The organism is Ralstonia sp. TCR112, assembly GCF_007997035.1.
In the GTDB taxonomy this organism is placed as follows: Bacteria; Pseudomonadota; Gammaproteobacteria; order Burkholderiales; family Burkholderiaceae; genus Ralstonia; species Ralstonia edaphi.
Genome location: NZ_VOSS01000018.1, coordinates 1 through 89,620, shown reverse-complemented (window position 1 = coordinate 89,620; position 89,620 = coordinate 1). Strand labels below are relative to the sequence as shown.

At 64.7% G+C, this 89,620-nt stretch carries 86 protein-coding genes and 4 pseudogenes; 52 read left to right on the top strand and 38 right to left on the bottom strand.

Translation table 11 applies throughout. The features are described from left to right. A partial coding sequence (locus FUT88_RS26580) for an FAD-dependent oxidoreductase (protein ID WP_261797058.1) occupies positions 1-259 on the bottom strand: 259 nt, incomplete at its 3' end. A 223-nt stretch (positions 260-482) separates the two neighbouring features. Here FUT88_RS26580 and FUT88_RS06840 point away from each other — a divergent pair. Continuing rightward, positions 483-722: a hypothetical protein gene (locus FUT88_RS06840; protein WP_147214349.1), complete on the top strand. Its 240-nt coding sequence runs from the start codon at positions 483-485 to the stop codon at positions 720-722. A 75-nt stretch (positions 723-797) separates the two neighbouring features. Here FUT88_RS06840 and FUT88_RS26100 read toward each other — a convergent pair whose 3' ends face one another. The 6 genes from FUT88_RS26100 to FUT88_RS06815 form a co-directional block, all read right to left on the bottom strand. Beyond that, a complete protein-coding gene (locus FUT88_RS26100; protein WP_186829252.1) occupies positions 798-947 on the bottom strand; it encodes a hypothetical protein in 150 nt (49 codons plus the stop codon). A gap of 40 nt (positions 948-987) precedes the next feature. Next, complete coding sequence (locus tag FUT88_RS06835) at positions 988-2,163, bottom strand: DUF4382 domain-containing protein (protein ID WP_147214348.1); 1,176 nt, start codon at positions 2,161-2,163, stop codon at positions 988-990. 232 nt (positions 2,164-2,395) lie between these two features. Beyond that, entirely contained in the window at positions 2,396-2,857 is a 462-nt protein-coding gene (locus FUT88_RS06830; protein WP_147214347.1) for a chromate resistance protein ChrB domain-containing protein, read from the bottom strand. A gap of 30 nt (positions 2,858-2,887) precedes the next feature. Further along, the gene (locus FUT88_RS06825) at positions 2,888-4,060 is read right to left on the bottom strand and encodes a chromate transporter (RefSeq protein WP_147214346.1); all 1,173 of its coding nucleotides are present in this window, start codon (positions 4,058-4,060) and stop codon (positions 2,888-2,890) included. 38 nt (positions 4,061-4,098) lie between these two features. Further along, positions 4,099-5,061 carry a chromate resistance protein ChrB domain-containing protein gene (locus FUT88_RS06820; RefSeq protein ID WP_147214351.1) on the bottom strand — a complete coding sequence of 321 codons (963 nt, stop codon included), beginning with the start codon at positions 5,059-5,061 and terminating at the stop codon, positions 4,099-4,101. A gap of 83 nt (positions 5,062-5,144) precedes the next feature. After that, positions 5,145-6,116 carry a dienelactone hydrolase family protein gene (locus tag FUT88_RS06815; RefSeq protein WP_261797057.1) on the bottom strand — a complete coding sequence of 324 codons (972 nt, stop codon included), beginning with the start codon at positions 6,114-6,116 and terminating at the stop codon, positions 5,145-5,147. Between the two features lie 528 nt (positions 6,117-6,644). Between FUT88_RS06815 and FUT88_RS06810 the strand changes: the two genes are divergently transcribed. Further along, positions 6,645-10,124 (top strand): autotransporter outer membrane beta-barrel domain-containing protein, encoded by a 3,480-nt coding sequence (locus FUT88_RS06810; protein ID WP_147214345.1) that lies wholly within the window; start codon positions 6,645-6,647, stop codon positions 10,122-10,124. Positions 10,125-10,202: 78 nt separating this feature from the next. Here the strand turns inward: FUT88_RS06810 and FUT88_RS06805 are convergent, their stop codons facing one another. Both FUT88_RS06805 and FUT88_RS06800 read right to left on the bottom strand, forming a co-directional pair. Next, the gene (locus FUT88_RS06805; protein ID WP_147214344.1) at positions 10,203-11,576 is read right to left on the bottom strand and encodes a nitrate/sulfonate/bicarbonate ABC transporter ATP-binding protein; all 1,374 of its coding nucleotides are present in this window, start codon (positions 11,574-11,576) and stop codon (positions 10,203-10,205) included. Positions 11,577-11,651: 75 nt separating this feature from the next. Next, complete coding sequence (locus tag FUT88_RS06800) at positions 11,652-13,436, bottom strand: ABC transporter permease (protein WP_147214343.1); 1,785 nt, start codon at positions 13,434-13,436, stop codon at positions 11,652-11,654. 287 nt (positions 13,437-13,723) lie between these two features. Here FUT88_RS06800 and FUT88_RS06795 point away from each other — a divergent pair, with 287 nt between their 5' ends. Continuing rightward, positions 13,724-14,011 (top strand): acylphosphatase, encoded by a 288-nt coding sequence (locus FUT88_RS06795; protein ID WP_147214342.1) that lies wholly within the window; start codon positions 13,724-13,726, stop codon positions 14,009-14,011. A gap of 16 nt (positions 14,012-14,027) precedes the next feature. Here FUT88_RS06795 and ppk2 read toward each other — a convergent pair whose 3' ends face one another. Then, positions 14,028-14,930: a polyphosphate kinase 2 gene (gene ppk2, locus FUT88_RS06790; protein WP_147214341.1), complete on the bottom strand. Its 903-nt coding sequence runs from the start codon at positions 14,928-14,930 to the stop codon at positions 14,028-14,030. Positions 14,931-15,161: 231 nt separating this feature from the next. On the opposite strand from ppk2, the gene FUT88_RS06785 reads away from it, so the two are divergent. Together FUT88_RS06785 and FUT88_RS06780 are read left to right on the top strand one after the other, a co-directional pair. Then, on the top strand, positions 15,162-16,361 hold the full coding sequence (locus FUT88_RS06785) for an AVRPPHE avirulence protein (protein ID WP_147214340.1): 1,200 nt from the start codon (positions 15,162-15,164) through the stop codon (positions 16,359-16,361). Between the two features lie 21 nt (positions 16,362-16,382). Further along, complete coding sequence (locus tag FUT88_RS06780) at positions 16,383-17,621, top strand: AVRPPHE avirulence protein (RefSeq protein ID WP_147214339.1); 1,239 nt, start codon at positions 16,383-16,385, stop codon at positions 17,619-17,621. Positions 17,622-17,655: 34 nt separating this feature from the next. Here FUT88_RS06780 and FUT88_RS06775 read toward each other — a convergent pair whose 3' ends face one another. Together FUT88_RS06775 and FUT88_RS06770 are read right to left on the bottom strand one after the other, a co-directional pair. Further along, entirely contained in the window at positions 17,656-18,513 is an 858-nt protein-coding gene (locus FUT88_RS06775) for a 23S rRNA (adenine(2030)-N(6))-methyltransferase RlmJ (protein WP_147214338.1), read from the bottom strand. A gap of 60 nt (positions 18,514-18,573) precedes the next feature. Next, positions 18,574-20,007, bottom strand: a complete 1,434-nt coding sequence (locus FUT88_RS06770) for a CoA transferase (protein WP_147214337.1) — start codon at positions 20,005-20,007, stop codon at positions 18,574-18,576. Between the two features lie 107 nt (positions 20,008-20,114). On the opposite strand from FUT88_RS06770, the pseudogene FUT88_RS06765 reads away from it, so the two are divergent. Then, positions 20,115-21,346 (top strand): annotated as a pseudogene (locus FUT88_RS06765) (citrate synthase family protein). 15 nt (positions 21,347-21,361) lie between these two features. Here the strand turns inward: FUT88_RS06765 and minE are convergent. From minE to minC, 3 genes are read right to left on the bottom strand one after another with little or no spacing between them, the layout of a single operon-like run. Continuing rightward, positions 21,362-21,616: a cell division topological specificity factor MinE gene (gene minE / locus FUT88_RS06760; protein WP_147214336.1), complete on the bottom strand. Its 255-nt coding sequence runs from the start codon at positions 21,614-21,616 to the stop codon at positions 21,362-21,364. Positions 21,617-21,628: 12 nt separating this feature from the next. Continuing rightward, on the bottom strand, positions 21,629-22,447 hold the full coding sequence (minD, locus tag FUT88_RS06755) for a septum site-determining protein MinD (protein WP_009239512.1): 819 nt from the start codon (positions 22,445-22,447) through the stop codon (positions 21,629-21,631). A 44-nt stretch (positions 22,448-22,491) separates the two neighbouring features. After that, positions 22,492-23,262 carry a septum site-determining protein MinC gene (minC, locus tag FUT88_RS06750; protein ID WP_147214335.1) on the bottom strand — a complete coding sequence of 257 codons (771 nt, stop codon included), beginning with the start codon at positions 23,260-23,262 and terminating at the stop codon, positions 22,492-22,494. A 356-nt stretch (positions 23,263-23,618) separates the two neighbouring features. Between minC and FUT88_RS06745 the strand changes: the two genes are divergently transcribed. From FUT88_RS06745 to FUT88_RS06725, 4 genes are all read left to right on the top strand, one after another. Further along, complete coding sequence (locus tag FUT88_RS06745) at positions 23,619-25,685, top strand: bifunctional 2',3'-cyclic-nucleotide 2'-phosphodiesterase/3'-nucleotidase (RefSeq protein ID WP_147214334.1); 2,067 nt, start codon at positions 23,619-23,621, stop codon at positions 25,683-25,685. Positions 25,686-25,697: 12 nt separating this feature from the next. Then, positions 25,698-26,501, top strand: coding sequence for a tetratricopeptide repeat protein (locus FUT88_RS06740; RefSeq protein ID WP_147214333.1), 804 nt, complete (start codon positions 25,698-25,700; stop codon positions 26,499-26,501). A 265-nt stretch (positions 26,502-26,766) separates the two neighbouring features. Then, complete coding sequence (locus tag FUT88_RS06735) at positions 26,767-27,735, top strand: fimbrial protein (RefSeq protein WP_186829251.1); 969 nt, start codon at positions 26,767-26,769, stop codon at positions 27,733-27,735. A gap of 189 nt (positions 27,736-27,924) precedes the next feature. Beyond that, positions 27,925-28,941, top strand: a complete 1,017-nt coding sequence (locus tag FUT88_RS06725; protein WP_147214330.1) for a fimbrial protein — start codon at positions 27,925-27,927, stop codon at positions 28,939-28,941. 15 nt (positions 28,942-28,956) lie between these two features. Here the strand turns inward: FUT88_RS06725 and FUT88_RS06720 are convergent, their stop codons facing one another. From FUT88_RS06720 to FUT88_RS06705, 4 genes and pseudogenes are all read right to left on the bottom strand, one after another. Beyond that, complete coding sequence (locus FUT88_RS06720) at positions 28,957-29,934, bottom strand: 2-dehydropantoate 2-reductase (protein WP_147214329.1); 978 nt, start codon at positions 29,932-29,934, stop codon at positions 28,957-28,959. A 4-nt stretch (positions 29,935-29,938) separates the two neighbouring features. Beyond that, entirely contained in the window at positions 29,939-30,760 is an 822-nt protein-coding gene (locus tag FUT88_RS06715; protein WP_147214328.1) for a class II aldolase/adducin family protein, read from the bottom strand. Between the two features lie 112 nt (positions 30,761-30,872). Then, positions 30,873-31,819 (bottom strand): annotated as a pseudogene (locus FUT88_RS06710) (DUF2272 domain-containing protein). A 145-nt stretch (positions 31,820-31,964) separates the two neighbouring features. Next, positions 31,965-32,243 carry an HU family DNA-binding protein gene (locus tag FUT88_RS06705; RefSeq protein ID WP_004628548.1) on the bottom strand — a complete coding sequence of 93 codons (279 nt, stop codon included), beginning with the start codon at positions 32,241-32,243 and terminating at the stop codon, positions 31,965-31,967. 633 nt (positions 32,244-32,876) lie between these two features. On the opposite strand from FUT88_RS06705, the gene FUT88_RS06700 reads away from it, so the two are divergent. Further along, positions 32,877-33,416 carry an SET domain-containing protein gene (locus tag FUT88_RS06700; protein WP_147214327.1) on the top strand — a complete coding sequence of 180 codons (540 nt, stop codon included), beginning with the start codon at positions 32,877-32,879 and terminating at the stop codon, positions 33,414-33,416. A 16-nt stretch (positions 33,417-33,432) separates the two neighbouring features. Here the strand turns inward: FUT88_RS06700 and FUT88_RS06695 are convergent, their stop codons facing one another. Together FUT88_RS06695 and FUT88_RS06690 are read right to left on the bottom strand one after the other, a co-directional pair. Continuing rightward, complete coding sequence (locus tag FUT88_RS06695; protein ID WP_147214326.1) at positions 33,433-35,106, bottom strand: sensor histidine kinase; 1,674 nt, start codon at positions 35,104-35,106, stop codon at positions 33,433-33,435. 8 nt (positions 35,107-35,114) lie between these two features. After that, the gene (locus FUT88_RS06690) at positions 35,115-35,825 is read right to left on the bottom strand and encodes a response regulator transcription factor (RefSeq protein ID WP_147214325.1); all 711 of its coding nucleotides are present in this window, start codon (positions 35,823-35,825) and stop codon (positions 35,115-35,117) included. 76 nt (positions 35,826-35,901) lie between these two features. Here FUT88_RS06690 and FUT88_RS06685 point away from each other — a divergent pair, with 76 nt between their 5' ends. Further along, positions 35,902-36,129 carry a DUF3717 domain-containing protein gene (locus FUT88_RS06685; RefSeq protein WP_024973951.1) on the top strand — a complete coding sequence of 76 codons (228 nt, stop codon included), beginning with the start codon at positions 35,902-35,904 and terminating at the stop codon, positions 36,127-36,129. Between the two features lie 18 nt (positions 36,130-36,147). Here FUT88_RS06685 and FUT88_RS06680 read toward each other — a convergent pair whose 3' ends face one another. Beyond that, complete coding sequence (locus tag FUT88_RS06680) at positions 36,148-36,462, bottom strand: 4a-hydroxytetrahydrobiopterin dehydratase (RefSeq protein WP_027678815.1); 315 nt, start codon at positions 36,460-36,462, stop codon at positions 36,148-36,150. Positions 36,463-36,522: 60 nt separating this feature from the next. Further along, positions 36,523-37,467: a phenylalanine 4-monooxygenase gene (gene phhA, locus FUT88_RS06675; RefSeq protein ID WP_147214324.1), complete on the bottom strand. Its 945-nt coding sequence runs from the start codon at positions 37,465-37,467 to the stop codon at positions 36,523-36,525. A 138-nt stretch (positions 37,468-37,605) separates the two neighbouring features. Between phhA and FUT88_RS06670 the strand changes: the two genes are divergently transcribed. From FUT88_RS06670 to FUT88_RS06655, 4 genes are all read left to right on the top strand, one after another. Continuing rightward, positions 37,606-38,082 (top strand): Lrp/AsnC family transcriptional regulator, encoded by a 477-nt coding sequence (locus FUT88_RS06670; RefSeq protein ID WP_027678817.1) that lies wholly within the window; start codon positions 37,606-37,608, stop codon positions 38,080-38,082. A gap of 93 nt (positions 38,083-38,175) precedes the next feature. After that, the gene (locus tag FUT88_RS06665; RefSeq protein WP_147214323.1) at positions 38,176-38,940 is read left to right on the top strand and encodes a lysoplasmalogenase; all 765 of its coding nucleotides are present in this window, start codon (positions 38,176-38,178) and stop codon (positions 38,938-38,940) included. A 34-nt stretch (positions 38,941-38,974) separates the two neighbouring features. After that, complete coding sequence (locus tag FUT88_RS06660) at positions 38,975-39,976, top strand: delta(1)-pyrroline-2-carboxylate reductase family protein (RefSeq protein ID WP_147214322.1); 1,002 nt, start codon at positions 38,975-38,977, stop codon at positions 39,974-39,976. A 204-nt stretch (positions 39,977-40,180) separates the two neighbouring features. Next, complete coding sequence (locus FUT88_RS06655; RefSeq protein ID WP_147214321.1) at positions 40,181-40,909, top strand: OmpW/AlkL family protein; 729 nt, start codon at positions 40,181-40,183, stop codon at positions 40,907-40,909. Positions 40,910-40,973: 64 nt separating this feature from the next. Here FUT88_RS06655 and FUT88_RS06650 read toward each other — a convergent pair whose 3' ends face one another. Beyond that, positions 40,974-41,186 (bottom strand): heavy-metal-associated domain-containing protein, encoded by a 213-nt coding sequence (locus FUT88_RS06650; RefSeq protein ID WP_147214320.1) that lies wholly within the window; start codon positions 41,184-41,186, stop codon positions 40,974-40,976. Positions 41,187-41,332: 146 nt separating this feature from the next. Between FUT88_RS06650 and FUT88_RS06645 the strand changes: the two genes are divergently transcribed. The 9 genes from FUT88_RS06645 to FUT88_RS06605 all read left to right on the top strand — a co-directional run bounded on the left by FUT88_RS06645 (position 41,333) and on the right by FUT88_RS06605 (position 51,790). Next, complete coding sequence (locus FUT88_RS06645) at positions 41,333-43,555, top strand: heavy metal translocating P-type ATPase (protein ID WP_147214319.1); 2,223 nt, start codon at positions 41,333-41,335, stop codon at positions 43,553-43,555. Then, positions 43,552-44,019, top strand: coding sequence for a Cu(I)-responsive transcriptional regulator (gene cueR, locus FUT88_RS06640; protein ID WP_147214318.1), 468 nt, complete (start codon positions 43,552-43,554; stop codon positions 44,017-44,019). The genes FUT88_RS06645 and cueR overlap by 4 nt, the downstream gene beginning before the upstream one ends. 75 nt (positions 44,020-44,094) lie before the next feature. Next, the gene (locus FUT88_RS06635) at positions 44,095-44,964 is read left to right on the top strand and encodes an alpha/beta hydrolase (RefSeq protein WP_147214317.1); all 870 of its coding nucleotides are present in this window, start codon (positions 44,095-44,097) and stop codon (positions 44,962-44,964) included. A 66-nt stretch (positions 44,965-45,030) separates the two neighbouring features. After that, positions 45,031-46,665, top strand: coding sequence for a GMC family oxidoreductase (locus FUT88_RS06630; protein ID WP_147214316.1), 1,635 nt, complete (start codon positions 45,031-45,033; stop codon positions 46,663-46,665). A gap of 251 nt (positions 46,666-46,916) precedes the next feature. Further along, complete coding sequence (locus tag FUT88_RS06625; protein WP_147214315.1) at positions 46,917-47,687, top strand: ABC transporter ATP-binding protein; 771 nt, start codon at positions 46,917-46,919, stop codon at positions 47,685-47,687. Between the two features lie 112 nt (positions 47,688-47,799). Then, on the top strand, positions 47,800-48,540 hold the full coding sequence (locus FUT88_RS06620) for an ABC transporter ATP-binding protein (RefSeq protein WP_015855954.1): 741 nt from the start codon (positions 47,800-47,802) through the stop codon (positions 48,538-48,540). A 75-nt stretch (positions 48,541-48,615) separates the two neighbouring features. Further along, the gene (locus FUT88_RS06615) at positions 48,616-49,824 is read left to right on the top strand and encodes an ABC transporter substrate-binding protein (protein ID WP_027678828.1); all 1,209 of its coding nucleotides are present in this window, start codon (positions 48,616-48,618) and stop codon (positions 49,822-49,824) included. A gap of 80 nt (positions 49,825-49,904) precedes the next feature. Then, positions 49,905-50,789: a branched-chain amino acid ABC transporter permease gene (locus tag FUT88_RS06610; RefSeq protein ID WP_147214314.1), complete on the top strand. Its 885-nt coding sequence runs from the start codon at positions 49,905-49,907 to the stop codon at positions 50,787-50,789. Positions 50,790-50,803: 14 nt separating this feature from the next. Continuing rightward, entirely contained in the window at positions 50,804-51,790 is a 987-nt protein-coding gene (locus tag FUT88_RS06605) for a branched-chain amino acid ABC transporter permease (protein WP_147214313.1), read from the top strand. Positions 51,791-52,023: 233 nt separating this feature from the next. Here FUT88_RS06605 and FUT88_RS06600 read toward each other — a convergent pair whose 3' ends face one another. Next, positions 52,024-52,275 (bottom strand): hypothetical protein, encoded by a 252-nt coding sequence (locus FUT88_RS06600; RefSeq protein ID WP_045785300.1) that lies wholly within the window; start codon positions 52,273-52,275, stop codon positions 52,024-52,026. Between the two features lie 118 nt (positions 52,276-52,393). Here FUT88_RS06600 and FUT88_RS06595 point away from each other — a divergent pair, with 118 nt between their 5' ends. Both FUT88_RS06595 and FUT88_RS06590 read left to right on the top strand, forming a co-directional pair. After that, positions 52,394-52,831: a hypothetical protein gene (locus tag FUT88_RS06595; RefSeq protein ID WP_147214312.1), complete on the top strand. Its 438-nt coding sequence runs from the start codon at positions 52,394-52,396 to the stop codon at positions 52,829-52,831. Between the two features lie 23 nt (positions 52,832-52,854). After that, on the top strand, positions 52,855-53,613 hold the full coding sequence (locus FUT88_RS06590) for a sulfite exporter TauE/SafE family protein (protein ID WP_147214311.1): 759 nt from the start codon (positions 52,855-52,857) through the stop codon (positions 53,611-53,613). Here FUT88_RS06590 and FUT88_RS06585 read toward each other — a convergent pair. After that, positions 53,610-54,170, bottom strand: coding sequence for a TolC family protein (locus FUT88_RS06585; protein ID WP_261797056.1), 561 nt, complete (start codon positions 54,168-54,170; stop codon positions 53,610-53,612). The genes FUT88_RS06590 and FUT88_RS06585 overlap by 4 nt on opposite strands. Beyond that, positions 54,124-54,483 (bottom strand): hypothetical protein, encoded by a 360-nt coding sequence (locus FUT88_RS06580; protein ID WP_147214310.1) that lies wholly within the window; start codon positions 54,481-54,483, stop codon positions 54,124-54,126. The genes FUT88_RS06585 and FUT88_RS06580 overlap by 47 nt, the downstream gene beginning before the upstream one ends. A 639-nt stretch (positions 54,484-55,122) precedes the next feature. On the opposite strand from FUT88_RS06580, the pseudogene FUT88_RS06575 reads away from it, so the two are divergent. Continuing rightward, positions 55,123-55,266, top strand: a pseudogene (locus FUT88_RS06575) (sulfite exporter TauE/SafE family protein); the annotation flags it as partial. Here the strand turns inward: FUT88_RS06575 and FUT88_RS06570 are convergent. Continuing rightward, positions 55,256-55,633, bottom strand: a complete 378-nt coding sequence (locus FUT88_RS06570) for a cupin domain-containing protein (RefSeq protein WP_147214309.1) — start codon at positions 55,631-55,633, stop codon at positions 55,256-55,258. The pseudogene FUT88_RS06575 and the gene FUT88_RS06570 sit on opposite strands and share 11 nt — an antisense overlap. Before the next feature lie 169 nt (positions 55,634-55,802). Between FUT88_RS06570 and FUT88_RS06565 the strand changes: the two genes are divergently transcribed. Next, positions 55,803-56,354: a phosphonate degradation HD-domain oxygenase gene (locus FUT88_RS06565; protein WP_147214308.1), complete on the top strand. Its 552-nt coding sequence runs from the start codon at positions 55,803-55,805 to the stop codon at positions 56,352-56,354. Here the strand turns inward: FUT88_RS06565 and FUT88_RS06560 are convergent. After that, positions 56,340-57,308, bottom strand: a complete 969-nt coding sequence (locus FUT88_RS06560; protein WP_147214307.1) for an SDR family oxidoreductase — start codon at positions 57,306-57,308, stop codon at positions 56,340-56,342. The two genes, FUT88_RS06565 and FUT88_RS06560, sit on opposite strands and share 15 nt — an antisense overlap. A 105-nt stretch (positions 57,309-57,413) precedes the next feature. Between FUT88_RS06560 and FUT88_RS06555 the strand changes: the two genes are divergently transcribed. Continuing rightward, positions 57,414-58,310, top strand: coding sequence for a LysR family transcriptional regulator (locus tag FUT88_RS06555; protein WP_147214306.1), 897 nt, complete (start codon positions 57,414-57,416; stop codon positions 58,308-58,310). A gap of 12 nt (positions 58,311-58,322) precedes the next feature. Here FUT88_RS06555 and FUT88_RS06550 read toward each other — a convergent pair whose 3' ends face one another. Continuing rightward, positions 58,323-58,538: a DUF3820 family protein gene (locus FUT88_RS06550; RefSeq protein WP_063392311.1), complete on the bottom strand. Its 216-nt coding sequence runs from the start codon at positions 58,536-58,538 to the stop codon at positions 58,323-58,325. Positions 58,539-58,543: 5 nt separating this feature from the next. Continuing rightward, positions 58,544-59,452: a LysR family transcriptional regulator CrgA gene (gene crgA / locus FUT88_RS06545; protein ID WP_147214305.1), complete on the bottom strand. Its 909-nt coding sequence runs from the start codon at positions 59,450-59,452 to the stop codon at positions 58,544-58,546. Positions 59,453-59,559: 107 nt separating this feature from the next. Here crgA and FUT88_RS06540 point away from each other — a divergent pair, with 107 nt between their 5' ends. Both FUT88_RS06540 and FUT88_RS06535 read left to right on the top strand, forming a co-directional pair. Next, positions 59,560-60,165, top strand: a complete 606-nt coding sequence (locus FUT88_RS06540; RefSeq protein ID WP_147214304.1) for a short chain dehydrogenase — start codon at positions 59,560-59,562, stop codon at positions 60,163-60,165. A gap of 155 nt (positions 60,166-60,320) precedes the next feature. Continuing rightward, positions 60,321-61,469 (top strand): ABC transporter substrate-binding protein, encoded by a 1,149-nt coding sequence (locus FUT88_RS06535; protein WP_147214303.1) that lies wholly within the window; start codon positions 60,321-60,323, stop codon positions 61,467-61,469. Between the two features lie 78 nt (positions 61,470-61,547). Here the strand turns inward: FUT88_RS06535 and FUT88_RS06530 are convergent, their stop codons facing one another. Beyond that, a complete protein-coding gene (locus tag FUT88_RS06530) occupies positions 61,548-62,561 on the bottom strand; it encodes an aldo/keto reductase (RefSeq protein WP_147214302.1) in 1,014 nt (337 codons plus the stop codon). A gap of 86 nt (positions 62,562-62,647) precedes the next feature. On the opposite strand from FUT88_RS06530, the gene FUT88_RS06525 reads away from it, so the two are divergent. The 14 genes from FUT88_RS06525 (at position 62,648) to FUT88_RS06460 (ending at position 76,118) form a co-directional block, all read left to right on the top strand. Continuing rightward, positions 62,648-63,577 carry a LysR family transcriptional regulator gene (locus tag FUT88_RS06525; protein WP_147214301.1) on the top strand — a complete coding sequence of 310 codons (930 nt, stop codon included), beginning with the start codon at positions 62,648-62,650 and terminating at the stop codon, positions 63,575-63,577. Between the two features lie 183 nt (positions 63,578-63,760). Then, complete coding sequence (mnmG, locus tag FUT88_RS06520; protein ID WP_147214300.1) at positions 63,761-65,710, top strand: tRNA uridine-5-carboxymethylaminomethyl(34) synthesis enzyme MnmG; 1,950 nt, start codon at positions 63,761-63,763, stop codon at positions 65,708-65,710. Further along, positions 65,710-66,378, top strand: a complete 669-nt coding sequence (gene rsmG / locus FUT88_RS06515) for a 16S rRNA (guanine(527)-N(7))-methyltransferase RsmG (RefSeq protein ID WP_147214299.1) — start codon at positions 65,710-65,712, stop codon at positions 66,376-66,378. The genes mnmG and rsmG overlap by 1 nt, the downstream gene beginning before the upstream one ends. A gap of 37 nt (positions 66,379-66,415) precedes the next feature. Further along, the gene (locus FUT88_RS06510; protein WP_147214298.1) at positions 66,416-67,201 is read left to right on the top strand and encodes a ParA family protein; all 786 of its coding nucleotides are present in this window, start codon (positions 66,416-66,418) and stop codon (positions 67,199-67,201) included. Between the two features lie 17 nt (positions 67,202-67,218). Next, on the top strand, positions 67,219-68,130 hold the full coding sequence (locus tag FUT88_RS06505) for a ParB/RepB/Spo0J family partition protein (RefSeq protein ID WP_147214297.1): 912 nt from the start codon (positions 67,219-67,221) through the stop codon (positions 68,128-68,130). 392 nt (positions 68,131-68,522) lie between these two features. Further along, a complete protein-coding gene (locus FUT88_RS06500; RefSeq protein ID WP_410003870.1) occupies positions 68,523-69,029 on the top strand; it encodes an ATP synthase subunit I in 507 nt (168 codons plus the stop codon). 232 nt (positions 69,030-69,261) lie between these two features. Further along, a complete protein-coding gene (gene atpB, locus FUT88_RS06495; protein WP_147214295.1) occupies positions 69,262-70,143 on the top strand; it encodes a F0F1 ATP synthase subunit A in 882 nt (293 codons plus the stop codon). Between the two features lie 83 nt (positions 70,144-70,226). Then, positions 70,227-70,493, top strand: coding sequence for a F0F1 ATP synthase subunit C (gene atpE, locus FUT88_RS06490; protein WP_003262709.1), 267 nt, complete (start codon positions 70,227-70,229; stop codon positions 70,491-70,493). Between the two features lie 106 nt (positions 70,494-70,599). Next, positions 70,600-71,070, top strand: coding sequence for a F0F1 ATP synthase subunit B (locus FUT88_RS06485; RefSeq protein ID WP_009239554.1), 471 nt, complete (start codon positions 70,600-70,602; stop codon positions 71,068-71,070). Positions 71,071-71,072: 2 nt separating this feature from the next. Further along, positions 71,073-71,609: a F0F1 ATP synthase subunit delta gene (locus FUT88_RS06480; RefSeq protein ID WP_027678847.1), complete on the top strand. Its 537-nt coding sequence runs from the start codon at positions 71,073-71,075 to the stop codon at positions 71,607-71,609. 73 nt (positions 71,610-71,682) lie between these two features. Then, a complete protein-coding gene (atpA, locus tag FUT88_RS06475; RefSeq protein WP_045205304.1) occupies positions 71,683-73,224 on the top strand; it encodes a F0F1 ATP synthase subunit alpha in 1,542 nt (513 codons plus the stop codon). A 64-nt stretch (positions 73,225-73,288) separates the two neighbouring features. After that, positions 73,289-74,164 (top strand): F0F1 ATP synthase subunit gamma, encoded by an 876-nt coding sequence (gene atpG / locus FUT88_RS06470; RefSeq protein ID WP_027678848.1) that lies wholly within the window; start codon positions 73,289-73,291, stop codon positions 74,162-74,164. Between the two features lie 42 nt (positions 74,165-74,206). Beyond that, positions 74,207-75,610 carry a F0F1 ATP synthase subunit beta gene (gene atpD / locus FUT88_RS06465; RefSeq protein WP_037028786.1) on the top strand — a complete coding sequence of 468 codons (1,404 nt, stop codon included), beginning with the start codon at positions 74,207-74,209 and terminating at the stop codon, positions 75,608-75,610. A gap of 91 nt (positions 75,611-75,701) precedes the next feature. Beyond that, entirely contained in the window at positions 75,702-76,118 is a 417-nt protein-coding gene (locus FUT88_RS06460) for a F0F1 ATP synthase subunit epsilon (protein WP_027678849.1), read from the top strand. A 98-nt stretch (positions 76,119-76,216) separates the two neighbouring features. Here the strand turns inward: FUT88_RS06460 and FUT88_RS06455 are convergent, their stop codons facing one another. Next, entirely contained in the window at positions 76,217-78,592 is a 2,376-nt protein-coding gene (locus FUT88_RS06455; protein WP_147214294.1) for a DUF6600 domain-containing protein, read from the bottom strand. A 567-nt stretch (positions 78,593-79,159) separates the two neighbouring features. Here FUT88_RS06455 and FUT88_RS06450 point away from each other — a divergent pair. The 3 genes from FUT88_RS06450 (at position 79,160) to FUT88_RS06440 (ending at position 81,846) form a co-directional block, all read left to right on the top strand. Further along, complete coding sequence (locus FUT88_RS06450) at positions 79,160-80,302, top strand: RsiV family protein (RefSeq protein WP_147214293.1); 1,143 nt, start codon at positions 79,160-79,162, stop codon at positions 80,300-80,302. Between the two features lie 19 nt (positions 80,303-80,321). After that, positions 80,322-80,783: a CoA-binding protein gene (locus FUT88_RS06445; RefSeq protein ID WP_147214292.1), complete on the top strand. Its 462-nt coding sequence runs from the start codon at positions 80,322-80,324 to the stop codon at positions 80,781-80,783. A 115-nt stretch (positions 80,784-80,898) separates the two neighbouring features. Then, a complete protein-coding gene (locus tag FUT88_RS06440; RefSeq protein ID WP_147214291.1) occupies positions 80,899-81,846 on the top strand; it encodes an alpha/beta hydrolase in 948 nt (315 codons plus the stop codon). 11 nt (positions 81,847-81,857) lie between these two features. On the opposite strand, the gene FUT88_RS06435 is transcribed toward FUT88_RS06440, so the two are convergent. The 3 genes and pseudogenes from FUT88_RS06435 to gstA all read right to left on the bottom strand — a co-directional run bounded on the left by FUT88_RS06435 (position 81,858) and on the right by gstA (position 84,112). Next, complete coding sequence (locus tag FUT88_RS06435; RefSeq protein WP_147214290.1) at positions 81,858-82,061, bottom strand: DUF3562 domain-containing protein; 204 nt, start codon at positions 82,059-82,061, stop codon at positions 81,858-81,860. A gap of 171 nt (positions 82,062-82,232) precedes the next feature. Further along, positions 82,233-83,291, bottom strand: a pseudogene (gene pstS / locus FUT88_RS06430) (phosphate ABC transporter substrate-binding protein PstS). A 191-nt stretch (positions 83,292-83,482) separates the two neighbouring features. Continuing rightward, positions 83,483-84,112 carry a glutathione transferase GstA gene (gene gstA / locus FUT88_RS06425; protein WP_147214350.1) on the bottom strand — a complete coding sequence of 210 codons (630 nt, stop codon included), beginning with the start codon at positions 84,110-84,112 and terminating at the stop codon, positions 83,483-83,485. Between the two features lie 99 nt (positions 84,113-84,211). Here gstA and FUT88_RS06420 point away from each other — a divergent pair, with 99 nt between their 5' ends. After that, positions 84,212-85,093 (top strand): LysR family transcriptional regulator, encoded by an 882-nt coding sequence (locus FUT88_RS06420; RefSeq protein ID WP_147214289.1) that lies wholly within the window; start codon positions 84,212-84,214, stop codon positions 85,091-85,093. A 1-nt stretch (position 85,094) separates the two neighbouring features. Here the strand turns inward: FUT88_RS06420 and FUT88_RS06415 are convergent, their stop codons facing one another. Beyond that, positions 85,095-86,024: a sterol desaturase family protein gene (locus FUT88_RS06415; protein WP_147214288.1), complete on the bottom strand. Its 930-nt coding sequence runs from the start codon at positions 86,022-86,024 to the stop codon at positions 85,095-85,097. A 107-nt stretch (positions 86,025-86,131) separates the two neighbouring features. Continuing rightward, the gene (locus tag FUT88_RS06410; protein WP_147214287.1) at positions 86,132-86,569 is read right to left on the bottom strand and encodes a hypothetical protein; all 438 of its coding nucleotides are present in this window, start codon (positions 86,567-86,569) and stop codon (positions 86,132-86,134) included. 222 nt (positions 86,570-86,791) lie between these two features. Between FUT88_RS06410 and FUT88_RS06405 the strand changes: the two genes are divergently transcribed. Both FUT88_RS06405 and FUT88_RS26095 read left to right on the top strand, forming a co-directional pair. After that, the gene (locus FUT88_RS06405; RefSeq protein ID WP_147214286.1) at positions 86,792-88,594 is read left to right on the top strand and encodes a methyl-accepting chemotaxis protein; all 1,803 of its coding nucleotides are present in this window, start codon (positions 86,792-86,794) and stop codon (positions 88,592-88,594) included. A gap of 123 nt (positions 88,595-88,717) precedes the next feature. Continuing rightward, on the top strand, positions 88,718-89,620 hold a 903-nt coding region (locus FUT88_RS26095), incomplete at its 3' end, for an ATP-grasp domain-containing protein (RefSeq protein WP_186829250.1).

Sequence of the window (89,620 nt, the reverse complement as noted above, 5' to 3'; positions counted from 1 at the left end):
CGTTCGATGTTGTAGTACCGGTCATCGACGCCGTCATCAGGTGGGCGGTCGTTCGGCCGGTTTCGCCGCCGCCCGGGGTATCGGCGTCAATCACGATGACTGCCGCGCCGCCCGCTGCGAGTTCGTATGCGACGGACAGCCCTGCGATGCCCGCTCCGATCACGCAGACATCGCATGAAGCATCAGCCGTCAATGGCGGTCGGGCCAGTTCGATCTCTTCCGCCCAGTAGGACGTTGTGGTGCCGCCGTGGCTTGCCATTGCGTCTCTCCATGGTGTTTTGCTGCACCGCAATTCAGCGAGAAACGTGCCGGCTGGATCGCCGATCTCAGTGGAGCACGCTGGCCGGTTCGGAAGGTGTGCCGAGGGTCACGGGGGCACTGCGGCGGCGCGGGATGCCGTTACGTTTGGTTGCACTGAAACGCACATTCTCATCCGTGCCTACCTACAATCGGTTGAACCAAAAACCAGAAGGAGGAAGCAGATGACCCGAGCACAATGGATGGTGGCGGCTGCGATGGCTGCGCTGTGCACCGTTTCGCTGTCAGCCCAGGCCAAGGGCAATGCCGGCGGCGGTTCTGCTGCGCATATGAGCAGCCAGGGCATGTCCAATACCAACGGCCCCGACAGCCTGGACCGCGACAAGGGCAAGGCGCGTGCGGCAGACCGTGCGCATCAACATGGCAAATCCACGCAGCACAAGCACGCGGGCAAGGGCAAGTAAGCACCGCAACGCAGCAAAGAAAAAGCCGGTCACGCAGACCGGCTTTTTTGTTGCGCGGGCGCTGAGGTCAACGGCTCAGCAATTGCCCTTCTTGGCCTGTCCCGGCGGGCAGAAGCCGTTACCTGGGCCGCCTTGCGGGCGCGCAACCGGGCCGTCGACCGGCACGTAGACGCAACCGCCCAGCAGCGACGCACCCAAAGACAGGATGAGGATGATGTTCTTCATTGTGTTGTGAGGGGGCGGCGTTGGCCCCCGTTCTCCCTGGTTAGAAACTGAAGTTGACCCCGGTCTGGCTGCCGGCCGAAACGTTGACCGGATTGCTCAGCGTGGCGCCCGATGCGCTGGTGGCCTGCACCGAATACTGGCCCGCCGATGCCGACACGGCCGACAGCGCAATCGGCAGCGTCGCACTGTACGTACCCACCAGCGGCGCGGCTGCGGGCAACGCCAGCGAGTAGGCGCCGGTATCCAGGTTGGCATTGGCCGAGGTGATCTCGTACGACACCGAGCTCACCGTCTGCAGCGCGCGCAAGGTGGCCTGCGCCGATGCCGTGGCCGTGCCCGATGCGGTATTGGTGGTGGAGGCCGGCAGCGCGATCGGCGCGCCCGTGGTGGACACCGTGGTCGTGGTGCTGGCCGTGACGGGCACGGTGCGGATGATGCCCGTGGCATGGCCGGTCGGCAGCGTGTTGTCGACGATCACCACGTCATAGGCGCCGTTGGTGCTGCTCTGCACCAGCGGCGACAGCACGAACTTGCCCGTGGCATCCGCCACCGTGCCGCGGATGACCTGGCCATTCTGCTCGGCATACACCGTGGCGCCGGCCTGTGCGGCGGGCACGTAGCCTGTGATCGAGCCGCTCACCACCGTTGGCGTTGCGGTGACGACCGGCTTGAGGCTGTAGCCGCCATTGCCCTGCTGCACGATCGATTTGCAGGCATTGAAATCCAGCACCAGATCGACCAGCGTGTTGGCCTGCACGGTGAAGGGCTGGATGATCTTGTAGCCGCTCTGCGCGGCGCTGGGGGTGGCCAGCGGCTGCTCGGTCGACGAGCCGGTCACCACCACGGAGTTGGCCGGCGTGTTGCCCTGGTTGGGAGACAACACCAGGCGCAACTGCTGATATTGCCCTGCAGGCAGCGGCGCCGTTCCGAGGTCGGTCAGCACGCCGTTGGTGAGCGAAAGCAGGTCGACCTTCTTGGGCGTGGCCAACGCGATGTCGGTCCAGCCGGCGTCGGAGTCGGCCGCCGACGCGCTGGCGTGCACGCGCACCTTGTTGACCGTGACATAGACGTGATCAAAGCCGCAGGACGGCGCGTCCGTCATCGAGACATGGAGCGTGCCCGTGCCGGCATCCGTACCGCCATCGCCGCCGCCGCATGCAGCGACGAGGAACGGCAGGGGCAATGCAATGAGGGCGTTCCGATAGATTGTTTTCATGGTTATCTCCTCGGGTGGGGGGTGCCCGAAGGATAGTCCCGGCCATGACACGCATTTTGGTCGAATTGAAACCAATCGTAACGCGGCCTGGGCCGGTTGGCACCGGCCAATGCGAATAACGTTTGCGCTGGTTTTCCCTGACTGCATGGGCGCAACCGTTTGGCGTTGGCGGCCGCGGCCTGCGCATCGGGGGGCCTCTTCGGACAGCGTGGGCGAGTGTGCCTCGCCGCTGTTATGCAGGCATCTTGGGCGGCCAGTTGTGCGTTTCTGCCTGGCAGTGTTTGCACCACGCATAGAGCGCGTCGTACATCACCAGCCCGTGTTCGAGCATGGCAAGGTCATCGGCAAAGACATGCGACAGGCCCAGCGAAATTGCGTAGAGCCCGCTGGACTGCGGCGTCATGTCCAGCCTTGAGGTATCCGCGCCGCGCACGATCCGCGCAAGGTGCTGCAAGGCCGGATCATCGCCAAGCCGGTATTTGCTGAGAAACGCATCAAAGCTGCACAGCTCCCCCACATGCGAGAGCTCCACGCCCGGAACGTCATACGGAATGGCGCCGGTGTCATGGGCGACGCGCAGCACGTCGCCCGGTGGCACGTAGAGGAAATCGGGCGTCTTGTCGATGAAGCGGGCGATCAGCCACGGGCAGGCGATGCGGTCGATCTTGGGGCGCTCGCGCGTGATCCATTGCATGGCACAACCTCCCGCATGAGTGAACGCGAATCAGTGATGGAGCAGCGGATACAGCGCCAGGCCAAGCAAGGCGGCGCCTGCCACGATCACCGGCTCGGGCAGCTTCTTGAACTTCACGAGCAGCAACACCGTCGCCAAGGCCAGCAGCGCCGTTGGCACATCGACGATGGAGCGCTTGGCCAGCACGATCACCGCGCCGGTAATGGCGCCAACCGCGGCCGCTGTAACGCCATCGACAAAGGCCAGGATGGCGGGCAGCTTTCCGTATTTCTTGAAGTACGGCGCCGGCACGATCGTGAACAGGTAGCACGGCAGGAACGTGCCCAGTGCAGCTACGCACGCGCCGGGCAGGCCCGCCACCAGATAGCCGATAAAGCCGACGGTGATGACCACTGGCCCGGGCGTGATCATCGCCACGGCCACGGCGTCGACGAACTGCTTTTCGTTGAGCCAGTGGTGCTCTGTGACCACGCCGCCGTAGAGGAACGGCACGATGGCCAGCCCCGAGCCGAAGACGAATGCGCCGGCCTTGGCGAAGAACGCACCAAGCTGCGAGAGCAGCGGCCAATCGAGCGTGCCGAGCATGCCGCTGGCCGCTGCAGCGGGGGCGACGGCCACGGCGTTCACGCGGCCCTGGCGCAACCACTTTGGCGGCGCGCGCCAGAACCACACCAGCACACCGGCGGCTAGAAAGAGCCACGCCACTTCGGATTCCGTCACGACCGTCACCGCCGCCAGCAGCAGGTAAATGGCCCACAGCAGTTTGTCTTTGCCGACGCTCTTGGTGGTGAGCTTGTGCGCGCTGATGGCGATGATGCCGATCACCGCCGCGCCTACGCCGTAGAACACGGATTGCATCCACGTCAGCCCGCCAAAGCGCACATAGGCCCAGCCCAGCGCCACCACCATCAGAAACGACGGCAGCACGAACGCCATGCCGACCAGCGTGGCGCCGACGATGCGGAAGTGCACGTAGCCGAGGTAGATGGCGAGTTGCGCGGCCAGCGGCCCCGGCGCGAGTTGGGCAAGCGCGAGGCCTTCCTTGTAGTCCGCGTCGGTGATCCACTGGCGCGCCTCCACGAGGTCGCGGCGCATGTAGCCGGCCAGCGCCACTGGGCCGCCAAAGCCGAGTGCGCCAAGCCGCAGGAAATACAGCACCAGTTGCCGCAGCGTGTAGGTGGGGCGTTCGGGGGCGATGTTCATGAGTGAGCTGCCGGGGTGGCTGCGAGGGGTGACAGCGGTCAGGGTTTCCGGCTGCCGGAAAAATGCACATACAACGAATCGAGCACGGTGCCGATCTCTGCGAGTAGGGCATCGTCATCGGCCAGCCGCTTGCGGGCGCCCGCCAGGATGGCCTCGAACCCGCCGGCTTCCGGCGTGGCCGCGCCGCCCACATCCAGCGCATGCACCATGGCGCCAAGACGCGCGAGGCCGACATCGTCGTCAAGCCCGAAGCTGGCGACGAGCACCTCGAACGAAACGCGTTCGCCCACATGCGTGAAGGTGGCACCGTCAAAGTCGAAGCCGAGCGCATCGGCGGGGCAGTCGGCCGGGCTGGCGAGCCACGTGAACCGGGCGTGCGGATCGATGAAGCGCCGGATGAGCCAGGCACTGGCAACGCGGTCCACCCACAGGTGCCGGCGTGTTGCCCACAGGCGGCCTTGGTATTGGGCGCGGTCGCGGCGCGGGATGCTGCCCGCAGCGGCACTCGGTTCGCCAGGCGATTGCGTGGCTTCCACCGCTGCAGCAAAGTCGCGCCATTGCGCATCGGCACGCACGGTCGCTTCATTGGAGAAGAAGTCGATCTTGCGGATGGCCTCGTAGGCGCGGGCATGGCGGCGCAGAAGCCGGCTGCGCTCGGCGGCGGGCAGATCGGGGAGCGTCTTGCGCGCTTCAGACAGCTCCGCCAGCCACTCGGCGTAGTCGGGCGTGCGGTCGAACAGGGCGCGGTAGGCCGCGTCTTCCGCCGCGTCGCTGGCCTGCACGCGCAGCACCCAGGCCTGGCCGTCTTCCTGCAACGTCTCGTCTGCCAGTTCGTTGAGCTGCGCCGCGTGTTCGGCACGCGCAGGTAGCAGGTAGACGCCATCACGCAAGGCCGCACAGCCGATGGCCTTGATGGCGCGCCAGATACGCATGCGCGCTGTCGCTCGGGCAGTCGGCAGGCTGACGATCAGCAGCAGCCAGGAATCGGGGGAGGCGGTCATGACGGCAGCATAGGCGCGCGTCATAACCGCTGCAATGTTGTAGAGGTTCCTACATCAGCGCGGCGCCAGGCCCATGCTCTTCGTCAGGAACGCCTTGACGTCGGCCTCGGCGCGCTCGGCCTGCTCCAGGTTGGCGCCCGTGGAAACGCCTCGCACGGTGCAGCGCTTGTAGTCGGCCTCCATGGCCTGGAGGCGGCGTACTTCTCACCGGTCTGCAGGCGGTAGTACGCGTTGTGCTGCACGTCGATCATGGTCTGCGGGCAATCGCGTGCCGTGGTCGCACCGGGGAAGTACTTGAAGTACGCATGCGTGTTGTCGAAGTCGTGATACGCGCCGGGGTAGACGTGCACGTCGACGGTTTGGCCGTCACGCTGCATGACATCGGCCGCATTGCGGCAGAGCTGCGCGGGCGTGTAGTCGTCTTTCTCGCCCAGCGCGAGCATCAGCGGGGCGCCGGACAGCGGTGGCGGCGGGATCTCCCACCAGAGCGCCGAGCATCCGGGGTAGAAGCCGATGAGCGCCGCAAACCGCGTGTCGTCATCAATGACGCCTTTGCGGAACGCGTCGAGCGTCATGTCCAGTGCCACACCGCCGCCGCGCGAGAAACCGATCTGCCCGATGCGCTTCGGGTCGATGCGCGGGTCGGTGCTCAGCAGCTTGAGTGCGAACAGCGCATCGGCGTCGTTGGCGGCGGGATTGAGCTGCGATTGGTTGTCCATCGTGTTGGCAATGCCGCGCGGGCCATACGAATCCACCACGAACGCGGCCATGCCCATCTGGTTGAAGAGCCGCACCCACCGGTCGACGTCTTTCTGCTGCGGCCCGGCGGAGCCATGCGAAATCACCATCGCCGGCACCCGGCCCTGCAGGTTCTCGGGCAGATACAGCGTGCCCCAGATGGGCGTGGGCGTCTTGTCGAACTTGCGATGCACCAGCTCCCATTTGCTCTTGGGCGTGGCGCTGTTGAAGTGGATGCGACCGGCCGGTTGTGCGGAAAGATCGCTGACGACTTGCTGCGCCGATGCGGGTACGGAGATCCACGCCAACACAAGCATGCACAGCCTCAACACGCCGAGTGGATTCCAGCGCAACACGTTTTTTTCGTTGCGCAAATCATTGCGACTTCTTAAGTCTTCTTTTAACAGCAGGGAAATGGGCATCGCTGAAACCTCGGTTGGTCGTGGTTCTTCACTTCTCTTTTATTGAATGGAAACAAAAAACGCCGATTTAACGATGTCGGGAAGGAACACATCCTCAAATCGCGTTGATTTTTACATTCTTTGTACATCGCGATCGATTGGCATTCCTAGAATCACGCCGTCCGCAACACTTCAAAAAACAATGTAACGGGTCAAGTCGCGCGGACAGGGCTGATACTCGCCGTCATGAGTTGGTCTGGCAAGTCCACCATCAAAGACGTGGCAAGGTCGGAGACAACCTTGGCGAGATGATCGGCCCACCGGGGAAGTAGGACTTCATCAAACCATCAAAGATAAGAAGGGGAAGTCTGCGCAAATCGCGCTACGTCTGTCCGGGGGGACAGACGTAGCGGCTTCTTTTCGCGTGCGCGCGGACGCAAACGTATGTCTACGCCATTGTTCCAACGCCGCCGCGGGCGGCTTCAGTTCGTCTCCATCGCGCTTGTTGCTTCGCCATTCGCCTTGTTTGGGGCGCTTGCGCATGCAGACTGCACAACCACCGGGCAGACCACCGTCTGCGATACGGCGGCACCCAATCCAACCACATCCACCATCGGCACCGGCAACGTGGCGGCGGAAGACAACCGCGTGGTGACGGTACAGACGGGCAGCACGGTGGCAGTGGGCGACACCAGCGCCATTGCCGTGCGCGACAACGCCAACATCACGGTGCAATCCGGCGCCACGGTCAGCGCGAACGCGGTGTCCAGCTCCGGCTTTTACGGTACGGGCGGCAACGCGATCGACTTCCGCAACAACAGCACGCTGACGGTGGAGCAGGGCGGCCAGGTGCTGGCCAACGGCACGCAGCTCAGCGGAGAAGCCGTCAACCCGGAAGGCACGGGCAACACCATCATCAACAACGGCCTGATCAAATCGGCACACGGCGCGGCGATCTGGTTCCAGAACACCACCGGCGGCAACACGGTCGTCAACAACGCCACGGGTGTTATCCAGACGGACGTGGCCAACGGCAACGTGATGGGCGCGTCGGGCAATGGGTCGGTGGATTTCACCAACCGCGGCAAGGTGATCGGCAACCTGATCTTTGCGGGCGGCAACGATGCGCTGCACCTGTACACCGGCTCGTCGGTGAGCGGCAGCATCAGTGGCGGCGGCGGCGCGAACGTCATCACGCTCAACGGCACCGATAGCGCGACGCTGGGCACGATCACAAACTTCCAGACCCTGCAGAAGCAGGACAGCGGCACGTGGACGCTGTCCAAAACGCTCGTCAGCATGGGCGTGACCAATGCGCAGGTGCAGCAGGGCACGCTGATCGTGCAAGGCGACAACAGTGCCTACACCGGCACGATGCAGGTGGACGCGGGCGGCACGCTGCAAGGCGATGCGCAGGGCGTGACGAAGGCCGTGACGAACAACGGCCTGGTGCGCTTTCAGCAGGATGTGGATGGCAGCTATGCGGGCCAGATCGTCGGCACAGGTGCGCTGGAGAAGACCGGCACAGGCACGCTCACGCTGGGCGCCGGCAATACGTACAGCGGCGGCACGACCATCACGCAGGGTACGCTGGCCATCGGCGCGGACAGTGCCATGGGCGACGCAGCGGGCGCGCTCACATTCAATGGCGGCACGCTGCAACTGACGGGCAACGTGGATGTGGCTGCCACGCGCGCGGTCAGCATCACCAGTGCCAACGGCACGATCGATACGCAAGGCTTTACGTCGACCCTGAGCCAGGGCATGACGGGCGCCGGCGCACTGACCAAGGCCGGCAGCGGCACGCTGGTGCTGGCGGGCGACAACACGTATCAGGGCGGCACCACCATCGCCGCCGGCACGTTGCAGCTGGGCAATGGCGGTACGTCGGGCAGCGTCGTGGGCGATGTCGTGAATAACGGCACGCTCGCCTTCAACCGCTCCGACACGTACACGTATGGCGGTCAGATTTCCGGCACGGGTGCGGTCAACCAGAGCGGCACCGGCACGACGGTCCTGACGAACGATCACACCTATTCGGGCGGCACGACCATCTCGGCCGGCACGCTGCAGCTCGGTAACGGCGGCACGTCAGGTTCGATCACGGGCAATGTCGTGGACAACGGCACGCTGGTGTTCAACCGCTCGGATGTGTTCACGTTCGGCGGCACCGTCGCTGGCACGGGCGGCATCACGCAGGCCGGCACCGGCACGACCGTGCTGACCGCCAACAACGCGATCCAGGGCAATACGCTGGTCGCCAGCGGGGCGCTGGCCATCGGCGATGCGGCGCATGCCGGCGCATCGCTCGGCGTGTCGGGCTCCAACGCGCCGCAGAGCCTGCGCACGATGGCGGCCGGCGGCAGCACGGTACAGATTGCCGCCAACGCCACGCTGGGCGGCTACGGCACCGTGAACGGCGCTGTCACCAACAACGGCACGGTGGCCGTGGCCGATGCGCTGGCCGCGTTTGCCAATTCGGGCAGCGGCAGCCTGACGATCAACGGCTCCCTCAACAACGCCGGTACGGTGCAGGTTGGTGGTGCAGGCGTCGGCAACAAGCTGGTGGTCAACGGCAACTACGTCGGCAATGGCGGTGTGCTGGCCATCAACACCAAGCTGGGCGCTGACAATTCACCGACCGACAAGCTTGTCATCTCGGGCGGCACGGCCAGCGGCAATACGGCTGTGCGCGTGACCAACGCCGGCGGCGCGGGTGCGAAGACGACGGGCGACGGCATCGAAGTCGTCAGCGCGATCAACGGCGCGACCACGCAGGCCAACGCCTTTGCACTGGCCAACCGTGTCGTAGCCGGCCCGTATGAGTACACGCTGCAACGCGGTGGCTCGGCCAGCGCCGACAGCTGGTATCTGCGCACCCTGCAGACCGCAACCCAAGGCACCGGCAGCGGCACGGACGGCACGGGCACCACGCAGCCTGCGCTGCGTCCGGAGGTGTCGCTCTACACGGCCATTCCGCAACTGACGCTGCTCTACGGCCGCGCGCTGCTCGATACGCTGCACGAACGTGTGGGGGAGGAGAGTAACCAGGCCGCCGCACCGGCAGGCACGTCGCCCGTGCTGCGCACCGGCTGGGCACGCGTGATCGCCCAGAAGGGCAGCCGCATGTCCGATGGCAACGGTGTCTACGGCAACCAGGGCCCCGCGTTCAGCTATGACTTTGGCGGCGTGCAGTTCGGCGCCGATGTCTACCAGCGCCAGCGCGAAGACGGCAGCCACGACCACGCCGGCGGCTACTTCGCCACCGGCCGCATCGCGGCAGATGTCACGCACGCAGATGGCGCAGATGCCGGCCGCGACTCCGTCAACGCCAACACCGTCGGCCTGTACTGGACGCACTTCGGCCCGTCGGGCTGGTATCTGGATGGCGTGGTGCAGGGCACGCGCTACGACGCCGATGCCTCGCCGCATGGCGTGAACGGTCTGAAGACGCACGCGCTCGGTTACGCCGCATCGCTGGAGGCGGGCTACCCGATCGCGCTGTCGCCGCAATGGCGTGTCGAGCCGCAGGCGCAGCTTGTGTACCAGCGTGCCGCGTTTGCCGATGCCAACGATGGCGCCGCCGATGTGCGCTTCAACTCGGTCAATTCGATGCTCGGCCGTCTGGGCGTGCGCGTGAGCAAGCGCTGGGGCGAGTCGCCGGAGCGTCAGCACACCGCGTGGGTGCGCGCCAACGTGTGGCACGAGTTCCGCGGCCAGACGGGCACGCAGATGTCGTCGCCGGACGGCGGCTTCGTGCCGTTCACCGCGCAACTGCCGAGCACTACGCTGGAACTGACGGGTGGCCTCACGGCCCAGGTGGCGAAGAACGGCGTGTTCTATGCCAGCGTCGGCTATCAGGTCAGCGCCGACCGTCGCCTGCATGGTGTGAATGGCAAGGCAGGGGTGCGTTGGGGGTGGTGATGGAGCACCGCTGTTCCTGCATGTGAAAGAAAAAGAGCCGCTTCATGCGGCTCTTTTTTCATGGTCGATCTCGCGCACTTACGCCGCGTGATCCCCACCTTCCTGCGCCTCACGCTCTTCGCGTTCCTCGCGCTCTTCACGGGGCAGGGTCAGCATGCCGGTGTTGTAGACGTACTCATACACCTCGCCGTAGCGGCCCCATTCGATGCCGATCTTGAGCACGCGCTCGGCTTCTTCGGGCTTGAGGTATGCCTCCAACTCGCGCAGCACGTGCTCTTCGCGGATCTCGCCGTCTTCGTTGGCTTCCAGCTCGGCGCGGATGTGCGCGGCCAGGGCCACGCGCTCCAGCAGCTTCTGGCCGAACAGCACCTTGCGCTCGGGCGGTTCGGTTTCCATGTAGGTCTTGCCGAACGGCGTGACGATGATGTCGCCGCGCTCGATGGTGGCCAGTTGCAGCAGGGACAGCGCTTCGCACGCGGGCAGCAGGTCGTCGTCGGTGACGCCGGCTTCTTCTGCCAGGTGCGGGAGGTCGGCGCGGCCGTTGAACGGCGCTTCGACCAGCAGGTCGAGAATGGCCTCCATCTGGCCGATCTCGGCGTCTGGCAGGCGGTAGGCAAGCTGCTCGGCGGCGGGCTCCACGCCCAGATGCACGCCCACGCGCTGCGGCGAGGTCATCAACCCATAGACCTCGTCGATGAGGTTGCGCACGGCGGCGGAGTCACGGTTGCGCGGGCGCGGGAACGGCACGCGCACCTCGGCGCGGATGCGCCCCGGATCGCTCGACAGGATGACGATGCGGTCCGCCATCATCACCGCCTCTTCGATGTTGTGCGAAACGATGAGGATGCTCTTGATGTTGGTGCGGCGGTCTTCCCACAGGTCGAGCATTTCGTCGCGCAGGTTCTCGCCGGTCAGCACGTCGAGCGCGGAAAACGCTTCGTCCATCAGCAGCAGGTCGGGCTCGGTGACGAGCGCGCGCGCAATGCCCACGCGCTGGCGCATGCCGCCCGACAGTTCGCGCGGCAGGGCGCTGTTGAAGCCCGACAGGCCGATCAGGTCGATGGCCTGTTCGGCGCGCTCTTCGCGCTCGGCCTTGGGCACGCCTTGCGCTTCCAGGCCCAGCTCCACGTTCTGCTGCACCGTCAGCCACGGAAACAGCGCAAACGACTGGAACACCATCGCAATGCCCTGCACGGGGCCGGTGTATTCGCGCCCGCGAAACAGCACCTGCCCGCGATCGGCGCGCACGAGGCCCGCCATGATGCGCAGCAACGTCGATTTGCCCGAGCCCGATTTGCCCAGCATGGCGACGATCTCGCCCTGGCGCAGGTTGAGGTCCACGCCTTCGAGCACGGCACGGTCGGTGTGGTCTGCGGTGCGGAAGATCTTCGAGACGCCGCGCAGCTCCATGACGCTTTCAGCGTGCTGGCTATGGGTGCTGGTGGTAACCATGTGTGTTCTCAGCTAAATAAGGTCGTCTTGGAACGTGCTCAAGATCGGGGGCGCGGCAGGATCATGAGTCTGTTTTTAGAGGCGAGTGCGCTCTTGCGCGATGTCATACAGGCGGTTCCACAGCAGCCGGTTGAAGCCGACCACGAACAGGCTCATCACGGCAATGCCCAGCGCAATACGCGGGAAGTCGCCCTTCGATGTCATCTCGGCGATGTAGCTGCCCAGGCCCGTGGCCACCAGCGTGCGGTCGCCCCAGGACACATATTCGGAGACGATGCTGGCGTTCCACGAGCCGCCGGCCGCCGTCACCAGGCCGGTCAGCAGATTGGGGAACACGGCGGGGATGAGGAAGCGCTTCCACAGCAGCCAGCCGCGCAGGCCGAAGTTGCGGGCCGCCAGTTTGAGTTCGGTCGGGATGGCCGACGCGCCGGCAATCACGTTGAACAGGATGTACCACTGCGTGCCGAAAATCATCAGCGGGCTCAACCAGATTTCCGGGTTGAGCGCGAAGCGCGCGATGAGCATCACCGCCAGCGGGAACATCAGGTTGGCCGGGAACGCCGCCAGGAACTGCGCCACCGGCTGGGCGATGCGTGCCACGTTCGGGTTCAGGCCGATGCGGATGCCGATCGGCACCCACACCAGCGCGGCCAGCGCAATCAGCAGGATCACGCGCACCATGGTCAGGAAGCCGAGCCAGAAGACGTGGCCGACCTCGGCCCAGCCCACCTCGGAGCGCACGAATTGCAGCACGTGCGCCACCGCCATCAGCGCGGCCAGGATGATGACGACATCGGCGATGCGGTGCGACCACGGGAAGCGCGGCAGGAATCCGTTGCCGCCGGCAGCCGTGGGCCGCGTGCGTTCGGCGCCCCAGGACAGCGTGCGCTCGGCCAGCGCGGCGGTGCGCTCCAGCAGCGCCTTGACCCACTCGGAGCGGCGCAGCAGATCCAGCAGCCACGATTGCGGCTCGCGCTCCGACGACATCGAGTCGAAGCGGAAGCGGTCTGCCCAGGCAATCAGCGGGCGGAACAGCAGTTGGTCGTACAGGATGATGCCGATCAGCATGGCCAGGATGGCCCAGCCGATGGCCGGCAGGTTCTGCTGTTGGATCGCCAGAGAAATGTACGAGCCGATGCCCGGCAGCTTGATGTCGTGGCCCGAGACCGAGATGGCCTCCGACGCCACCACGAAGAACCAGCCGCCCGACATCGACATCATCATGTTCCACAGCAGGCCGGGCATGGCGAACGGCACTTCCAGGCGCCAGAAGCGCTGCCACTTCGACAGGCGGAACACCGTGGCGGCTTCTTCCAGGTCGGTCGGGATGGTGCGAAACGATTGGTACAACGAGAACGCCATGTTCCACGCCTGCGACGTGAAGATGGCGAAGATGGCCGCGCATTCCACGCCGACGAGGTTGCCCGGGAACAGCGCGATGAAGCCCGTAACCGTGATCGACAGGAAACCCAGCACCGGAATCGATTGCAGGATGTCCAGCGCCGGCACCATCACCTTCTCGGCCGTGCGGTTCTTGGACGCAATGGCGGCAAACGCAAACGAGAACGCCAGCGACGCGCCCAGCGCCAGCAGCATGCGGATGCTGGTCCGCAACAGGTAATAGGGCAGTTCAATGACGTCGAGGCTGACGTCCAGATGTTCGCCCGGCGTGTAGGGCACGTTCATCTGCTTGGCGGCATAGGCCACGAGCACGATGGCGGCCAGGATGATCGGCAGGAGGGCGAGGTCAAACCGGTTGGGCGGCGCCGTCAGCAGATTGCCGAAGTTGACGCCAAGGTTGGTACCGAAGGTGGTACCCAAGCGGCCCCGGATGGTGGTTTCGTTGTCGTTCTGCTGCATCTTGGATAACCGGGACGGAAACCGCGGACGAAATTCGGGCGCCCAAGGCCTGAGCCGAGGCGCAATACATGGCATGGCGTACTACGGGGCTGGGCGCAGTGCTTTGCGCAAGCGTTGCTTGGCACCCGGCGGCAAGCCGCCTAGTTTACCTTGCGTAACGTCAGAGCCCGCCGCGCGGTTGTCAGTCTGACGACGTCACATTCCAGAAATGTGACAGAGATGCGACAGCGCCGGTTTGTCATGTTTTATCCAACACATCTGCTGCCGTATTGCCCCGGAGACCCGCCATGTCCGCCATTGCGCAAGTGATCGTTACCGTACAGGGCCGCGTGCAGGGTGTCGGCTACCGCGCCGCTTGTGCCGACCGCGCGCGGCTGCTGGGGTTGCGCGGCTGGGTACGCAACCGCCGCGACGGCGCCGTCGAAGCCTTTTTGGCCGGCCCCGAGGCCAATGTGCTCAGCATGCGGGAATGGATGTGGGAGGGCCCGGACAGCGCCCAGGTGACGCAGCTGGATGTGGCAACGGGTGAGCATGAGATGCCGGTGCCTGGTTTCGAGATCCGCCCGACGGTGTAGTTTTCGCCCCGCCGGATCAATACACGTTCGGCACGATCATGTCTTCCGGCACCGGGTGGCGGATGTATTCCGCGTGGTGCACGCGCTCGGGCAGCAGCACCGGCGGATGCGGCACCGGGTGGTAAGGCACCTGCCCCAGCAGATGGTGGATGCAGTTCAGGCGCGCGCGCTTCTTGTCGTCGGCCAGCACGACCCACCACGGCGATTCGGGAATGTGCGAGCGCTCGAGCATCACTTCCTTGGCACGCGTATAGGCTTCCCAGCGGCGGCGGCTCTCCAGGTCCATCGGGCTCAGCTTCCACTGCTTGAGCGGATCGTCGATGCGGCTCTGGAACCGCACCTCCTGCTCTTCATCCGTAACCGAGAACCAGTACTTGACGATCTGGATGCCCGAGCGCACGAGCATCTTTTCGAACTCGGGCACGGAGCGGAAGAATTCTTCGTATTCCTCGTCGGTGCAAAAGCCCATCACGCGTTCGACGCCCGCGCGGTTGTACCAGCTGCGATCGAACAGGACGATTTCACCGGCGGCGGGCAGATGCGCGACGTAGCGCTGGAAATACCACTGCGTGCGTTCGCGGTTGGTGGGCGCCGGCAGCGCGGCCACGCGGCACACGCGCGGGTTCAGCCGCTGCGTGATGCGCTTGATGGCGCCGCCCTTGCCGGCGGCATCGCGCCCTTCGAAGATCACCACCAGCCGGTGGCCGGTCTCGATCACCCAGTCCTGCAGCTTGACGAGTTCGCCTTGCAGGCGGAACAGCTCGCGGAAGTACATGCGCCGCGTTTCGCGCGCTTCTTCGCTGATGCCTTCGCCGCCGCCGAGCAGGTGGTCGTCGATTTCCATCTCCAGCTCCTCGTCCAGCGTGTCGAGGAGGTCTTCCTGCAGGCGCGCCTGCCGCGCTGCGTCGCGTTCGCTCATGGTGTGTTGCTCCTGCCGATCTTGCCGAGAGTGCCGAGAGGGGCGCTGCGCACGGACAGCGCAGTGCAAGTCTAAGCCCGACTAGGTAGCACGGGCATGTGGCAGGAGAGTGACATGGCGGCTTCGGCCATGGCGTCATGGCTTCGCACGGCAGCACAAGCGCGCACGGCAGCGCTCCTAAGCTACCTGCGCCGCCGCGTATCTTGCGGGCCACAGAAGCCGGAGCTGCCCATGCCGTCCCCATTGCGATCGATCCTAAGCTGCCTCCGTCCGACGTCGCCGGCCGAAGAGCGCGCTTCCACTTCAACCGGCCACCCGGCCGAGTCGGCCACCCACGCGCCGCGCCGTGCGCCGGTGACGTTGCAGGGCCTGGCCAGCTTTGACGCCCAACGCATGCGTGAGCGGCAGGTCGAGATCCGGGCCCTGGCGCCCGACACGCGCAGGGCGCTGTCCGACGGCGAGTGCCAACTCGGCGGCTACGTACAAGGCCGCCAGATCGACGGCCGCCCGGTGGAGGGCAGGGCGCTCGACCGGCTCAAGCTCGCTAACGAAACCGTCATGGAGACCCGCCAGGCCCTGGCGCATGGCCGCGGCAATGTCGTCGACGATATCCAAGACAGCAACGGCCAGAGCACGATCCGGGCGGTGGCTGGCCGTATCGTGAGGACACAGCTTCCATCCAACTACGGTCCTGAGGTCAGCATCGCGGCGAGCGCCATGGCAGCGCAGGCGGGCAATTGCGGCGAGCATGCCAACGTCGCGGCGTTTCTGCATGCCGCCAAGCTGGGCAGCGGCGAATACGCATATGCCGTGGGCAGCACGACAATCGACCACCGCTGGGCGCAGTGGCACGCCGCCAGGGCGCGCGACCCAGAGCACGACATCGTCATGGACCCGTGGGGCAAAGGCCCCGCCATTTTTGCGGTGGATGGTGAATTCGCGGGGGGCCAACACGACATCGGGATCGCGCGCGAGTACGACCAGAGCACGGGTGCCAAGGCCCATGCGGACATGAGCGAACTCCAGCGCGATCACCATCAGCAGATGCAGACCAATCTGCACGTGGTGATGGAGCATCTGGGGCCCGATTTCCGGATTGGGGACGGTGCGATCTTTGCCGTCACGCCAGTCATCTCCAGCGAGTTCGCAGCACGCGTCAGCCAGAAGATGTCTGCGGCACCGGACGCTGCCAAGCTGGCACCGAAAGACCGACGCCTCGTGCGGCAGGCGAAAGAACGGATACGCGCTGGCGAACCGCGGATGGCACCGTTGCGTCAGGAAATTCACGCCACGCAAACCGCGCGGGCCTTGGGCGCCAGCGGCGTACGGGAAGTCACGCAAGCAGCTGCACGCATCGCCCAGGTGGCGGCGGATCTGGAGAACTATCCGCTGGCATCGCACCCTGCGCAGACCGCGCCCGAGAATTCCTGATCCAAACGATCCCGAGGCCGAATGCATTCCGCACGCGCACCCGCCCTGAGTGGCATCCGTCCGGCGGAGCCTGCCGCAGACCCGGCGTCCTCCAGTCCGATCGAACACGCCGCCGCCCCGACGGCACGCACACCCCGCCGTGCGTCCGGCGCATTGCAGGATCTGGCACAGCGGCCGGGCGCTTCTGGGCGGCAGGTCAGCATCACGGCGTCGCCGCAACATGAGGTGCTCACTGCGCGGACTGCGCTGTCGGACAGCGAATGCCAACTGGGTGGCTACCTGCTGGCCCGGCAGATCGACGGTCGTCCCGTCGAGGGCCGCGAGCTTGAACGGTTGAAGCAAGCCAATGCGACGGTCATGGAGACGCGCCAGGCGCTGGCGCATGGTCGCGGCAACGTGTCTGACGACATCCGCGACAGCAACGGCCAGAGCACGATCCGGACTGTGGCCGGCCGGCGCCTCGGGAGGAAGTACCTGCCCGGAACCTGCATCCCGAAGAAAAGTCCCCTGTTCAAGTACTCTGCCGAAGTCCGGGCCGCAGCAGGCGCCATGGCGGCACAGGCCGGCAATTGTGGCGACCACGCCAACGTGGCAGCGTTTCTTCACGCTGCCAAACTGGAAGACGGTGAGCGCGTCCAGGCCGTCAGCAGCAAAATCGTGGATCACGTCTGGGCAGAGTTACATGGCGAAACCTCAAGCCGCGCGCATGACATCGTGATGGACGCATGGGGCAAAGGCCCGGCCATCTTCGCCGAAGACGGCGCCTTTACTGCGAACGAACGCGACACCGCAATCGAGCACCATTACGACAAAACCACGGGCGCCGATGCCCACGCAGAAATGCACATGCTTCAGGCCAAGCACCAGCAGCGCATACAAAAAGACCTGGACCGCCAGATGAAACGGCTCGGGCCCGATTTCCGGTATCCGAACAACGCGATCTGGGAGCCGACAGCGGTCGTCTCCGCCGAATTCGCGCAGCGCGTGCCGAGAAAGATGTTCCAGCCCGTCAACCCAGCCAAGCTGGCGCCGCCGCCCGAAAGCGAAGCGCAGCAGTCAGCCGAGCCGGTGTATATGGACGAACTTTGGATGGCGCCACTGCGCCAGCAGATCCACGCGACCGAGACGGCGCGCGTGCTGGGTGCCAGCGGGGTACGAGAGGCAACGCAGGCGGCTGAGCGCATTGCGCATGTCGCGGCGGACTTGCGCCGCTATCCGCTGGAATCGCATCCGGCGCAAACCGCGCCCGACGATGTCTGACGGTATGGCCCGCGCGAGGCGATAGCCTCAAGCCTCAGCTCGATTCGCCTTCCAGCATGAACTTGGCGCCGTCGTCCTGGCCGAGCAGGCGCACCAGCGTGGGCATGGCTTCCTGCAGTTGCGCCTTCAGCGTCCACGGCGGGTTGACGATGAACATGCCGCTGCCGTGCAGGCCGAGGCCACCCTCGACCGGGTGCTTGACCGTGAGCGTGACGTGCAGCCAGTCCGCCGGTCGCAACTGCTTCAGACGCGAGGGAAACTGCGCGGCTTCGCGCCGCTGCACGAGCGGATACCAGACCGCATACATGCCGGTGGCGAAGCGCTGCAGGCTGTCTTGCAGGGCCTGCACGGTGCGGGCGTAGTCCTGCTTGTCTTCGAAGGACGGATCGATCAGCACCAGCGCGCGGCGTGGCGGCGGCGGCAGGATCGCCTTGATGCCGGCAAAGCCGTCGCCGTCGTACAGCATGACCTTGCGCCCTGCACCGCGGAAGTTGTTGGACAGCACCTTGATTTCGGAGCTGTGCAGTTCGAACAGGCGCAGGCGATCGGCATCGCGCAGCATCTGCCACGCCAGCCACGGCGAGCCGGGGTAGTGCCGCAGTTCACCGTTCGGGTTCAGCTCGCGCACCTGGTCGAGGTATGCATCGAGCAGGGGCGGTAGCGTTTCGCCCGCTTCGGCGGCGCGCCACAGCGGGCCAATGCCGGTATCGAATTCGGCCTTCTTCTGCGCCCATTCGTGATCCAGCGCGTAGAGGCCGGCACCGGCGTGCGTGTCGATGTACCAGAACGGCTTGTCCTTCTGCGTGAGGTAATCGAGCATCTGCACAAGCACGGCGTGCTTGAGGACATCGGCGTGATTGCCGGCGTGGAAGGCGTGACGGTAACTGAGCATCGGCGGGCCATGTGCGCCCGGAGTATCAGGCGCGGGCAGAGAAAACGGTAGGCGCGAATCCTACCACCGCGCGGGATGCGTCCCCAGCGGCACGCTGGGCAGCGCCCAGTGCGGCGGCGTGTCAGAGAGCTGCCCCGCGTGGCGCAGCGCGGTGAGCGCGCCAAAGCCAGACGGCGACGTTTCCAGATACGCACCGATCTCTTCATAGCGCGGGTCGGCCGCATCGAACCCGTTGGCCATGCGGCCGAAGCTGCGCAGCCAATGCGCCGTCTGCGCGAGCGACACACGCACGTGCCAGCTGCCGCCCTCCGTCATGCGGCGTGCGAGCGCCGTCATCGCGCCAGCCGCCATCAGGTAGCCAGCGCCGTGGTCGAGCGCCTGAGCGGGCAGCGGACGCGGCTTGGCCTCACCGGCGGCTTGCGCTTCGGCCCAGTTGAAACCGCTGGCGGTCTGCACGAGCGAATCGAAGCCTCGGCGATTGGCCCACGGGCCGTCATAGCCGTATGCGCACAGGCTGACGTAGACGATGCCTGGGCGCAGCGCGGCAATCTGCTCCGGACCAAACTGCAGCGCCGCCAGGCCACCCGGTCGATAGCCCTGCACGAAGATATCGGCGTCGCGCAGCAGCGTGCGGAGTTGCTGGGCACCGGCTGCATCGCGCAAGTCGAGCTGCGCCGAACGCTTGCCGCGCCCGGTGTCGATCACCAGCGGCGGGATGGCGGGCAGATGCGGCCCCGTGACGAGCAGCACGTCGGCCCCATGCGCGGCGAGCGTCCGCCCGCAGACGGGCCCGGCAATCACGCGCGTGAGATCGAGCACGCGCACGCCCGAGAGCGGTCGGCCATCGGCATGCGCCGGCAGCGGCTGCGGTGGCGCATCGCCAATACGTTCGATCGTCATCAGCGGATGGCTTGCGACGGCGATGCCTTGCGGGTGCGCGTCCCACTCTTCAAACGTGCGCGCGGCGGTGACGACCATGCCGGCCTGCGCGGCTGCCTCTTCAAACGCCTCGACGTTCCATTGGTTCAGCGCGGCGGCCACGGCGGCCCGGTCATACGCGCAGCCGAGCAGCTTCAGCACACCGTCACGGTGATGCGCAAAGTTGGTGTGCAGGCGCACCCAGCGGCCATCGCCGCAACGGTAGAGCCCGGCGATCTTGTCCCACGGTTCCGGCGGCAACTGCCCGTCGACACGGAAGTAGCGCTCGGAGCGGAATTCCAGCGCCGCGTGGTGCATGTCGACCGATACGGTTTGCTGCCGCCCGCTACGCAACGTGTCGACCTGCGCGGCTGCCAGCGCGGCAGCAGCAATGGTGCTCTGCGCCAGCGTGCCCACCGCAAACGACGACGGCAGCGCCCGCTCAGCGCCCGTCAGCGTGGCGCGCGACAGCACATCGGCCGGCTGGCCGAGCACGTTCCATAACTGGCTCAGTGCGCGGGCGGGGCTGACAGTCTGCATGGAAGGATCAACCACATCAGCAACGGGTGACGGCATGGCGGGGCTCCGCAAGCAAGGTGCGCCCATTACAGTCCTGGGCGGCCGATAGCGTCAACATTGACTAGACTGATCAACCTCGATTGCTGTCCACCGCATCCGGCCCGATGACCGCCTACCTCAATGCCGCCGAAGCCGCCGAGCGCCTGCGCATCTCGCGCCCCACGCTGTATGCCTATGTGAGCCGCGGGCTGCTGGCGGCGTACCCGTCGCCCGACGGACGCGGCAGCCGCTACCGCGAAGCCGATGTGGCACGGCTCGCCGATCAGCGTTCCGGCGGACGGCGCCCGCGCCAGGTGGTGCGCCATGCGCTGGACTGGGGACTGCCCGTGATGGAATCGGCCATCACGCTGATCGATCATGGGCAGTTGTTCTACCGTGGCATGCCGGCGCTGGAGCTGGCCGAACACGCCACGCTGGAAACCGTGGCGGCGCGGCTGTGGCAGTGCGAAGAAGCGGGCGCCTTCAACGCACCCGCGCCGGTGTTGCCGAAAAGTTGGTACGCGGCGCTCACGTCGCTGGCGGAGGCGGACATCCGCCAACGTTGCATGGCGCTGTGCGCGCTTGCCCTGCCGGCGCTGGACGAAGCCGTGTGGCGACAGGATGCTGCACGCACGGCGCGCGATGCCGGTGCGCTGCTGCGCGTCGTGTTTGCCGCCATGCTGGGCCGCAAGCCCGATGCCGCACCTGTGCATCTGCAATGTCAGCAGGCATGGAACGTTGATGCGCACGCCGCCGAGGCCATCCGCGTCGCATTGGTGCTATGCGCCGATCACGAACTCAATGCCTCGAGCTTTGCAGCGCGCGTGGTGGCGTCGACCGGCGCCAGCCTGGGCGCGGTGGTCAGTGCGGGGCTGGCTGCGCTTACGGGTGGCCGGCATGGCGGCACCACCGCGCGCGTCGAGGCCTTGCTGAGCGAGCTGGAAAGCGAGCGCTCCGTGGCAACGGCATTGCGCCGCCGGCTGGATCGCGGCGATGCGCTGCCGGGCTTTGGCCATCCGCTGTATCGCCAGGCCGACCCACGCGCGCAAGCCATCCTGGCGCACTTGCCGAAGACGGGCGCGGTGCGCAAGCGGCTGCAGACGGTGATGGACGCCGTGGCCGGATTGACCGGCGATGGGCCATCGGTGGATTTCGCGCTGGTGGCCATCCGCCGCGTGCTGAGGCTGCGGAAGATTCAGGCTTTGGCCTGTTTGCCGCGGGGCGAACGGCGGGTTGGATTGCGCACGCGCTGGAGCAGCGCGCGGCGGGGCAGTTGATCCGCCCGAGAGCCGCCTATGTGGGGCCGATGCCGGCCGCGCCGGAGGCACCGGCGGGCCGCATCATTCGCGTCAGGTAACGACGCAGGCCGAGGTCAGGCCTGCGGAATCTCGATCTTCACCTCAAGCACTTCCAGGTTGTCCTGGCGCTCGAGGTTGACCTTGATGTCGTCGTTGCCGATCTTCACGTATTTGGAAATCACCGCCACCAGCTCGCGTTGCAGCGCGGGCAGGTAGTCGGCCGGAGCACCGCCGCCGGTGCGTTCATGGGCGAGGATGATCTGCAGGCGTTCCTTGGCAACGCTTGCAGTCTTCTTCTTCTCGCCCAGCAGGAAAGACAGAATCGACATTGAGGCGTCTCCTTACTTGCCGCCGCCGAACAGGCGCTGCAGAAAACCGGGCTTGTTGTATTCGACGTAACGGAGTTCCTTTTCCTTGCCCAGGAAGCGGTCGATCACGTCGTGGTACGCGTTGGCGACGTCCGAGCCTTCCAGGTGGATGGCGGGCAGGCCTTGGTTGGATGCCTGCAGCACCGCCTCGGATTCCGGAATCACGCCGATCAGCTTGATGCGCAGGATTTCCTGGATGTCGGTCAGCGACAGCATCTCGCCTTCGGACACGCGCTTCGGGTTGTAGCGCGTGAGCAGCAGGTGCTCCTTGATCGGCTCCTTGCCTTCCACCGCGCGGCGCGACTTGGACGACAGGATGCCCAGGATGCGATCGGAGTCACGCACGGAAGAGACTTCCGGGTTCGTCACCACGATGGCCTCGTCGGCAAAGTACATCGCCATCAGCGCGCCCGACTCGATACCGGCCGGCGAATCGCAGACGATGTATTCGAAGCCCATTTCCTTCAGGCCTTCGATCACCTTCTCGACGCCTTCACGCGTGAGTGCATCCTTGTCGCGCGTTTGCGAGGCGGGGAGGATGAAGAGGTTTTCGCACTTCTTGTCCTTGATGAGGGCCTGGTTCAGGTTGGCCTCACCGTGGATCACGTTGATCAGGTCATACACCACGCGACGCTCGCAGCCCATAATGAGGTCGAGGTTGCGCAGGCCGACGTCGAAGTCGATGACGGCGGTCTTGTGGCCGCGCAGCGCAAGGCCGGCAGAGAACGCCGCACTGGTGGTCGTCTTGCCGACGCCGCCCTTGCCGGAGGTGACTACGATGATCTTGGTCATGGCTCGTATATCTGTGAGTTAAATCGCTCGGCGCACGGGGTGCGTCACTTCATCCGCAACGGTTCGAAAACCAGCGTGTTGTCCGCGAGCCGGACCTGCGCAGGCTTGCTGGCGTAGGCGTCGGGCCACGGGGTTTCGCCGGTGCGGTAGATGCCGGCGATGGAAATCAGTTGAGGCTCCAGGCACGTGCAGAAGATGCGCGCGTCCAGGTTGCCCTTCACGCCTGCGAGCGCGCGGCCGCGCAGCGAGGCATACACGTAGATGTTGCCCTCGGCGATCACCTCGGCGCCGTCGCTCACGAGGTCCAGCACGACGAGGTCGCCGCGCGCATAGATGCGCTGGCCGGATCGCAAGGGGCGATCGACGATCATCGTGCCGGGCTGCATGGCCACGGCGTCGACGGGCGGAACGGCTGGGGTAGGGGCAGGTGCTTCTGCGGCTTGGGCGTGTTCGGGCGCATCCTGTGCGTCCTTTCCGTCCTTCTCACCGCGCGGGCGACGGCCGTGGCTGTCGAGCAGCGGCAGGCCAAAAGCCTGGGCCCACTCGGCCTGCTCGGGGCTGGCCACCACGCCGATCGCGCGGGCACGCAGCGCGGTCAGGGTCTCCACCAAACGGTCGATGGGCAGGCGCTCGTCTTCGGCCAGGCGACGCACATCGATGGCGATCACGTCGTTGGAAAAAAACTCAGGCGTGTCGGCAAAGCGTCGCGTGAGTTCGGCGGCCAGGGCGTCCATGTCGGCGGTGCGCGGCGACAGCAGCAGGGCATCGACGGTGCCGCTGCGGATCTCGAACAGCGGCGCTTTCTTCTGGGACATAGAACGGCTACGCGGAAAAATGGGCTCATTCTAACGTTGTTGACGAAACGCCTTGGATTTTTTGGCCACGCCGATCCGCCATCTGGCTGAGACCCGCAACCGGCACCGCTCTCCACGCTGCCGAGGCCACGCATAAATGTCATGCGACGGTCACGGCATCGTCATGCACGCTTTCGATACTTCTCCGCTTCTGTGCTCCCCGGCCCAGTCAGTTGTTCTCTCGCGTTGCGCAAACGGTTCCCCCGATCCTGCGTGCGGGCCGCGCGTCATTCGCTTCATCAGCAATTCGCAGTTCGCAATTCGCATTCAGCAGTTCGTAGTTCGCAGACCAAAAAATAGACATCAGGGAGAAGTTCATGCGAGTCCGACCGTTGTGTTCGGCGGCGCTGCCGCTTGCTGTTTTCATGTCGATGACGCTGGCTGCGTGCGGCGGCAGCGACGACACCCCGTCGAACGGCAGCACCACGCCTGCTGCCAGCGCCGCCCCGGCCGGCACCAAAGCCACGCTGGCCGTGCTGGAGACGACCGACCTGCACACGAACGTGCTGTCGTACGACTATTTCAAGCTCGCGGCCGACAACTCGCTCGGCTTCGAGCGCGTAGCGACGCTCATCAACCAGGCGCGTGCGCAATTCCCGAACACGTTGCTGCTGGATAACGGCGACACCATCCAGGGCACCGCGCTGTCGGACTACCAGGCCATGGTCAGCCCCGTCACGTGCGACCAGACGCTGGCGATCTACAAGGTGATGAACGCCGCCAAGTACGACGGCGGCGGCATCGGCAATCACGAGTTCAACTACGGCCTGCCGTATCTGTCGCAGGTCACGGGCAATACGTTCAACGTGGATGGCCTGCCCGATCCGGCATCGCAGAAGAAATGCGCGGGCCCGGCCTTCCCGCAGGTGCTGGCCAACGTGATGAGCGCGAAGACCAACGCGCCGCTGTTCCAGCCGTACACGATCATCACCAAGACGGTGACGGCCACGGCGCCGGACGGCAGCACGATCAGCGCGCCGGTCAAGGTCGGCATCATCAGCTTTACGCCGCCCACCATTACGAGCTGGGACAAGCGCTGGCTCGACGGCAAGGTCTACACCGTCGGCATCAAGGAAACGGCGGCCAAGTACATCCCGGAAATGCGCGCGAAGGGCGCCGACCTGGTGGTGGCGATTTCGCACGGCGGGCTGGATAACTCGACGTATTCGCCGACGATGGAAAACGGCAGCTGGTGGCTGTCGACCGTGCCGGGCATCGATGCCATGTTGATCGGCCATTCGCACCAGCTCTTCCCGGATGCGAAGAGCACGGTCAGCCAGTTCAACCTGCCGGGTGTGGACAAGGTGGCCGGCACCGTGAACGGCGTGCCGACCGTGATGGCGAACTACTGGGGCAAGCACCTCGGTGTGATCAAGCTTGGCTTGACGTTCAACGGCACGAACTGGGCTGTGGACAAGACGCAAACCACGGTGGAAGCGCGCTCGATCCAGAACGCAGACAAGACGTACGTGGCCGCTGATCCGACGGTCTCGGCCGCCATCGCCACCGAACACCAGGCGACGATCAACTACGTGAAGACGCCGGTGGGCAGCACCGACTTCAACATGAGTACGTACTTTGCCGACGTGGGCGACCCGGGCGCGATCGAGATCGTCAACCAGGCGCAGGCCGATTACGTGTCGGCGTACATCCAGGCGAACCTGCCGCAGTACGCGTCGCTGCCGGTGCTGTCGGTGAGCGCGCCGTTCAAGAGCGGCTTTGGTGGCGGTACGGATTTCACCGACGTGGCGGCCGGCCCGCTGGCGATCAACAACGCGGCTGACCTGTACCTGTATCCGAACACGGTCTACGCGGTGAAGGTGGCAGGCTCCGACATCAAGAACTGGCTGGAAACGGCGGCCAAGCGCTTCAACACCATCGACCCGACGCAAGCGACGGTGCAGAAGCTGGTGAGCACGTTCCCCGGCTACAACTTCGACATGTTCACCACGCCGGACCTGACGTATGAGATTGACGTCACGCAACCGGTGGGCAGCCGCATCAAGAACCTGATGTACAAGGGCGTGGCGCTCGACCCGGCCGCGCAGTTCATCGTGGCGACCAACAACTACCGTGCAAGCGGCGGCGGCAACTTCCCGGGCCTCGACGGCAGCAAGACGATCTATGCGTCGCCGGATGCCAACCGTGACGTGCTGATCAGCTACATCAAGAAGATCGGCAGCGTGAAGCGTGCCACCAACGGCTCGCAGCGCAGCTGGCGCTTCACGAAGCTGGCCAGCTCGGTGGCACAGGTGCAGTTCACGTCTGCGCCCAACAAGTTGGCCAGCGCCACGGCCGCCGGCATCACCAACGTCACGCAGGTGGCCGCGGATGACGGCTCGGGCAAGGGCTTGGCGGTGTACCAGATCGACCTGACGCAGTAAGAGGACCACGCCATGCCTTCTCTTCGTTCTGCATGGGCCGGCGCGCCGACGATGGAATCTCCGCGGCAGTCGGTGCCGATGCTGACCGTGGCTGCCGCGCTGGCGATTGTCGTGATGGCCGGCGGTTGGCTGTCGCACGCACGCCAGGCACCCGCCGTGGATGCCACGCAGCTGGAATCGTGGCGCGCGATGGTCGTGCAAGCGATGGAGCCCGAGGCGCTGCAGAACCTGCGTCAGCTCGCGCGCGGCGGCTCAGTGCCGGCGCAATCCGCGTTGGGCGAAGCCTTGCTCGGCGCGCACGACAGCGCTTTGCGAAACGAAGGGATGCGCTGGCTGGAAACCGCCGCACCGAGCGATGCGCGCGCGCAGTTGTCGCTGGGCAAGGCGCTGCTGCTCGGCACCGGCGGGGCGGAGCGCGACTACCCGCGTGCGTTGCGCCTGCTGCGTCAATCCGCTGACAAGGGCGACGCCGCCGCCGCGTACTACTTGGGCGTGATGTATCGCAGCGGCTACGGCACCGCCATCGACACGACGCAGGCCGCGCACTGGTTTGATCGTGCCGCGCGTCACGAGATTCCGGCCGCGATGTTCATGCTGGCCAATGCATACCGTGAAGGCGATGGCGTGCCGCGCGATGAAGCCCGCGCGCTGGCGCTCTACCAGGACGCCGCTGAACACGAATTGCCAGAAGCCGTGCAGGCCTTGGCGATGGCGTATCAGAACGGCGAACTCGGCCTCAAGCGCGACGATGCGGCGTATCACCAGCAGTGGATCGAAACGGCGCATGCGCTGAAGCATCCCGCGCTTGCGCCGTAAGCATCACCTTCACTTCTTCTCGGCTGTTCTGATCAACGCGATCCTCGCTGTCATGGCGATGGATCGCGTTGGTCTTTCTGGTTAGCAGATCGCTTCACCTTGCCCTTCTGCCATTGATAAGCGCGCGCCATTTGTGGAGCGGCTGAGTTTGCAGAATGGGACAAATCCTATCCACAGACATTGGATCGCGTGTTTTTATGTTGCCCGACGATAACGAACGGAGCGACACATGCGCGTATGGTGCGCAAGGCTGGCAGCGGGCCTCATGCTAACCGCTGCAAAGGGCGCTTATGCCTACACCTGCACCACAGTCTCGACCAGCACCACCATCAAACCGACTACGATCTCGGTGCAGCGCGACCTTCCGGAGGGTGCACTCATTACGCAAGTGGTGTCGGATGTGGTGAACACCTTCAAGTGTTCCAATGAGGTGCCGCGATTGACGTACCAGGAAGCCGGCATCAAAGCCTATGGCACCTACCTGAAAGACATCGACGGCAAGCGTGTGTACAAGACGAACATTGAGGGTGTTGGCTATGCCATCGGCATCAGGATGGTGAACGGATGTGCTGCAGGCTTGGAACGCTGGGTCAACGGAACGAACAAGGAGAACCCCAACCACTATCTCTACTGTGCGATCAACGGCATGTTCGAGCAGCAGCCCATGCAGCACAAGGCGTTGATCAATTTCTATAAGACGGCTTCGAGTACGGGAACGGGCACGGTGTCCGGCAAACTGGTTGGGGCCTTTATCTTGAGGAACAACCAGAGTGTCTGGCAGACCGAAGCGCAGTTCAGCATTGGTTCCGTTGCAGTGGAAAAGCTGTCGTGCACGCTGGGCAGCGCGGCAATCAATGTTGCCATGGGGGAAGTCCCCGTTGGTGCGTTCAAAGGGCCGGGTACTTCGCCGCCAGAGGGCCGCACGAAGAGCTTCGGCATTCCGCTGACGTGCCCCAAGGGCGCCAGCATCAATCTGCAACTTGACGGCACCGCGCATGACGCCACGCAAGGCATGCTGAAGTTGAACAGCGACGCTTCAAGCGCCACAGGTGTGGCCATCCAGATGCTCTATGACGACAAGCCCGTCGAGCTTGCCAAGCGCTTCAAGTGGCAGACGACCGACGCCGAAGGTACGTATTCGATCCCGCTCAAAGCGCGCTACGTGCAAACGGACAAGAGCATCACACCCGGCGCCGCCAACGGCAGCGCCACCTTTACGCTGACGTATCAATAGGTCTGCGCAGCCGGTTCACTGAAGTTTCGGTCAGCGTGCCTGCGCCACGCACGCTGATTTCCCTCTTGCGCCGGCTTGGAAACTGCGCTGACCAGCACCCCCGTTCACGCCACAACGAGAAGATTCCTACATACACGCGATAGCTCATCTGCTTCCATTCACCGTTCTCAATCATGATGGGAGCAGGATGTGAGTATCGGATACCGAAGCTTCTTGGCAGCGTTGATGTGCCTCGCTGGAGGCAGTGCCCTTGCGTACACCTGCGAAACCGTTACGACCAGCACCACGATTCAGCCGAAGGACCTTGCGATCCAAAGAGACATTCCCGTGGGGAGCGTCATTGCAGAGGTGGCATCGGACATCGTGAGCACCTTCAAATGTTCCAATACCGAGCCGAAGCTTCCTTGGCAGGAGGTGGGCATTAAGGCGTATGGGATATACGTTGCCGACTTCGACGGCAAACGCGTCTACAAAACGAATGTTGATGGAATTGGCTATGCGGTCGGCATAACAGCAGGCTCCGCGGATACATGGGAGGCATGCGCTAATCAGACGCGCTGGGTCACCGGGTCGAACACTGATAACCCAGATCACTACGTCTACTGCTCTGTGAACGGGATGTTCAGCGCGCTGCCAAGGCAAGGCAAAGCGTTGGTCCGCTTCTACAAGACGGCGCAAAGCATCAGCGCAGGGTCGGTGTCAGGAAAGCAGGTGGGCTCTTTCATCCTGCGAAACAACAAGACCTCTTGGCACACGCCGGAATCCACCATCAATATCGGCACGTTCAAGGTCGATGTCATGTCGTGCACGGTAAGCCGCAAGTTGATTCCAGTGAAACTTGGTGACGTGCCGATCAGTGCATTCAAAGGGCCAGGCACCTCGCCGCCTTCCAGAACGCAGGCCTTCAGCATTCCGTTGAACTGCGCAAAAGGTACAAGCATCAACGTGCAACTCGACGGGGAGGCACATGACGCCGCGCAGGGCATGCTGAAATTGGACACAGGCGCCACCAGCGCCACGGGCGTAGCGATCCAGCTTCTTTACGATGACAAGCCGTTGCAACTGGCCAAGCTATTCAAATGGCAAGTGGCAGATGCGGATGGGGACTACGCGATTCCCCTCAAGGCGCGCTACGTGCAAACGGAAAACAGCGTCGCACCGGGCATTGCCAACGGCAGCGCCACCTTTACGCTGACGTATCAGTAATCTGGCATTGCCGGGTCAATAAAGCCCGCGGGTCTGGGCGTGCAGTCGCACCAGACCCAGCAGCGCATCAATCTGCGGGGTCGGCACGCCCACGTGCTGGCCAATCTCCCGCACCGATGCCACCAGCGCATCGATCTCCAGCGGGCCGCGCCCGGCTTCCGCATCCTGCAGCATCGACGTCTTGAACGCGCCAAGTTGGCGCGTGACGGCGCTGCGTTCTTCACCGCTCTGTTCGATCGGGCAGCCGATGCGCGCGCCGATCGCTTTCGCTTCTTCCATGATGGCCAGGCAAAACGCGCTGACCTGCGGGTCGCCGAGGATGCGGTCACATGTCGCGCCGGTCAGCACCGACACGGGATTCATCGTCATGTTGCCCCACAGCTTGAACCAGATGTCGCGCTGAATGGCTTCGCTGCGTTCGATCTGCAAACCGGCGCGTTCAAACAACGCACCGATTGCGTCAAGGCGCGCTGAGGTGCCGCCCGCCGGTTCGCCAAGAATCAGCCGTTTGCCGAACCCATGACGTACATGCCCCGGCGCCGTCGTCGAGCACGTCAAATGCACTACGCAGCCGAGCACGTTCTTGGTTGGAATGGTCTGGGCGATACGGCCGTGCGGATCGACTGATTGCAGGCGCAGACCTTCCAGCGGGCCATGTCGATCAAAGAACCACCACGGGACGCCGTTCATCGCCACCACCACGCAGGTTTCAGGGCCGATGAGGGGGGCGATGGTTTGTGCCACGCTTTCCATGGCGGGCGCCTTGACGGCAACGACGACGACATCCTGCCCACCGAGCGCATGCGCATCGTCACTCGCGTGTACCGGCACAGAGCGCGTATTGCCGTCTTCGGTCAGCCGCAGACCTTCTGCTTGCAGCGCTTGAAGCGTCGCGCCGCGCGCCAACACGTTGATAGGTTGATCGGCCAACGCCAGCTTCGCGCCAAGATAACCGCCGACCGCGCCGGCGCCGACAATGCAAATACGCGTCATGTGATCAGGTTCGGTAAGAAGAGTCGATGCGGTCGATGGTGCGGGTGAGCGCCGCGAACACATCTTCGCCTGCGCCGAAGTTCGGGTTGAACTGCAACGAATCGCGCGTGCAGTTGCGCGCAATCGCTTCGGGAATCTCCAGCACGGGGCCCGTCGACGTGGAAGCCAGTTGGATCTCGCACGCGCGGTTGAGCAGCCACAACACCGCAAAGGCCCGCGCAATCGAATCGCCCCAGGCGAGCAGCCCGTGGTTGCGCAGAATGACGGCAGGCTTGTCGCCGATGTTCTTCACCAGCCGCGGCCCTTCATCGGCATGCACGGTAATGCCTTCAAAGTCGTGATACGCAACCTTGCCGTGCAACTGCGCCGCGTAGAAGTTGCTGATCGACAGACCATCGCGCGCGCACGCCACGGCCATGCCGGCAGTCGTGTGAGTGTGCATCACGCAATGCGCCCCGGAAATGCCGGCGTGAATGGCGGCATGCACGGTAAAGCCGGCCGGGTTGACCGGCCAGTCCGGCTGACCGGGCGCGCGCTGCGCATTGCCCTGCAGGTCGATCTTCACGAGGTTCGACGCGCAAACCTCGGCATAGGTCAGGCCGAACGGGTTGATGAGGAAATGCGGGCCATCGTCGGCGCAGCCATCTTCGGGTGGCAGGCGCAGCGTGATGTGGTTGTAGATGAGCTCCGTCCAGCCGAGCTGCGCAAAGATGCGGTAGCACGCCGCCAGCTTCACGCGCGCGGCCCATTCATGTGGGCCGCACCAGTCCGGGCGATGGGCCTGGATGCTCGATCCGGCGTCGGGTGAAAGCGAAAGCACCGTCATGACCTGTCTCCTGATCGCAGGGGCCATGCGCCGGTCGGGTTGCCGGCGCTTAAGTGATTCACATGTTAATGAATTTGCGCCGGGCGTCAAACAACGTTACATCTGCCGTCTGCTAGGGCAACTGGTTGCGCAGGATCACCAACCACTGCATGACCGAGTTCGTGTACGGATCGAGCTGGTTGGCGTCATTCAACTCGGTGATGCTCATCGACGCGGATTGCTGCACGTTGCCGCCAATCGATTTCACTTCATGGCGCAGCGGGTCCACCTCGACGACGAGGTCGCAGTGCATGGGCGTTCTGCCAGCCTGGATCTCGGCCGGATCCGTCATGAAACGATCGGCGCGCGCGCGGTGCAGATGAGGTCGCCAGGGCGCGGCACGGCCGGCGTGCGTTCGAGCACGAAGGCGGGATGCTTGAGCAGATGGTCGCGCGCATCGGTCACGTATTCCGCATGCGTGGCGCCCGTCAGGAATTGATCGTTCTGCAGGCCGGCCTTGCGCATGATCCACGAGATGAACACCGCAGACCACGCCCAGCCGCCTGTCGTGAGCTGTTGGCACGTCGGCGTCTTGCCGACGATGGCCCAGTAGCGCTTGGCCAGCACGCAGCCGCGCGCGGTCGCTTCACCGCCGGTGCCGTCCGGATAGCGCAGGCAAGGTGCGGGGGCGGGAGCAGCGGGCGTCGCAACCGCTTTGGGCAGCGGCATATCGGTACCGCTTTCCTCATCGGACGGGGCCGGCGTCGGGTCGTCCGGTGTCAGCCAGCGGCCTTGCGGCTGGTCAGGAAAACCACCGCCGGCCACGCAATACGTATCGTCACGCCCCACACGCACGACCTGGCGGCCCCATCGGTCCCATTCGGTCAGGGCAATCTCGATCATCTTTTCGCGCGGCGTGGCACCTGGGCGCGTCTGCACGACTTCGTTGTCGGGCAGCGGTTCGGCTTGCGGGCGCGCAGGCGGCGTCGCGCAACCGGCAAACCAAAGGACCGGTGCGATCAGGACGATCGGCAGGGCAATACGCAAAGCGAGCGAATTGCGCAGGAAAGGGCGGGACATGGAAGAGGAGGGAAGGGATGGCCTGACGGGGAGACAGGCCTTCCGACGTGGTACGCCAATGCTGCGGTCGATTCACGCATGCAATGGCATGCCACGTCGTTGGCGCTCACCAGACTGGCTGGCTGCGCCGAGGGTTGTCAGTGCCTTAGGCGTTGACAGCGTCCTTGAACTTCTGGCCGGCCTTGAACTTGACCGTCTTGGCCGCTTCGACCTTGATCTCTTCGCCGGTGCGCGGGTTGCGGGCCATACGCTCGGCACGCTCACCTTGGCTGAAGGTACCAAAGCCGATGAGGCTGACCGCATCGCCCTTGCCAACGGATTCCATGATGGCTTGCAGCGTCACGTTCAGTGCCTGCTCGGCCTTGGCCTTGGTCAGACCGTCTACGCCGCTGGCGATGGCGTCGATCAGTTCGGTTTTCGTCATTGCTTGACTCCCTTCAAGAGTAGATAAAACACACAACAGAGCGTCCGGGGGATGGCTCCAAGGGCGACATGATACCGGCATGCGAACAGCGTCGGCACGTGAGCTTTGTAACGGCACGTGGCATGTGGGTTCCGTAAACCCGCATGGGGCCTATGTTGCGAGGCGATCCCATCACATCAATATTGACGCGTGGTGTTCTGGTTTGCGGTTGGCTTGTTGGTTCGCTGATCGGTTCGACGCAAGTCGATCGACTGGTTTACCTTTTTTCTTATGTATACAGATAGTAGTAGTAGATAACGGTGGATAGTTTCTGTGGATAAGTACAAAAACCGCTTTATGTTCAAGCACTTGTCGCAAGCAAAACAGGGGGTACCGCGTGTGTCCTAAGGTGGATAGCTTGCTGTTTTTCCCGATCGTCCGACGGGCAGGTCCGTCACTTGTGCCCACACCGTCGACAGGGCAGCCACAGACAGCCAACAGCCTTTGCCGGTAGTTATCCACAGCCGCAGGCCAAGTTATCCACATTGGTCGGGCAGCATGGGGTTGCGGCACGTGTCGAGATGCCATGCTTTTGGTGTAGGCTCACGGCTTCGTTGATCGACGTTTTTGTTTCGCTTTACTGCGCCATTTCCCATGACACGCACGTCCCCTGATGCCACGCCGGCTCTGGCTGAGTCCTCGCCCGCGACGGAAGCGCCGGCCAAACTGCGCCGCCGCGATCGCATCGAGGTGCGCGAATCGGGCGTGCACGGACGCGGCGTGTATGCCGTGGTCGCCATCGCACGCGGCAAGAAGATCATCGAATACAAAGGCGAGCACATCACGTGGAAGGAGGCGTTGCGCCGCCATCCGCATGATCCGTCCGACCCGAATCACACGTTCTATTTCAGCCTGGAAGACGGCAGCGTGATCGACGCCAAGTACGGCGGCAACCGCGCGCGCTGGATCAACCACGCCTGCAAGCCGAACTGCGAGGCGCGCGAAGCGGATGGCCGCGTGTTCATTCACGCGCTGCGCGATATCGAACCTGGCGAAGAACTGTTCTACGACTACGGCCTCGTCATCGAAGGCCGTCAGACCAAGGCATTGAAGGAACAGTTTGCGTGCCGCTGCGGCGCGAAGAAGTGCCGCGGTACGATGCTGGCGCCGCCCGCGAAGAAAAAGAAGAAGTAAGTCGAACGTCCGTCGTTCAGACGGATTCGCTTGCCAGCGGCAGGCGCAGCACGAAGCGCATCACGCGGCTGCCATCACGTGCGGTCGCATCATCGATGGCGACGGTGCCGCCGTGCAGACGCACGATATCGTGCACGATGGCCAGGCCCAGGCCGCTGCCTTGCGGCTGTCCCGGGCGGTGGTCCGCATCCCCCCGGAAGAAGCGCTGGAAGACTTCACCGCGCCGCTCGGGCGGAATGCCGGGGCCGTTGTCTTCCACACTCACCACACCCCACCATCGGGATGCCGCGTCGGCCTCCATGCCGGCGCGCAAGGTCACGCGTCCGCCGGCCGGCACGTACTTGATGGCGTTGTCGAGCAGGTTGTTGATGGCCTCGCGCAGCAGCACCACGTTGGCCAGCACCGGCGCCTGCAACGAACCCGGCGATGCTGCGTCCTGCGGCCAAGCCTCGAAGCCGAGATCCAGCCCGCGTACGAGCGCGCGCGGTACCCACTCGGCGCCGGTATCGAACGCGAGCGAAACGAGATCGACGCGCATCGGCGGGCCCAGCTGATCGAGCGTCATGCCCGGCTCGGCACGCGCCAGCGTCAGCAACTGGTTGGAGAGGCGCACCGCGCGGTTGGCGCCTGATTGCAGCTCCAGCAGCGCTGACCGAGCATCGTCCAATGTCTTGGCATCGACAGCGCGATCGGCATGCAGCTTCAACGCGGTGAGCGGTGTGCGCAGCTGATGTGCAGCGTCTGCGATGAAGGTGCGCTGCGCTTCGAGTGCGTCGCGCAACCGGGCCAGCAGCGCGTTCATCGCGTTGATGAGCGGTTGCAGTTCGGCAGGCACGCGTTCCGCAGATTCCGCCGGCAGCGGCGTCACCGAACGCGCGCTCTGCTTGTTGAGCGTGTCGGCCAGCGTCTGCAGCGGCTGCAGCTCTTCCTTCAGCACAAGCGAGAGGATCAGCCCCCCGATGGCCAGCAGCACGATCAACGGAATCGATACCGACAGCAGCACTTCCTTGGCGGCCGTATCGCGATGGTCCAGCAGCTCCGCCACTTCCACGACGATGCCGTCTTCGGCCTGCATGGCATCGGGCGGGTTGGATGGATTGAGCGCCGGTGCCGTCTGCGCCTGCGTAGGTGCGAGCGCTGGACGCGTGACGTCGTCTTCGGGTTCGGGCGGCACGGGTTGGCGCGGCGAGCGCGGCTTGGGCACCTCCGCGCTTACGCCCGGCACGAGCAGATGCACCGCGCGCACCTGTTTGCCGTCAATCCAGCTGTAGAACACGCGCGCATCGCCAATGCGGACCTGGCCGGAGCCGTAGCCCAGCGGTGTGTCGCGCCCGACGAGCGTGCCCGTGGGGCCCGAAATGCGCCAGTAGATGCGGTCTTCACCGCTGTTCTGAACGAGCGTCTGGGCAGTGAGGGCAATGTCGTAGAGCTTGGCGGCCGGCACATGCGGACCGGCGATGCGCAGTTGCTCCGCCAGCGTGTTGGCCACACCCACCAATGCGCGATCGAACACCTGTGCGGTGTAGTGCGCCGCCAGCCAGTACGACAGGGCGCCGGTTCCCACAATCAAACCAAACAGCGGTGTCGCCAGCGCACGCAACAGATGCAGGCGCAGGCTGATCGCACCGTTGCCGCCCTTGGCCGGTGCTGCTGAAGCCGACGACGAGGCAGGGCGGTGGCGCTTGAACATGGCGAGAACTACGCCGCGGCGCGTGCCTGCAACAGATAGCCGAAGCCGCGCACCGTAACGATCTCCGCTTCGGAATGTTCGATCTTGCGGCGCACGCGGTGCACATAGACTTCGATGGCCGTGTCGCCCACCACGTCGTGGCTGGCCTCACCGATGGCGTGACCGAAGCTTGCAAGATGATCCTGCAATTGCGCCTTGCTGACTACACGGCCCTGGCGCAGCATCAGCAACTCCAGCACGGCAAACTCGCGCGGCGACAGTTCCAGCGGGGCGGCGTCGACAAAGATGCGCCGCTCCATGCCGCTCATGCGCAAGCGTCCGACAAGGATGTCGGGCCGCGCGGCGGGTTCGGTCGAATCATTGCGACGACGCAGCAGTGCGCCCACGCGCGCCACGAGTTCGAGCATCTCGAACGGCTTGAGCAGGTAATCATCGGCGCCGGCGTTCAGGCCGTTCACCTTGTCGAGCAGGCCGTCGCGGGCGGTCAGGATCAGCACGGGCGTGACGCGATCGCGCGCCCGAAACTGCGACAGCAGCGTCATGCCGTCGATACCGGGCAGCCCGAGATCGAGGATCACCAGATCGTGGGTCTGCCGGGTGAGCTGTTCAGTGGCGAAGACACCGTCGTGCACGACATGCACGCGGTGCCCGGCTTGCGTGAGCCCGGCATGGATGCCGCTGGCGATGGCACGGTCGTCTTCAATCAGCAGGATGCGCATTGACTCGATCCAGAGTGCGGGCGGAAAGGGGCAAAAAGGGACAATCGGCGAGATTGGGCAGCGCTACAATGCGCGGATGACCGATGCCCTGCTCACCATCACCGATCTGGAGGCCGCCATCAATTTCTGGCGTGCCCGTTCGCCCGCCGAAGGCGAGGAACTGCGGCTGTGTGCCGAGGCGTCGGCGCTGGCCAAGCCGTATGCACTGATGATTGTACAAGGCGCCACCCGCATCGCCCCTGAGCAATTGGGCGACAAGGCGCGGGCGGCGTATGAGGCGTGGCGCGCAGCCACACAGGGCTGAGCGCCAGCGTTGCGGTGATTACTTCGCGCCGGTGGCGCCTGCGCTTTTCGCGGCCTGCTCGATAAAGCGCGCGAGATCGGCGTCACGGTGCGTGAGCCCATTCGCATCGTGTGTGGACAGGGTGATGTCCACGCGATTCCACACGTTGAACCACTCGGGGTGGTGATTCATCTGCTCGGCTTTGATCGCCACGCGCGTCATGAAGCCGAACGCGGCGTTGAAGTCGGCAAAGGTGAAAGTCTTCTGGATGGCGTCGCGGTCGCTCTGCAGCGTCCAGCCGGGCACTTCGGCAAAGAGGGCCTTGCGTTGGTCGTCGTTCAGGGTCGGCATCATGATGGGGGCGAAGTTCTGTCTTGAATGCGCGCAGTATAGTCAGCGCGCCACGCTCTGCGCTCAGATGTCCGCCGTGTCTGCCCAACCTTCGCGGTTGCCCACGTTCAATACCAGATCCCCCTCCACCACGTCGCCCGCACCGATGGTCGGCAGCGCGGCGAGTTCTTCATACAGCGGCGTGAAATCCGGACGCGTGGCGTCGAACAGCTGCTCGAAGCTGTCGATCGTGAAGTAGGTCTTCTGGAACGTGTCGATGCGGTAGCGCGTGCGCATGATGCGGCGCACGTCGAAGCCGATGCGGTTCGGGCTGGCTGAATCGAGCGCGTACACCGATTCACTCTTGCTCGACACAATGCCAGCGCCGTAGATGCGCAGGCCGGCCGGCGTGCGGATCAGGCCGAATTCCACCGTGTACCAGTACAGGCGCGCGAGCATGTCGAGCTGGCCGAGGCGCGCGGCTTTCAGGCCACCCTTGCCGTAGGCTTGCATGTAGTCGGCAAAGATCGGATTAATCAGCAGCGGCACGTGGCCGAAGATGTCGTGGAAGCAATCCGGCTCTTGCAGGTAATCGAGCTGATCGGGGCGACGCATCCACCAGCTTGCGGGAAAACGGCGGTTGGCGAGGTGATCGAAGAACACTTCGTCGGGCACCAGGCCCGGCACGGCGACGATCTGCCAGCCGGTGGCGCGCATCAGGGTTTCGTTGAGTTCGTCGAAAGACGGCACGGCGTCGCGGCTCATGCCCAGCGTCGACAGACCTTGCAGGAATTCATCGCACACGCGGCCCGGCAACAGTGCTTCCTGGCGGTCGTACAGCGTGCGCCATGTGGCATGGTCGGCGGCGGTGTAGCGATGCACCGGCTGCTGCATGGTGAAATCAGGGCGCAGTGTCTGGCCGTCGAGGCCTTCGGCGAACTGCTCACGCAGCTTGTCGGTCAGGGTGCCGTTGAAGCCGGCCGGGGCGGCGTTTTGGGCTGCGTCGGGGGCGTTGGTTGCGATGGCCATTTGTAATGTCGATCTCGTGCAATCAGGGTCCGGCCAGTGTATTGGGGGCGGCACGCGGCTTGGCCGCAAAACAAAGATCCATTGCGCCTTGTCTGCGGAGATCGTGCAAAATGCTGCCTGTAAACGCAGGAGATGTGCATGATTTCGCTTGATACCTTCGATCTGGCCCTGCTGGCGGCCCTTCAGCGCGATGGGCGTGCGACGCATCAGCAGCTCTCGGAACAGGTTCACCTGTCGGCCAGCCAGGTCGGGCGGCGCCTGGCGCGGCTTGAATCGGAAGGCGTGATCGAGGGCTACCGGGTGGTGCTCTCGCCGACGGGGCTGGGGCTGGGCGTGACGGTGTTCGCGAGCGTCAAGCTGGCGCACCACGGCGACGCCATCGTCGAACGCTTTCGCGAAGAGATCAGCCTGCTCGACGCGGTGCAGGAGTGCTACTCCGTGGCGGGTGATGCCGATTACATGTTGCGCGTGGTGGTGCCCGATCTGCCGGCGTTGTCGGAATTCGTCATGCGCAAACTGATGCGCGTGCCGGGTGTGGACAATGTCCGTTCCAATATCGTATTGACGGCCTTGAAGCGGGATGGCGCCTTGCCGCTATCCCACCTCGGTGGGTAGATTCGCGCCTTGCGCCAGGGTGCGCGGCGTGTCACGCTGCAAACCGACCTTACTTTGCTGATATGAAACGCCTGTCTTGGGCGGGAGACCACGATGGTTGACGGACACACCACGCATCCGGCGCACGCGCCGGCGCATCTGTCAGGCGGCTACGGCATGCCGGCACGGGTTCGCGCGTGGTGGGTGGCTGCGGCAGTGGCGGGCGTCACCTACGGCGGCATGCTGACCATGGTGGCCGTGGAAGTCCCGCCGGGCACGCCGCTGGTCGGCCGTATCGTCGCGCAGCCGCTGTGGAAGATGCTGATGGCGTTGCTGCTGGCACGCGCCGCCTCGCTGCACGAGATTCCGCGTGAGCGGCGCTGGCTGATCGGCGCCATGGTCTTTTCCGCGTTCGGGGATCTGTGGCTCGCTCTGCCGGGGTTCGCGTTCTCGTTCATGGCCGGGCTGGGCTGTTTCCTGCTGGCACATCTGTGCTATCTGCGGGTGCTGATTGGGCTGCGCGGGGCGTCGTCGGCCCTCCGCATGGTCGGCGTGGGTGTGATGATCGGCGTGGCCATCGGCATGTTGCTGTGGTACTGGCCGGGCCTGGGCGAGCTGAAGGGGCCGGTGATTGCCTACATGGTCGTGCTGTCGGCGATGGTGTGCGCGGCATTGCTGGCGCGCCTGCCGGGGCCGCTGACGGCCTGGGGCGCACTGGCCTTTGCGGCTTCCGACGCGATGATCGGCATCAGCGTGTTCGTCTTTCCGTTCACCGACCATGAGTTGGCGATCTGGTGGAGCTACGCCGCTGCGCAGCTGCTCATCAGCGCGGGATTGCTCACGCGCCGCACACCGCCGCCGCGCCGCGCCGCTGCATAAGTCTGTCCGACGTTTCTTCCGCTGCGGGAGCCCGATGCTGGAGACCCTCGACGCTGCCACCACGGCAGCCCGCCTGCCTTACGCTGCGTTGGCCGATGCCATCGCCCAGGTGTTGCGCGATGCACGCGCAGGCCGCGCCCAAGCGCCGGCGCGTCTTGTGATGCCCGTGGCGGGCGGCGGCAGTCTGCTGCTAATGCCGGCGTCCAATGCCGACATCGCCATCACCAAGTTGATCACCGTGCACCCGCACAACCCTGGCCAAGGCTTGCCAGCCATTCACGGCGAGGTCGTGGTGATGGATGCCCGTACCGGCGAGCGCCGGCTGATGCTCGATGGCCCGACCGTGACCGCGCACCGCACCGCCGCCGTGTCGTTGCTGGCGGCGCGCTTGCTGGCACCTGAGCCGGCGGGGGATCTGCTGCTGATCGGGGCCGGAGCCCAAGCGCGTGCGCACCTGGAAGCCTTCCGCTTCGGGCTGGGCACGCGACGCGTCACCATCGTCGCGCGCACGGCTGGCAGCGCCGATGGGCTGGCGTACTACGCACGCGCTCTGGGCATGGACGCCACCGCGCTGGCAGGCGGTGATGCGGCCGGCGTGGCGGATGCGGCCCGCGCGGCATTGCCGCAGACGTCGCTGGTGATTACCGCCACACCGTCCTCGCAACCGGTGCTTCCTGACTTGGGCGATCCAGGGCAACCTGCGGGCTATGCGTGGGGCGCACATCACTTCATCGCCGCCGTTGGCGCGTTTCGGCCCGACATGGCCGAGCTGCCGCCGCGCCTGTGTGTGCACGCCGCGGCGGTTGATCGCCTATATGCCGACACCCTTGTCGACCTGGAAGCCGAGGCTGGCGACCTGCTGCAGGCTGGCGTGCCGTGGTCGCGTGTGCGGCCGTTACAACAGTGCGTCGACGCGCCGCCGGACACACTTACGCAGCCCGCGCCGGTGTCGCCGGTGGTGTTCAAAAGCGTCGGCAGTGCCCTGTGGGATCTTGCCGCGTGCGTGCTCGCGCTGTCCAAGTCCAGGTCTGTTTAAAAATCGGGCATGTGCCGAAGACGCCCGCTGCAGGCCGATGGAGCGCGCCGCTTGTAACAGAAAACCTCTAGAAAAAGGGTTCTAGCCAAGGCAATCACACGGGATAATGGCCATCCCTTCCACCTGGGAGGAGACGTAGAACGCACCGCAAACGTATGAAATGCGTTTGTATCGGATGCGTCTGACACAGGAGCACATACAGAGATGGCCTATAAAAAAGCACTGGCGGCCGCCGCCGGGATGATCCTCGCCACCGCCGCACACGCACAGGCTGCCGGCAGCAACATCGTCAGCCTCGGCTGGTTCCGCGTGATGCCGAATAGCTCGAGCGACCCGCTGTTCGTCAACAGCGTTGGCGGCGCACCCGTCAATCAATCGGTGCCGAACACCGGCGCGAAGATCAAGGAAGCCGACACCGTCGGTCTCGCCTTTACACACTTCTTCACCGACAACATCGCCGTCGAACTGGTGGGTGGTCTGCCGCCGCGCCACAAGATTGAAGGCACCGGCTCGTTCTCCGGCTATGGCGAAATCGGTTCGGCCAAGCAATGGAGCCCGGCCGTGCTGGCCAAGTGGTACTTCTTCAGTGCGGACAGCAAGTTCCGTCCGTATGTCGGCGCCGGCCTGAACTACACGTGGTTCTCCGACGAGAAGATCACCAGCAGCGCTTTCCAGAACCAGGTCCTGGGCCGCGGCACGCCGGGCAGCAAGAGCAATGTGACGACCGACAGCTCGCTGAATCCGGTGCTGAACGTGGGCGCGACCTACGCCATCACCAAGGATTGGTTCGTTGGCTTGTCGGTGTCCTATCTGCCGCTGAAGACCACGGCCAAGATCGACACCACGCTGATCAACGGCGTGCACATCCAGAGCGAAGCGAAGATCAAGATCAACCCGGTCGTGACCTTCCTGAACGTCGGCTACCGCTTCTAAGCGCTTCCGCGCAAACAAAAAGGCGTGCCACAGCGGCACGCCTTTTTTGTTGCCACCGCCCGGCTCAGGCGGAAGCTTTGACCGGGTAGCCGGCTTGCTCAATGGCAGCCTTGACCGCATCGGCGCCGGCGCCGCTGGTGACGGCCACGGTCTGCTTGTCGAGGTCGACCTGCACATTGGCGCCGGCATCGACCTGCTGCACCGCCCGCGTGACGGCCGATACGCAGTGGCCGCAGCTCATGCCCGTCACGGAAAAGGTCGTGGAAGACGTCGTCATGGTTGGCTCCTGAAAGAGGGAAGGGTGAATCACGGCAGCAGTATGAACCTTCCCATCGTGGGAAGCGCAAGCGTAAAATGGCGCTTGACCTTACCAAGATGGGAAGGTCTAGGCTGACTGCCATCTCCTTCAAAACGGACGCTTCCATGACTGCCGCCAGCCTTGCCGACGTGGCCTCTACCGATCTGGAGATCAGCGGGATGACCTGCGCCGCCTGTGCGGGCCGCGTCGAGCGTGCCCTCCGCGCCGTGCCGGGCGTGACCGAAGCGAGCGTGAATCTCGCGACCGAGCGTGCCCGCGTACAGGGCGGTGCGGCCCGCGATGCGCTGGTCGCCGCCGTCACCGCTGCCGGCTATGAGGCGCGCGTCGCTTCCGACGAAACTGCCGCGCCCGCTGCTGCCGAACCCGACTTCTGGGACGGTGCCGGCCCCGTGTGGATTGCCGCCGCGCTGTCTGTGCCGCTGGTGTTGCCGATGATCGCCGGCTGGTTCGGCGGCGACTGGATGCTGCCGGCCTGGGTGCAATGGCTGCTGGCGACGCCGGTGCAGTTCGTCATTGGTGCGCGCTTCTACAAAGCGGGCTGGAAGGCGCTCCGTGCGGGCGCCGGCAATATGGATCTGCTGGTGGCGCTTGGCACGTCGGCGGCGTATGGGCTGTCGCTGTGGCTGTGGTGGCGCGCCGGGGCGGAGGGGATGCACCACGCGCCGCACCTGTACTTCGAAAGCGCCGCCGTGGTCATCACGCTGGTGCGGCTCGGCAAGTGGCTGGAAGTGCGTGCCAAGCGCCAGACTGCCCAGGCCATCCGCGCTCTGCAGGCGCTGCGCCCCGACACCGCTCGCGTGCGCGGTGCCGACGGCACGCTGCGCGATACCCCCGTCGCCCACGTGCGCGTCGGCGATGTGGTGTCCGTGCGCGCCGGTGAACGCATCCCCGTGGATGCGGTGGTGCTGGAAGGCGCGAGCCACGTCGATGAATCCATGCTGACCGGCGAAAGCCTGCCCGTGCCCAAGCGCGAAGGCGACCGCGTGACCGCCGGTGCCATCGCCACCGACGGCGTGCTGCTCGTGCGCACCACGGCCATCGGCGCAGACACGATGCTCTCGCGCATCATCCGCCTCGTAGAAGACGCGCAGGCCGCCAAGCCGCCGATCCAGCAACTGGTCGACCGCGTGAGCGCCATCTTCGTGCCGGCGGTCCTGGTGGCGGCGTTGCTGACGCTGGCGGGTTGGTTCATCGCTGGCGCGGGTTGGGAGACGGCCATCGTGAACGCCGTCGCGGTGCTGGTGATCGCTTGCCCGTGCGCGCTCGGCCTTGCCACGCCGTCCGCCATCATGGCCGGCACGGGTGCGGGCGCGCGGCGGGGCATTCTCATTGCCGATGCGCAGGCGCTGGAGCGCGCCCAACAAGTCGATTTCGTCGTCTTCGACAAGACGGGCACGCTTACCGTCGGCCAGCCGCGCGTCACGGCGGTGGAGGCGGCACCCGGCATTGACGCCGACACGCTGCTCGACCAGCTTGCCGCGCTGCAGGCCGAGAACACGCACCCGCTGGCACAAGCCACGCGCGACTATGCCAAGGAGCGCGGTCGCGCTGTCACGCCCGCGCAATCGCCCGAAGTGCTGGCCGGACGCGGCACGCGCGGCATCGTGAATGGCGCGTCGCTGCAACTCGGCAACGCGCGGTGGATGGATGAACTGGGACTCGATCGCAGCGCATTGCAAGCGCGCGCCGATGCGCTGGAGGCGCAAGGCAACACCGTCTCGTGGCTTGCGCAGCGTGACGAAAGCGGCGTGCAGCTGCGCGGGCTGATTGCCTTTGGCGATGCGCTGAAGCCCGGCGCGAAGGAAGCCGTGTCCGCGCTGCAGGCGCGCGGCGTGCGCACCGCGCTTGTGACTGGCGACAACGCTGGTGCGGCGCGCAGCGTGGCGCAGGCACTTGGCATCGATGAAGTGGCCGCGCAAGTGCTGCCGCAAGACAAGGCCGCGCGCGTGACGGCATGGCAGAAGGGCGGCCATGTGGTGGCGATGGTCGGCGATGGCATCAACGACGCGCCGGCGCTGGCTGCGGCCGATGTCGGCATCGCCATGGCCACAGGCACCGATGTGGCGATGCAGGCCGCCGGCATCACGCTCATGCGCGGCGAGCCGCGTCTGGTGAGCGACGCGCTGGACCTCTCGCGCCGCACCGTCGCCAAGATCCGCCAGAACCTGTTCTGGGCGTTCATCTATAACGTGGTGGGCATTCCGCTGGCGGCATTCGGCTTGCTGAACCCGACATTTGCCGGCGCGGCCATGGCGTTCTCCAGCGTGAGCGTGGTCACCAATGCGCTGATGCTGCGCCGCTGGCGCGCCACCGGAGACAACGCATGACGCGCACTCATCTCGTCGACAAAGGACCGGTCAACATTGGCGAGGCCGCGAAGGCCAGCGGCGTGTCGGCCAAGATGATCCGTTACTACGAAAGCATCGGCCTGCTGCCGCCGAGCCCGCGCACCGAAGGCAACTACCGCATGTACGACGCGCGGGCGTTGCATGTGCTGCGGTTTATCCACAGGTCGCGCTCGCTGGGTTTCTCGCTGGAAGAGATTCGCACGCTGCTGTCGTTATGGAACGACCGCGAACGCGCCAGCGCCGACGTGAAAGCCGTGACCCTGCGCCACGTGGCCGACCTCGATGCGCGCATCAGCGAGCTGCAAAGCATGCGCGACACGCTCATGACGCTTGCCAACGCCTGCCACGGTGATGACCTGCCTGATTGCCCGATCCTCCAGCGCGTGGCCGGCGAGGACGGGGAAGGCGGCCCCGACTCCGACCCCGACGCCTGCTGCCACTGACGGGCCGCTCTATTGACGCAGATTGCGGCAGGCGGCGTCTATGCCACAATCTGGCAACCCAAGGAGGAGACGCCGATGACGCAAGCCCCCGCTCAGGTCACCGCCCATCCAGCGCTGGAAAGCCGCCAGCGCATGAAGGACGGCACTGAACTGCTGGTCCGCACGTGGTTGCCCGTGCCCGACATGGGCGAACCTCGCGGTACCGTCATCCTCGTTCACGGCATGGCCGAACACAGCGGCCGCTATCCACATGTGGCCAAGGTGCTCACCGACCTTGGCCTGCGCGTACGGGCCTTCGACCTGCGCGGCCACGGCAAGAGCGGCGGCCCGCGCATGGCGCTCGACGCGCAAGACAACTACCTCACCGATCTCGCAGAAATCGTCGATGCCGTCGTCGCCGAATGGCACGAGATGCCGTTCGTCCTTGGCCACAGCATGGGCGGGTTGATCGTCGCGCGCTTCACCACCGCGCGTATCCGCCCCGTGCGTGGCGTGCTGCTGTCATCGCCCGCGTTGCGCGTGAAATTGCCGCCCGGAACGGGCATCGTGCGGGGGATTCTCTCCGCCATCGCGCCGCGGTTGCCGGTGCCCAATCCCGTTGATCCGGCCAAGCTTTCGCACGATCCCAGCGTCGCTGCCGCCTATCGTGCAGACCCGCTGGTGCAAAGCACGATCAGCGCATCATTGCTGGAGTTCATGCTCAATGCGATCACGCAGGCGCAGCAGGATGCGCCGCGCCTGGAAGCGCCGATGCTGCTGATGGCTGGAGGCGCGGATGCGATTGTCGATCCCTCCGGCAGCCGCGATTTCTATGCGAATGCGCCGGAAGATTTGCGGACGTTGGCATGGTTCGACAACGGGTATCACGAGATCTTCAACGAAGCCGAACCGCTGCGTAGCGAGGTATTTGGAAAGATGACGGAGTGGCTGGCTTCGCGGATTTGATTTGAAGTGAATTGGTTGCACCATAAAAACAAAAACCAATAACACCAAGGAAAGAAGCACGGAGACATGGACACCTACGACTACATCATCATCGGCGCAGGCTCCGCAGGCTGCGTCCTCGCCAACCGGCTGACCCGCGACCCCGACGTTTCGGTCCTGCTGCTCGAAGCGGGCGGCAAGGACGATTACCACTGGATCCACATCCCCGTCGGCTATCTTTATTGCATCGGCAATCCGCGCACCGATTGGCTGTATCGCACGCGCGAAGAGCCCGGGCTGAACGGCCGCTCGCTGGGGTATCCGCGCGGCCGGGTGCTGGGAGGCTGCTCGTCGATCAACGGCATGATCTACATGCGCGGCCAGCGCGAGGATTACGACGGCTGGGCGGCCATCACCGGTGATGATTCCTGGAAGTGGGATGCGGTGCTGCCGCTGTTCAAGGCCAGTGAAAACCATCACGGCGGCGCGAACGAATGGCACGGCGCGAGCGGCGAATGGCGCGTCGAGCCGCAACGCCTGCACTGGCAGGTGCTGGAGACCTTCATCGAAGCGGCTGTGCAAGCGGGCATCCCGCGCACGAGCGACTTCAACCGCGGCGACAACTTCGGCGTCGGTTACTTCGAGGTCAACCAGAAGCGCGGTATCCGCTGGAACACGGCCAAGGGTTTTCTGCGCCCGGCGTCGCAGCGGCCCAACCTGACCATCGTGACGGGCGCGCAGGCGCGGGCGCTGACGTTTGACGGCAAGCGCTGCACGGGCGTGACGTATCGCGGGGCAGGACAGGACTACACCGTGGCCGCGCGCGAAGAGGTGATCCTGTCAGCGGGCGCGGTCAACTCGCCGCAATTGCTGGAGCTGGCCGGCATTGGGCAGCCGGAGCGTCTGCAGGCGCTCGGCATTCCGGTGCGCCAGGCGTTGCCGGGCGTCGGAGAAAACCTGCAGGACCACCTGCAGCTGCGCAGCGTGGTGAAGGTGAACGGTGTGCCCACGCTCAACACGCGCGCCTCCAACTGGTGGGGCAAGGCCCTCATCGGCATGCAGTACGCGTTCAATCAGAGCGGGCCGATGAGCATGGCGCCCTCGCAGCTCGGCGTGTTTGCGCGCTCGAATCCGCATGTGTCGCGGCCCGATGTGGAATACCACGTGCAGCCGCTGTCGCTCGATAAGTTCGGCGATCCGCTGCACGCGTTCAATGCGTTTACCGCGAGCGTGTGCAACCTGCGGCCTACGTCGCGCGGCACGGTGCATGTCACGTCCGCCGATCCGTTTGCGGCGCCGGCCATCGCGCCGAACTACTTGTCCACAGAGGAAGACCGCAAGGTCGCGGCCGATTCGCTGCGGCTCACGCGCCGCATCGTCGCGCAGCCGGCCTTGGCGCAATACAAGCCCGAGGAGTATCTGCCCGGCTCGGCGTTCCAGACCGACGAAGAACTCGCGCGCGCGGCCGGAGAAATCGGCACGACCATCTTCCACCCGGTCGGCACGTGCCGCATGGGCCGCGCCGACGATGCAAACGCGGTGGTCGATGCGCAGCTGCGCGTGCGCGGCATCGACGGCCTGCGGGTGGTGGACGCCTCCGTCATGCCGACGATTACCTCGGGCAATACCAACTCGCCGACGATCATGATTGCGGAGAAGGCCAGCGAGATGATCCGTGCGGCGCGCAAGGCCCGTGCCCGCGGCGAGGCCGTGGCAGCCTGACGCCGGTCCCGCTGGCGAAGCCGTTGACACGGGCATGACACACCGCCCGTGTCCACTGGATGCGCAATCCGCATTGCCCCGATACGTAACTCTACGTAACCCTCCCGCGTGAGCCGGAAAGCCAATACCGGTGCGGGTTTCCGGGGCGTAAGCGGGGTGTAATCGTCTCGGTAAAAACCCCGATGTTTTGCAACGCAACAGCCGTTGACAATCATCCGCACCATAAAAAGGGCGGGAGACAAGAGGGAATCATGGCGCAGGACATCATTCTCGAAACGCGCGGACTGACCAAGGGCTTCAAGGGCTTTACCGCCGTGTCCGACGTCAACCTGCGCGTGCAGCGTGGGTCCATCCATGCGCTCATCGGCCCGAACGGTGCCGGCAAGACGACCTGTTTCAACCTGCTGACCAAATTCCTGGTGCCCACGCGCGGCACGATTCTGTTCAACGGTGTCGATATCACATCGGAAAAGCCGGCACAGATCGCACGCCGCGGCGTCATCCGCTCGTTTCAGATCTCCGCCGTGTTTCCGCATCTGACGGTGATGGAAAACGTTCGCGTCGGGCTGCAGCGGCAGCTCGGTACGGCGTACGCGTTCTGGCGCAGCGAGCAGTCGCTCAACAAGTTGAATGCGCGCGCGATGGAGCTGCTCGAACAGGTGGGCCTGACGCAGTTCGCGCATACCGTGACGGTGGAGCTGCCCTACGGCCGCAAGCGCGCGCTGGAGATTGCGACCACGCTCGCGATGGAGCCCGAGCTGATGCTGCTCGACGAGCCCACGCAGGGCATGGGCCACGAAGACGTGGACCGCGTGACGGAGCTGATCAAGCGCGTCGCACAGGGCCGCACGATCCTGATGGTCGAACACAACATGAACGTGGTGTCGTCCATCGCCGACAAGATCACGGTGCTGCAGCGCGGCCAGATCCTGGCCGAAGGCCCGTACGAAGAGGTCTCGAAGAACCCGCAGGTGATGGAAGCCTATATGGGCACCGCCGATGCGGCGCTGGAAGGCCATTGAAGCTGTTGACGCTGTTGAGGCCACTGATCGACGCTGATCGATCACGCGACGCGGCTGCATGCCGCGTATCAAACGTAAGCGAACGCTAGACCCGAACACACGAGAACACTGCATGAGCACGCCCGCGCTCCAGATCAAGGACCTGCACGCCTGGTACGGCGAATCGCACATCCTGCATGGTGTCGACCTGACCGTGAACCGCGGCGAGGTGGTCACGCTGCTCGGCCGCAACGGCGCGGGCCGCACCACCACGCTGCGCGCCATCATGGGCCTGGTGGGCACGCGCAAGGGCTCCATCGTCGTGCACGACGCAAGCGGCCAAGGCGTGGAAACGATCGACCTGCCGACGCACAAGATCGCCCACTGCGGCATCGGTTATTGCCCCGAAGAGCGCGGCATCTTCTCGAGCCTCTCGTGCGAAGAGAACCTGATGCTGCCGCCGGTGCTGAAAGGGCAGGTGGCCAAGACCGGCAATGCCGGCATGAGCATCGACGAGATCTACGAGATGTTCCCGAACCTGGCCGAGCGCCGGCAGAGCCAGGGCACGCGCCTGTCGGGCGGTGAGCAGCAGATGCTGGCGGTCGGGCGCATCCTGCGCACGGGCGCGAACCTGCTGCTGCTCGACGAGATTTCAGAAGGCCTTGCGCCGGTGATCGTGCAGGCGCTGGCCCGCATGATCCTGATGCTCAAGAAGCGCGGCTACACGGTGGTGATGGTGGAGCAGAACTTCCGCTTCGCCGCGCCGCTGGCAGATCGCTTTTATGTGATGGAACACGGCCGCATCGTCGAGCGTTTCGAGGCGGCGCAACTGCAGGACAAGATGCCGGTGCTGCACGAACTGCTCGGCGTGTAAGACGTTTTCCCGATCGACTTGCAAGACCCATGCGCCAGCGTGATCCGCGGCGCGCACGACACAGGAGACAAGACCATGACACTCAAGAAGCTGGCTGGTGCATTGATGGCGGTAGGGCTGGGCGCGGCGGCATTCGGCGCGCATGCGCAGGTGAGCGGCGACAAGGTGAAGATCGGCTACATCACGGATCTCTCGGGTCTGTATGCCGACATCGACGGGCAGGGCGGTGTCGAGGCGGTCAAGATGGCGATCGAGGATGCGGGCGGCAAGGTGCTGGGCAAGCCGATCGAACTCGTGACGGCCGATCACCAGAACAAGGCCGACATTGCCGCATCGAAGGCGCGTGAATGGATGGATCAGCAAGGCCTGGACATGCTGCTGGGCGGCACGAACTCCGCCACGGGCCTGGCGATGAACAAGGTGGCCTCTGAGAAGAAGCGCGTGTTCATCGACATCGGTGCGGGCACGGCGCGCCTGACCAACGAAGAGTGCACGCCGTACACGATCCACTATGCATACGACACGGTGGCGCTGGCCAAGGGCACAGGCAGCGCGGTGGTCAAGCAGGGCGGCAAGTCGTGGTTCTTCCTGACCGCTGATTACGCCTTCGGCCATTCGCTGGAGAACGACACCACGGCCGTGGTGAAGGCCAACGGCGGCACGGTGGTGGGTTCGGTCAAGCACCCGCTGTCGGCGTCGGATTTCTCGTCGTACCTGCTGCAGGCGCAGTCGTCTAAGGCGCAGATCCTGGGCCTGGCCAACGCCGGCGGCGACACGATCAACTCGATCAAGGCCGCCAAGGAATTCGGCATCACCAAGTCGATGAAGATCGCCGGCCTGCTGATGTTCATCAACGACGTGCACAGCCTGGGTCTGCAGACGGCCGAAGGCCTGTTGATGACCGACAGCTGGTACTGGGACATGAACGACGCCACGCGCAAGTTCGCCAACCGCTACTTCATGAAGATGAAGAAGATGCCGAGCAGCCTGCAGGCGGCGGATTACTCGGCGGTGTCGAACTACATCAAGGCCGTGGCCGCTGCCGGCACGGACGATCCGGACAAGGTCATCGCGCAGCTCAAGAAGACCAAGATCGACGACTTCTACACGAAGGGCACCATCCGCCAGGACGGCCGTGCCATCCACGACATGTACCTGCTGCAGGTGAAGTCGCCGGCCGAATCGAAGAAGCCGTGGGACTACCTGAAGGTCGTGGCGACGATCCCGGGCGAGCAGGCTTTCACCACGCCGGCCGAGTCGAAGTGCTCGCTGATGAAGAAGTAAAAGCGTAGGCAATCCGGCGCCGCCGTCCGTGTGGAGGGCGGCGCCATCAACGTTGTGTTGGCGTTCTTCTCCTGACCGCGATGGAAATTTTCGGCGTTCCGCTACCAGCCATGCTCAGCCAGCTGTTGCTGGGTCTGGTCAACGGTTCCTTCTATGCGATGTTGAGCCTGGGCCTTGCGGTCATCTTCGGGCTGCTCAACGTCATCAATTTTGCGCACGGGGCGCTGTTCATGCTGGGCGCGGTGCTCACGTGGATGGGCTTCTCGTACCTGGGCGTGCCGTACTGGGCGATGCTGGTGCTCTCGCCCCTGGTGATCGGCCTGCTGGGCGTGGTGATAGAACGCACGCTGCTGCGGTTCATCTACAAGCTCGATCACCTCTATGGCTTGCTGCTCACGCTGGGCGTGACGCTCGTCATCGAGGGCGTGTTCCGCGCCATTTACGGCGTCTCGGGCTTGCCCTATGACACGCCCCAGCTGCTGCAGGGCGCCACCGACCTCGGCTTCATGATGCTGCCCAACTATCGCGCGTGGGTGGTGGTGGCGTCGCTGGCGGTGTGCTTCGCCACGTGGTTCATGATCGAGAAGACAAAGCTGGGCGCGTACCTGCGCGCCGGCACCGAGAACCCGAAGCTGGTCGAAGCCTTTGGCGTGAACGTGCCGCTGATGGTCACGCTCACCTACGGTTTTGGCGTGGCGCTGGCGGCGTTTGCGGGCGTGCTGGCGGCACCAGTCATCCAGATCTCGCCGCTGATGGGGCAGAGCATGATCATCACCGTGTTTGCGGTGGTGGTGATCGGCGGCATGGGGTCGATTCTCGGTTCGATCGTCACCGGGCTGGGCCTGGGCGTGATCGAGGGGCTGACCAAGGTGTTTTATCCACAGGCGTCGTCCACCGTGGTGTTCGTGATCATGGTGCTGGTGCTGCTGGTGCGTCCGGCGGGCCTGTTCGGTAAAGAGAAATGAGCGGCGCGGCCAACATGACCAACTCTTCTTCCCTCAAATACGTCCTGTACGGCTTGCTGCTGGTGGCACTGATTGCCGCGCCGCTGGTGGGCGCCTATCCGGTGTTCGTCGCCAAGCTGCTGTGCTTCGTCCTGTTTGCGTCCGCGTTCAATCTGCTGCTGGGCTACACGGGGCTGCTGTCGTTCGGGCACGCGGCGTTCTTTGGCGGCGCGGGCTACGTGGCCGGCTACATGATGCGCGACTTGCACGTCACGCCCGAGCTCGGCTTGCTGGCCGGCACCGCGGCCGGCGCGTTCATCGGCCTGATCGTGGGCCTGCTCGCCATCCGCCGTCAGGGCATCTACTTCGCGATGATTACGCTGGCGCTGGCGCAGATGCTGTACTTCTTCTGCCTGCAGGTGCCGTTCACCGGCGGCGAAGACGGCCTGCAGGGCGTGCCGCGCGGCAAGCTGTTCGGCGTGCTCGACCTGTCGTCGGACCTGACGCTGTATTACGTGGTGCTCGTGATCGTGGTCGCGGCGTTCCTGCTGATCGTGCGCACGATCCACTCGCCGTTCGGGCAGATCCTCAAGGCGATCAAGGAGAACGAGCCGCGCGCCACGTCCCTCGGCTACGACACCGATCGCTTCAAGCTGCTGGCCTTCGTGCTGTCGGCGGCGCTCACGGGCCTGGCCGGCTCGCTCAAGACGCTGGTGCTCGGCTTCGAGACGCTCACCGATGTGCACTGGTCGATGTCCGGCTCGGTCATCCTGATGACGCTGGTGGGCGGCCTCGGTATCCTGTCCGGCCCGCTGCTGGGCGCCGCGCTGGTGATCGCGCTGGAAAACAAGCTCGGCGACATCGGCAGCTTCCTGGCCGGCGCTACCGGCATCGACGGGTTCAATATCCTCGGCGAATCGGTCACCACGGTGACGGGCGCGATCTTCGTGATCTGCGTGCTGACGTTCCGCCGCGGCATCATGGGCGAAATTGCGGCGCGCGTGCCTTGGTTGCGGCGTTGACGCCACAATGCGCGAAGATACCGGTAAATTTCACCCGAACGGCTGAACTTGGTGCCTCATGCACCGTAAGGGTTTGCTCTAGTTGCTGCATTGCGGTGCATCTTTTACAGTCGCGTTACGGTTTTCGCACGAGATAAATGAGGCGGGAGCGAGGAGACGACAGCACACACCGCATGTACGGTGGAGATGCAAAATAAATGAAGGCCCTGCCAGGCGATCCCCGGCAGGGCCTTTTAGTTTGTGCGCTCGCCTTTTGCGAGGGCGCCGGCCAGCAGCGCACGGCCCCGTGCGCTGACCGTCACCAACTGCAGCCCCGGCGCGGAATCGGGCACGCAGTCCACCAGCCCGTCGATGCAGGCATCCTCCCAGATCGACAAACGCGGGCACGACGTCCGCCACGTTTCCAGCACTTCAGCGTAGGGCCGCGGGCGCTCGGCCAGCGACTGCAGCAATTGCAGGGTGAGGGCGTGTGTCGGATCGGCCATGGCGGGCTCCGTGGGGTGACGCATCCATTCTGGTTCGCGCTTATTCACAAGAGAAATGCATTCGGTGTCGACGCCTATGCGCGCGCTGCATGACAATGGCGCCTTCGCCTGAGCCCCCATGACGTTCTCCACTCGCCTTGCCACACCCGAAGACCGGCCGCGCCTGCTGGCCGCCGTCGCGTCGACCGCCTCGCCGCTGCACGTGGCGCATGCCGTCGATACGCTGCTCGCCCATCCGAGCGTGCATCCGTGCTTCCTCGTTGAAATGGGTGAAGAGCTGGCCGGGGCGGCGCCCATCACGCTCGTGCCGCATCTGGCGCTGGGCGGTTTGGTGGCGTGGTTGCCCGTCGGCGTGATGGTGCTTTCCGGTGACACGGCCACGCGCGATGCGGCCCTGGCGGCCGTCAATGAGTACGCCAGGGCACATGGCATACTCCACGTCCTGCTGCCGCCCGCGGCGCTTTCGGCGGAAGACGCCGCAGCGCTCGGCTTTGCGCCCGACGCATCGGGTTGCTGGCGGCGCAGCGCACGCCCCTCGCCCAAGTCGCTGGGCTAATCCTTCCTGTTTCATTTCTCCTGATGGAATTCGCTTTGCTCGCCGTGGCCGGCTTTCTGGCTGGCCTGATCGATGCCGTGGCCGGTGGCGGCGGCTTGGTGCAGATCCCCGCACTGTTCTCGGCGTATCCGAACATCGCGCCCGCCACGCTCATCGGCACCAACAAAGTCGCGTCGATGTCGGGCACGGCGACGGCGGCGGTGCGCTACGGCCGCACGGTGCGCATTTACTGGGGCGCGACGGCGCCGGCGGTGGTCACGGCGTTTGTGTTTTCGCTGCTCGGCGCGTGGGCGCTGACGCATATTCCGGCCGAGCCGCTGCGCCGTGCGCTGCCGTTCGTGCTGGCGGTGCTGCTCGTCTACACGGTGGCCAAGAAAAACCTGGGCGCCGATCACGCCCCCAGCCTCAAGGGCTGGCGCGAGCGCGCGGCGGCATTGCTGGCGGGCGCGGCCATCGGTTTCTACGACGGCGTGTTTGGCCCGGGCACCGGCAGCTTCCTGATGATTGTGTTCGTGCGCGTGTTCGGGTACGACTTCCTGCACGCGTCGGCGTCGACCAAGATCGTCAACCTGGCGACCAACGTGGCTGCGCTGTTGCTGCTGGCCGCCAAGGGGCACGTCTGGTGGCAGCTCGGCCTGGTGATGGCGGTTGCCAACGTCGCCGGCAATCAGGTCGGCAGCCACCTCGCGCTGCGGCACGGCAGCCGCTTCGTGCGCAAGGTGTTCATCGTGGTGGTGCTGGCGTTGATTTTGAAGACCGCTTACGACGCATTTTTGCGTTAAGTCGCAGTCCAGACCTGATCTGGGGACACTTCAATTGTCTTGCGGCGATCTAGCATGATCACCCTGTCGGCTCGACGGATTGTCTCCAGGCGGTGCGCGTCGAAATATGCATTGGAAACTTGGGTGATCAATTCTTGTTGTGCTTTGGAAAACTCGGCTTCTGCTTGGGCCGCGAGTGCGTTGCCGCGTTTGAAATCCGCGATTCTCGAAAGATCAAAAAAGGGTTGTGTGATGCTCGCGGAGTAGCCATGCCGCCGCACAGTGCTAGCGTAGGTGGCATCTGGCCGGTCTTGCTTCGCGTAGTTGCCGTCGATTTGCCGCGCGGGAGAAGGCCGGCAACGCCCTGACACCGCTTCTCGCGGCCAGCTAACTGCGTTCCGGGCCGCTGCAATGCCAACGTCAAAATCCCGGGCTGCGTTGACTGCATCGAGAAGACTCGTTGCTTGCGCTGTGCTCGCGAGTGCTAGGCAAAAGATGGTAAGAGGTGGTACCAAGCCATTGCCGGATTGGCTAGTCTGATGGCTGTGGGCAGCGTGATTTTTTATTCGACTGGGCATGGATAGCTGGCTTGAGAATGAGGGAATAGAAAATTGACGTCAGAAGAAAGACGGAGAGGGTCGAGAAAAGAATGGCCAATCCATAGAAAATGAAATGCATTTTCCCAAAAGTTAGATTCAATTTGGTGAATATGGCGATAAAGAAGATTGGAGGAGTGAAAAAGGATGCGGCAAAGCTATATCCGCCATATTTTCTGATGCGAGGGATGGAAGATTGTCTTGCAATTTCCACCATGGACTCGATGTTGCTTCGCGAAAGACCTTTCAGCTCGGGAATGAGCCATTTGAGCACAAAGAAGAAGTGGATAGTCATGGCGGTTGCCGTAGGGTTCCAACATCCGAATAGCTTTCGACGTACTCATGCTTGGACCGGATGCCGTCGCAAGAAAGCTTGAAATCTTTCGAAGCAACGTCGCTTCTTTCAAAAATCTCGTCCAGAATATATAAGCTGGCGGCCAGACTTCCAAAGAGATCGCCACTACCACCCTTACATAGCGGGACAGGGTCAAGACTTGCTCTTAAGTATTCGCTGCATCTGCTCCATTCGTTGTTCCTAAAGGTGAATTGACTCGCCGAGAATCATCGCGTCCTAGTGCCTATCGCGAACTTGCTTCATGGTCCCTTTATCTCTGTTGCGGCGAAACAGATGGCTATGCCACGTATATAGAGAATAACGGGACTTATCTCCCGCTTTTGCTTTGGCAGGGTTTCTTGAAATTGGAACAATAATGGGGTTGAAGAATTAATGTCAAATCGGTTGACGATAATTTACCCTCGTAGGCATTTTCTTATTTGATTCCGCGCGCTCGCCATCATTGCCGGGGGACAGCACTATAACGAGCAGCATCCCCATAGCGCGCTGAAATATCCCTCGCCACGCAAGTTCAGGCGCAGGACGGAATCATCAACTCAAGTATGAGGCGGTGTCCGGAGATACGGGGGCGAATCCAGTGTGATGGCAGTCGCCAACGTCGCCGGCAATCAGGTCGGCAGCCACCTCGCGCTGCGGCACGGCAGCCGCTTCGTGCGCAAGGTGTTCATCGTGGTGGTGCTGGCGTTGATTTTGAAGACGACTTACGACGCCTTCATCCGTTGAGTTGCTTCTCGAGCGCCACGCTGCGCTCGGTAACGACATCGCCCGTGTGCTGCGTGGTCACGGTTTCGATCAGCATGATTCCGCATTCTTCGTCGGCCACCGGAAAGTGACGCACGCCGCGCGGCACGACGCAGAATTCGCCAGGGCCGAGATGCACATCGGCGCGATCTTCGAAGGCGATTTTCAGCCGGCCGTAGACCACGAAGAACAGCTCGTCTTCATTCGGGTGGTCGTGCCAGACGAACTCGCCTTTGAGCTTGGCGACCTTGATGTATTGGTCGTTGACCTGGCCGACGACGCGCGGCGACCAATAGTCCGCGACCTGTTCCAGCGCCTGCGTGACCTGTACGGCGTGTCCTGCGAGCATGATGCGCTCCGATGTGTGGGAAGGCACTGAAGATAAGGCCGCGCGCCGTGCATTCCCAACCAAACTTTCTAATCGCGCCGATCACGCGGGCTAATGCGCGGTGCGTTGTCACCGTGTTGCCTCGCGGGCGCGCTACGCTGCAGGGTTCTGCATTTGCCCGCGCAGCATCATGGCCCTGAGTCTCGACGACATCCGCACACTGTTCGACCGCCACGGCAACATTGCCTACAGCGGCGAGCCCGTCACGCAACTCGAACATGCCCTGCAGACGGCGGCGTTGGCGGAGGCGGCCGGCGCGTCGGATGCGCTGATCACGGCGGCGCTGCTGCACGACCTCGGTCATTTGCTGAACCTGCAGGGCGAGACGCCGACCGCCCACGGCATTGACGATCAGCACCAGTACTTTGCGCTGCCGTTTCTGCGTGCGACGTTTCCCGATGCCGTGCTCGAGCCGATCCGCCTGCATGTGGATGCCAAGCGCTGCCTGTGCGCGATGGATGCGCATTACTACGCGCGCCTGTCAGCCGATTCCGTACGGAGCCTGGCATTGCAGGGTGGTGTGTTTTCGGCGCAGGAAGCCGAGGCCTTCATGCAGCGTCCGTACGCTGCCGATGCGCTGCAGTTGCGCCGGTGGGACGACCTCGCCAAGGTGGCCGGGCAGCGCACGCCTGATCTTGCGCACTTCCTGGCGACGGCGGCCCGGGTTTCAGCGGCAGCCTAGACTGCGCAGCGTCGCGCCCACGGCTTCGTCCCACGGCGTGTGCGGTTCGGCGCCGAGTGCCTGCACGAGCTTGGCGTTGTCCATGCGCACCGGGTGCTGCCACAGGTATCGCATCTCGCGCATCTCGCGCAGCATCTCCGAGAACGGCGCCAGCGCCGGCATCAGCCACCACGGGAATGCGCGCGTTTTGACGGGGCGGCCCACCGCGCGGCCAATCGCAGCGGGCATCTGCGTGCCGTCGGCATCCCAGTGACCGCGCATGTGATAGACGGCAAAGTCCGGCAGGCGGTCGCCTTGCTCGACAAGACGCAGCATCGTTTCGGCCACGTCCGGCAGGTACGCCCATTGATGGCCGATGCCCGCGGCGCCGGGCTGCGTGACGGTGCGGACGGGCTTGCCCGGCTTGACCAGCGCGCCGGCAAACCACGTGTTGCCGGTTTGCGGCCCGAAGAAATCGCCGGCACGCACGATCAGGCTGCGCACGCCGTCGGCGCTGGCGGCCTGCATGCGGCGCTCCAGCTCTGCGCGGATTTTGCCCTTGCGCGTGAGCGGTGCCTGCGCACTCGTTTCGCGCAGCACGGGAAACGTGTCCGGCGCGAAGTTGTACACCGTGCCCGGCAGCACGATGCGCGCGCCTGAAGCACGGGCGGCGGCGATGGTGTTGTCGATCATCGGCAGCACCAGCCCGGCCCAGTTCTGGTAGCCCGGCGGGTTGACGGCGTGGACGATCAGTTCCGCGCCTTGCGCCGCGCCGACCACGTCTTCGCGCACCATCGCGTCGCCGCGAATCCATTCGAACGCGGCGTTGCGGTTCGTCAGCGCATCCGGATTGCGGTGCAGCGCCCGCACATGCCAGCCGCGTGCCACCAGCCGACGTGCCACTTCACCGCCGATGCCGCCGGTGGCGCCCAGTACCAATGCGATGCGTTTTGCCTGTTGGTTTGCCTGTTCCATGACCGTGCTCCTGAGGTGTGTGAGAGCGTTGCGATGGACGCATTCTGGGCGCGACTGTGCTTCAATGGAATTGTTGATGATGAGCGTGCGGCTATACGAATTTGTATGAGCGGAACTGAGCCCGGCTGGGAGCTGTATCGGACGTTTCTTGCTGTTGTGCGAGAAGGGTCGCTGTCGGGCGCCGCCCGCGCACTGGGGCTGACGCAGCCCACGGCGGGACGGCATGTCGATGCGCTCGAACGGGCGCTGGGCATGTCGCTCTTCATCCGAACGCAGCAGGGACTGAGCCCCACAGAAGCTGCGCTATCGCTGCGGCCATTTGCGGAATCGCTCGAAGCCACGAGCGCCGCCTTGCTGCGCGCCGCGTCCAGCCAGGGCGAGGGCGTGCGCGGCACCGTGCGCATCACCGCCAGCGAGGTGGTGGCGGTGGAGGTGCTGCCGCCCATCCTCGCAGATCTGCATGCGGCCTATCCGGAGCTGACGCTCGAACTGGTGCCATCAAATCGGATGGAAGACCTGCTGCGCCGCGAGGCGGACATCGCCGTGCGCATGCAGCCACCGAGCCAGGGCGTGCTCGTCGCGCGGCACATCGGCAGCATTGAACTGGGGCTGTTTGCGCACCGGCGCTATCTGGCACAGCGGGGCACGCCAACCACGGTGGAAGAACTCGCTGGCCACACGTTGATCGGCTACGACAAAGAGAACGCGTTCCTGCGTAGCGTGCGGGCGCAGTTCCCGTGGATTCAACGCAACCGCTTCGCACTGCGCACCGACAGTGATCTGGCGGCGATTGCCGCACTGCGGGCGGGCTTCGGCATCGGCTTTTGCCAGATTGGCCTGGTGCGGCGCAACGCAGATCTGGTTCGACTCTTTGGCGATCAGATTTCCCTCTCGCTCGACACCTGGCTCGCCATGCACGAAGACCTGCGTGACAGCCCGCGCTGCCGCGTCGTGTTTGATGCGTTGGCGACGGGGCTGCTGCGGTACATCAACGGCGACTGATCGATCGCGTTGTCAGCGGCCCCGGCGCAATGGGTCGAGCAGACCCTTCAGGCCGTTGTGATCCAGCTCCTGCATCAGCGCCAGCAAGCGGCCGATCTGCCCCGGCGGAAAGCCCTCGCGCGCAAACCAATTGAGGTAATGGCCCGGCAGGTCGGCAATCAGGCGGCCCTTGTACTTGCCGAAGGGCATTTGCGTGGTGACGAGGCGTTGGAGGTCTTCGGGGTTCATGGGCGCTATTGTGCCGCCGATGCGGGGGCGAACGTGGGCACCTGCTCCAGCAAATGCTCCACAAAACCGGAAAGCTTCGGCAGCGGCCGCCGATCCTGCCGATACACGACATGAATCGGTCGCGGCTCGGGCGCATACGCTTGCAGTACGCGCACGAGTCGGCCGCTGGCGAGGTCTTCGGCGACGAGCACTTCGGGCTGCAGCAGCAGGCCGGCACCGGCAACCGCTGCCGCGCGCAAGCCATGGCCGTCGTTGCATGTGAAGGCCGGGTCGTCGCGCCAGGGCGTCGCACCGCTCCAGCCGGCAAGCTGCCACGCATTGCGGTTGTTCCACACCATGTGCGACAGGCAGCGATGCTGCGGCAGGTCGGCCGGCGTTTCCGGTCGGCCGTACCGCGCCAGGTACTCCGGCGACGCACAAATGACCATGCGATACACGCACAGCGGCTTGGCCACCAGATCGGCATCGCCCAGCGGGCCGATGCGGATGGCGAGATCGAACCCTTCGTCGACGAGATCGACCATGCTGTTGCTGAGGTTCAACTCCACGCGCACCTGCGGATGTGCCTGCTGGAACGTCGCGGCCAGTGGCGCAATCACGCACGCGCCGAACGTGGTCGGCGCGCTCACGCGCAGCGTGCCCGAAGGCGACGCGCGCAACCGTTCGACGGAGGTTTCCGCCCAGCGCACGTGTTCCAGCACACGCTTGGCATCTTCGTAGAACACGCGGCCGGCGTCGGTCAGGCTTTGGCGGCGCGTGCTGCGCTGGAGCAGGCGTGCGCCCAGTTGCGTCTCCAGCGCGCTGACATATTTGCCGACCATCACCGCGGACATCTCGAGCCGCGCCGCCGCCTCGGTGAAGTTGCCGCCTTCGACCACGGCAACGAAGGTCTCCATGCTGCGCAGCTTGTCCATATTCCGAACCATTGATTTGGAATGCCCGAAGGTATCACGGCTTTATCGCATGAGGGGTTCGGCCAAGAATAGGCGCCATTCCAACCGGATTTGCGAAGGAGCAGAGCATGAAAATCGTCGTGATTGGCGCCAGCGGCACACTGGGCCGCGCCGTGGTGGCAGAACTGGAGCAGGGCGGTACGCACGAAATCATCCGCGTCGGCCGCACGCAGGGCGAGCATCAAGTCGACATCACCAACGCAGACAGCGTGGCGGCGCTGTTCGACAAGCTTGGCCGCGTCGACGCCATCGTCTCCACCGCGGGCAATCTGTTCTTCGGGCCGCTGACCAAGATGACGGCCGCGGATTTCAACGTTGGCCTGCAGGACAAGCTGCTCGGCCAGGTGCGCCTGGCGCTGGTCGGTCAGCATTATCTGAACGACGGCGGCTCCATCACGCTCACGACCGGCATCGTCGGCCAGGAGCCGATCGCGCAGGGCGCCAACGCAACCGCCGTGAACGCTGGTGTGGAAGGTTTTGTGCGCGCCGCTGCGTGCGAGTTGCCGCGCGGCATCCGCATCAACGCGGTGAGCCCGACGGTGCTGACCGAATCGATGGAAGCATATGGCCCGTTCTTCCCGGGTTTCGAGCCGGTCTCGGCAGCGCGCGCGGCGTTGGCGTATCGGCGCAGCGTGGAAGGCGTGCAGAGCGGCCGGGTGTATCGCGTGGGCTGAATCCGCCCAGGTCGTGAACACGTTAAGGTTCGGGGTATCTCCCCCTTGCCCGCGTGGCGTGACTCCTTCTAGACTCGTTCATCCCCGACCCATCGGTCGGTCAATCGCAGATTCAGGGCGGGCGCAGACCCGCTCGACCTATCTCAGGAGACGGCATGAAGGTATCGCGCGCATCCCGCATTGCACTCGCCGCGACGGCGCTGTTGGCCGGTACGGCATTCGCCCAGGTGAAGGTCGGCATCACGGTGTCGGCCACCGGGCCGGCGGCGTCGCTGGGGATTCCCGAGAAGAACACCGTGGCGCTGCTGCCCAAGGAAATCGCCGGCAAGAAGGTCGAGTACATCGTGCTCGACGATGCGTCTGACACGACCACCGCCGTCAAGAACACGCGCAAGCTCATCACCGAAGACAAGGTCGACCTGGTGATCGGTTCGACCGTCACGCCCAACTCCCTCGCGATGGTCGACGTGGTGGCCGAGAACGAAACGCCGATGATCACGCTGGCCGCCTCCGCGCGGATCGTCGAGCCGATGGACGCCAAGCGCACGTGGGTCTTCAAGACGCCGCAGAACGATTCGCACATGGCGACGGCCATTGCCGAGCACATGGCAAACCATGGCGTGAAGACCGTCGCGCTGATCGGCTTTGCCGATGCCTATGGCGATTCGTGGGCGCAGGAGTTCGACAAGGTGGCGGGGCTGCGCAAGCTGAAGGTTGTCGCCAGCGAGCGGTTTGCGCGCACCGATACGTCGGTGACGGGCCAGGTGCTGAAGATCATGGCGGCCAATCCGGATGCAGTGTTGATCGCAGGCTCAGGTACGCCGGCCGCGCTGCCCGAACGCGCGCTCAAAGAGCGGGGCTACAAGGGCAAGCTGTATCAGACGCACGGGGTGGCGAACGCCGACTTCCTGCGTGTGTGCGGCAAGGACTGCGAAGGCACCTACCTGCCGGCGGGCCCCATCCTCGTGGCCGAGCAGCTGCCGGACAGCAACCCGGTGAAGAAGCCGGCGCTGGCGTACAAGACGGCATATGAGAAGACGTACGGCGGACAAGTCTCCACCTTCGGCGGCCACATGTGGGATGCCGGTTTGTTGCTCACCAATGCGATGCCGGAAGCGCTGAAAAAGGGCCAACCCGGCACGCCGGCGTTCCGCAAGGGATTGCGCGACGCGATGGAGACGACGACCAATCTGGCGATCTCGCACGGCGTGATGAATATGAACGCGAAGGACCACCTTGGTCTCGACCAGCGCTCGCGCGTCATGGTCGAGATCAAGGACGGCAAGTGGAAGTTGCAGAACTGACGATGTAGCCAACGTCATCGGCCCACGCAAAACGCACGGTTCGCGCCGTGCGTTTTGCTTTGTTTAGCGGAGCAAGTTTCAAGCGTTGACGAGGCTTTGCGGCACCGGCGACGCCGTGGTTTCCGGCAGCGCGGCGTCGATTTCCGCGAGATCCGCATCCGTCAGTTTCAGGCTGGCCGCGCCGAGCAGGCCGTCGAGCTGATCCGGCCGTCGCACGCCGACGATGGCGCCCGTCACCACCGGGTTGCGCAGCGTCCACGCGATGGCGACTTCGGCGGCCGTGCGCCCATGCCGGGCGCCGACGCCACGCAGCACCTCCACCAGCGCCAGGTTGCGCGTCAGATTCGGCTCCTGAAATTCGGGGCTGCGCTGCGCGCGCCAGTCATTGGCCGGCAGCGCGGCGATGCGCTCGCGCGTCATGCGCCCCGACAGCAGTCCCGATTGCAGCGGCGAATAGACGATGTTGCCAATGCCATGTGCCGCCGTGTACGGCAGGATGGATTCCTCGATGCCGCGCATCAGCAGCGAGTAGGGCGGTTGCAGCGAGGCGATCGGCGCGACCGAGCGGGCGCGTTCCATTTGCGCCGCATCGAAATTTGACACGCCGATATGGCGGATCTTGCCGGCGCGGCGTGCCTCCGCCAGCGCACCAATGGCGGCTTCGACCGATTGCTCCGGCGCCCCGGGCGGGAAGGCCGGCCAGTGAATCTGGTACAGGTCGATCGCCTCGACGTTCAGGCGGCGCAGGCTCTCGTCGATTTCACGTGAAAGCGATGCCGGGTCGAGCGAATGCGAAATCCGCCCCTGCGCATCCCACACCAGCGAGCCTTTGGTGAACACATAAGGGCGCCGTTCTGCGGGCAACGTGCGCAGCGCGCGGCCGACCACCGTTTCCGCGTGGCCCAGCCCATAGGCGGCAGCCGTGTCGATCCAGTTGATGCCGGCGTCCGCAGCGGCGGCGATGGCGGCAATGGAATCGCGATCGTCCTGCGCGCCCCAGCCATATTCCCAGTTGCCGCCGCCCGTGGCCCACGTGCCGAAGCCGAGTGGAGAGATGTGCAGGTCGGATTGACCGAGTTGTCGTGTCTGCATGGCGATGTCCTTGTCAGGTCAGGGAGAGGAGTCGCCAGTCTAGGCAGCGCGGTCGCGCCGATTAAGTGGATAGAATCGGATGCACTATGAAGACAGAATTCACAATCGATCCGGACCTGCTGCCCGCGCTGGATGCGCTGCGCCGCGTGGCTGAGGCGGGGAGCTTCACGCAGGCGGCCGCAGCGCTGGATGTTTCTACGTCTGCGCTGTCGCAGACCATCCGGCGGTTGGAGTCCGCGCTCGGCGCGCAATTGTTGGCGCGGACCACGCGGCAGGTCAGTGCCACGGAAGCGGGCGAAGCCTTGCTCGCGGTCGTGCGGCCGAGCCTCGATGCGCTGTACGGCGCGATGGCCGAAGTGGGGGAGCGCGCCACAGAGCCGCGCGGCGCCTTGCGCGTGACGGCCTCCCGCGTCGCGTATCAGGCGGTGCTGCGGCCGGTGCTGGGCGATTTCCTCGCGCGCTATCCGCGCATCGAACTGGAGGTCTCGGTGGACGACGGCCTGTCCGCCATCGTCGCCGACCGCTTTGATGTCGGCATCCGCTTCGGCGAGCGTGTCGAGCGCGACATGGTCGGCGTGCCGATTGGGCCACCGCGCCGCATCGCCGTGGTGGGCAGTGCGGCGTATCTGCAAGCGCATGGCACGCCCGAATCGCCGGACGCACTGCGCGGCCATCGCTGCATCCGATACCGCTTTCCCAGCAGCGGCGCCTTGTACGACTGGGAGTTTGCCGCGCCAGGCGGTGGCGCCAACCAGTCAGCGGAGGTGGCCGGCGGCTTCATTGCCAATGACGTGCTGGCGATGGTCGAGGCGGCGAAGCAGGGCGTGGGCTTGGCGCACGTGCTGGAAGACCTCGTCGCCGACGATGTGGCGGCTGGCCGCTTGGTTCGGGTACTCGAAGATTGGTGCCCGCCGATGTATCGCTTCCATCTCTATTTCCCGCGCATGCCGCAAATGCCGGGCAAGCTGCGCGTGTTCATCGATTTTGTGCAGGCACGCTCAGCCAAAGGTGAGTGACCGTTGGCGGAATGTGTTTCACGTGAAACAAAAACATCGCGACCAAGCGGTGCATGTTTCACGTGAAACACGAAAACCAAGCGAATTTCGCCTCGATTGCCGCATGGCCGAACTGCGGTGTAGCCGCGCGACTTATAATTCCGCTTCTCCAAATTTTTGATGCCTCCATGCGAGGAGGAAGCCATGCTGTATCCAATTGAATTCGATGTGATCGTGGTGGGCGGCGGACACGCCGGCACCGAGGCCGCGCTGGCGGCAGCGCGCATGGGGTGTCAGACCCTGCTGGTGACGCACAACATCGAGACGCTGGGGCAGATGAGCTGCAATCCGTCCATCGGGGGCATCGGCAAAGGCCATCTGGTCAAGGAAGTGGACGCCTTGGGCGGGGCCATGGCCATCGCGACGGACGAGGGCGGCATCCAGTTCCGTATCCTCAATTCCAGCAAGGGCCCGGCGGTGCGGGCGACGCGCGCCCAGGCAGATCGGGTGCTGTACAAGGCGGCGATCCGTCATCGCCTCGAAAACCAGCCGAACCTGATGTTGTTCCAGCAGGCCGTGGAAGACCTGCTTGTTGAGGGCGACCGCGTTGTCGGGGCGGTGACGCAGGTCGGCGTGCGGTTCCGCGCACGCGCTGTCGTGCTGACGGCCGGGACGTTCCTGGATGGCAAGATCCACGTTGGGCTGAATAACTACACGGGCGGGCGGGCGGGCGACCCCGCAGCGGTATCGCTGTCGGCGCGTTTGAAGGAATTGAAGCTGCCGCAAGGACGCCTCAAGACCGGTACGCCGCCGCGCATCGACGGTCGTTCCATCGATTTTTCGGTGCTCGAAGAGCAACCGGGCGATCTTGATCCGGTGCCGGTGTTCTCGTTCATGGGCCGCGCGGACATGCATCCGCGCCAAGTGCCATGCTGGGTGACCCACACTAACGAGCGCACGCACGACATTATTCGCGCCGGGCTGGACCGCTCCCCGATGTACACGGGCGTGATCGAAGGGGTGGGGCCGCGCTACTGCCCCAGCATCGAAGACAAGATCCACCGCTTTGCCAGCAAGGACAGCCACCAGATCTTCCTGGAGCCGGAAGGCCTGACGACGAACGAGTTTTACCCGAACGGCGTATCGACGAGCCTGCCGTTTGATGTGCAGCTGGACCTGATCCACTCGATGCGCGGGCTGGAAAACGCCCATATCCTGCGCCCCGGTTACGCCATCGAATACGACTATTTCGATCCGCGTGGGCTCAAGGGTTCGCTGGAATCCAAGGCGATTTCCGGCTTGTTTTTCGCTGGCCAAATCAACGGGACGACCGGTTACGAAGAGGCCGCCGCGCAAGGCCTGCTGGCGGGCATCAACGCCGGCCTGCAAGTGCAGGGCAAGGACGCCTGGACGCCGCGCCGCGACCAAGCCTATCTGGGCGTGCTCGTCGACGATCTCATCACCCGAGGCGTGACCGAGCCGTATCGCATGTTCACCAGCCGCGCTGAATTCCGCCTCAGCCTGCGTGAAGACAATGCCGACATGCGCCTGACCGAAGTGGGCCGCGCACTGGGCGTCGTCGACGATGCGCGCTGGGATGCATTCAACCGGAAGCGCGACGCTGTTTCACGTGAAACAGAACGGCTCAAGTCGACCTGGGTGAATCCGGCCTCGCTTCCGCTGGAAGACGCCGAGCCGGTGCTGGGCAAGGGCATTGAGCGCGAGTACGCCCTGGCCGACTTGCTGCGCCGCCCGAACGTGACGTACGAAACGCTCATGGGCATGCAGGGCGGCAAGTACGCGCTCGAAGCGCCGTTGGCTGAAGACCCGTTGCTGGCCGAGCAGATCCGCGAGCAGGTTGAGATCGGCATCAAGTACCACGGATACATCGCCCGGCAAGCCGATGAAGTCGAGCGCCTCGGCGCCAACGAAAACACGCGTCTGCCGGCCGATTTCGATTATTCGCAGGTGCGCGGCCTGTCGATCGAAGTCCAGCAGAAGCTCGCCAAGCACAAGCCGGAAACCATCGGCCAGGCTTCGCGTATCTCCGGCATCACGCCTGCCGCTGTGTCACTGCTGCTCGTGCACCTGAAGAAGGGCGTGCTGCGAGGCCAAGTCGGCCCGCGCGCCAGTGCAGAAGGCGAGGCCGCTTGATGGCGAATGCACTGACAGACGCCCGGGCAGAGCTGGAAGCGGGCGCCCGCGCGCTCGGCTTGTCGCTGGACGAAGCGCAAATCGATCGTCTGCTGGCGTACCAAGGGCTGCTGGCCAAATGGAACCGCGTCTATAACCTGACCGCCATTCGTGATGCCGGCGACATGCTGACGCATCACCTGCTGGATTCGCTGTCGGCCGTATCGCGCATCGCCGAGCTGGCCCGCTGTGCACAACGCGACGCACCGCGCGTTCTGGACGTCGGTTCGGGCGGCGGCCTGCCGGGCATTCCGCTCGCGATCGCCTTTCCGGATGTCAGCGTCACGATGGTCGACATCGTGCAGAAGAAGACGGCCTTCCTGACGCAGTGCCGCGCCGAGCTTGGCCTGACCAACGCTCAGTCGCATTGGGGCCACGTGGAAAAGCTGACCGATGCCACAGGCTATGGCGTCATCACCTCGCGCGCCTTTGCCGAACTGGTCGATTTCGTAAATCTGGCCGGGCATCTGCTGGTCCCAGGCGGTCGCATGGTCGCCATGAAGGGCGTGCGCCCGGATGCGGAAATCGAGCGTCTGCCCGCGGGCTGGACCGTCGAAGCCATCGAGCGCCTGACCGTGCCGGGGTTGCCGGCCGAGCGTCACCTGGTCATCCTCGCGCCGTCGGCGTGAGCGAACGTTGTAGCGAGCCATTCACCGCAGAGGAGTCATGTCGAATATTTTCGTGATCGCCAACCAGAAGGGTGGGGTCGGCAAGACCACCACCACGGTGAATCTCGCGGCCGGGCTGGCCGCGCAAGGGCAGCGCGTGCTCCTGGTCGACCTCGACCCGCAGGGCAATGCCTCGATGGGCTCGGGCATCGACAAGCACGCGCTGCAATTCAGCGTCTACCAAGTCCTTGTTGGGCTCGCGACGGTTCCGCAGGCACGCCAGCGCTCGGAGGCGGGGCGCTATGACGTGCTGCCCGCCAACCGCGACTTGGCTGGCGCCGAAGTCGAACTGGTCGATCTGGAGCATCGCGAAAACCGCCTCAAGCTTGCGCTCGCCGAGGTGGAAGCCGACTACGACTTTGTCCTCATCGACTGCCCGCCGTCGCTGTCGCTGCTGACGCTCAACGGCCTGTGCGCCGCACATGGCGTGGTCGTGCCGATGCAGTGTGAGTACTTCGCGCTCGAAGGCCTGTCGGATCTCGTCAACACCATCAAGCAGGTGCACGCCAACCTGAACCGCGATCTCAAGGTGATCGGTTTGTTACGTGTGATGTTCGACCCGCGCGTGACGCTGCAGCAGCAGGTGTCGGCGCAGCTCGAATCGCACTTCGGCGACAAGGTGTTCAAGACAGTCATCCCGCGCAACGTGCGTCTGGCCGAGGCGCCGTCGTACGGCATGCCGGGCGTGGCGTTTGACGTGGCGTCGAAGGGGGCAAAGGCCTATCTGGATTTCGGCGCCGAGATGATCGCGCGCGTGCGGCAGATGGCCGACATGCCGGCCTGAGCAGCAAGAGGAACAACATGAGCACGATGAAGAAAAAGGGACTGGGCCGCGGCCTCGAAGCGCTGCTCGGCAGCCCGGCCGAGATTGTCGAAGCCGCCAAGCAGGAGGGCGCGCCGACGGTCCTCAAGCTGGAGCAGATGCAGCCCGGCAAATATCAGCCGCGCACGCGCATGGACGAAGGCGCGCTACAGGAGCTTGCGGCGAGCATCCGCGCCCAAGGCCTGATGCAGCCGATTCTCGTGCGCAAGGTCGAATCCGACGGCGCGAAACCGAAGTACGAAATCATCGCGGGCGAGCGCCGCTTCCGCGCATCGCGCCTCGCCGGCCTGACCGAAGTGCCCGTCCTCGTGAAGGACGTGCCGGATGAATCGGCCGCCGCCATGGCGCTGATCGAAAACATCCAGCGCGAAGATCTCAACCCGCTAGAAGAAGCGCAGGGCATCGCGCGCCTGGTGCGTGAATTCCAGTTCACGCACGAGCAGGCGGCGGAATCGGTCGGGCGTTCGCGCAGCGCGGTCTCGAACCTGCTGCGCCTGTTGAATCTCGCCCAGCCCGTGCAGACCATGCTGATGGCCGGCGACCTCGACATGGGCCACGCCCGCGCGCTGCTCGCCGTCGATGGTGCTACCCAGATCACATTGGCGAACCAGATCGTCAACAAGCGCCTGTCCGTGCGTGAGACGGAAAAGCTGGTGGCATCGACGCTCAAGCCGTTCGAGCTGAAATCGCTCAAGCAAAAGGGCGGTCACCAGGGCGGCCGCGACGTCGCGCGGCTGGAAGAGGAGTTGGCCGACCAACTGGGGCTGGGTGTGCAGATCAAGCTGGCGGCAAAAGGCCGTGGGCAGTTGACCGTGCAGTTCAGCAGTCTCGACGAGTTCGACGGCCTGCTGGCTCGCCTGCGTCCTGACGGCGCTGAAGAGGCTGCCTGAGAATCGCTGCGACAGTTTGACGCACGCGCCGTAGGCGTCGTCATTGCGCCATTTGCGGGCACCATCCCGGCACGGAATTGGTGCAATTACCTCGCGCGTCATCGACGCGGCATTCCGCCAACACCATCATGGAATCAACGGGGCGCCGCTCCTTCAGGCGGATTCGGCGCCCCGGCAGCAGCACAGCATTGCGCGCGCCGTACGGAACGCGGCCACGCGGAGTGCTGTCGAAGGCGCCCGCACGAGCATTCGCTTGCGCGTTGACTGGCGAACGCCATGTCCCGTAAAATCGTGCGGTTTTAAATCCGCCTGACCCAAAGCGGTGCGGCATGATGAAAGCGCATTCTTCCATGCAGCCAGCCGACCGGCAACGGCCCGATTCTTACGCTTCGTTGAAGGCCGCCCGACCCGAATCGGCGCAGGATCCGAAGCACGACAATTGGGACGATGAGGAGAAGGCGGAGCCCCCGGTGCATGTGCTGTCACATGACGAAGCGGTTGCTCTGTTCGGCGAGCAGGCTCTGCAGGCCTCGCGTATCACGCCCTTTTCCATCGTGCTCGGCCAGGTGGCCATCACACTGCTGTGTGCGCTCGGGTGGTATGTCGGCAGTTGGTTCGCGGGCACGGGCGCTGCGTCAGCCGGCAAGGCTGCGCTGTCTGCCCTGCTGGGCGGCGGCGTGTGCGTGGTGCCTTCGGCATGGTTCGCGATGCGGCTGTCGACGGCCAAGGGGTTCGAATCCATCGCCCGCCTCGTGGTGGGTGAAGCGATCAAGGTGCTCGGCACGGTCGCGTTGCTGGTGATCGTGGTGGTCGTCTTCAAGGGCCTGCATTGGCCGCCCTTGCTGATCACCCTGATCCTGGCGCTCAAGATGTATTGGGTCGGTCTCGCGCTGCGATAGTGCGTTGAATCGGCTCCCGCCCACCGCGACATGGCGGGCACACAGGGTGTGTTGGCAGGCGGCAGGAACCTGAGGCAGGAGAAGCCCCGGTTCATTGCGCTGACACTCCGCAAGAATAAGGTGGCGCGTTTCAGCAGCGTGCAGTCCGCGATCTCCGGGGGAAACCTGGTTGTATCGGGCGCGAGTCGGAACGGGTCACGAAGAATGTTTCGCAATATTGGACTGAATCATCATGGCAACTGAAGTCGCAGAAGCCGCCGGCCACGCCGCCGAGCACGCTCTCACGCCTTCCGCGTATATCGCGGAGCATTTGCAGAATTTCAATAGCATCGGCGGCAAGCAGGCCTCCGTGGTCGACTTCTCCGTCATCAACTGGGACACGATGTTCTGGTCCGTGTTGATGGGCGTGATCGGCATCATCGTCCTCGGCATTGCCGCACGCCGCGTTACCGCCGGCGTTCCGGGCCGCTTCCAGGCGTTCGTTGAACTCGTCGTCGAGATGGTCGACGACCAAGCCAAGGGCATCATCCACGGCGATCGTTCCTGGATCGCTCCGCTGGCGCTGATGGTCTTCGTATGGGTCACGCTGATGAATGCGGTCGACCTGATCCCGGTGGACTGGGTGACCGGCGTCAACCACCTCCTCGGTACCTTCGGTGTGCACGTGCCGCACCACCGCGCGGTGGCCACGGCTGACCTGAACGGCACGTTCGGCATGTCGTTCGCCGTGCTGATCCTGATGCTCTATTACAGCTTCAAGATCAAGGGTGCGGGCGGCTTTGCGCACGAGTTGCTGTCGGCACCGTTCGGCGCCAAGTGGTATCTCGCGCCGTTCAACCTGATCCTCAACATCATTGAATTCCTCGCCAAGGCTGTGTCGCTGGGCATGCGGTTGTTCGGCAACATGTACGCGGGCGAACTGGTGTTCCTGCTGATCGCGCTGCTTGGCTCGGTCTGGACGTTCGGTGCCGACACGTCGGCGCTGGGTTTCGTGGGTCACGTGGTGGCTGGCGCAGTGTGGGCGATCTTCCACATCCTGATCGTGCTGCTGCAAGCCTTCATCTTCATGATGCTGACGCTGGTGTACATCGGCCAGGCACATGAGCACCACTAAGTAGTTGCGGTTCAGGTTCTCCGGTTCCGTTTGATTTTTCCAAGTTCTCAAGTTCTTAGTCTTTCACGTAAAAGGGAGTCATCATGCAAGCATTTCTCGCCAACATCCAAGGTCTGACCGCCATCGGTATCGGCATCATCATCGGCCTGGGTGCTATCGGCGCCTGCCTCGGCATCGCACTGATGGGCGGCAAGTACATCGAAGCCTGCGCACGTCAGCCTGAACTGATGAACCCGCTGCAAACGAAGATGTTCCTGCTGGCTGGCCTGATCGACGCGGCATTCCTGATCGGTGTTGGTGTGGCCATGCTGTTCGCGTTCGCCAACCCGCTGCTGTCGGTCATCAAGTAATTCTTTTCGGTCTGCATGATGCCGGAGGCGGCCTGGGTGAACGCTGCGCGTGACCCTCGCCGCTTCGTGCATTGATCCGTAGTCTCAATACCGAAAGGAACACACCATGAACCTGAACGCCACACTCGTCGCGCAGATGGTCGTGTTCTTCATCCTGTGGTGGGTTGTTGCCAAATTCATTTGGCCGCCCCTGGTGAAGGCGCTCGACGAACGCGCGAAGAAAATCGCCGATGGCCTGGCCGCTGCCGATAAGGGCAAGGCTGAGCTGGAGCTGGCCAACAAGCGGGTCGAGCAGGCACTGACCGAAGCGCGCAATGAAGGCGCGCAACGCATCGCGGACGCTGAAAAGCGCGCCCAGATGAGCGCCGAAGAGATCAAGCAAAACGCCCAAGCCGAAGCCGCGCGCATCATCGCGCAAGCCAAGGCCGAAGCCGAGCAGCAAACCGTGCGCGCGCGTGAATCGCTGCGCGACCAGGTTGCCACGCTGGCCGTCAAGGGTGCCGAGCAGATCCTCAAGCGTGAAGTCAATGCGCAGGTCCACGCCGATCTGCTCAATCAACTCAAGGCTGAGCTGTAATCATGGCAGAACTCGCAACCGTTGCCCGTCCGTACGCAGAGGCGCTGTTCCGCGTGGCGAAGGCCGGCAATCTGGGTGCATGGTCTGAGCTCGTGTCGGAAATGGGGCAAATCGCCGCCGTGCCTGACATGAAGGCAATCGCCGATGATCCGAAGCTCTCCAAAGCCGATGTGGCGGGGATCTTCCTGTCGGCGCTGAAATCTCCGGTTTCGCATGAGGCGAAGGAACTGGTTGGCCTGCTGGTGGCCAACAAGCGCCTGTCGCTGCTACCGGAAATTGCCGCGCAATTCCATGTGCTGCGGAATGCCAGCGAAGGCGCCGCCGACGTCGAGATCACCAGTGCGTTCCCGCTTGAGGGCGCGCCCCTGACCGAACTGGTCGCCACGCTCGAACGCAAGTTCGGCAAGAAGCTGCAGGCTCATGTGAGCGTCGATCCTTCGCTGATCGGCGGCGTGCGTGTGCAGATTGGCGACGAAGTGCTCGACACCTCGGTGCGCGCGCGCCTGACGCAGATGCAATCTGCGCTGACCGCCGCGTAATGCTGTTTCGCGAGGCGCCGATGCAATCGACGATATCGCGCCCGCAGACAGATTGAAGAATTAGGAGCATTCGATGCAACTGAACCCCTCCGAGATCAGCGACCTGATCAAGACCCGTATCGAGGGCTTGAAGGCTGGCGCTGACGCAAAGAACACCGGCACGGTCATCTCCGTGACGGACGGTATCTGCCGCATTCATGGCCTGTCGGGCGTGATGCAAGGCGAAATGCTGGAATTCCCGGGCAACACGTTCGGCCTCGCGCTGAACCTCGAGCGCGACTCCGTCGGCGCTGTGGTGCTGGGTGAGTACGAGCACATTTCCGAAGGCGACGAAGTCAAGTGCACGGGTCGCATTCTGGAAGTGCCGGTTGGCCCGGAACTGCTGGGCCGCGTGGTCAACGCACTGGGCCAGCCGATCGACGGCAAGGGCCCGATCAACGCCAAGAAGACGGACGTGATCGAAAAGGTCGCTCCGGGCGTGATCGCACGTCAATCGGTGAGCCAGCCGGTGCAGACCGGCCTGAAGTCGATCGACGCAATGGTGCCGATCGGCCGTGGCCAGCGTGAGCTGATCATTGGCGACCGCCAGACCGGCAAGACCGCTGTTGCAGTCGACGCCATCATCAACCAGAAGGGCAAGGGCATCTTCTGCGTGTACGTGGCAATCGGCCAGAAGGCTTCGACGATCGCCAACGTGGTGCGCAAGCTCGAAGAGCACGGCGCACTGGAATACACGATCGTGGTGGCTGCTGCCGCTTCGGACTCCGCTGCCATGCAGTACCTGTCGGCCTACGCCGGCTGCACGATGGGCGAATACTTCCGCGACCGCGGCGAAGACGCCCTGATCGTGTATGACGATCTGACCAAGCAAGCTTGGGCGTACCGTCAGGTTTCGCTGCTGCTGCGTCGTCCGCCTGGCCGCGAGGCTTACCCCGGCGACGTGTTCTACCTGCACTCGCGTCTGCTGGAGCGTGCTGCGCGTGTGAACGCCGAGCACATCGAGAAGATCACCAACGGTGAAGTCAAGGGCAAGACCGGTTCGCTGACCGCACTGCCAGTGATCGAAACGCAGGCCGGCGACGTGTCCGCGTTCGTGCCGACCAACGTGATCTCGATTACCGACGGCCAGATCTTCCTGGAAACCGACCTGTTCAACGCCGGTGTGCGTCCCGCAATCAACGCCGGTATTTCGGTGTCGCGTGTGGGTGGTGCTGCTCAGACCAAGGTCATCAAGAAGCTGTCGGGCGGTATCCGTACCGACTTGGCTCAGTATCGTGAACTGGCTGCGTTCGCGCAGTTTGCTTCCGACCTGGACGAAGCGACCCGCAAGCAGCTCGAGCGCGGCCGCCGCGTGACCGAACTGCTCAAGCAGCCGCAATACCAGCCGCTGCAAGTGTGGCAGCTGGCCGCGTCGCTGTACGCAGCCAACAACGGCTTCCTCGACAACGTGGACGTGAAGGACATCCTGGCTTTCGAAAAGGGCCTGCACGACACGCTGAAGACGAAGTACGCCGATCTCATCAACCGCATCGAAGATACGAAGGATCTGTCGAAGGAAGATGAGGCCGCCCTGCGTGCCGCGATCGAGGATTTCAAGAAGTCCGCCGCGTTCTAACCGCGTCATTCCCGAAACTGGTCACGCGTAGCCTGCGTGACCAGGTTTGAACGGAGAGGAAGAAATGGCCGGAACAAAAGAAATCCGCACCAAGATCAAGAGCGTGCAAAACACGCGCAAGATCACCAAGGCGATGGAAATGGTCGCCGCATCCAAGATGCGCAAGGCGCAGGAACGGATGCGTGCTGCCCGCCCGTACGCCGAGAAGATCCGCAACGTGGCTGCGCACATGGCACTGGCCAATCCGGAGTACAAGCACCCGTTCATGGTGGCGCGCGACATCAAGCGTGCCGGCCTGATCGTGGTGACGACGGACAAGGGCCTGTGCGGTGGCTTGAACACCAACGTGCTGCGTGCCGTCACCACCCAACTGCGCGATCTGCAGAACAAGGGCGTCGAGACGCAAACCACCGCCATCGGCACCAAGGGCATGCAGTTCCTGGGCCGCGTCGGTGCCAAGGTCGTCTCGAACGTCGTGCATCTGGGCGACACGCCGCATCTGGAAAAGCTGATCGGCGCGATCAAGGTGCAGCTGGACGCGTTCAACGCTGGTCAGATCGATGCCGTGTACCTGGCGTACACCCGCTTCATCAACACGATGAAGCAGGAGCCGGTGGTCGAGCAGCTGCTGCCGCTGACCGCCGACAAGCTCGCGCAGACCGACGCCGAGAAGCAGGCCTACTCGTGGGACTACATCTACGAGCCGGACGCGCAAACGGTGGTCGACGAGCTGCTGATCCGCTACGTCGAGGCGCTGGTGTACCAGGCGGTGGCCGAGAACATGGCCTCCGAGCAATCGGCCCGGATGGTGGCAATGAAGGCGGCTTCGGACAACGCGAAGAACGTGATCGGCGAACTGCAACTGGTCTACAACAAGACCCGTCAGGCAGCGATCACGAAGGAACTGTCCGAGATCGTCAGCGGCGCAGCTGCAGTCTGATAGCCACGGCAAAGAATCAAGTTATTGGAGATACAAATGAGTATCGCAAACGGAAATATCGTGCAGTGCATCGGCGCCGTGGTGGACATTCAGTTCCCGCGCGACGCGATGCCGAAGGTCTACGACGCGCTGGTGCTGGACGACAGCAACGACGCTTCGTTCGCCGAGAAGGGCCTGACCTTCGAAGTGCAACAACAGCTGGGCGACGGCGTGGTGCGTACCATTGCGCTGGGTTCGTCCGACGGTCTGCGTCGCGGCATGCGCGTGGCGACTACCGGTGCGCCGATCTCGGTGCCGGTCGGTCACGGCACGCTGGGCCGCATCATGGACGTGCTGGGTCGCCCGATCGACGAAGCTGGTCCGATCGCGTCCGACGAGAAGCGCGCCATTCACCAGAAGGCTCCGAAGTTCGACGAACTGTCGCCGTCGGTGGACCTGCTGGAAACCGGCATCAAGGTGATCGACCTGGTCTGCCCGTTCGCCAAGGGCGGTAAGGTGGGTCTGTTCGGTGGCGCCGGCGTCGGCAAGACCGTGAACATGATGGAGCTGATCAACAACATCGCCAAGCAGCACTCGGGCTTGTCGGTGTTTGCTGGCGTGGGCGAGCGTACCCGTGAGGGCAACGACTTCTACCACGAAATGAAGGACTCCAACGTGCTCGACAAGGTGGCCATGGTGTTCGGCCAGATGAACGAGCCGCCGGGCAACCGTCTGCGCGTGGCGCTGACCGGCCTGACGATGGCCGAGCGCTTCCGTGACGAAGGCCGTGACATCCTGTTCTTCGTCGACAACATCTACCGCTACACGCTCGCCGGTACCGAAGTGTCGGCACTGCTGGGCCGTATGCCTTCCGCCGTGGGCTATCAGCCGACGCTGGCTGAAGAAATGGGCAAGCTGCAGGAACGTATCACGTCGACCAAGACCGGCTCGATCACGTCGATCCAGGCCGTGTACGTGCCTGCCGATGACTTGACCGACCCGTCGCCGGCAACGACCTTCCTGCACCTGGACTCGACCGTCGTGCTGTCGCGTGACATCGCTGCACTGGGTATCTACCCCGCCGTGGATCCGCTCGACTCGACGTCGCGCCAGCTCGACCCGCAAGTGGTCGGCCAGGAGCACTACGAAGTCGCCGACCGCGTGAAGAAGACGCTGCAGCGCTACAAGGAACTGCGCGACATCATCGCGATTCTGGGCATGGACGAACTGTCGCCGGAAGACAAGCTGGCTGTGGGCCGCGCCCGTAAGATCCAGCGTTTCCTGTCGCAGCCGTTCCACGTTGCAGAAGTGTTCACGGGTTCGCCGGGCAAGTACGTGCCGCTGAAGGAAACCATCCGCGGCTTCAAGATGCTGGTGGACGGCGAGTGCGATCACCTGCCGGAACAGGCGTTCTACATGGTCGGCTCGATCGACGAAGCCTTCGAGAAGGCCAAGAAGCTCCAGTAAGAGCAACGTCTGGCACCGTGCGTAAGCCGGCGCCAGTACTGGCTTCCTGAAGCCCCTTCAGGAAGCCGCTTTTCTGAGCAAAGGAATCGAGATGGCAACCATTCATGTAGACGTCGTCAGCGCTGAGCACGAGATCTTCTCCGGCAATGCAAAGTTCGTGGCACTGCCCGGCGAAGCCGGCGAGCTGGGCATTCTGCCCGGCCACACGCCGCTGATCACGCGCATCAAGCCGGGCGCCGTGCGCATCGAGAAGGAAGATGGCGGCGAAGAGTTCGTGTTCGTTGCCGGTGGCATTCTCGAAGTGCAGCCGAAGAAGGTGACCGTGCTGGCCGATACCGCAATTCGCGGTCACGACCTGGACGAAGCGAAGGCGAACGAAGCCAAGCGTGCGGCCGAAGAGGCGCTGCAGAATCAAAGCAGCGATCTGGATCTGGCTCGTGCGCAGAGTGAACTGGCCGTGGCCGCTGCGCAGCTTGCAGCGATCGCGCGCCTGCGTCGCAAGCGCTAAGGCAAGTGTGTACCGGCCGGTGTCATCGGTCGGCGCAGACAGAAAAGCAGCCCCGAAGGGCTGCTTTTTTTTCGACTGCGGATTCGCGCGCTAACTGCCTAACGGTGCTCACCTTCGCGCTTCTCTTCACCGCGATGGGCCTGTGGATGCGGTTGGGCTTCATGGTGTTCTTGCCGCGGCGGTTGGGCCTGTGGTTGAGGTTGCGGTGGACGCGCTTCAGGCGGTCGTGGCTGAGGTTGCGGCGCGCGCATCTCGACGTGCGGTTGCGGTGCGGGACGCGGCGCTTCCATGTGCGGCTCCGGCCGGTGCTGTTCCGGCTCGGGGCGTGTGCGCATCTGCGGCGGTTCATTGTGCGGGCGTTCCTGCATGGCCGGCGGCGGGTTGCCATTGAAGCGATTCGGCTCCTGTCCCCCGCGCTGCGGCTGGGGATGTGGTGTTTGCGTGCCGGCCTGCGGCAGCTGCGGGCGCGGCTCGAAGGCGCGATGCTCGTCTCGCGGTGTGCCCGGGGCGCCTTCACGCTGCGGCGGACGTGTCGTCATGCCAGCCGGGCCTTGCGGTGCCTGCGCGCTCTGCGGTTGTCCCGGGCGCTCCTGCGGTGCAGCGGCACCCGGCAGCGGACGTGGGCGATTGATCGCGCCCGGGGCCATCAGACCCTGCGGCGCGGGGCCCGGCTGGGCACCATGGGGCGCCTGCGTACTCTGCGGATTCGGGGAGCCCATCAATCCTTGGGGACCATTCGGGCCACGCTGTTCCGCCGGTCGGCCCGGCTCGTTTCCAGCATGTGCGGGCCCATTGGGCGCGGCGCGAGTCAAACGTAGACCCGCGGCCTGCGCAGCCGCTGGTGCGGTCGGCATTCCCGTGTTCGGTTGGCCGCGCACCGGCGCAACGCGCGCGCCTACGTTGCCGCCCGTCCATGCAGGGCCGGCACCCGGCAGTGCGCCGCCTTGAGAGCGGAAGCGTTCCGCCAACGCATCGTGTCCGCCTGCTGGCGCGGCGGGCGCGCGTACTGCGATCGCCTGGCGTGCAAACGCCTGCGGCGGCGGCAATTGATGCGGCCCGCCGTTGGCGGCTGCACCGACAAGGCTGGCGCGCACCGGAGCCAACGCCGGCGTCGACACAAACTGCGCATGCGCCATTTGCGCGCGCAATTGCTCCGGCCGCAGATGCGTCATGGCCGGGCCGACCGGCTGGCCGTTGACGAATGTCTTGGCCGGCACGGCGGTCAGTGCGGCGGGGTTGTTGGCGTTGACGTACGTCACCCGATTCACATTCCGGATGTTCGTCACGTTGGTGTTGTTGTTGATGATGGTCTTGTTGACCGTGACGTTGTTCACCACCACCGTGCGGTTAATGTTCGTTACGTAGGTCGGGCTGGCCGCATACACAGGGCGATACGCCTCGCCCGGAGCGAGCGGGAACCACGCCACACCCGGCGAGCCGATCGAGATATTGATCCCCCAGCTCACACCGCCGCCGCCCCCGCCACCGACGAAACCGACGAGTGCCGGCGCATAGACCGGACGCGGCACCACCGGCCCGGGCACCCAGCACCACGTCGTGCCGACGTACGCCCAGCGGCCGTAGTGGAAGGGGGCGAAACCCCACGGCGCGTCATCGACCCACGTCCAGCCCCACGGCGCGACCCAGGCCCAATGGCCCGTGCGATACGGTGCCCAGCCGGCGGGCACGGCGCGCGGTACCCACACGGCCCCGTAGCCGTCTTCTTCTCGCCATGTGCCGTTGTCGTCGAGGGCTTCGTAGCCGGTCATTTCGCGGCCGACGTAGCGGGCAGAAACAGAAGCGTCTTCGCGGGCGTCGCGCGACTCCGCCCAGCGGTCGAAGGCGTCGCGGCCCGGGTTGTCGGTGCCGCCCACTTCGGCGAGGTCCGTGCCGCCAAAACGGATTTGCTGCCCCGCGCCCAGCGGAGTAGAGCGGTCATCGCCGTAGGCCGTGCCCTGACCGTGCCACACGGTGACGGTCGTGCTGGAGCCGTCGGGCGCGACGTCGAGACGGTATTCGCCCGGCGCCTGCGGCGTGAACGCCAGATTGGGCGTATCGATCTCGATGGTCTGGTCGGGCGGCAGCGAGCGTACGCGAACCGACAGCGCGCCTTGCGTGAGCTTCACCTGCGTATTGCGGTCGTCCAGGTCGACGAGGGTCGCGCCGGTGTTCTGGCCCAGGCGCAGCGCCGTGGAGCCGACGTGGAGTTCGCTGTGGCTGCCCTGATCGGACCACAGGCGGTCGCCCGTGGTGAGCGGGCGATTGAGCGAGGCACCGGCCCAGTCGTCGGAGCCCGCAGGCGCGAAGCTTACCGTGCCCGAAAAGTCCGACAGCCGCGCCACCCGCGAAGCCGGGTCAGCGGCCATCGCGGCCTGCGTACCGCAGACGAGCAAGACGGCGGCAACGCCAATCGCGCGCAACACATGGGGCAGCCGGACACCGGAGAGAGGAGAACGACGGGAAGCACTGGACATGATGAGCCCTCGTTTTTGTGGCGGCCTGTGCCGCGTGGATGTCTCCATTTAACGCGGCAGGCGTCGAGGGGTCGACTTGCCTTTGTAAGAGCGTGTTTCTCGCGGCAGGCGGCCGAGAGCGGACGGGCAGGCGCGCGAATTGCGCAGGCAAAAAAAAAGCGCGCGGGCCGGGGAGCACCGCGCGGACGGGAAATCCCTTCGAGGGGTCAATTCGAAAGGAGGGGGTAACTTTGCACCGGGGACTGTGTCGTCGTGATCGAGCCGGAGGAAGGGTCGTCCGAGGCTCGATATGGCGCACAACAATTGGACACAAACGCTGGGGTGCGAAGGCATTGTGGGCGACGGGGTGGCCCGGAGGCGTAACAAAGTGTGTCGGATTGCAATCGAATGCAAGCGCGGTAAAGGTCGCTTGGTGTGAGTCTTAAATCGCTTGGGAGACGTGCTCAGGGAACGCCTGCTGCACCTGCGCAGTCCCATCGGTTTGCCGCTTAGGCAGCCGGGGGCTTGGAAAACGGCGAACCAGCGGCGTGTGTCCTAGTCTGGGTATCGGGTTGATAGGAGGGAGGCATGCACAGGCATGCGATGCACCATGTGTTGCAGAAGTCGGTGGTGGCGGGCGTTTTTGTTACCTTGATGGGGGCACTTGGCGGGGTCGGAACAGCACAGGCGGGCGCCGAAGCGGCCTCTGCTCCGCCTGCGGCGCCTGCGAGTGCGCCGTCCGCCTCGGCACCTGTTGCTTCCGCGCCAATTGCACCTCTTGCAAAAACGAAAGAGCAGCACGAGCGTCCCGCTGGCAGCTTCTGGCAGGGCACGGTCGCCAAGGGCGCCGATAGCCCTGGCTGGAATGTCTGGGTGAACGTCTACGACGCCCCTTCCAAAGAGCAGGACAAAGACAAGGATCCTGTGGCCGACACGCTGACCGGCGAGGCCTACGATGATCGCCCTCAGGGCCGTGCCTTCTGGGCCATCGAAGGCCGCAATGCGCCCGAGCGCCGCTTCGTGTGGCGCGAGCGTGCAGAAGCGTTCGATGCGGCCGGTCAGTCCGTCGTGCGCGAGGGCGGTACGCTTTCCGGTGCGCTCTCGGCCGATGGCGCCACGGCCACCGGTACCTGGAGCGACGGCGGCCGTAGTCAACCCTTCACGCTCAAGCGCTTGGCGCGCTATCAGGAGTCCACGTCCGCCTCAGGCCAAGCCAAGCTGACGGAGCGCTACCCGGTGACGGGCGATGCCGCCATCGACGCGCTGGTCCAATCGCTGCGTGTCCGCAAGTGCGATCAATACGACACCGAATGCGTCATCCGCATCAGTGCCGTCGGGCTGGGCGAAACCGTGAGCCTCTTGCGGATGGTGTGGGCCTACAGCGGCGGCGCACACGGCAACTACAGCTTCACCGCCGGGAACTGGCGACGTGGCGCGCAGGGCTTCCAGCCGATCGCCTTGGCCGATGTGCTGAACCCTACGTTGGCCTGCCTGCAGAGTCTCAACACGCAACTCGTCGATGCGCTCAAGCGCGAAGGTGCGCCCGAGGCGCCGCGCGGTGCGCTCAAGGAGCGCGATCTGCGTAACGCTGCGTTTCCGTTTACGCTGCAAGGAGACCGCATCGTCGTGCACTACGGGCCGTATGAGGTGGGCCCGTATTCGTCGGGAGCGTTCCGGGCCGCCGTGCGCTTCGATGACCTGGGTGCCGCATGCAAGCGGCCCACAACCTGATTGCATCTGTATCGCCACCATGTCCGCCAATCCTTCCTACGTCGACGAGCAAGACACCATGCGCCGGCTGCTGTCGGCCAAGACCATCGCTGTGGTCGGGCTGTCGCCACGCCCTACGCGGCCCAGCTATGACGTGGCGCGCTATCTGCAGCAGGCCGGCTATCGCATCGTGCCCGTCAACCCGCAGCACGCCGGCGAAGACGTGCTCGGCGAGCCCTGCTATGCCTCGCTCACCGAAGCCGCCACGACTCTCGCCGCCGCCGGCCAGCGCATCGATCTGGTCGATATCTTCCGGCGCTCGGAACAGGTCCTGCCTGTCGTGCAGGAAGCCGTGACGCTGGGCGTGGGCGGCATCTGGGTGCAGCTCGGCATCGTGAATGACGAGGCGATGGCCGTCGCGCGCAACGCAGGCATTCCGGCCGTGCAAGACCGCTGCACAAAGATCGAGCACTGGCGACTCGGCATCGCCGAGCAAAAATAAATCTCGGCCCCCAAGGCCCTGTGACAACCGCGGTGGCGCGGCGTCCCGACGTATCGAAGGCTTCAAGCCAGCGCGACGCGCTACACTCCGCCGGTCATCGCATCCCACTTACATCATGGCCGTCGATCCGCAAATCCTGCAGTTCTACCAACGCCTTGCCGAACAGTTCGGCGCCTTGCCGCCGCCTGAAGATGCAGCGGCGCAGCGCGCCCGCTTCGAGGCCGTTGCCGCGGTATCTGATCGGCCCGATCCCGACGGCGTTGAAGTTTCCGACCTCAGCTTGCCGCTCGCCGGGCGCACGCTCGACGCCATCGTCTTTCGTCCGAAGGGTGTGGCAACGCCGCGTTTGCTCGTGTGGTTCCACGGTGGGGGATGGGTCGTCGGCGCGCCGCGCACAACACATCGCATGCTCGCCGCGTTGCTGGCGCAAGACACGGGCTGCGCCGTGGTGAGTGTCGATTACCGCCTCGCGCCCGAGCATCCATTTCCCGTGCCGGCCGACGATGCACGCGACGCACTGGCGTACCTGGCCGGGCAGCGCGTGCACCTTGGCTTTGATCCGGACTTCCTGGCGGTTGGCGGCGATAGCGCGGGCGGCCATCTCGCGGTGCAGGCTGCGCAGGCCATGCGTCCTGACCTCGTCAATGCGCAGTTCCTGCTGTACCCCGTCACCACGCCCGCTTTCGGCAGCGAGAGCTACAACGCGTTTGCACAAGGCCCTGGCCTCACGCGCGATGAAATGCGCTGGTACTGGGAGAAATACATCGGTGCCGAAGCCCTCGCCAAAGCGCTCGCCGAGCAGGACCCCCGCATCTTCCTGATGGCACGCGCACCGGCCTATACGCCGCCCGACACCGTCGTCATCGTGGCGGCGCACGACGTGCTGCGCGACGACGGCCTGCAATATGCCGACTACCTTGTGCAGCACGGCGCGCAGGTCATCACCATCGAGGCCTCTGGCATGACGCACGCCTTTGCGCGCATTCAGTTTGAAGCCGAGCGCGCACGTGAATGGATGCGCCGCGCGGCGCATGCATTCGTCGGGATGATCAGCGAGGAATAAGCGGGGCAGGGCTAACGCGTCGGCGTGCGGCGCGGGCGGAACGCGGCAAGCACGCGGCGTGTGACAAACAGCGAGAGATAGTCGTGCACGCTGGCGTCGGCCGCCAATGTGCGCATTGTCTGCATGTACTGCTCGCGGACGAGATCGGCCGGTGCGCCGGTGTCCTGTGCGATCTGTTGGATCTGCTCGTCCTGGTTTGCGATGGCGGTACCCATGGTTGCTTCCCGTCGTTGCTCTGGCATTGACGCGCGGGGCTGCTTGCGCGGCGAGTGACCACTATAGGAAACGCGTCGGAACAATCCAGCCTTGTTGCAAAGCTTTCAGGGGGCCACCCGCGCGGCATCAAAACGGTGCTGTTGCCCGTGCAGACACTGCACCGGCAAAGATCATTTGCCCCAGTTCGCGGGCATGCTCTGCAGGCCGATGGCGGCGCCCGATGTATCCGTCACGCGCGCCAGTTCACGATACGCAATCGCCTGCACGCGCTCGGGCAGCGGCACGAACTTCGCGCGCGCGGCCAGCTCGTCACCGTGGAAATAACCCCACGTCAGAAACTTGAGCGCGGCCAGCGTGCGCGGGCCCGAGGCGCTGACTGCCGGCACGACGATGAAGGTGCCCATGGTGATCGGCCACGTTTCCGCGCCCGGCAGGTTGACGAGCGGCGCCGTGAAATCGCCTTTGCGGTTCCACGCGCTTTGCATCACGGCCTCGCGGAAGCCGCTCACCTGTGCGCCGACGAAGCGGCCCGCCGCGTTGCGCAACTGCACGCCGCTCAGGTCGTTGTCGAGGATGTAGTTGTAGTCGACATAACCGATGGCGCCCGACGTAGCCTGCACCGCTTTGACCACATCGCCGCTGCCCTTTGCGGCGGTGAAGCCTGCCGGCCAATTGATCGTCGACTTGGTGCCGTACGTGCTTTTCCAGTCGGCGCTGACGGCGCTCAGGTAATCGGTGAAGTGATACGTCGTACCCGAACATCGGCGCGCACGATGGGATGGATCTTCAGCTTGGGCAGCGTTACGCCAGGGTTGAGCGCGCGCAGCTCCGGCGCATCCCAGCTCTCGACCTTGCCGAGGAAGATCTGCGCCAGCAGTTCGCCCGTCAATTTGAGCTGACCGCGCGGCACCCCCGGCACGTTCACGAACGGCACCGCACCTGTGACGACCGACGGCACGCAGACGAGGCCCGCCTGCAGCCTCCGCGCTGGAGAGCGGCACGTCGGACGCACCGAAATCCACGGCGCCTGCGCGGATGCGCTTGAGGCCTTCCCCCGAGCCCACCGCGTCGTAGCTCAGCGTCACGCCCGACGATGCGGCGTATCCCGCGGCCCAGACGCGATAGACGGGCGCAGCGGCGGTCGACCCAGCGCCGTGCACTTCCGCGCGCGCGAGAACCGGCATGCCCGCAGCCGCAACGGCCAAGGCGAAAACAACGTGCTTGAACATGGGAGAGCTGCGGACTGCAGAAGACGCAAAGCGTGGGATTGTAGCGACGCGCCTGTGACAGCACCGCGTGCAGCCCCGAGAGAGCCTATCTACAACATGGGGATGTGTTGTAAGACGTTCCGCAAACGTTGGGCGGAGTAGGGGGCGGGATCGGCGTTTCTGTTTAGGACCTGCCGATCCCCGGCTACCGATCAGGCGACGGCGCTGGCTGCGTCAGCCTTGATCAAGCCTTCGGCCGTCAACGCTTCAACCACGTGCGGCCGCGCAGCCACGCGGGCTATATACGCCTGCACATTCGGATACGCGCCCATCGGCAGCGACAGAAAGTTCGTCCAGTTCAGCACCGTAAAGGCATAGGCGTCAGCCACGCTGTAGGTGTCGGCCAGGTATGGCTGTTTGGCGAAGCGTGCGTCGAGTTCGGCAAAGCGCTTGGCCAGCTTGTCTTTGGCGCCCTGGCGGGTGGCTTCGGGCGTGTCCTTGTACCAGAGCGGGCCGAAGCCTTTGTGCAGCTCCGTGCTGACAAAGGTGAGCCACTCGATCACGGCCAGGCGGTGCGCGCTGCCCGGCTTGCCGATCAACGCCTGTGTCGGGTCAAGGTCGGCCACGTACTGCAGCAGCGCGGCGCCTTCGGTGTGGCGCGATCCGTCGGCCAGCTCCAGCAGCGGCACGTAACCGCGCGGCGAGATCGTATAGAAATCCGTGCCGTCAGCGGTGAGGTGCTTGGCTAGGTCGACAGCGGTCAGGTCAAACTGCGCACCGACTTCGCGCAGGGCGATATGGACGGCCAGCGAGCAGGCACCGGCGGAGTAATAGAGCTTCATGGTCATCGTCTCGTGAACAGGTTGGAAAGCCGCCAACGGCGGCGGTGACGACACTGTAGGATTGCGCCAGTGCCAATGAAATAGGCGGAGCAGCAAATCATGCTTGCACAAACGCAATACCGGTTGAGCGCGGCAGACCTGGAGATCGTGCTGGCGATGGTGCGCACCGGCACGCTGGCGGCGGCCGGCGAACGGCTTGGCGTGGATGCTTCCACGGTGTTCCGGTCGTTGCAGCGCATCGAGCGCGGGCTGGGCGCCACGCTGTTTGCGCGCTCGCGCACGGGCTACGTGGCGGGCGACCTGGCGCACGCGCTGGCGGAACAGGCCGAGCAGGTGGAGTCGGCACTGGAGGCCGCGCGATCGGCGGTACATGCGGTGCCGGATCAGGTGTCGGGCACCGTGCGCATCACCACCACGGACACCATCCTCGTCGGCCTGGTCGCGCCCGCGTTGAAGGGGCTGCAGGCACAGCATCCGAACCTGAACTACGACCTCCGCGTGAGCAACGAGCTGGCCAGCCTGACCCGGCGCGATGCCGACATTGCCGTGCGGGCCACGCGTCGTCCGCCGCAGCATCTGGTGGGCAAGCACGTCGGTTCGATTCGCGTGGGGCTATACGCCGCGTGCGCGAGCGGCATCACCTACGCCGATGTCGAAGCGGGCTGCACGCCGTGGGTGGCCGTTGACGACGCCATTCCGGATCACCCGTCGGTCAGTTGGCGCAAACGGCATTTCCCCAAAGTCATGCCCACGTACTTCGTCAACAGCCTGCAGATTGCGGCCGAGATGGTGGCGATGGGCGTGGGCGTCGGCATCCTGCCCCTGGTGATGGCGCAGGCGCGCAGCGATCTGGTGTCGCTGCGGGATCTGCAGGACGCCAATCAGTCAGAACTGTGGCTGCTGACGCATCCGGAATCGCGCCACTTGCGGCGGATTGCCGTGGTGTATGGCCACTTGGCGCAGACGCTGCGCTTACCGTAGTTCAGTTCGCAGCAACGGCCGGGGCGACGGCGGGCTCGTCAGAAATGAGCGCGGCGCGGCGACGCAGATCCTCCGTCGTTTCACCGTTGCCATCGGGCCGCCAGCCGGGCGGGCGGAAGAGGTAGCCAAACACTTCGCCGGCCGAGCGGGCGGTCTTCAGGTCTTGCCAGAGCGCGCGCCAGTGCGCGAATTCGATCACCAGCAGGTTGTACGTGCGCATCGGGTGCACCAGGCCGTAGCGGCAGGGCACGTCTTTGCGTTCGGGGATGTAGGTGCCGAACAGCCGGTCGAACACGATCAGCACGCCGCCGTAGTTGCCATCCAGGTATTCGAGGTTGGACGCGTGATGCACGCGGTGCGCCGACGGCGTATTCAGCACCCACTCCAGGGGCCCCAGGCGGGGAATCCACGTGGCGTGAATCCAGAACTGGTAAAGCAGGTTGAGCGACAGCAGCATCAATACGATGCGCGGCGGCATGCCCAGCAGCGGCGCCAGCGCAAAGAAGGCGAGCGTGCCGGTCAACCGGCCCGTCCAGCCGAAGCGGTAGGCGGCCGAGAGGTTCAGGTCGTTCGGCGAGTGGTGGATGGCGTGCGTGCACCAGAACCAGCGCACGCGGTGCGCGGCGCGGTGGTACCAGTAGTAGCAGAACTCCTGGCCGAGAAAGCACGCGGCCCAGCCCGTCCAGTGGTCCATCGGCAGCGTCCAGAGGCGATGCTGGTAGACCCATTCCAGCCCCTGCGTCCAGAACGCCAGCGGCAGCAGCCAGCGCAGTGGGTACTCGCGTACCAGGAAATCGACCACCGACACGCCGGCGGCCTTCCAATCGTAGTTGGCCCAGCCGTTCCGCAGCGACAACACGATCGCCTCGGCCAGTGACGACACCAGCACCAGCACGACGGCAATCTTCAGGATGGTGAACAGCACGGCCATGGCGCTGGCTCCCGGCTCCCGTGGGAATGCCAGCGACGGTACTGCAAACGGTGCCGGGGCCGCAATTCGGGCCGATGCCGGGGCGTCTTACAACCTATTCGACGTATTCAGCGCGCCCAGGTGTTGTTGCGGTTGTGCAGAAAGATATGCACGCCGCCGCTCTTGTCTTGCGCCACGCCGGCGCTCCCCCACGGATAGTCCGTCAGGCCGCCCGGGTCCTTGCCCAGTCTGCCGGCGATCCAACGGCGGTGGCGTTGTTCCACTACGCCGATGTTGTCGTACGAAACCGGCTGCGCCAGCTCGACGAATACGCTGACGAGTGCATTGGCTTCAAACCGCAGGCTGACGGTGACGGGCGTGGTGTCGTCCAGCGCGGCCACCGTCGCGAATTGGCAAGGGACGTCTTTGCCCTCCACGCTCACAGATCGCACGGGCCCGACGGTAAAGCGCGCGGGCAGGTCGTCGGCTTTTGTCTGCGGTGTGATGCGGATGTCGGCAAGCCGGATTTCACCGGTGGCGGGGTCGATGTGAACGGCGTCGTGCATGGGCGTCGGTTTCAAGGGAGTGGATTGCCTGAGCAATCAGGCAAGGCGTTTCCTTTTATAGCAGCCATCCTTTCGGGGGGACGGGTTTTGCCGCCTCAAGTTCGGTTGTGCAATGCCGTAGCTGCTTGGGTGGCCCCGACAGCCAGCAGTCGGTTCTGGAGGGCGCTGCGGCAAATACCGTACGCAGTCAGATTCATGGAAAACGTTTGGCCTAGAAGAAACATGATCTCCTCTCTCCGCACCCGAATTCTCCTCATCTCATCGGCCACCGTGGTCGGCGCCCTCGCGCTGTCCGGCGCGGCCACCTATTCCATCGTGCGTTCGAACACGATGGAATCGATTGACCAGAACCTCGCAGCCATTGCCAGCGGCAACACGCTCGCCATCGACAAATGGGTCGCGGCGAAGGCGCAGGCCGTCAAGGCCACCGCCGGCGTGATCGAGCATGGCGATCCGCAAGGCTTCGGCAAGCACATGGGCGACGCCAACGGCTTCCCCATCATCACCATCGGCTGGACCGACAAGAGCTTCATCTCCACCAGCGCCACCACGCCCAAGGACTACGACCCGACGGTCCGCCCGTGGTACAAGCAGGCCCTCGCCGCAGGCCAGCTGCTCGTCACCAAGCCCTACGGCGACGTGTCGACCGGCGTGCCGTACGTTTCGTTCGCGGCACCGCTCGTCAAGAACGGTGAAACCACCGGCGCGTTGTCCGGCGCCGTGCCGCTGGACGGCGTGCGCGAGGTGGTGGCGGCGGTCCACCCGACACCGTCGAGCCTCGCCTTCGTGGTCGCCAAGGATGGCCAGGTGATCGCCCACCCCGACGCAAAATTGATGCTCAAGCCCGCCACCGACGTGGCGGCCTCGCTCACCGCCGACACGCTCGGCAACCTGGCCAAGGCGACGGCGCCGCTGGAGGTTGAGCTGGCCGGTGCGCCGAAGCTGCTCAAGGCGCAAGCCGTGCAGGGCACCGACTGGTATCTCGTGATTGCGCTGGACAAGGCTGAAGCTACAGCCGGTTTGCGCAACGTCGTCAAGGCGCTGGCCGTGGCCATGGTGCTGCTGACGCTGGCCGCCGTGGGCATCGCCGCGTTCTTCACGTCGCAGTCGTTCCGGCGCCTGTCGCAGGTGCGCGATGCGATGGACACCATCGGCTCCGGCGGCGGCGACCTGACGCACCGTCTGCCCGTGGTGGGCAACGATGAAGTCGCGCAGATCAGCGCGTCGTTCAATACCTTCATCGACAAGATCGGCGAAGTGCTGCTGGAAGTGCGCGCCAGCGTCGACAGCATGAAATCCGCCACCGGCGAGATCGAAGCGGGCAACCGTGATCTCTCCAACCGCACCGAGGTTTCGGCCAGCAACCTGCAGGAAACCTCTGCCGCGTTGACGGAGCTGACGACCAGCGTGAAGAACTCCGCCGATGCGGCCGTGCAGGCCACGCGCCTGGCGAGCGATGCAAGCGATGCCGCCATGCGCGGCGGCGAAGTGGTCTCCAGCGCCGTCAGCACCATGGACGAGATCGCCAAGTCGTCGGCGCGCATTACCGAGATCATCGGCGTGATCGACAGCATTGCGTTCCAGACGAACATCCTCGCGCTGAACGCCGCAGTGGAAGCCGCCCGCGCCGGCGAGAACGGCCGCGGCTTTGCCGTGGTGGCCGGCGAGGTGCGCACGCTGGCGCAACGCAGCGCCACGGCCGCCCGCGAAATCAAGGACCTCATCCAGGCATCGGAGGCCAGCGTGAAGACCGGCGCGCAACGCGTGCAGGCCGCAGGCGCCACGATGCAGGAAATCGTGCAGGGCATCGAGCGTGTCGCGCGCATCATCGGCGAGATCGACGGCGCGATGCATGAGCAGAGCACCGGGATCAGCCAGATCGATCGCAGCGTCGCCGAGATGGACCAGGCCACGCAGCAGAACGCCGCGCTGGTGGAACAGTCGACCGCCGCATCGTCGATGCTCAACGAACAGGCGCACGGTTTGGCGCGCACGGTTGGGCTGTTCAAGCTGCGCAACGCCTGACGCGCCGCACCCCTCTTCAACGCGCCCGGGCCGGGTGCTCCTTTGCCTAGAATGGAGCCCCGGCAACATCCCCCGCGCCTCTCACCTTCGGCGGACGTTGCCTGACCTCAACGCTCCGCCCGTATGCCCAATGTGCTGATCCTCGGTGGCCGCGCGCCCGTGGCGCTCGACCATGCCCGCCGCTTTGCCCATCAGGGGTGGACGGTCTGCATTGCCGACAGCATTCCATGCCAGATCAGCGGTGCCTCCAGGGCGGTTTCGGCAACCTTTCGCATTGCATCCCCGCGCCATGCACCCGCGCAGTTTGCGGCCGACCTCGCGCGCATCGTGTGCGAGCGTTCCATCGATCTGCTGGTGCCGACGTGCGAGGAAGTCTTCTTCGTATCGCGCTATCGGCATCGCTTGCCGAGCCACGTGCGCGTGCTGGCCGAAGGCTTCGACAAGCTGCGCGCGGTGCACAGCAAATGGACGTTCCTTGAACTGGCGCAGGATTGCGGGGCCGATGTGCCGGTCTCCGCGCGGGTGCGAACGCTGGACGAAGCGCGCGCCTGGGCGGCGGGGCGGGCGGTCGTGCTCAAGCCGGAGTTCTCGCGCTTTGGCGTGCATGTGCGCCTGTATCGCAACGGCATCCCCGACGATGCGCCGCCGCTGGCCGACCTCGGCGCCTGGGTGGTGCAGACGTTGGTGACAGGCCAGGAGTTCTGCTCGTACAGCGTGGTCGATCGCGGCCGGCTCGTGGCGCACGCGCTGTATCGGCCCGACTGGCGCATGTCGACCAGCGCGAGCTTCTACTTCACGCCTGCGCGCATCGACGCGGTGCGCCATTTCGTTGCCAACTTCGCGCGCAAGCTCGACTTCACGGGGCAGCTCTCGTTCGATTGGATCCGGCAGGCCGACGGCCGCGTGAGCCCGCTCGAATGCAACCCGCGCGCGACCAGCGGCTGCCACCTGTTCGGCCTGGACGATCCGCTGCCCGCCGCGCTGGCCGGCACGCTCGACGGCTGCATCGAGCCGGCGCCCGGTGTG

Excerpts from the sequence above, each read along its gene's own strand:
- minC (WP_147214335.1), bottom strand. The coding sequence starts at position 23,262 with ATGTCCCAGAAGAAAGCGCCGCTGTTCGAGATCCGCAGCGGCACCGTC.
- FUT88_RS06695 (WP_147214326.1), bottom strand. The coding sequence starts at position 35,106 with ATGTTCAAGCGCCACCGCCCTGCCTCGTCGTCGGCTTCAGCAGCACCG.
- FUT88_RS06540 (WP_147214304.1), top strand. The coding sequence starts at position 59,560 with ATGAAAATCGTCGTGATTGGCGCCAGCGGCACACTGGGCCGCGCCGTG.
- FUT88_RS06405 (WP_147214286.1), top strand. The coding sequence starts at position 86,792 with ATGATCTCCTCTCTCCGCACCCGAATTCTCCTCATCTCATCGGCCACC.
- FUT88_RS26100 (WP_186829252.1), bottom strand. The coding sequence starts at position 947 with ATGAAGAACATCATCCTCATCCTGTCTTTGGGTGCGTCGCTGCTGGGC.
- mnmG (WP_147214300.1), top strand. The coding sequence starts at position 63,761 with ATGCTGTATCCAATTGAATTCGATGTGATCGTGGTGGGCGGCGGACAC.
- FUT88_RS06550 (WP_063392311.1), bottom strand. The coding sequence starts at position 58,538 with ATGAACCCCGAAGACCTCCAACGCCTCGTCACCACGCAAATGCCCTTC.
- FUT88_RS06800 (WP_147214343.1), bottom strand. The coding sequence starts at position 13,436 with ATGCAGCAGAACGACAACGAAACCACCATCCGGGGCCGCTTGGGTACC.
- FUT88_RS06745 (WP_147214334.1), top strand. The coding sequence starts at position 23,619 with ATGCGAGTCCGACCGTTGTGTTCGGCGGCGCTGCCGCTTGCTGTTTTC.
- FUT88_RS06770 (WP_147214337.1), bottom strand. The coding sequence starts at position 20,007 with ATGCCGTCACCCGTTGCTGATGTGGTTGATCCTTCCATGCAGACTGTC.
- FUT88_RS06665 (WP_147214323.1), top strand. The coding sequence starts at position 38,176 with ATGGTTGACGGACACACCACGCATCCGGCGCACGCGCCGGCGCATCTG.
- atpE (WP_003262709.1), top strand. The coding sequence starts at position 70,227 with ATGCAAGCATTTCTCGCCAACATCCAAGGTCTGACCGCCATCGGTATC.
- FUT88_RS06555 (WP_147214306.1), top strand. The coding sequence starts at position 57,414 with ATGAGCGGAACTGAGCCCGGCTGGGAGCTGTATCGGACGTTTCTTGCT.
- phhA (WP_147214324.1), bottom strand. The coding sequence starts at position 37,467 with ATGGCCATCGCAACCAACGCCCCCGACGCAGCCCAAAACGCCGCCCCG.
- FUT88_RS06660 (WP_147214322.1), top strand. The coding sequence starts at position 38,975 with ATGCTGGAGACCCTCGACGCTGCCACCACGGCAGCCCGCCTGCCTTAC.
- FUT88_RS06820 (WP_147214351.1), bottom strand. The coding sequence starts at position 5,061 with ATGACCGCCTCCCCCGATTCCTGGCTGCTGCTGATCGTCAGCCTGCCG.
- FUT88_RS06535 (WP_147214303.1), top strand. The coding sequence starts at position 60,321 with ATGAAGGTATCGCGCGCATCCCGCATTGCACTCGCCGCGACGGCGCTG.
- FUT88_RS06580 (WP_147214310.1), bottom strand. The coding sequence starts at position 54,483 with ATGACTATCCACTTCTTCTTTGTGCTCAAATGGCTCATTCCCGAGCTG.
- FUT88_RS06830 (WP_147214347.1), bottom strand. The coding sequence starts at position 2,857 with ATGCAATGGATCACGCGCGAGCGCCCCAAGATCGACCGCATCGCCTGC.
- FUT88_RS06795 (WP_147214342.1), top strand. The coding sequence starts at position 13,724 with ATGTCCGCCATTGCGCAAGTGATCGTTACCGTACAGGGCCGCGTGCAG.
- FUT88_RS06700 (WP_147214327.1), top strand. The coding sequence starts at position 32,877 with ATGACACGCACGTCCCCTGATGCCACGCCGGCTCTGGCTGAGTCCTCG.
- FUT88_RS06570 (WP_147214309.1), bottom strand. The coding sequence starts at position 55,633 with ATGCTCGCAGGACACGCCGTACAGGTCACGCAGGCGCTGGAACAGGTC.
- FUT88_RS06455 (WP_147214294.1), bottom strand. The coding sequence starts at position 78,592 with ATGTCCAGTGCTTCCCGTCGTTCTCCTCTCTCCGGTGTCCGGCTGCCC.
- FUT88_RS06445 (WP_147214292.1), top strand. The coding sequence starts at position 80,322 with ATGTCCGCCAATCCTTCCTACGTCGACGAGCAAGACACCATGCGCCGG.
- atpA (WP_045205304.1), top strand. The coding sequence starts at position 71,683 with ATGCAACTGAACCCCTCCGAGATCAGCGACCTGATCAAGACCCGTATC.
- FUT88_RS06620 (WP_015855954.1), top strand. The coding sequence starts at position 47,800 with ATGAGCACGCCCGCGCTCCAGATCAAGGACCTGCACGCCTGGTACGGC.
- FUT88_RS06680 (WP_027678815.1), bottom strand. The coding sequence starts at position 36,462 with ATGATGCCGACCCTGAACGACGACCAACGCAAGGCCCTCTTTGCCGAA.
- FUT88_RS06595 (WP_147214312.1), top strand. The coding sequence starts at position 52,394 with ATGACGTTCTCCACTCGCCTTGCCACACCCGAAGACCGGCCGCGCCTG.
- ppk2 (WP_147214341.1), bottom strand. The coding sequence starts at position 14,930 with ATGAGCGAACGCGACGCAGCGCGGCAGGCGCGCCTGCAGGAAGACCTC.
- cueR (WP_147214318.1), top strand. The coding sequence starts at position 43,552 with ATGACGCGCACTCATCTCGTCGACAAAGGACCGGTCAACATTGGCGAG.
- crgA (WP_147214305.1), bottom strand. The coding sequence starts at position 59,452 with ATGGACAAGCTGCGCAGCATGGAGACCTTCGTTGCCGTGGTCGAAGGC.
- FUT88_RS06415 (WP_147214288.1), bottom strand. The coding sequence starts at position 86,024 with ATGGCCGTGCTGTTCACCATCCTGAAGATTGCCGTCGTGCTGGTGCTG.
- FUT88_RS06785 (WP_147214340.1), top strand. The coding sequence starts at position 15,162 with ATGCCGTCCCCATTGCGATCGATCCTAAGCTGCCTCCGTCCGACGTCG.
- FUT88_RS06565 (WP_147214308.1), top strand. The coding sequence starts at position 55,803 with ATGGCCCTGAGTCTCGACGACATCCGCACACTGTTCGACCGCCACGGC.
- FUT88_RS06685 (WP_024973951.1), top strand. The coding sequence starts at position 35,902 with ATGACCGATGCCCTGCTCACCATCACCGATCTGGAGGCCGCCATCAAT.
- FUT88_RS06615 (WP_027678828.1), top strand. The coding sequence starts at position 48,616 with ATGACACTCAAGAAGCTGGCTGGTGCATTGATGGCGGTAGGGCTGGGC.
- FUT88_RS06840 (WP_147214349.1), top strand. The coding sequence starts at position 483 with ATGACCCGAGCACAATGGATGGTGGCGGCTGCGATGGCTGCGCTGTGC.
- FUT88_RS06450 (WP_147214293.1), top strand. The coding sequence starts at position 79,160 with ATGCACAGGCATGCGATGCACCATGTGTTGCAGAAGTCGGTGGTGGCG.
- FUT88_RS06605 (WP_147214313.1), top strand. The coding sequence starts at position 50,804 with ATGACCAACTCTTCTTCCCTCAAATACGTCCTGTACGGCTTGCTGCTG.
- FUT88_RS06635 (WP_147214317.1), top strand. The coding sequence starts at position 44,095 with ATGACGCAAGCCCCCGCTCAGGTCACCGCCCATCCAGCGCTGGAAAGC.
- FUT88_RS06510 (WP_147214298.1), top strand. The coding sequence starts at position 66,416 with ATGTCGAATATTTTCGTGATCGCCAACCAGAAGGGTGGGGTCGGCAAG.
- FUT88_RS06815 (WP_261797057.1), bottom strand. The coding sequence starts at position 6,116 with ATGCTTGTGTTGGCGTGGATCTCCGTACCCGCATCGGCGCAGCAAGTC.
- atpG (WP_027678848.1), top strand. The coding sequence starts at position 73,289 with ATGGCCGGAACAAAAGAAATCCGCACCAAGATCAAGAGCGTGCAAAAC.
- FUT88_RS06655 (WP_147214321.1), top strand. The coding sequence starts at position 40,181 with ATGGCCTATAAAAAAGCACTGGCGGCCGCCGCCGGGATGATCCTCGCC.
- FUT88_RS06705 (WP_004628548.1), bottom strand. The coding sequence starts at position 32,243 with ATGACGAAAACCGAACTGATCGACGCCATCGCCAGCGGCGTAGACGGT.
- FUT88_RS06835 (WP_147214348.1), bottom strand. The coding sequence starts at position 2,163 with ATGAAAACAATCTATCGGAACGCCCTCATTGCATTGCCCCTGCCGTTC.
- FUT88_RS06460 (WP_027678849.1), top strand. The coding sequence starts at position 75,702 with ATGGCAACCATTCATGTAGACGTCGTCAGCGCTGAGCACGAGATCTTC.
- FUT88_RS06560 (WP_147214307.1), bottom strand. The coding sequence starts at position 57,308 with ATGGAACAGGCAAACCAACAGGCAAAACGCATCGCATTGGTACTGGGC.
- FUT88_RS06715 (WP_147214328.1), bottom strand. The coding sequence starts at position 30,760 with ATGACGGTGCTTTCGCTTTCACCCGACGCCGGATCGAGCATCCAGGCC.
- FUT88_RS06505 (WP_147214297.1), top strand. The coding sequence starts at position 67,219 with ATGAGCACGATGAAGAAAAAGGGACTGGGCCGCGGCCTCGAAGCGCTG.
- FUT88_RS06670 (WP_027678817.1), top strand. The coding sequence starts at position 37,606 with ATGATTTCGCTTGATACCTTCGATCTGGCCCTGCTGGCGGCCCTTCAG.
- FUT88_RS06810 (WP_147214345.1), top strand. The coding sequence starts at position 6,645 with ATGTCTACGCCATTGTTCCAACGCCGCCGCGGGCGGCTTCAGTTCGTC.
- FUT88_RS06590 (WP_147214311.1), top strand. The coding sequence starts at position 52,855 with ATGGAATTCGCTTTGCTCGCCGTGGCCGGCTTTCTGGCTGGCCTGATC.
- FUT88_RS06645 (WP_147214319.1), top strand. The coding sequence starts at position 41,333 with ATGACTGCCGCCAGCCTTGCCGACGTGGCCTCTACCGATCTGGAGATC.
- FUT88_RS06720 (WP_147214329.1), bottom strand. The coding sequence starts at position 29,934 with ATGACGCGTATTTGCATTGTCGGCGCCGGCGCGGTCGGCGGTTATCTT.
- FUT88_RS06740 (WP_147214333.1), top strand. The coding sequence starts at position 25,698 with ATGCCTTCTCTTCGTTCTGCATGGGCCGGCGCGCCGACGATGGAATCT.
- FUT88_RS06625 (WP_147214315.1), top strand. The coding sequence starts at position 46,917 with ATGGCGCAGGACATCATTCTCGAAACGCGCGGACTGACCAAGGGCTTC.
- FUT88_RS06600 (WP_045785300.1), bottom strand. The coding sequence starts at position 52,275 with ATGGCCGATCCGACACACGCCCTCACCCTGCAATTGCTGCAGTCGCTG.
- FUT88_RS06775 (WP_147214338.1), bottom strand. The coding sequence starts at position 18,513 with ATGCTCAGTTACCGTCACGCCTTCCACGCCGGCAATCACGCCGATGTC.
- FUT88_RS06420 (WP_147214289.1), top strand. The coding sequence starts at position 84,212 with ATGCTTGCACAAACGCAATACCGGTTGAGCGCGGCAGACCTGGAGATC.
- atpB (WP_147214295.1), top strand. The coding sequence starts at position 69,262 with ATGGCAACTGAAGTCGCAGAAGCCGCCGGCCACGCCGCCGAGCACGCT.
- minD (WP_009239512.1), bottom strand. The coding sequence starts at position 22,447 with ATGACCAAGATCATCGTAGTCACCTCCGGCAAGGGCGGCGTCGGCAAG.
- FUT88_RS06435 (WP_147214290.1), bottom strand. The coding sequence starts at position 82,061 with ATGGGTACCGCCATCGCAAACCAGGACGAGCAGATCCAACAGATCGCA.
- FUT88_RS06585 (WP_261797056.1), bottom strand. The coding sequence starts at position 54,170 with ATGCCCAGTCGAATAAAAAATCACGCTGCCCACAGCCATCAGACTAGC.
- FUT88_RS06530 (WP_147214302.1), bottom strand. The coding sequence starts at position 62,561 with ATGCAGACACGACAACTCGGTCAATCCGACCTGCACATCTCTCCACTC.
- FUT88_RS06525 (WP_147214301.1), top strand. The coding sequence starts at position 62,648 with ATGAAGACAGAATTCACAATCGATCCGGACCTGCTGCCCGCGCTGGAT.
- FUT88_RS06825 (WP_147214346.1), bottom strand. The coding sequence starts at position 4,060 with ATGAACATCGCCCCCGAACGCCCCACCTACACGCTGCGGCAACTGGTG.
- FUT88_RS06690 (WP_147214325.1), bottom strand. The coding sequence starts at position 35,825 with ATGCGCATCCTGCTGATTGAAGACGACCGTGCCATCGCCAGCGGCATC.
- FUT88_RS06630 (WP_147214316.1), top strand. The coding sequence starts at position 45,031 with ATGGACACCTACGACTACATCATCATCGGCGCAGGCTCCGCAGGCTGC.
- FUT88_RS06780 (WP_147214339.1), top strand. The coding sequence starts at position 16,383 with ATGCATTCCGCACGCGCACCCGCCCTGAGTGGCATCCGTCCGGCGGAG.
- FUT88_RS06480 (WP_027678847.1), top strand. The coding sequence starts at position 71,073 with ATGGCAGAACTCGCAACCGTTGCCCGTCCGTACGCAGAGGCGCTGTTC.
- FUT88_RS06440 (WP_147214291.1), top strand. The coding sequence starts at position 80,899 with ATGGCCGTCGATCCGCAAATCCTGCAGTTCTACCAACGCCTTGCCGAA.
- FUT88_RS06650 (WP_147214320.1), bottom strand. The coding sequence starts at position 41,186 with ATGACGACGTCTTCCACGACCTTTTCCGTGACGGGCATGAGCTGCGGC.
- FUT88_RS06410 (WP_147214287.1), bottom strand. The coding sequence starts at position 86,569 with ATGCACGACGCCGTTCACATCGACCCCGCCACCGGTGAAATCCGGCTT.
- FUT88_RS06610 (WP_147214314.1), top strand. The coding sequence starts at position 49,905 with ATGGAAATTTTCGGCGTTCCGCTACCAGCCATGCTCAGCCAGCTGTTG.
- minE (WP_147214336.1), bottom strand. The coding sequence starts at position 21,616 with ATGTCGATTCTGTCTTTCCTGCTGGGCGAGAAGAAGAAGACTGCAAGC.
- FUT88_RS06485 (WP_009239554.1), top strand. The coding sequence starts at position 70,600 with ATGAACCTGAACGCCACACTCGTCGCGCAGATGGTCGTGTTCTTCATC.
- FUT88_RS06735 (WP_186829251.1), top strand. The coding sequence starts at position 26,767 with ATGCTAACCGCTGCAAAGGGCGCTTATGCCTACACCTGCACCACAGTC.
- rsmG (WP_147214299.1), top strand. The coding sequence starts at position 65,710 with ATGGCGAATGCACTGACAGACGCCCGGGCAGAGCTGGAAGCGGGCGCC.
- FUT88_RS06805 (WP_147214344.1), bottom strand. The coding sequence starts at position 11,576 with ATGGTTACCACCAGCACCCATAGCCAGCACGCTGAAAGCGTCATGGAG.
- gstA (WP_147214350.1), bottom strand. The coding sequence starts at position 84,112 with ATGAAGCTCTATTACTCCGCCGGTGCCTGCTCGCTGGCCGTCCATATC.